The 110,361-nt window shown below is 68.1% G+C and carries 109 protein-coding genes and 2 pseudogenes (1 of these 111 only partly in view); 64 read left to right on the top strand and 47 right to left on the bottom strand.

Annotation, left to right across the window (positions count from 1 at the left end; genetic code table 11):
• Positions 1-160 precede the first annotated feature (160 nt).
• The 7 genes from ACFFGH_RS05405 to ACFFGH_RS05435 all read left to right on the top strand — a co-directional run bounded on the left by ACFFGH_RS05405 (position 161) and on the right by ACFFGH_RS05435 (position 6,412).
• Positions 161-667 (top strand): peptidylprolyl isomerase, encoded by a 507-nt coding sequence (locus ACFFGH_RS05405; protein ID WP_386665559.1) that lies wholly within the window; start codon positions 161-163, stop codon positions 665-667.
• Positions 668-883: 216 nt separating this feature from the next.
• Positions 884-2,089, top strand: a complete 1,206-nt coding sequence (locus ACFFGH_RS05410; RefSeq protein WP_386665562.1) for a pyridoxal phosphate-dependent aminotransferase — start codon at positions 884-886, stop codon at positions 2,087-2,089.
• A gap of 14 nt (positions 2,090-2,103) precedes the next feature.
• The gene (locus ACFFGH_RS05415; RefSeq protein WP_386665564.1) at positions 2,104-2,463 is read left to right on the top strand and encodes a glutaredoxin family protein; all 360 of its coding nucleotides are present in this window, start codon (positions 2,104-2,106) and stop codon (positions 2,461-2,463) included.
• A 55-nt stretch (positions 2,464-2,518) separates the two neighbouring features.
• Positions 2,519-3,502: a malate dehydrogenase gene (locus ACFFGH_RS05420; RefSeq protein WP_386665567.1), complete on the top strand. Its 984-nt coding sequence runs from the start codon at positions 2,519-2,521 to the stop codon at positions 3,500-3,502.
• Positions 3,503-3,595: 93 nt separating this feature from the next.
• Positions 3,596-4,501 (top strand): methylisocitrate lyase, encoded by a 906-nt coding sequence (gene prpB / locus ACFFGH_RS05425; RefSeq protein WP_386665569.1) that lies wholly within the window; start codon positions 3,596-3,598, stop codon positions 4,499-4,501.
• Between the two features lie 224 nt (positions 4,502-4,725).
• Positions 4,726-5,877 (top strand): bifunctional 2-methylcitrate synthase/citrate synthase, encoded by a 1,152-nt coding sequence (gene prpC, locus ACFFGH_RS05430; RefSeq protein ID WP_386665572.1) that lies wholly within the window; start codon positions 4,726-4,728, stop codon positions 5,875-5,877.
• Between the two features lie 7 nt (positions 5,878-5,884).
• The gene (locus ACFFGH_RS05435; protein WP_386665573.1) at positions 5,885-6,412 is read left to right on the top strand and encodes a potassium channel family protein; all 528 of its coding nucleotides are present in this window, start codon (positions 5,885-5,887) and stop codon (positions 6,410-6,412) included.
• A gap of 162 nt (positions 6,413-6,574) precedes the next feature.
• Here ACFFGH_RS05435 and ACFFGH_RS05440 read toward each other — a convergent pair whose 3' ends face one another.
• Entirely contained in the window at positions 6,575-7,033 is a 459-nt protein-coding gene (locus ACFFGH_RS05440; RefSeq protein ID WP_386665577.1) for a cell wall hydrolase, read from the bottom strand.
• Between the two features lie 260 nt (positions 7,034-7,293).
• Positions 7,294-9,330 carry an FAD-dependent oxidoreductase gene (locus ACFFGH_RS05445; RefSeq protein ID WP_386667387.1) on the bottom strand — a complete coding sequence of 679 codons (2,037 nt, stop codon included), beginning with the start codon at positions 9,328-9,330 and terminating at the stop codon, positions 7,294-7,296.
• Between the two features lie 712 nt (positions 9,331-10,042).
• Between ACFFGH_RS05445 and ACFFGH_RS05450 the strand changes: the two genes are divergently transcribed.
• The 4 genes from ACFFGH_RS05450 (at position 10,043) to ACFFGH_RS05465 (ending at position 13,934) form a co-directional block, all read left to right on the top strand.
• The gene (locus ACFFGH_RS05450; protein ID WP_386665579.1) at positions 10,043-11,185 is read left to right on the top strand and encodes an OmpA family protein; all 1,143 of its coding nucleotides are present in this window, start codon (positions 10,043-10,045) and stop codon (positions 11,183-11,185) included.
• 191 nt (positions 11,186-11,376) lie between these two features.
• Entirely contained in the window at positions 11,377-12,468 is a 1,092-nt protein-coding gene (locus ACFFGH_RS05455) for an OmpA family protein (RefSeq protein ID WP_386667389.1), read from the top strand.
• A 140-nt stretch (positions 12,469-12,608) separates the two neighbouring features.
• Positions 12,609-13,124 (top strand): hypothetical protein, encoded by a 516-nt coding sequence (locus ACFFGH_RS05460; protein ID WP_386665581.1) that lies wholly within the window; start codon positions 12,609-12,611, stop codon positions 13,122-13,124.
• 9 nt (positions 13,125-13,133) lie between these two features.
• Positions 13,134-13,934, top strand: coding sequence for a pseudouridine synthase (locus ACFFGH_RS05465; protein ID WP_386665584.1), 801 nt, complete (start codon positions 13,134-13,136; stop codon positions 13,932-13,934).
• Here ACFFGH_RS05465 and ACFFGH_RS05470 read toward each other — a convergent pair.
• The 3 genes from ACFFGH_RS05470 to tdh all read right to left on the bottom strand — a co-directional run bounded on the left by ACFFGH_RS05470 (position 13,911) and on the right by tdh (position 16,922).
• Entirely contained in the window at positions 13,911-14,309 is a 399-nt protein-coding gene (locus ACFFGH_RS05470) for an HNH endonuclease (RefSeq protein WP_386667391.1), read from the bottom strand. The two genes, ACFFGH_RS05465 and ACFFGH_RS05470, sit on opposite strands and share 24 nt — an antisense overlap.
• A 77-nt stretch (positions 14,310-14,386) precedes the next feature.
• The gene (gene kbl / locus ACFFGH_RS05475) at positions 14,387-15,643 is read right to left on the bottom strand and encodes a glycine C-acetyltransferase (RefSeq protein WP_386665587.1); all 1,257 of its coding nucleotides are present in this window, start codon (positions 15,641-15,643) and stop codon (positions 14,387-14,389) included.
• A 256-nt stretch (positions 15,644-15,899) separates the two neighbouring features.
• A complete protein-coding gene (tdh, locus tag ACFFGH_RS05480; protein WP_386667393.1) occupies positions 15,900-16,922 on the bottom strand; it encodes an L-threonine 3-dehydrogenase in 1,023 nt (340 codons plus the stop codon).
• A gap of 185 nt (positions 16,923-17,107) precedes the next feature.
• On the opposite strand from tdh, the gene ACFFGH_RS05485 reads away from it, so the two are divergent.
• Complete coding sequence (locus tag ACFFGH_RS05485) at positions 17,108-19,258, top strand: S46 family peptidase (protein WP_386665589.1); 2,151 nt, start codon at positions 17,108-17,110, stop codon at positions 19,256-19,258.
• 91 nt (positions 19,259-19,349) lie between these two features.
• A complete protein-coding gene (locus ACFFGH_RS05490; protein WP_386665591.1) occupies positions 19,350-21,515 on the top strand; it encodes a S46 family peptidase in 2,166 nt (721 codons plus the stop codon).
• An 87-nt stretch (positions 21,516-21,602) separates the two neighbouring features.
• On the opposite strand, the pseudogene ACFFGH_RS05495 reads toward ACFFGH_RS05490, so the two are convergent.
• Positions 21,603-22,128: pseudogene (locus ACFFGH_RS05495) on the bottom strand (DUF3224 domain-containing protein).
• Here ACFFGH_RS05495 and ACFFGH_RS05500 point away from each other — a divergent pair.
• The 8 genes from ACFFGH_RS05500 (at position 22,127) to ACFFGH_RS05535 (ending at position 29,061) form a co-directional block, all read left to right on the top strand.
• A complete protein-coding gene (locus tag ACFFGH_RS05500) occupies positions 22,127-22,768 on the top strand; it encodes a histidine phosphatase family protein (protein ID WP_386665593.1) in 642 nt (213 codons plus the stop codon). The pseudogene ACFFGH_RS05495 and the gene ACFFGH_RS05500 sit on opposite strands and share 2 nt — an antisense overlap.
• Before the next feature lie 68 nt (positions 22,769-22,836).
• Positions 22,837-24,099 carry a bifunctional tetrahydrofolate synthase/dihydrofolate synthase gene (gene folC, locus ACFFGH_RS05505; RefSeq protein ID WP_386665596.1) on the top strand — a complete coding sequence of 421 codons (1,263 nt, stop codon included), beginning with the start codon at positions 22,837-22,839 and terminating at the stop codon, positions 24,097-24,099.
• Between the two features lie 82 nt (positions 24,100-24,181).
• On the top strand, positions 24,182-25,219 hold the full coding sequence (locus ACFFGH_RS05510) for an SPOR domain-containing protein (protein ID WP_386665598.1): 1,038 nt from the start codon (positions 24,182-24,184) through the stop codon (positions 25,217-25,219).
• A gap of 17 nt (positions 25,220-25,236) precedes the next feature.
• Positions 25,237-25,827, top strand: coding sequence for a CvpA family protein (locus ACFFGH_RS05515; protein WP_386665600.1), 591 nt, complete (start codon positions 25,237-25,239; stop codon positions 25,825-25,827).
• A gap of 93 nt (positions 25,828-25,920) precedes the next feature.
• Positions 25,921-27,393, top strand: coding sequence for an amidophosphoribosyltransferase (gene purF / locus ACFFGH_RS05520; protein ID WP_386665603.1), 1,473 nt, complete (start codon positions 25,921-25,923; stop codon positions 27,391-27,393).
• On the top strand, positions 27,393-27,746 hold the full coding sequence (locus ACFFGH_RS05525) for a ribonuclease E inhibitor RraB (protein ID WP_386665606.1): 354 nt from the start codon (positions 27,393-27,395) through the stop codon (positions 27,744-27,746). Before purF ends, ACFFGH_RS05525 begins: the two co-directional genes overlap by 1 nt.
• Positions 27,713-28,576, top strand: coding sequence for a ferritin-like domain-containing protein (locus tag ACFFGH_RS05530; RefSeq protein WP_386667395.1), 864 nt, complete (start codon positions 27,713-27,715; stop codon positions 28,574-28,576). The genes ACFFGH_RS05525 and ACFFGH_RS05530 overlap by 34 nt, the downstream gene beginning before the upstream one ends.
• 62 nt (positions 28,577-28,638) lie before the next feature.
• On the top strand, positions 28,639-29,061 hold the full coding sequence (locus ACFFGH_RS05535; RefSeq protein ID WP_386665609.1) for a COG3650 family protein: 423 nt from the start codon (positions 28,639-28,641) through the stop codon (positions 29,059-29,061).
• Between the two features lie 23 nt (positions 29,062-29,084).
• On the opposite strand, the gene lpxH is transcribed toward ACFFGH_RS05535, so the two are convergent.
• On the bottom strand, positions 29,085-29,834 hold the full coding sequence (gene lpxH / locus ACFFGH_RS05540) for a UDP-2,3-diacylglucosamine diphosphatase (protein ID WP_386665612.1): 750 nt from the start codon (positions 29,832-29,834) through the stop codon (positions 29,085-29,087).
• A gap of 221 nt (positions 29,835-30,055) precedes the next feature.
• Here lpxH and gltX point away from each other — a divergent pair, with 221 nt between their 5' ends.
• Complete coding sequence (gene gltX, locus ACFFGH_RS05545; RefSeq protein ID WP_386665615.1) at positions 30,056-31,462, top strand: glutamate--tRNA ligase; 1,407 nt, start codon at positions 30,056-30,058, stop codon at positions 31,460-31,462.
• Between the two features lie 23 nt (positions 31,463-31,485).
• The gene (locus ACFFGH_RS05550; RefSeq protein WP_386665618.1) at positions 31,486-31,977 is read left to right on the top strand and encodes a transcriptional repressor; all 492 of its coding nucleotides are present in this window, start codon (positions 31,486-31,488) and stop codon (positions 31,975-31,977) included.
• Between the two features lie 282 nt (positions 31,978-32,259).
• On the opposite strand, the gene ACFFGH_RS05555 is transcribed toward ACFFGH_RS05550, so the two are convergent.
• The gene (locus tag ACFFGH_RS05555; RefSeq protein ID WP_386665621.1) at positions 32,260-34,440 is read right to left on the bottom strand and encodes a TonB-dependent receptor; all 2,181 of its coding nucleotides are present in this window, start codon (positions 34,438-34,440) and stop codon (positions 32,260-32,262) included.
• 78 nt (positions 34,441-34,518) lie between these two features.
• Here ACFFGH_RS05555 and ACFFGH_RS05560 point away from each other — a divergent pair, with 78 nt between their 5' ends.
• Both ACFFGH_RS05560 and ACFFGH_RS05565 read left to right on the top strand, forming a co-directional pair.
• Entirely contained in the window at positions 34,519-34,914 is a 396-nt protein-coding gene (locus ACFFGH_RS05560; RefSeq protein WP_386665624.1) for a MerC domain-containing protein, read from the top strand.
• Between the two features lie 82 nt (positions 34,915-34,996).
• The gene (locus ACFFGH_RS05565) at positions 34,997-35,185 is read left to right on the top strand and encodes a 30S ribosomal protein THX (RefSeq protein WP_386665627.1); all 189 of its coding nucleotides are present in this window, start codon (positions 34,997-34,999) and stop codon (positions 35,183-35,185) included.
• Positions 35,186-35,247: 62 nt separating this feature from the next.
• On the opposite strand, the gene ACFFGH_RS05570 is transcribed toward ACFFGH_RS05565, so the two are convergent.
• The 3 genes from ACFFGH_RS05570 to ACFFGH_RS05580 all read right to left on the bottom strand — a co-directional run bounded on the left by ACFFGH_RS05570 (position 35,248) and on the right by ACFFGH_RS05580 (position 37,964).
• A complete protein-coding gene (locus ACFFGH_RS05570; RefSeq protein ID WP_386665630.1) occupies positions 35,248-36,447 on the bottom strand; it encodes a dipeptidase in 1,200 nt (399 codons plus the stop codon).
• Positions 36,448-36,565: 118 nt separating this feature from the next.
• The gene (gene hutI / locus ACFFGH_RS05575) at positions 36,566-37,795 is read right to left on the bottom strand and encodes an imidazolonepropionase (RefSeq protein ID WP_386665633.1); all 1,230 of its coding nucleotides are present in this window, start codon (positions 37,793-37,795) and stop codon (positions 36,566-36,568) included.
• Positions 37,776-37,964: a hypothetical protein gene (locus ACFFGH_RS05580; protein WP_386665636.1), complete on the bottom strand. Its 189-nt coding sequence runs from the start codon at positions 37,962-37,964 to the stop codon at positions 37,776-37,778. Before ACFFGH_RS05580 ends, hutI begins: the two co-directional genes overlap by 20 nt.
• Before the next feature lie 343 nt (positions 37,965-38,307).
• Between ACFFGH_RS05580 and ACFFGH_RS05585 the strand changes: the two genes are divergently transcribed.
• Positions 38,308-39,573, top strand: a complete 1,266-nt coding sequence (locus tag ACFFGH_RS05585) for a formimidoylglutamate deiminase (protein WP_386665639.1) — start codon at positions 38,308-38,310, stop codon at positions 39,571-39,573.
• Positions 39,574-39,736: 163 nt separating this feature from the next.
• Here the strand turns inward: ACFFGH_RS05585 and ACFFGH_RS05590 are convergent, their stop codons facing one another.
• From ACFFGH_RS05590 to ACFFGH_RS05600, 3 genes are all read right to left on the bottom strand, one after another.
• Entirely contained in the window at positions 39,737-40,309 is a 573-nt protein-coding gene (locus ACFFGH_RS05590; RefSeq protein ID WP_386665641.1) for a methylated-DNA--[protein]-cysteine S-methyltransferase, read from the bottom strand.
• Positions 40,306-41,859 (bottom strand): AlkA N-terminal domain-containing protein, encoded by a 1,554-nt coding sequence (locus ACFFGH_RS05595; RefSeq protein WP_386665644.1) that lies wholly within the window; start codon positions 41,857-41,859, stop codon positions 40,306-40,308. Before ACFFGH_RS05595 ends, ACFFGH_RS05590 begins: the two co-directional genes overlap by 4 nt.
• 97 nt (positions 41,860-41,956) lie before the next feature.
• A complete protein-coding gene (locus ACFFGH_RS05600) occupies positions 41,957-43,192 on the bottom strand; it encodes an alkaline phosphatase family protein (RefSeq protein ID WP_386665647.1) in 1,236 nt (411 codons plus the stop codon).
• A 388-nt stretch (positions 43,193-43,580) separates the two neighbouring features.
• On the opposite strand from ACFFGH_RS05600, the gene ACFFGH_RS05605 reads away from it, so the two are divergent.
• From ACFFGH_RS05605 to ACFFGH_RS05625, 5 genes are all read left to right on the top strand, one after another.
• The gene (locus tag ACFFGH_RS05605) at positions 43,581-43,940 is read left to right on the top strand and encodes a hypothetical protein (protein ID WP_386665650.1); all 360 of its coding nucleotides are present in this window, start codon (positions 43,581-43,583) and stop codon (positions 43,938-43,940) included.
• A gap of 125 nt (positions 43,941-44,065) precedes the next feature.
• The gene (hutU, locus tag ACFFGH_RS05610; RefSeq protein WP_386665653.1) at positions 44,066-45,730 is read left to right on the top strand and encodes a urocanate hydratase; all 1,665 of its coding nucleotides are present in this window, start codon (positions 44,066-44,068) and stop codon (positions 45,728-45,730) included.
• Positions 45,731-45,762: 32 nt separating this feature from the next.
• A complete protein-coding gene (locus tag ACFFGH_RS05615) occupies positions 45,763-47,127 on the top strand; it encodes a S41 family peptidase (RefSeq protein WP_386665656.1) in 1,365 nt (454 codons plus the stop codon).
• A 203-nt stretch (positions 47,128-47,330) separates the two neighbouring features.
• Complete coding sequence (gene upp, locus ACFFGH_RS05620) at positions 47,331-47,963, top strand: uracil phosphoribosyltransferase (protein ID WP_386665659.1); 633 nt, start codon at positions 47,331-47,333, stop codon at positions 47,961-47,963.
• A 132-nt stretch (positions 47,964-48,095) separates the two neighbouring features.
• On the top strand, positions 48,096-48,791 hold the full coding sequence (locus ACFFGH_RS05625) for a GNAT family N-acetyltransferase (RefSeq protein ID WP_386665662.1): 696 nt from the start codon (positions 48,096-48,098) through the stop codon (positions 48,789-48,791).
• 117 nt (positions 48,792-48,908) lie between these two features.
• On the opposite strand, the gene ACFFGH_RS05630 is transcribed toward ACFFGH_RS05625, so the two are convergent.
• Positions 48,909-50,162, bottom strand: coding sequence for a cation:proton antiporter domain-containing protein (locus ACFFGH_RS05630; protein WP_386665665.1), 1,254 nt, complete (start codon positions 50,160-50,162; stop codon positions 48,909-48,911).
• Between the two features lie 266 nt (positions 50,163-50,428).
• Here ACFFGH_RS05630 and ACFFGH_RS05635 point away from each other — a divergent pair, with 266 nt between their 5' ends.
• A complete protein-coding gene (locus tag ACFFGH_RS05635; RefSeq protein WP_386665668.1) occupies positions 50,429-50,911 on the top strand; it encodes a hypothetical protein in 483 nt (160 codons plus the stop codon).
• Positions 50,912-51,031: 120 nt separating this feature from the next.
• On the top strand, positions 51,032-52,342 hold the full coding sequence (locus ACFFGH_RS05640; RefSeq protein ID WP_386665670.1) for an acyltransferase family protein: 1,311 nt from the start codon (positions 51,032-51,034) through the stop codon (positions 52,340-52,342).
• 36 nt (positions 52,343-52,378) lie between these two features.
• On the opposite strand, the gene ACFFGH_RS05645 is transcribed toward ACFFGH_RS05640, so the two are convergent.
• The 8 genes from ACFFGH_RS05645 to ACFFGH_RS05680 all read right to left on the bottom strand — a co-directional run bounded on the left by ACFFGH_RS05645 (position 52,379) and on the right by ACFFGH_RS05680 (position 60,979).
• A complete protein-coding gene (locus ACFFGH_RS05645) occupies positions 52,379-54,268 on the bottom strand; it encodes a hybrid sensor histidine kinase/response regulator (RefSeq protein ID WP_386665672.1) in 1,890 nt (629 codons plus the stop codon).
• Entirely contained in the window at positions 54,265-55,770 is a 1,506-nt protein-coding gene (locus ACFFGH_RS05650; RefSeq protein ID WP_386665674.1) for a sensor histidine kinase, read from the bottom strand. The genes ACFFGH_RS05645 and ACFFGH_RS05650 overlap by 4 nt, the downstream gene beginning before the upstream one ends.
• Before the next feature lie 7 nt (positions 55,771-55,777).
• Positions 55,778-56,236 carry a response regulator gene (locus ACFFGH_RS05655; RefSeq protein ID WP_386665677.1) on the bottom strand — a complete coding sequence of 153 codons (459 nt, stop codon included), beginning with the start codon at positions 56,234-56,236 and terminating at the stop codon, positions 55,778-55,780.
• A complete protein-coding gene (locus ACFFGH_RS05660) occupies positions 56,233-57,720 on the bottom strand; it encodes a sensor histidine kinase (protein WP_386665680.1) in 1,488 nt (495 codons plus the stop codon). The genes ACFFGH_RS05655 and ACFFGH_RS05660 overlap by 4 nt, the downstream gene beginning before the upstream one ends.
• A 272-nt stretch (positions 57,721-57,992) precedes the next feature.
• A complete protein-coding gene (locus ACFFGH_RS05665) occupies positions 57,993-59,309 on the bottom strand; it encodes a phospholipase D-like domain-containing protein (RefSeq protein WP_386665683.1) in 1,317 nt (438 codons plus the stop codon).
• Between the two features lie 143 nt (positions 59,310-59,452).
• Positions 59,453-59,779: a DUF6122 family protein gene (locus ACFFGH_RS05670; protein ID WP_386665685.1), complete on the bottom strand. Its 327-nt coding sequence runs from the start codon at positions 59,777-59,779 to the stop codon at positions 59,453-59,455.
• A gap of 25 nt (positions 59,780-59,804) precedes the next feature.
• The gene (locus tag ACFFGH_RS05675; protein ID WP_386665688.1) at positions 59,805-59,930 is read right to left on the bottom strand and encodes a hypothetical protein; all 126 of its coding nucleotides are present in this window, start codon (positions 59,928-59,930) and stop codon (positions 59,805-59,807) included.
• Positions 59,931-60,346: 416 nt separating this feature from the next.
• Complete coding sequence (locus tag ACFFGH_RS05680) at positions 60,347-60,979, bottom strand: EF-hand domain-containing protein (RefSeq protein ID WP_386665691.1); 633 nt, start codon at positions 60,977-60,979, stop codon at positions 60,347-60,349.
• Positions 60,980-61,164: 185 nt separating this feature from the next.
• Between ACFFGH_RS05680 and ACFFGH_RS05685 the strand changes: the two genes are divergently transcribed.
• The gene (locus ACFFGH_RS05685) at positions 61,165-61,767 is read left to right on the top strand and encodes a DedA family protein (protein ID WP_386665694.1); all 603 of its coding nucleotides are present in this window, start codon (positions 61,165-61,167) and stop codon (positions 61,765-61,767) included.
• Between the two features lie 29 nt (positions 61,768-61,796).
• Here ACFFGH_RS05685 and ACFFGH_RS05690 read toward each other — a convergent pair whose 3' ends face one another.
• Positions 61,797-62,636 carry an alpha/beta hydrolase gene (locus tag ACFFGH_RS05690; RefSeq protein ID WP_386665697.1) on the bottom strand — a complete coding sequence of 280 codons (840 nt, stop codon included), beginning with the start codon at positions 62,634-62,636 and terminating at the stop codon, positions 61,797-61,799.
• A gap of 297 nt (positions 62,637-62,933) precedes the next feature.
• Between ACFFGH_RS05690 and ACFFGH_RS05695 the strand changes: the two genes are divergently transcribed.
• A complete protein-coding gene (locus ACFFGH_RS05695) occupies positions 62,934-63,545 on the top strand; it encodes a flavodoxin family protein (protein ID WP_386665700.1) in 612 nt (203 codons plus the stop codon).
• A 61-nt stretch (positions 63,546-63,606) separates the two neighbouring features.
• Here ACFFGH_RS05695 and ACFFGH_RS05700 read toward each other — a convergent pair whose 3' ends face one another.
• The gene (locus tag ACFFGH_RS05700; protein ID WP_386665703.1) at positions 63,607-64,026 is read right to left on the bottom strand and encodes a hypothetical protein; all 420 of its coding nucleotides are present in this window, start codon (positions 64,024-64,026) and stop codon (positions 63,607-63,609) included.
• Between the two features lie 13 nt (positions 64,027-64,039).
• Positions 64,040-65,236 (bottom strand): zinc-dependent alcohol dehydrogenase, encoded by a 1,197-nt coding sequence (locus tag ACFFGH_RS05705; protein WP_386665706.1) that lies wholly within the window; start codon positions 65,234-65,236, stop codon positions 64,040-64,042.
• A 339-nt stretch (positions 65,237-65,575) separates the two neighbouring features.
• On the opposite strand from ACFFGH_RS05705, the gene ACFFGH_RS05710 reads away from it, so the two are divergent.
• The gene (locus tag ACFFGH_RS05710; protein WP_386665709.1) at positions 65,576-66,385 is read left to right on the top strand and encodes a DUF1206 domain-containing protein; all 810 of its coding nucleotides are present in this window, start codon (positions 65,576-65,578) and stop codon (positions 66,383-66,385) included.
• 6 nt (positions 66,386-66,391) lie between these two features.
• Here ACFFGH_RS05710 and ACFFGH_RS05715 read toward each other — a convergent pair whose 3' ends face one another.
• Positions 66,392-66,616 carry an RNA-binding S4 domain-containing protein gene (locus ACFFGH_RS05715; protein WP_386665712.1) on the bottom strand — a complete coding sequence of 75 codons (225 nt, stop codon included), beginning with the start codon at positions 66,614-66,616 and terminating at the stop codon, positions 66,392-66,394.
• A gap of 65 nt (positions 66,617-66,681) precedes the next feature.
• Positions 66,682-66,975, bottom strand: a complete 294-nt coding sequence (locus ACFFGH_RS05720) for a GIY-YIG nuclease family protein (protein ID WP_386665715.1) — start codon at positions 66,973-66,975, stop codon at positions 66,682-66,684.
• A 159-nt stretch (positions 66,976-67,134) separates the two neighbouring features.
• On the opposite strand from ACFFGH_RS05720, the gene dbpA reads away from it, so the two are divergent.
• Positions 67,135-68,547, top strand: coding sequence for an ATP-dependent RNA helicase DbpA (gene dbpA / locus ACFFGH_RS05725; protein ID WP_386665718.1), 1,413 nt, complete (start codon positions 67,135-67,137; stop codon positions 68,545-68,547).
• 54 nt (positions 68,548-68,601) lie between these two features.
• On the opposite strand, the gene ACFFGH_RS05730 is transcribed toward dbpA, so the two are convergent.
• Positions 68,602-68,997: a DoxX family protein gene (locus ACFFGH_RS05730; protein ID WP_386665720.1), complete on the bottom strand. Its 396-nt coding sequence runs from the start codon at positions 68,995-68,997 to the stop codon at positions 68,602-68,604.
• A gap of 117 nt (positions 68,998-69,114) precedes the next feature.
• On the opposite strand from ACFFGH_RS05730, the gene ACFFGH_RS05735 reads away from it, so the two are divergent.
• Both ACFFGH_RS05735 and ACFFGH_RS05740 read left to right on the top strand, forming a co-directional pair.
• Positions 69,115-69,486 (top strand): VOC family protein, encoded by a 372-nt coding sequence (locus ACFFGH_RS05735; protein ID WP_386665723.1) that lies wholly within the window; start codon positions 69,115-69,117, stop codon positions 69,484-69,486.
• A gap of 65 nt (positions 69,487-69,551) precedes the next feature.
• On the top strand, positions 69,552-69,920 hold the full coding sequence (locus tag ACFFGH_RS05740) for a cupin domain-containing protein (RefSeq protein ID WP_386665726.1): 369 nt from the start codon (positions 69,552-69,554) through the stop codon (positions 69,918-69,920).
• A 241-nt stretch (positions 69,921-70,161) separates the two neighbouring features.
• On the opposite strand, the gene ACFFGH_RS05745 is transcribed toward ACFFGH_RS05740, so the two are convergent.
• From ACFFGH_RS05745 to ACFFGH_RS05760, 4 genes are all read right to left on the bottom strand, one after another.
• Entirely contained in the window at positions 70,162-71,118 is a 957-nt protein-coding gene (locus ACFFGH_RS05745) for a general secretion pathway protein GspB (RefSeq protein WP_386665729.1), read from the bottom strand.
• 3 nt (positions 71,119-71,121) lie between these two features.
• On the bottom strand, positions 71,122-72,765 hold the full coding sequence (locus ACFFGH_RS05750; protein WP_386665732.1) for an ExeA family protein: 1,644 nt from the start codon (positions 72,763-72,765) through the stop codon (positions 71,122-71,124).
• Between the two features lie 60 nt (positions 72,766-72,825).
• Positions 72,826-73,782, bottom strand: a complete 957-nt coding sequence (locus ACFFGH_RS05755) for a DMT family transporter (RefSeq protein WP_386665735.1) — start codon at positions 73,780-73,782, stop codon at positions 72,826-72,828.
• 189 nt (positions 73,783-73,971) lie between these two features.
• On the bottom strand, positions 73,972-74,856 hold the full coding sequence (locus ACFFGH_RS05760; protein ID WP_386665738.1) for a LysR substrate-binding domain-containing protein: 885 nt from the start codon (positions 74,854-74,856) through the stop codon (positions 73,972-73,974).
• 101 nt (positions 74,857-74,957) lie between these two features.
• Here ACFFGH_RS05760 and ACFFGH_RS05765 point away from each other — a divergent pair, with 101 nt between their 5' ends.
• Positions 74,958-75,872, top strand: coding sequence for a DMT family transporter (locus ACFFGH_RS05765; protein WP_386665741.1), 915 nt, complete (start codon positions 74,958-74,960; stop codon positions 75,870-75,872).
• A 101-nt stretch (positions 75,873-75,973) separates the two neighbouring features.
• Here the strand turns inward: ACFFGH_RS05765 and ACFFGH_RS05770 are convergent, their stop codons facing one another.
• Together ACFFGH_RS05770 and ACFFGH_RS05775 are read right to left on the bottom strand one after the other, a co-directional pair.
• A complete protein-coding gene (locus tag ACFFGH_RS05770; protein ID WP_386667397.1) occupies positions 75,974-76,483 on the bottom strand; it encodes a VOC family protein in 510 nt (169 codons plus the stop codon).
• A 32-nt stretch (positions 76,484-76,515) separates the two neighbouring features.
• Positions 76,516-76,821: a hypothetical protein gene (locus ACFFGH_RS05775; RefSeq protein ID WP_386665744.1), complete on the bottom strand. Its 306-nt coding sequence runs from the start codon at positions 76,819-76,821 to the stop codon at positions 76,516-76,518.
• A gap of 97 nt (positions 76,822-76,918) precedes the next feature.
• Here ACFFGH_RS05775 and speG point away from each other — a divergent pair, with 97 nt between their 5' ends.
• Positions 76,919-77,473 carry a spermidine N1-acetyltransferase gene (gene speG / locus ACFFGH_RS05780; RefSeq protein ID WP_386665747.1) on the top strand — a complete coding sequence of 185 codons (555 nt, stop codon included), beginning with the start codon at positions 76,919-76,921 and terminating at the stop codon, positions 77,471-77,473.
• An 83-nt stretch (positions 77,474-77,556) separates the two neighbouring features.
• On the opposite strand, the gene ACFFGH_RS05785 is transcribed toward speG, so the two are convergent.
• Positions 77,557-78,192, bottom strand: coding sequence for a BON domain-containing protein (locus tag ACFFGH_RS05785; RefSeq protein ID WP_386665749.1), 636 nt, complete (start codon positions 78,190-78,192; stop codon positions 77,557-77,559).
• A gap of 197 nt (positions 78,193-78,389) precedes the next feature.
• Between ACFFGH_RS05785 and motA the strand changes: the two genes are divergently transcribed.
• Entirely contained in the window at positions 78,390-79,250 is an 861-nt protein-coding gene (gene motA / locus ACFFGH_RS05790; RefSeq protein WP_386665752.1) for a flagellar motor stator protein MotA, read from the top strand.
• Between the two features lie 12 nt (positions 79,251-79,262).
• Positions 79,263-80,291, top strand: coding sequence for a flagellar motor protein MotB (gene motB / locus ACFFGH_RS05795; RefSeq protein WP_386665755.1), 1,029 nt, complete (start codon positions 79,263-79,265; stop codon positions 80,289-80,291).
• 81 nt (positions 80,292-80,372) lie between these two features.
• On the opposite strand, the gene ACFFGH_RS05800 is transcribed toward motB, so the two are convergent.
• Complete coding sequence (locus tag ACFFGH_RS05800) at positions 80,373-81,350, bottom strand: peptidylprolyl isomerase (RefSeq protein WP_386665757.1); 978 nt, start codon at positions 81,348-81,350, stop codon at positions 80,373-80,375.
• Between the two features lie 107 nt (positions 81,351-81,457).
• Positions 81,458-81,625 (bottom strand): annotated as a pseudogene (locus ACFFGH_RS05805) (HupB); the annotation flags it as partial.
• Positions 81,626-81,781: 156 nt separating this feature from the next.
• On the opposite strand from ACFFGH_RS05805, the gene ACFFGH_RS05810 reads away from it, so the two are divergent.
• Positions 81,782-82,147 (top strand): PadR family transcriptional regulator, encoded by a 366-nt coding sequence (locus ACFFGH_RS05810; RefSeq protein ID WP_386665760.1) that lies wholly within the window; start codon positions 81,782-81,784, stop codon positions 82,145-82,147.
• Positions 82,144-83,085, top strand: coding sequence for a sensor domain-containing protein (locus ACFFGH_RS05815; protein WP_386665762.1), 942 nt, complete (start codon positions 82,144-82,146; stop codon positions 83,083-83,085). The genes ACFFGH_RS05810 and ACFFGH_RS05815 overlap by 4 nt, the downstream gene beginning before the upstream one ends.
• Positions 83,086-83,163: 78 nt before the next feature.
• Here the strand turns inward: ACFFGH_RS05815 and ACFFGH_RS05820 are convergent, their stop codons facing one another.
• Positions 83,164-84,408 carry a polyhydroxyalkanoate depolymerase gene (locus tag ACFFGH_RS05820; RefSeq protein WP_386667399.1) on the bottom strand — a complete coding sequence of 415 codons (1,245 nt, stop codon included), beginning with the start codon at positions 84,406-84,408 and terminating at the stop codon, positions 83,164-83,166.
• A 78-nt stretch (positions 84,409-84,486) separates the two neighbouring features.
• Positions 84,487-85,098: a class I SAM-dependent DNA methyltransferase gene (locus ACFFGH_RS05825; protein ID WP_386665765.1), complete on the bottom strand. Its 612-nt coding sequence runs from the start codon at positions 85,096-85,098 to the stop codon at positions 84,487-84,489.
• 123 nt (positions 85,099-85,221) lie between these two features.
• Between ACFFGH_RS05825 and ACFFGH_RS05830 the strand changes: the two genes are divergently transcribed.
• Together ACFFGH_RS05830 and ACFFGH_RS05835 are read left to right on the top strand one after the other, a co-directional pair.
• Complete coding sequence (locus ACFFGH_RS05830; RefSeq protein ID WP_386665767.1) at positions 85,222-85,656, top strand: CopD family protein; 435 nt, start codon at positions 85,222-85,224, stop codon at positions 85,654-85,656.
• Positions 85,657-85,663: 7 nt separating this feature from the next.
• A complete protein-coding gene (locus tag ACFFGH_RS05835; protein WP_386665769.1) occupies positions 85,664-86,149 on the top strand; it encodes a DUF6194 family protein in 486 nt (161 codons plus the stop codon).
• 30 nt (positions 86,150-86,179) lie between these two features.
• Here the strand turns inward: ACFFGH_RS05835 and ACFFGH_RS05840 are convergent, their stop codons facing one another.
• Entirely contained in the window at positions 86,180-87,874 is a 1,695-nt protein-coding gene (locus tag ACFFGH_RS05840; RefSeq protein ID WP_386665771.1) for an alkaline phosphatase family protein, read from the bottom strand.
• Positions 87,875-88,012: 138 nt separating this feature from the next.
• Here ACFFGH_RS05840 and ACFFGH_RS05845 point away from each other — a divergent pair, with 138 nt between their 5' ends.
• On the top strand, positions 88,013-89,359 hold the full coding sequence (locus tag ACFFGH_RS05845; protein ID WP_386665773.1) for a dicarboxylate/amino acid:cation symporter: 1,347 nt from the start codon (positions 88,013-88,015) through the stop codon (positions 89,357-89,359).
• A 31-nt stretch (positions 89,360-89,390) separates the two neighbouring features.
• Positions 89,391-89,975, top strand: a complete 585-nt coding sequence (locus ACFFGH_RS05850) for a hypothetical protein (RefSeq protein ID WP_386665776.1) — start codon at positions 89,391-89,393, stop codon at positions 89,973-89,975.
• Between the two features lie 61 nt (positions 89,976-90,036).
• Here the strand turns inward: ACFFGH_RS05850 and ACFFGH_RS05855 are convergent, their stop codons facing one another.
• Together ACFFGH_RS05855 and bla are read right to left on the bottom strand one after the other, a co-directional pair.
• Complete coding sequence (locus tag ACFFGH_RS05855) at positions 90,037-90,525, bottom strand: NUDIX hydrolase (protein WP_386667401.1); 489 nt, start codon at positions 90,523-90,525, stop codon at positions 90,037-90,039.
• Entirely contained in the window at positions 90,525-91,385 is an 861-nt protein-coding gene (bla, locus tag ACFFGH_RS05860) for a subclass B3 metallo-beta-lactamase (protein WP_386665778.1), read from the bottom strand. Before bla ends, ACFFGH_RS05855 begins: the two co-directional genes overlap by 1 nt.
• Before the next feature lie 216 nt (positions 91,386-91,601).
• Between bla and ACFFGH_RS05865 the strand changes: the two genes are divergently transcribed.
• Entirely contained in the window at positions 91,602-92,096 is a 495-nt protein-coding gene (locus ACFFGH_RS05865; RefSeq protein ID WP_386665780.1) for an acyl-CoA thioesterase, read from the top strand.
• A gap of 60 nt (positions 92,097-92,156) precedes the next feature.
• Here the strand turns inward: ACFFGH_RS05865 and ACFFGH_RS05870 are convergent, their stop codons facing one another.
• Positions 92,157-92,828 (bottom strand): C40 family peptidase, encoded by a 672-nt coding sequence (locus ACFFGH_RS05870; RefSeq protein ID WP_386667402.1) that lies wholly within the window; start codon positions 92,826-92,828, stop codon positions 92,157-92,159.
• A 146-nt stretch (positions 92,829-92,974) separates the two neighbouring features.
• Positions 92,975-93,469: a C40 family peptidase gene (locus ACFFGH_RS05875; protein ID WP_386667403.1), complete on the bottom strand. Its 495-nt coding sequence runs from the start codon at positions 93,467-93,469 to the stop codon at positions 92,975-92,977.
• A gap of 170 nt (positions 93,470-93,639) precedes the next feature.
• Here ACFFGH_RS05875 and ACFFGH_RS05880 point away from each other — a divergent pair, with 170 nt between their 5' ends.
• The 5 genes from ACFFGH_RS05880 to hutG all read left to right on the top strand — a co-directional run bounded on the left by ACFFGH_RS05880 (position 93,640) and on the right by hutG (position 99,327).
• Positions 93,640-94,119, top strand: a complete 480-nt coding sequence (locus ACFFGH_RS05880) for an FKBP-type peptidyl-prolyl cis-trans isomerase (protein ID WP_386665783.1) — start codon at positions 93,640-93,642, stop codon at positions 94,117-94,119.
• 125 nt (positions 94,120-94,244) lie between these two features.
• The gene (locus tag ACFFGH_RS05885) at positions 94,245-95,507 is read left to right on the top strand and encodes a DUF418 domain-containing protein (RefSeq protein ID WP_386665786.1); all 1,263 of its coding nucleotides are present in this window, start codon (positions 94,245-94,247) and stop codon (positions 95,505-95,507) included.
• Between the two features lie 9 nt (positions 95,508-95,516).
• Complete coding sequence (locus ACFFGH_RS05890; RefSeq protein ID WP_386665787.1) at positions 95,517-96,773, top strand: NAD(P)/FAD-dependent oxidoreductase; 1,257 nt, start codon at positions 95,517-95,519, stop codon at positions 96,771-96,773.
• 297 nt (positions 96,774-97,070) lie between these two features.
• Positions 97,071-98,420, top strand: a complete 1,350-nt coding sequence (gorA, locus tag ACFFGH_RS05895; RefSeq protein ID WP_386665789.1) for a glutathione-disulfide reductase — start codon at positions 97,071-97,073, stop codon at positions 98,418-98,420.
• Between the two features lie 118 nt (positions 98,421-98,538).
• A complete protein-coding gene (hutG, locus tag ACFFGH_RS05900; protein WP_386665792.1) occupies positions 98,539-99,327 on the top strand; it encodes an N-formylglutamate deformylase in 789 nt (262 codons plus the stop codon).
• A 163-nt stretch (positions 99,328-99,490) separates the two neighbouring features.
• Here hutG and parE read toward each other — a convergent pair whose 3' ends face one another.
• Positions 99,491-101,398 carry a DNA topoisomerase IV subunit B gene (gene parE / locus ACFFGH_RS05905; RefSeq protein WP_386665794.1) on the bottom strand — a complete coding sequence of 636 codons (1,908 nt, stop codon included), beginning with the start codon at positions 101,396-101,398 and terminating at the stop codon, positions 99,491-99,493.
• 270 nt (positions 101,399-101,668) lie between these two features.
• Between parE and pyrG the strand changes: the two genes are divergently transcribed.
• The 7 genes from pyrG (at position 101,669) to truD (ending at position 108,270) form a co-directional block, all read left to right on the top strand.
• Positions 101,669-103,339: a CTP synthase gene (gene pyrG / locus ACFFGH_RS05910; RefSeq protein ID WP_386665797.1), complete on the top strand. Its 1,671-nt coding sequence runs from the start codon at positions 101,669-101,671 to the stop codon at positions 103,337-103,339.
• A gap of 101 nt (positions 103,340-103,440) precedes the next feature.
• The gene (gene kdsA / locus ACFFGH_RS05915) at positions 103,441-104,274 is read left to right on the top strand and encodes a 3-deoxy-8-phosphooctulonate synthase (RefSeq protein WP_386665800.1); all 834 of its coding nucleotides are present in this window, start codon (positions 103,441-103,443) and stop codon (positions 104,272-104,274) included.
• Positions 104,275-104,339: 65 nt separating this feature from the next.
• Positions 104,340-105,626 (top strand): phosphopyruvate hydratase, encoded by a 1,287-nt coding sequence (gene eno / locus ACFFGH_RS05920; RefSeq protein WP_386665804.1) that lies wholly within the window; start codon positions 104,340-104,342, stop codon positions 105,624-105,626.
• Positions 105,627-105,633: 7 nt separating this feature from the next.
• Entirely contained in the window at positions 105,634-106,002 is a 369-nt protein-coding gene (ftsB, locus tag ACFFGH_RS05925) for a cell division protein FtsB (RefSeq protein WP_386665807.1), read from the top strand.
• Complete coding sequence (gene ispD / locus ACFFGH_RS05930) at positions 105,999-106,739, top strand: 2-C-methyl-D-erythritol 4-phosphate cytidylyltransferase (RefSeq protein ID WP_386665809.1); 741 nt, start codon at positions 105,999-106,001, stop codon at positions 106,737-106,739. The genes ftsB and ispD overlap by 4 nt, the downstream gene beginning before the upstream one ends.
• Positions 106,736-107,215 (top strand): 2-C-methyl-D-erythritol 2,4-cyclodiphosphate synthase, encoded by a 480-nt coding sequence (gene ispF / locus ACFFGH_RS05935; RefSeq protein WP_386665812.1) that lies wholly within the window; start codon positions 106,736-106,738, stop codon positions 107,213-107,215. Before ispD ends, ispF begins: the two co-directional genes overlap by 4 nt.
• Positions 107,212-108,270 (top strand): tRNA pseudouridine(13) synthase TruD, encoded by a 1,059-nt coding sequence (gene truD, locus ACFFGH_RS05940; protein ID WP_386665815.1) that lies wholly within the window; start codon positions 107,212-107,214, stop codon positions 108,268-108,270. Before ispF ends, truD begins: the two co-directional genes overlap by 4 nt.
• A 379-nt stretch (positions 108,271-108,649) precedes the next feature.
• Here the strand turns inward: truD and ACFFGH_RS05945 are convergent, their stop codons facing one another.
• Positions 108,650-109,225, bottom strand: coding sequence for a Smr/MutS family protein (locus ACFFGH_RS05945; RefSeq protein ID WP_386665817.1), 576 nt, complete (start codon positions 109,223-109,225; stop codon positions 108,650-108,652).
• Between the two features lie 152 nt (positions 109,226-109,377).
• Here ACFFGH_RS05945 and surE point away from each other — a divergent pair, with 152 nt between their 5' ends.
• Positions 109,378-110,169 (top strand): 5'/3'-nucleotidase SurE, encoded by a 792-nt coding sequence (gene surE / locus ACFFGH_RS05950; protein ID WP_386665820.1) that lies wholly within the window; start codon positions 109,378-109,380, stop codon positions 110,167-110,169.
• Positions 110,166-110,361, top strand: partial view of a protein-L-isoaspartate(D-aspartate) O-methyltransferase gene (locus ACFFGH_RS05955; RefSeq protein WP_386665822.1) — the start only. 482 nt of this gene lie beyond the right edge of the window; only the first 196 of its 678 coding nucleotides appear in the window; the start codon lies at positions 110,166-110,168; the stop codon falls past the right edge of the window. Before surE ends, ACFFGH_RS05955 begins: the two co-directional genes overlap by 4 nt.

Raw genomic sequence — 110,361 nt, forward strand, 5'->3', positions numbered from 1 at the left:
ACCGACGAGCCGGCGGTCCAGCCCAGACAACGGTCGCAACGACAGCGGCCGATACGCTCGAGGCTGGACCGCACGCCAGCTGCGCTTGACGCATGTGGCTGGGCCGAACCCGCAGTCGCATCGCGCCGCCTGTCCACATCACTACAACACTGGAACTTCGATGAGCCTGATTGCCAATTTCGAAACCGACCGCGGCCCGATCCGCGTCGAACTCGCCGCCGACAAGGCGCCGCTGACCGTCGCCAACTTCGTGAACCTCGCCCGGCGCGGTTTCTACGACGGCCTCACGTTCCACCGCGTGATCAACGACTTCATGATCCAGGGCGGTTGCCCGCAGGGTTCGGGCACGGGCGGCCCGGGCTACAAGTTCGAGGACGAGGCGAAGAACGGCCTCAGCCATGAGCGTGGCGTGCTGTCGATGGCGAATGCCGGCCCGAACACGAACGGAAGCCAGTTCTTCATCACCCACGTGGCCTGCCCGTGGCTCGACGGCAAGCACACCGTCTTCGGCAAGGTGACCGAGGGGCAGGAAGTCGTCGACCGCATCAAGCAGGGCGACCTGATCAACAGCGTGCGCATCGAAGGTGACGCGGATGCCGCGATTGCCGCGAAGGCCGACCGTGTCGCCGAGTGGAACAAGACGCTCGACGCGAACGCGCGTCCCTGATTCCGTCGTTCGGCGCACGCGTATGCGTGCGCCTTGCTGCAGCGGATACGCAAAAGCCCGTCGGTACGCCGCCGGGCTTTTGTTTTGTCGAGATAACGCGCTCGACTGGTTTTGCGCTGGTTCTCAGGTCCGGAGTGATAGCGGCCGCATGTTAAGCTTCGGGGGCTTCGCCCGGCCGTTCGCGGCCGCTCCCCCGTCTTACACGAGGTTCTTGCGATGCCCCAGCTCGCCGCGCGCGTCGGTCGCGCCAAGCCCAGCGCGATCATGCAGGTTGCCGAGAAGGCCAAGCGCCTGAAGGCCGAAGGTCGCGACATCATCAGCTTCTCGATCGGCGTTCCCAACTTCCTGCCCGGCGAGCACGTCTATGCCGCTGCGCGCGAGGCGCTCAACAAGGACAGCGGACAGTACGGCAGCAATCGCGGCCCCGACGCGCTGCTTGACGCATTCTGCGAGCACCTGGGCAAGATCGGGCTGACGGGCTACGGCCGGGTCAACGTGGCGACCGGCGTCGGCGCGAAGCACGTGATCTACAACCTCGCAGAAGTGCTGCTCGACGAGGGCGACACGATCGCGTTCCCGACGCCGTACTGGACCAGCTACCTCGACATCGCCGAGATCGTCGGCGCGAAGGTCGACCTGCTGCCGTGCCCGGCCGAGCAGGATTACAAGGTCACGCCGGCGCAGCTCGATGCCGCGCTTGCGCGCAAGCCCCGTGTGTTCCTGTTCAACAACCCGTCGAACCCGACGGGCATGGTGTATTCGCAGGACGAGATTTCCGCGCTCGCTGACGTAATCGCGAAGTACCCCGATACGTGGATCATCACCGACGACATCTACAACCAGATGGTGTTCGATGGCGTCGGCTACCACAACTTCGTGCACGCGCGCCCGGAACTGCGCGACCGCGTGATCTTCATTGATTCGCTGTCGAAGACCTACGGCATGCCGGGCTGGCGCGTGGGCTTCATGGCCGGGCCGGAGAACGTCGCGCAGGCCGTGGTGACGATGAATTCGAACCACATCACCAACCTGCCCGAGATCGTCAATGCCGCTGCAGTTGCCGCGCTGATCGGGCCGCAGGACGTGCCGACGGAAAAGTGCGCCGAGTTCGAGCGCAAGCGCGACCAGGTAATGGCCGTGATGCAGGATCTGCCGGGCCTCGTATGCCCGCGTCCGCAAGGCGCTTTCTACGTGTTTCCGGACGTCAGCGCCGCGTTCGGAAAGACTCATGGTCCGAGCGGCGTGTCGATCGGCAACGATGTCGATTTCTGCAACGCGCTGCTCGAGACCAAGGGCGTGGCCTGCGTGCCGGGCTCGGCGTTCGGCGAGCCGCGCGCGCTGCGCATCAGCTACACCTGCCCGACGCCGCAGCTCGAACCCGGCCTGCAGCGCTTCGCCGAGTTCTACCGCGAGCTCGCCTGAGCCGGGGCGTCGTCGTGCGCGTGCTGTGGTTGCTGCTCATCGTCGGCCTGGCCGGCGGTGCATACGCTTGGATGCACCGCGACGACGTGGCGGTCCAGCATCCCGATGACCCGCGTCGCCAGACCGGCGATTCGCGGATCGTGATGCTGGCGGCCGACTGGTGCGGATACTGCCGCAAGCAGCGTGCCGATTTCGAGCGCGCAAACGTGCGCTACCGCGTGCTCGACGTCGATACGCCCGAAGGTGACCGTGCAATGCAGGCGCTGGGCGCCCGCGGCATCCCGGTCACCGTGATCGGACAGAACGTCGTGCGCGGTTACGACACCGACAGCCTCGATGAATACCTCACTCCGATGGGCTACCGCGTCTACTGACGCGGAAGCCTTCGCAATCTTTTTCGTTTCCATCTAAGTCCAAGGAATCGCGCCCATGAAGACCCCCGTCCGCGTTGCCGTCACCGGTGCTGCCGGCCAGATCGGCTACTCGCTGCTGTTCCGCATCGCCTCGGGCGAAATGCTCGGCAAGGACCAGCCGGTCATCCTGCAGATGCTCGAGCTGCCGATGGAAAAGGCGCAGGCCGCGCTCAAGGGCGTGATGATGGAGCTTGAGGACTGCGCGTTCCCGTTGCTCGCCGGCATGGTCGGCACGGACGATGCGGAGGCCGCATTCAAGGACGCCGACATCGCACTGCTCGTCGGCGCGCGTCCGCGCGGCCCGGGCATGGAGCGCAAGGATCTGCTGCTCGAGAACGCGAAGATCTTCACCGCGCAGGGCGGTGCGCTGAACAAGGTCGCCAGCCGTGACGTCAAGGTGCTCGTTGTCGGCAACCCGGCCAATACGAACGCCTACATCGCGATGAAGTCCGCCCCCGACCTGCCGGCGAAGAACTTCACAGCAATGCTGCGCCTGGACCACAACCGCGCGCTGAGCCAGCTGGCGAACAAGGTCGGTGTGCCGGTCGGTGATATCGAAAACCTCGTCGTGTGGGGCAACCACAGCCCGACGATGTACCCGGACTACCGCTTCGCGACCGTCAACGGCGAGTCGCTGAAGGACAAGATCAACGACGCCGAGTGGAACGCGAACGAGTTCATCCCGAAGGTCGGCAAGCGCGGCGCCGCGATCATCGAGGCGCGCGGCCTGTCTTCGGCGGCGTCGGCGGCGAACGCGGCGATCGACCACATCCGCGACTGGGTGCTGGGCACGAACGGCAAGTGGGTGACGATGGGCGTGCCGTCCGACGGCAGCTACGGCATCCCCGAGGGTGTGATCTACGGCGTGCCGGTGACCTGCGAGAACGGCGAGTACACGCGCGTGACCGACCTGCCGGTCGACGACTTCAGCCGCGCGGCTATGGATAAGACGCTGGCCGAACTCGAGGAAGAGCGCGCTGGCGTGTCCCACCTGCTCTAAGTAAATGCGAAGGCGGCCACGGCCGCCTTCATACTTTGAGGCTCCCGAAATATTGGAAAGGGCGGCTATGAGCCGCCTGATGAGGTCACGAAGTTGAACCAATCCGCGTTAAACAAATCCGCTGGCGCACGCTTCCGCGCCGCTGTCGCTGAAGAATCCCCGCTGCAGGTCATGGGTGCGATCACCGCCTATGCGGGCCTGATGGCCAAGCGCGTGGGTTACAAGGCGCTGTACCTCTCCGGCGGCGGCGTGGCCGCCAACTCGCTGGGTATGCCTGACCTCGGCATCAGCACGATGGAGGACGTGCTCACCGATGCGCGCCGCATCGTCGATGCCACGCAGATGCCGCTGCTCGTCGACATCGATACCGGCTGGGGTGGGGCGTTCAATATTGCGCGCACGGTCCGGTCCTTCATCAACGTCGGCGTGGCCGCCGTGCACATGGAAGACCAGGTCGGGCAGAAGCGCTGCGGCCACCGGCCGGGCAAGGAAGTCGTCTCGAAGGCGGAGATGGTCGATCGCGTCAAGGCTGCGGTCGATGCACGCACGGACGCGGGCTTCGTGATCATGGCGCGCACCGATGCGGCGGCGGTCGAGGGCATCGAAGCCGCGATCGACCGTGCCTGCGCGTATGTCGAAGCCGGCGCCGACATGATCTTCCCCGAGGCGATGAAGACGCTCGAGGATTACCGCCGGTTCAAGCAGGCGGTGAAAGTGCCGATCCTTGCAAACCTGACCGAGTTCGGGTCGACCCCGTTCTTCACCACCGACGAGCTGCGCGAAGCCGATGTGGACATCGCGCTTTACTGCTGCGGCGCGTACCGGGCCATGAACAAGGCGGCGCTGAACTTCTACGAGACGGTGCGTCGCGAAGGTACGCAGAAGAACATCATCGACACGCTGCAGACGCGCGCGGAGCTTTACGACTTCCTCGACTACCACCGCTACGAAGACAAGCTCGACGAGCTGTTCTCGGGCGGCGGTTCGCAGGCCGGTTGAAATGGTCGGCCGACGGAGCGAACGAGGCCTCGTTGATGAGTCTCCCCGTCGCGGTCCGCCGGCGCGTTCCGTCCACCTGAGGCGATAACAACTACGCCTCGGGAGCGCCGCGTTCGGCCGCCCCGGTGTAATCCTCGGGACGATTCGTCCCCTCATTGCTTCCAACGCCGTTGTCGTTCTGGACCGGACAGATATCGGCAAATTCGTTCTCCAGGAGATTCTCGATGACAGAAACCGCACAGGTCCTGCCCAAGGCCAAGAAATCCGTCGCGTTGAGCGGCACCGCCGCGGGCAATACCGCGCTTTGCACGGTCGGTCGCAGTGGCAACGACCTGCATTACCGTGGCTACGACATCCATGACCTGGCGACGAAGTCGACGTTCGAGGAAGTCGCGCACCTGCTCGTGCACGGCGTGCTGCCGACCGCTTCGCAGCTGCGTTCGTACAAGGCCAAGCTCAAGCGACTGCGCGGTCTGCCGGCGATCGTCGCCGAGGCGCTGGAGCTCGTGCCCGCGAATGCGCACCCGATGGACGTGCTGCGCACCGGCTGCTCGGTACTGGGCACGGTGCTGCCGGAACGCGAAGGCCATCCGGCTTCCGAGGCGCGCGACATCGCCGACAAGCTGATCGCAAGCTTCGGTTCGATTCTCCTGTACTGGTGGCATTTCACCCGCAACGGCCGCCGCATCGATGTCGAGACCGAAGATGATTCGGTCGCGGCGCACTTCCTGCACCTGCTGCATGGCGAGCCGCCGAGCGAGCTGCACGCCGACTCGCTCGACAAGTCGCTGATCCTCTACGCCGAGCACGAGTTCAACGCCTCGACATTCACCGCACGGGTGATTGCCGGCACCGGGTCGGACCTGCATTCGTGCATCACCGGCGCGATCGGCGCGCTGCGCGGGCCGAAGCATGGCGGCGCGAATGAAGTCGCGATGGACATCATCGCGCGCTACAACACCGCCGACGAAGCCGAGGCGGACATCCGCGCGCGCATGGAGCGCAAGGAAATCATCATCGGCTTCGGCCATCCGGTCTACACGATCGGCGACCCGCGCAATCCGATCATCAAGGAGCTCTCGCGGAAGCTGTGCACCGAGGGCGGCAACAAGACGCTGTTCGACGTGTCCGAGCGCATCGAGAACCTGATGATGGACACGAAGAAGATGTTCCCGAACCTCGACTGGTACTCGGCATCGGCCTATCACATGATGGGAATCCCGACGCCGATGTTCACCCCGCTGTTCGTGATTGCGCGTACCACCGGCTGGAGCGCGCACGTGATCGAGCAGCGCGAGGACGGCAAGATCATCCGCCCCAGCGCGAACTACACCGGTCCGGAAGACCGCGAGTACGTCGCGCTCGACCGGCGCTGAAGCCGCGATGCAGGCCGCGGACTGGCTCGTCCAACTGGGTGTCGCTGCGGCGGCGCTCGTGACGACCATCGCCGCGGCTCTCGTGCACTACAAAGGAATGCTCGCCCTGGGCGAGCATTTCGACCGGCTAGGAAACGTCGGCGCCGGGCAGCCGCTAAGGCAGCGGACCGTGCTGAAGGTGGTAGCGGCGCTGTTCGTGCTGCACGTTGCCGAGATTGCGCTGTTCGGCTTTGTGTACTGGGGCCTGTTGCGGCTCAAGGGCACCGGCGGCATCGATGGCACGGAGCTGCTCGGCCCGCTTGATGCGCTCTATTTCTCGGCGGTTTCTTTCACCACGGTCGGCTTCGGTGGCCTGAAGCCGATCGGCGCGATCCGCTTCGTCGCGGGCGCCGAGGCACTGATCGGCTTCATGTTGATCACGTGGTCGGCTTCTTTCATGTTTCTCCACATGCAGCGTCACTGGAAAAGCGACGACTCGGCTGCGGAAGACGAAAAGCGCGGTGATGATCAGCAAGCCGGCAGGCGCGACGGCTGAGCCGCCGATGCACGTGTGTGCGGCCGCGTCGGGCATAGGCCCGACATTCGCGATTCGCGGCTGCCGAGACCGCAGCTGTCGCTCGTAGACGCTGCCGGGAGCCACTCTGCGGGGCCCGCGGGCGGGCGCATTGCCTGGCGCCGCCCGCCGCGGTGCGGCGGATCAGGAGCGCCGCGGCTTCAGCGACTGCACCTTCAGGAACGTATGGTCACCGATCGTGGCCACGCGATAGGCGTTGCGCCAGCTCGGCTGCGCGATCGCGTGCGCATGGAAATGGCTCGCGCCTGGCACCACCTCGCGCCGCTGGCCGGGCGGCAGCGCCCAGTTGCGCTCCGCATCGAACGCGACGTTGAGCGCGTGATTCCATGCGCGCGTGTTGTTCAGGCGCGTGCGCGGCGAGACCAAGGTCGGGGCGAACTGGCTGCGTGCCGTCACGACCTCGCAAACGGTGTCGCCCCACAGGCCGCTGTCGCGGCGACGCAAGGCAACTTCAGCGACTGCTTTCTGTCCGCGAAGCGACTGGTCGCGGGCTTCCAGGTACACCGTCGTGCTCAGGCACAACGAATCGGCGCTTTGTGGCGGCAGCACCGTGGCCAGCCACATGATCCAGGCCAGTTTCATATCGGACTCCTTGCTCCGTTGCGTCCGTCACCGAGCACGGCACCCAAGGGCGGGCACCGCATCACGGCGGGGACATGGCGTACTGGGGAGGGCGGCGGCTCTTCGGCGCGCTTTGCCCGGGCAACCTGGTCCCGCAGAAGGCGGGGAGGTGCCGGTCCCGCCAAGCCGGGCGGGGAAGTGGGCGCACGGTAGCGGCAGCGAAATAAACGTCCCGTGAAGCGGGGTGATCTTCCCTATTGACAGGGTTGTGAAGGCGACTTTCACAGCTCCGCGGCTAGGCGACTCCCCTGTGCGATTGCACGCTTCGCGTCGAGCTCGGCGGCGACGTCCGCGCCCCCGATCAGGTGCACGTTCTTGCGACCGCCCAGCAGACCTGCGAGCGTGCGGTTCGGCTCCTGCCCCGCGCACACGACGACATGATCGACGCCGAGCGCATGCGTTTCTCCGGCAACGCGGATGTGCAGGCCCGCGTCGTCCACTCCGAGATATTCCACGCCGCCCAGCATGTGCACGCCCTTCGCCTTGAGCGTCGCGCGATGGATCCAGCCGGTGGTTTTGCCCAGCCGGGCGCCTGGACGTTCGGGACTTCGCTGCAGCAGCCAGACTTCGCGGGCAGCAGGTGCCGGACGCGGCCGCACGAGACCGCCACGTGTGTCGGTGTACTGCAGGTCGACACCCCATTCGCGCTGCCAGCGGGGTAGCGCATCGGGCGCGTCTGTATGCGAGCTGTCGACCAGATATTCGGCCACGTCGAAACCGATGCCGCCCGCGCCAATGATCGCCACCCGCCGACCCGGGACCGTGCGTCCGCTCAATACGTCCAGATAGCCGACCACCTTCGGGTGGGCCGCGCCCGGGAACGTAGCCGCTCTCGGCACCACACCGGTGGCCAGCACGACCTCGTCGAACCCGTCCAGGTCGCTGGCGTGCACATGCGTGCCAAGGCGCAGCTCGACGCCGGTCTCCTCCACGCGGTTGCCGAAATACCGCAGCGTCTCGTTGAACTCTTCCTTGCCCGGGATGCGCTTGGCCACGTTGAACTGGCCACCGATCTCGTCCGCGGAATCGAACAGGGTCACGCGATGTCCGCGTTCGGCCGCGACGGTTGCGCACGCAAGACCTGCGGGGCCAGCGCCGACGACGGCGACGCGCTTCGGTCGCAGGGCTGGCGTGTAGCGCAGCTCCGTCTCGGCGCACGCCCGCGGATTGACGAGGCAACTGGCGCGACGGTTCGCAAAAACGTGGTCGAGGCAGGCCTGGTTGCAGGCGATGCAGGTGTTGATCGCCGCCGGCTTAGCGTCGCGCGCCTTCGAGACCCAGGCGGGATCGGCGAGCAGTGGGCGCGCCATCGACACCATGTCGGCGTCGCCGCGCGCGAGTACCTGCTCGGCGACGTCAGGCATATTGATACGGTTGGTCGCAATCAAGGGCACCGTCACGTGCGGGCGCAGCCGGGCCGTGATACCGGTGAATGCCGCACGCGGCACCGAGGTCGCGATGGTCGGCACGCGTGCCTCATGCCAACCGATGCCGGTATTGATCAGCGTCGCGCCCGCCGCTTCGATGGCCTTTGCCTGCGCGACCACTTCGTCCCAGCTCAGTCCGCCGTCGACGAGGTCGATCATCGACAGGCGATAGATCAGGATGAAGTCGGGGCCGCAGGCCTCCCGGATCCGGCGCACGATCTCGACAGCGAAGCGCATGCGCCGGGCTGCGTCTCCGCCAAACGCGTCGCTACGCTTATTAGTGCGCGGAGCGGTGAACTGGTTCAGCAGGTAGCCTTCCGAGCCCATGACCTCCACGCCGTCGTAGCCCCCGTCGCGTGCCAGCCGGGCGGTGTTGGCGAACGCGCGGATCTGCCGCTCGACGCCCGACGCGCTCAGTGCCCGCGGTGTGAACGGGTTGATCGGCGCCTTGATGCGGCTCGGTGCCACCTGCAGCGGGTGATAGCCATAACGGCCCGAATGCAGGATCTGCAGGCATATCCGGGCGCCATGCTCATGGACCGCGCGCGTCACCTGCCGATGGCGCCGCGCCTGCCAGCCCCAACGTAGCGTGCCGCCCATCGGTTTGAGCCAGCCGGTGATGTTCGGCGCAAACCCGCCGGTGACGATCAGCCCCACGCCACCAGCGGCGCGCTCGGCGAAGTACGCGGCGAGTTTCGGGAAGTCAGCGGCCCGATCCTCGAGGCCCGTGTGCATCGACCCCATCAGCACCCGGTTCGGCAACGTGCAGAACCCAAGGTCGAGCGGCGTAAACAGGCGCGGATAATGAGGGTTGGGCGTTTCGGTGATCATGTCGATACGCATGCGTATGGAGTGCGCACCATGGCGTATGAAGCGGTTTACGGCAAGCAGGTGGCTGGGCGATGACGGGCCAGCGCGGCGCGCCGGGTTACTACAACCGTTATTGAGTGTGTAGCTGTGCGAGGTGCGCGCGTCCGACGAGACAGCGGGAAAGCTTCCGATTCAGCTTGCTGTCTGATCTGGCAAAATAGCCGGCTTGTCTGTCAGCCGGGGGCAGTGGCGCAGTCCAACACGAACTTTAAGTACACAGCCGAAACTTCATGTCCGGCTCGTCGGCACTGCCCGGCTATTACGCAGGCAGCATTTCAAAGAGTGACGTGTGTGACCGGAACGCCGTGGCCCGTCGTTCGGCTCGCCGCGGGGGCGAACGGCTGCATTGATGTAACGCCAGTGGCGACAGACGGGTACAGCTGAAAGCTCATAGCGATTGTCTGACCTTATGCACGGGGCAGGCTGCGGCCCGCCTCGGGGTGAAGGCGCCCAAGCGCTCATCTCACCTAATTGATGGCGCTTTTGAACAGCTGACGGGATATCGCACGGGCTCCGCCGTTCTCACGAGCCCAGGCGATTGTTACACCTCTGTTAACATAGTCTTCACGGTCGCAAACCTAGGCTCCGCGGCGATGGCGTCATTCAGGCAGCTGTCCACGGATCACAGGAACACGCGGACGCGGTTTCCCTCTTTATGAACAAGGAGCACGACATGCACAAGAAACTCCTCTGCGCCGCCCTGCTGGGTGGCCTGAGCATCGCGCAGGTTGCCGGCGCGCAGACTTTCGATGACCGCTGGTACGTCACCGGTTCGATCGGGGGCAACATGCAGGACGATGAGCGTGGCACCGACAACGCTGGCTTCGCCGCGGTCGGTCTCGGCAAGTTCATCAATCCGTACTGGTCGGTGGAAGGGCAGCTCAACTACCAGAACCCGCTGTTCGAGGACAACAACGACCTGAACTGGAGCCAGTACGGCATCTCGTTCGATGTGCGTCGCCACCTCATCGCGGAAGGTCGCAACTGGAACCCGTACCTGCTGATGGGCTTGGGCTACCAGCGCTCGGAAGAAGAGTTTGATCCGTCCAACCCGCTGATCCCGGCCCGCTTCGAGCGCAACGGCGCGCCGAGTGAGCGCGAAGAAGGCAACCTGGCCGCCAAGCTCGGCTTCGGTTTGCAGGGCGATATCGGCCGCGTCGGTGTGCGCGCTGAAATCGCGTACCGCGCTGATGGCGACGACGACAGCGTCGCTGCGTTCCTCAATGACGAATTGCCACGCGATGACGGTCGCGACTGGTTCGGTGACGTGCTGGCCTCGGTTGGCGTCGTGGTCCCGCTCGGCCCGGAGCCCGTTGCCCCGGTCGCTCCGGCTCCGACCCCGGCTGCTGCACCGAACTGCGCGGATATGGATGACGACGGCGACGGCGTCAACAACTGCGACGACAAGTGCCCCGGTTCGCAGGCTGGCCAGACCATCGGTCCGGACGGCTGCCCGGTACCGGTCTCGATCGACCTGCGCGGCGTGAACTTCGACTTCGACAAGGCCACGCTGCGTCCTGACGCGGTGCAGATCCTCCAGGAAGCCGTGCAGATCCTGCAGCGCTATCCGCAGCTGCGCGTTGAAGTCGCCGGCCACACCGACCTGTGCGGTCCGGAGACCTATAACCAGGTGCTGTCGTCGGCTCGCGCCCAGACGGTGTTCGACTACCTGACCAGCAACGGCATCGACGCTTCGCGTCTGGCCGGCCCGGTCGGCTACGGCGAGACCCGTCCGCTGGAGCAGACCCCGGAAGAGCTGCCGGCCTGCAAGAACGAGCGCAACCGCCGCACCGAGCTGAACGTCCAGAACAGCTGATCGTTCAAAGCTCGCGCTGTACCCGAAGCCCGGCCTTGCGCCGGGCTTCTTTTCGCGTCGAAATGCGCCGGCGACATGGAACGTTAATCGGTTTTAACGACCGGACATGCGCGTGTATGATCGCGGCTCGGGGAGCCTGTTCAGCATGCGCGCGGCTTCTGATGTCTTTCCTTGTTTCCAGGAGTTTCGATATGAAGATGCGTTTGCTCTGCGGTGCGCTACTGGTCGGGCTCGTTGTCGTCCCGGGCGTTCAGGCCCAGCAATTCGACGACCGCTGGTACGTCGCTGGTTCGGCGGGCCTGAATGTGCAGGACAGCGAGCGAGGCACCCGAAACGCCCCGTTCTTTACACTGGGCGCGGGACGAATGGTAAGTCCCGCGTGGTCGGTCGAAGGCCAGTTCAATTACCAGAATCCGAATCTGGACATCAACGAAGACCTGTACTGGAGCCAGTACGGCGTCTCGCTTGACCTCCGCCGCCACTTCATGGCCGAAGGCCAAGGCTGGGGGCCGTATTTGCTGGTAGGGCTCGGCTATCAGCGCGCTGAGGAAGAGTTCGACGCGTCTCCGTCGCCGCAGTCGCCAGGCCAGCGTGAGGACGGCAACCTGGCTGCGAAAATTGGCGCTGGGCTGCAGAGCGATCTCGGGCGGCTCGCAGTACGTGCCGAGGTTGCCTACCGCGCGGACTTCGACGACAGCAGTGTGAATGCCCCGGACTCCGACTGGTTCGGAGACATGCTCGCCTCGGTCGGCGTGGTGATCCCGCTGGGTCCGGAGCCCGTTGCCCCGGTCGCTCCGGCTCCGACCCCATCCACTGCACCGAACTGCGCGGACATGGATGACGACGGCGATGGCGTCAACAACTGCGACGACAAGTGCCCCGGTTCGCAGGCTGGCCAGACCATCGGTCCGGACGGTTGCCCGGTGCCCGTGTCGATCGACCTGCGCGGCGTGAACTTCGACTTCGACAAGGCCACGCTGCGTCCTGACGCGGTGCAGATCCTCAGCGAGGCGGTGCAGATTTTGCAGCGCTACCCGGAGCTGCGTGTTGAAGTCGCCGGTCACACCGACCTGTGCGGTCCGGATGCGTACAACCAGCAGCTGTCGCAGCGCCGCGCCCAGACCGTGTTCGACTACCTGACCAGCAACGGCATCGACGCTTCGCGTCTGGCCGGCCCGGTCGGCTACGGCGAGACCCGCCCGCTGGAGCAGACCCCGCAGGAACTGCCGGCCTGCAAGAACGAGCGCAACCGCCGCACCGAGCTGAACGTCCAGAACAGCTGATCGTTTCAAGCTTGCGCTGTACCCGAAGCCCGGCCTTGCGCCGGGCTTCTTTTTTCAGGGTTGCTGCGTATGTGATCCGTTGCCGTTGTGAGAGGCGGCGGACGGCGCCTACACTGCTGTGCTGCTGACCGGAGAGAGCCATGCGGAACATGATCGGAATGATGCTGTTGGGGTTTGCGGGTGTCGCATCGGCGCAGGCGGCCGACCAGTGCGCATCACTTGCAGGAGCCCGCTCGCAGGTTGCGGGTGCAGACCTGATCCTTCCGCTCGCGCCCGAACTCGCTGCGCCGTCGTATCGCCCCGGCGCGCCAAGCGGCGTGCTTGCGCAGGCGCTCGACGAGATCCTGACGGTCGAGCAGGTGCTGCTGCGCAGGAAGCTCGACGCCTGCATGCTCGCGAAGGCAATGCCGGCATCGACACCGGGCCTGCCTGCCGCGACCGACCCGGCTACCTACAAGCCGAAGACCGAGTTCGACAACACGCCGTGGCGATTCGACATGAACCAGAACGGCAAGCGCATGACTGCCGACGAGTTCAGCGCCTGGATGAAGGCGCGCGGCGTTCGTGTCGCCCGCGGCGCGGCACCGGCCGCGGCGTCTGCGGATTCCCCGGCACAAGCGCCGGCCGAGGCTGCGCCGGAGCCGAAAGCCGACTGACGGCGCTTCATGCGTAAGCCGCCGGCACGTCGGCCGCGCGCGGCCGCGAATGCAGGCGCGCCCGCACCGCGCCGGCATGGCCTCGCGCGGACGCTGTCCAAGGCCGGGGTCTGCTCGCGCAGCGAAGCAGTGCGCTGGATCGAAGCTGGTCGCGTGCGCGTCAATGGACGCGTCGTACGCGACCCGGAGTTCCCGGTCGTGCAGGGCCGAGAGCGGCTCGAGATCGAAGGCATCGACGCTCCTGCAGGCCCGCGCTTGTACGTAATGCTCAACAAGCCGCGCGGCCTTGTTACGACCGCGCGCGACGAGCGCGGGCGCGAAACGGTCTACCGTTGCTTCGACGGTGAAGCACTGCCTTGGCTCGCCCCGGTGGGGCGGTTGGATCAGGCCAGTGAGGGGCTGCTGCTGTTTTCGAACGACCCCGAGTGGGCTGCGCGCGTAACGGCTCCGGAAACGGGGCCGTCAAAGACGTACCACGTCCAGGTGGATACGGTGCCCGGCGCCGAAGTGCTGGCAGCGCTCGAGCGGGGTGTGATCGAGAATGGCGAACCGCTGCGCGCATCGTCGGTGCGGACGCTGCGCACGGGCGCAAAGAATGCCTGGCTGGAAATCGTGCTCGACGAAGGGCGCAACCGGCAGATCCGGCGTCTGCTGGCAGCAAACGGTATCGGTGTGCTTCGGCTGGTTCGGGTGGCGATCGGGTCGTTGCAGCTCGGTGAGTTGCCCAAGGGGCAGTGGCGCATGCTCGAAAACAGCGAAATCGAGGCGCTTGCAGCGCCGTCGAGCCTAGCGGCCCCCGTCGGGTCCTGACGGTTCACGCCAGCGGGCGAGCCGCGTCGCGAGCAGGGCTTCAACTACCTCGCGCGCCCGTGCATCGAGCGGCCCGCGGGCATCCGGCCCCTTGCCCTTGTCGTGGTTGCAGCGCGTGCATGCAACCGCGAGGTTGCGCGCGTCATCGGGGTCGCCTCCGACGCGCTCGATCAAAGGCCTGGCCGAACGTTTGGAAAACCACGCTCGCGGTATCACGTGTTCGAGCGACGCGGAGCCCCGCGGCTCGCCGTCGGCTGCCACTTGCAATCGGGTGCGGCAGTGCAGGCAGCGGGTTTCCCAAACTCCATCGGCGAACTGCGCTTCGTTGTCGGTCGAGACCGCACGCAGGAACAGCCGGCGCAGTCCAGGCCGCATGTCAGCGGTCACACCGGCGCCGCGCGACGGCATCAAGCCGGACGGCGCGGCCCGGAGTGCGCCGCGCGTCCATTGGCTCAGGCCGGGATGACGCCGAGCTCGCGACCGATGCGCGTAAACGCGTCGATCGCGCGGTCCAGATGCTCACGGGTGTGTGCAGCCGACATCTGCGTGCGGATGCGCGCCTGACCCTTCGGCACGACCGGGAAGAAGAAGCCGATCGCGTAGATGCCTTCCTCGAGCAGGCGCTGCGCGAACTTCTGTGCGAGCGGCGCGTCGTACAGCATCACCGGCACGATCGGATGCACGCCCGGCTTGAGGTCGAAGCCCGCTTCGGTCATTCGCTCGCGGAAATAGCGCGTGTTCTCTGCCAACTGCAAGCGCAGTTCGCCGGCTTCGCCAACCATCTCGAATGCCTTGATGCCGGCTGCGACCACGTGCGGTGGCAGCGAGTTCGAGAACAGATACGGACGCGAGCGTTGGCGCAGCACTTCGATCACTTCGCGCTTGCCGGTCGTGAAGCCACCGAGCGCGCCGCCCATGGCCTTGCCCAGCGTGCCGGTGAAGATGTCGATCTTCTCCATCACGCCCTTGACCTCGGCCGAGCCGCGACCGGTCTGGCCAAGGAAACCGGTCGCATGGCACTCGTCGATGTGCACGAGCGCGCCGTACTGCTGCGCAAGCCGCGCAATCTCGTCGAGCGGCGCGATGAAGCCGTCCATCGAGAACACGCCGTCGGTCGTGATCAGGATCGTACGTGCGCCGTCGGCCTTCGCCTGCTGGAGCTGCTTCTCGAGCTCGGCCATGTCGCAGTTCGCGTAGCGGTACCGCTTGGCCTTGCAAAGACGCACGCCGTCGATGATCGATGCGTGGTTGAGCGCGTCGGAGATGATCGCGTCGTTCTCGTCGAGCAGCGGCTCGAACAGGCCGCCGTTCGCGTCGAAGCAGGCGGCGTAGAGGATTGTGTCTTCGGTGCCGAAGAAATCGGCGATCGTCTTTTCAAGCTGCTTGTGCAGATCCTGCGTGCCGCAGATGAAGCGCACGCTGGCCATGCCGAAGCCGTGCGTATCGAGCGCGTCTTTCGCCGCCGCGATGATGTCGGGATGATCGGCGAGGCCGAGGTAATTGTTCGCGCAGAAATTCAGCACCGTGCGGCCGTTCTCGAGCGTAATTTCGGCCGATTGCGGCGAGGTGATGATGCGCTCGGACTTGAACAGCCCGGCGTCGCGGATTTCGTCGAGCGTATGCGAATAGCGTTCGGTGAGTGACACGGCAACCTCGGCGGAAGTGGGAGGCGGCAGGCGATGCCGCCAGTTTGCGACCCTCGATCGCATGGATGCGATCGAGGAGCCTACATGGATGTATTCACGGCGTGTCGCGAACTGGCGGCATCGCCTGCCGCTGCTGCGACGCTGCAGGGCGAAAGAAACGCGCGGCGTCCTGGGCTTGCAGAAGGCGCGCGCCGAACGCGGGTGGGCGCGCGCGACACGCCGCAAGTACGTCCATGTAGGCTCTTCGACGGCATCCATGCCGTCGAAGGTCGCGCGCGCCCACCCGCATCCGACACGCGCTCGACCTTCGGCGTATTCGTCAATTCCAGCTCAGCACAACCTTGCCGGCCTTGCCCGATTCCATCAGCTCGAAGCCCTGCTGGAATTCTTCGACGGGCAGCTGATGCGTCAGCACCTTGCCCAGCGGGAAACCCGACAGCACGAGCTGCGTCATTTTGTACCAGGTCTCGTACATGCGCCGGCCGTAGATGCCGTGCAGCGTGAGGCCCTTGAAGATGATCTTGTCCCAGTCGGCGCCTGCGCCCTTGGGCATGATGCCGAGCATCGCGATCTTGCCGCCGTGGTACATGCAATCGAGCATGTCGTTGAACGCGCGCGGATTGCCGCTCATCTCAAGGCCAACGTCGAAGCCCTCCATGTGGAGGTCCTTCATGACGTCCTTGAGCGAGGTGTTGGTGACGTTGACCACGCGCGTCGCGCCCATGTCGGCAGCGAGCTTGAGGCGGAAGTCGTTGACGTCGGTGACTACGACATTGCGCGCGCCGATGTGCTTGCAGATGCCGGCCGCAATGATGCCGATCGGGCCCGCGCCGGTGATCAGCACGTCCTCGCCGACCACGTCGAATTCCAGCGCGCAATGCGCGGCGTTGCCGTAGGGGTCGAAGAATGCCGCCAGCTCGCTCGGGATCTGGTCCGGGATTGGCCACAGGTTGCTGGCCGGCATCACGATGTATTCGGCAAACGCACCGTTGCGGTTCACGCCGATGCCGACGGTGTTCGGGCACAGGTGCTGGCGCCCGGCGCGGCAGTTGCGGCAGTGGCCGCAGACGATGTGGCCTTCGGCCGACACGCGCTGGCCGAGCTTATACCCGCTGACGCCCGGGCCGAGCTCCGCGATGCGGCCGACGAATTCGTGCCCGATCACCAGCCCCGGCGTGATCGTGCGCTGGCTCCACTCGTCCCACAGGTAGATGTGCAGGTCGGTGCCGCAGATCGCGGTCTTTTCGAGCTTGACGAGGACCTCGTTCGGGCCCGGCCGCGGGACCGGGACTTCCTCCATCCAGATGCCTTTGGTCGCTTCGCGCTTGACCAGCGCGCGCATCGTCTGGGCCTGGGGAGGCCGAACCGGGGTTTCTACTGACATGGGTCGTCTCGCTGAATGCACGCCGCGGCGGCAGGGAAGGCCCGAATTATACGGCCGGGCCTGTTAACGGCCCGGCGTGGCAATTGCCGCCATCGGGCCGCTTCGCCTATCGTCGGTCGCCCTTGCACCTGCCGGATATCCGCATGCGCCGTCGTCTCCTTGCTGCCTCCCTCGCGCTGTCGCTCGGCGCTGCCCACGCGGACGAAGGTATGTGGATGCCGTCCCAGCTGCCCGACATCGCCGAGCAGTTGCGCAAGGCCGGCTACGAGGGCGACCCGGCCGCGCTGGCCGACCTGACGAAGCCGCCGATGAACGCGGTGGTGAAGGTGGGCGGGGCGACCGGCGCATTCGTCTCAAAGGACGGGCTGGTGCTGACGAACCACCATGTCGCGTTCGGCGTGATCCAGTACAACTCCCGGCCCGACCGTGACCTGATCGGTGGAGGTTTCGTCGCGGCCGACCGCGCGGCGGAGCTGCCGGCGAACCCGGACTACCGCGTGCTGGTCACGACCGGCTTCGACCGCGTCACCGACCGCATCCTCACCGGGGCACGCGGCAAGAGCGGGCGGGCGTACTACGACGCGGTGGACGCGGCGACCAAGGCCGTGGTGGCCGAGTGCGAGCGCGAGCCGGGCACACGCTGCAGCGTCGCGGACATGTACTACGGCACCGATTTCTATCTGATCCGGCAACTCGAACTGCGCGACATCCGGCTTGTGTATGCGCCACCGGATGCGATCGGCAATTACGGGGACGAGATCGACAACTTCATGTGGCCGCGCCACAGCGGCGATTTCACCCTGCTGCGTGCGTACGTGGGCAAGGACGGCCGGCCGGCGGACTATTCGCCGGACAACGTGCCGTATGCGCCCCCCGCACATCTGCAGGTGTCGACCGCACATGTCAACGAGGGCGATTTCGCGATGCTTGCCGGCTATCCGGGCATCACGTTCCGCCATCGCATGGCGCCGGAATTCGCGAACCAGGTCGAGTGGCAACTGCCTTCGCGTGTGGCGCTGTACAAGCGAATCGTCGACACGATCGAATCGACGGCGGCCAAGGACGCGGACGCGAAGGTGCTGTACGCCGCGCAGCTCGCCAGCCTGAAGAACGGCCTCAAGCGTGCGCAGGGCGAGCTCGACGGCTTGCGCCGCAGCGATGCGGTCACCGTGCGTGCGCAGGACGAGGCGACGATGCTCGCGTGGTTGGGCCGCCAGCCCGCCGCAAAGGCAACGCTGACCGACATCCGCGCTGCGCAGACCGTGCTCGACAAGGCCCTCGCCACGCGTGAGCGCGACCAGCTGCTGGCCGTGCTGCGCAGCCAGACCCAGCTGCTGCGCTCGGCGCTTACGCTGCAGCGCTTGGCGCTCGAGAAGGCCAAGCCCGACGCGCAGCGCGAAGGCGGCTACCAGCAGCGCGACGAGGCGTTGATCACCGGCCAGCTCAAGCAGGTGCAGCGCCGGTTCTCGCCGGCGGTCGAAAAAGCGGTGCTCGCCGAGCTGCTTGCCCAGTATCGCGCGCTGCCTGCCTCGCAGCGCGTGCCCGAGATCGACTCGGTGTTCGGCACCACTGCGGAGTCGACACAGGCGGCACTCGATGCGCTCTACAGTGGCACCAAGCTCGGCGACGAGGCCGAGCGCCTGCGCCTGATGTCGGCGGATGCGGCTGCGCTGGCGGCTTCAACCGATCCGCTGCTACAGGCGGCCGCGAAACTGACGCCCGCGCTGCTGCGCCTGGAAAACGAGGCGAAAACCCGCGACGGCGAGCTGCTGCGGCTGCGGCCGGCGTACATGCGTGCCCTGATCGGTTTCCGAAAGTCGCAGGGGCGGGCGGTCTATCCGGATGCGAACTCCACGCTGCGCGTGAGCTACGGCAAGCTGACCGGGCTGCAGCCGCGCGACGCGGTCGTCTATGAGCCGCTGACCACGGTGCAGGGCATCGCGGAAAAGCACACCGGCGAGGCGCCGTTCAACGCGCCGGCGCCGCTGCTCGGGGCGATCGCAAAAGGGAACTTCGGCAACACCGCCGATCCGAAGCTCGGTACCCAGACCGTCGACTTCATGACCAACCTCGACACCACGGGTGGCAATTCCGGCTCGCCCGTGCTCGATGCGCGCGGCCGGCTGATCGGCATCAACTTCGACAGCAACTGGGAAGCCGTCAGCGCGAGCTGGATGTACGACCCACGCTACAAGCGCGCGATCCACGTCGATGCACGCTACATGCGCTGGCTTATGGACAAGGTCTACCCCGCGCATCATCTGCTGCGCGAGATGGATCTGCCCGTCGAGTGACCTGAACCCGTCACGTCGCACCCGGCACCGGTGCTGGGCCGGCGCACTCTGCCCTTAGACTCAGCTGTTCAACCCCCGTCAGGAGTGTTCCATGCGTTATTCGGTATTGGCCGTCGCCGTTGCACTGGCCGGCGTGTGCGTCGGTGGCGCCCGGGCGGGCGAGGGGATGTGGGTGCCGCAGCAGTTGCCTGAAATCGCCGGACCGCTGAAGAAAGCCGGCCTCGAGCTGAGCCCGAAGCAGCTCGCCGACCTGACCGGCGACCCGATGGGCGCGGTCGTCTCGCTCGGCGGCTGCACCGCGAGCTTCGTCTCGCCGCAGGGCCTGGTGGTGACGAACCACCACTGCGCGTACGGCGCGATCCAGCTCAATTCCACGCCGGAGAAGAACCTGCTGCAGACCGGCTTCAATGCGCCGAAGCCCGGTGACGAGCTTTCGGCCGGCCCGAACGCCCGCATCTACGTGCTCGATTCGATCCAGGACGTGACCAAGCAGGTGCGCGCTGCGCTCGCTGCCGCGCCCGATGCGCTGGCCCGCACGCAGGCACTGGAATCGCTGGAGAAGAAGCTCGTCGCCGATTGCGAAGCCGAGGCCGGCTATCGCTGCCGCGTGTACAGCTTCGCCGGCGGCAATACCTACCGGCTGTTCCGCAACCTCGAGATCAAGGACGTGCGCCTGGCGTACGCGCCGCCCGGCAGCGTCGGTAACTACGGCGGCGAGGTCGACAACTGGATGTGGCCGCGCCACACCGGCGACTTTGCGTTCTACCGCGCCTACGTCGGCAAGGACGGCAAGCCGGCCGCGTATTCGCCGGACAACGTGCCGTTCAAGCCCAAGCGCCACCTGAAGATCGCCGATCGCGACCTCGACGTTGGCAGCTTCGTGATGGTGGCCGGCTATCCGGGCTCGACCAGCCGCTACGCGCTTGCGAGCGACTTCGATGCGACCGCCGATTGGACATATCCGACCATCGGCCGGCACTACAAGAACCTCGTCGCGATGGTCGAGGCCGCCGGCAAGAAGAACCCCGACATCGCGGTGAAGTACGCCAGCACCGCGAAGAGCTGGGCGAACGTGCTGAAGAACTACGACGGCCAGCTCGAAGGCTTCAAGCGCATCAATGCGGCCGAGACCAAGCGCAAGGATGAGGAAGCCGTGCTCGCATGGCTGCGCACGCAGGGCACGAAGGGCAAGGCCGCGCTCGCTGCTCACGATCGTCTGGTGCAGCTTGGCGAAGAAGCGCGCGCGACGCGCGAGCGCGACCTCGTGTTCAACCAGCTGCGCAACCTCGGCGTCATCGGCGCCGCGTCGCAGCTCTACCGCCTGTCGATCGAGCGCGAAAAGCCCGATGCGCAGCGTGAGCAGGGCTACCAGCAGCGCGACCTGCCGGCGTTCGAAGGCGGTCTGAAGCAGATGGAGCGCCGCTACCACCCTGCGATGGATCGCGAACTGCAGGCCTATTGGCTGCGCGAGTACGCGAAGCTGCCGCAGAGCCAGCGCATCGCCGCCCTCGACCGGTGGCTGGGCGGCACCGACGAGAAATCGATCAAGCGCGCGCTCGATCGCCTCGCGAAGACCGAGCTCGGCAATGCCGATCGCCGCATGGCACTGCTCAATGCCGACCGTGCGACGCTCGAGGCGAGCAAGGATCCGGCGGTGCAGCTCGCGGTCGCGCTGATGCCGACCGTGCTCAAGCTCGAGGAGCAGGGCAAGACCCGCAGCGGTGACACGCTGGTCGCGCGCCCGGTGTACCTGCAGGCGGTGGCCGATTACAAGAAGAGCCGCGGCCAGTTCGTGTATCCCGATGCGAACTCGTCGCTGCGCATCACGTTCGGCAATGTCACCGGCTACACCAAGGCCGACGGCAGCCGCCAGCCCGCGTTCACCACGCTCGAGCAGGTGGCAGCGAAGGCGACCGGCAAGGAGCCGTTCGACGCGCCCAAGCCGCTGCTCGATGCCATCGCCGCGAAGAACCACGGCGGGCTCGTCGATCCGGAACTGGGCACCGTACCGGTGAACTTTCTGTCCGACCTCGACATCACCGGCGGCAACTCGGGCTCGCCGGTGCTCGATTCGAAGGGCAAGCTCGTCGGGCTCGCGTTCGACGGCAACTGGGAGTCGGTCAGCAGCAACTGGGTGTTCGACCCGGAGATGACGCGCATGATCTCGGTCGACCAGCGCTACATGCGCTGGATCATGCAGGAGGTGTTCCCCGCGCCGCAGCTGCTCGCGGAAATGGGCGTGCCGGAAAAGAACTGACACATGTGACGCGTAAGAAGGGCCGGCCGGATGATCCCGGTCGGCCCTTTGTTTTTGTGGTGCGGGCTCTGCGTAGGCAGCGTGGCGCTAGGTCGTAGCAGCGCCTGCGAGCGTGTACTCGAACACGTAGAAATGCCGGCCCTCGCGGATGTCAATGTGCAGGCGGCCGCGCAGGCCCGCGAGTTCGCCGATGCCGGTGCCCGGCACCAACCGACAACGCGCCTTCGCCGTTGACCATCGCACCGCTGTGCTGCAGCACGAAGCTGCCGTTGCGGCCGTGCAGGCGCCCATCCACGCGCTCGATCGCGACGTATCCGGCCGACCCCGGCACCGCGGCATTGCCCGCGCTCAGCATCTCGACCGTGCTCGTCGCGTCCAGGTCGCCGTGGAAGCGCTTTTCATAGCGGGTGCGGGCGAGCATCACGCCATCGCGGTCGTCGTATGGGGGCTCGCGTGTCGCGCTGAGTTCGAAGCAGCCCTCGGCCTGCTGGTGCATGCGGCTGTCCTGCGCGGGTAAAGCGCGATCGTTCCACAGCCGCGGCGTCATAGCCACGTGCCCGTTATCATCGGGGCACCGCGCGAATGCAGCGCTTCTACGTGCCGAAACCGCCATGCGAATCCTGCTTGCCCGCCACGGAGAAACGCCGTGGAACGCCGAAGGCCGCTACCAGGGGCAGGAGAACATTCCACTGTCGCCGGTAGGCCTTGCCCAGGCGCGTTCGCTTGGTGAACGCCTGCGTGGCGTGCCAATCACGCGCGCGGTTGCGTCCCCATTGAGCCGGGCGCGCCACACCGCCGAGCTCGCACTCGGCGAGCGCGACCTGCCGCTGACGCTCGACCCGGGCCTGATGGAAATCGCGCATGGCACCTGGGAAGGGCTGCTCGCCAGCGAGATCCGCGAGCGTGATCCGGCGCTGCTGCAGGCATGGCGCGATACGCCACACGAAGTGCTGATGCCGGGCGGTGAGTCGCTGCAGCTCGTGCTCGACCGCGCCTGGCCTGCGCTCGAGCGCGCCTGTGACGGACTCGGCCAGGACGACACGCTGCTCGTCGTCGCGCATGACGCGGTCAACCGAGTGCTGCTGTGCCGCATCCTCGGCATGCCGCTGGCGCAGCTGTGGAGTTTCCGGCAGGCGCCGACCACGCTGAACCTGCTCGAGGGCGCGGACGTGTCCTGCCTCGAGGTCGTCAGGCTCAACGACTGCACGCACCACACCGCGCTGTTCGGCGAGGCAGTGCACCGCGCGCTGTGACCCGCGGCCGGGTCACATTGCCGGCCGCCGCTGCCGGATAATGCCCGCCCGTCCGTCGCAGAACGCAGATGTCCCGAACGCTCGCCGAGTGGCTCACCTACATCGAGCGCCAGCACCCGAAGTCGATCGACATGGGGCTGGAACGCGTGCGCGACGTCGCGACCCGGCTCGGCCTTGGCCGCCCGGCCGCGCACGTCGTGACCGTCGGTGGTACGAACGGAAAAGGCTCGACGGTCGCGTTCATCGAAACGATCGCACGTGAGGCCGGTCTGCGCGTCGGCGCCTACACCTCGCCGCATCTGCTGGCCTACAACGAGCGTGTGCGCATTGATGGCGAGGATGTCGGCGACGCGGCGCTGGTCGAAGCATTCGAAGCCATTGAGGCCTCTCGCGCGGGCGTCACCCTGACCTACTTTGAATACGGAACGCTTGCGGCGCTGTGGCTGTTCGAACGCGCCGCGCTCGACATTGCCGTGCTCGAGGTCGGGCTCGGCGGGCGGCTGGACGCGACGAACATCGTCGATGCCGATGTGGCCGTGATCACGACTGTGGACATCGACCATCAGGAATACCTCGGGCCGGACCGCGAGGCGATCGGGTTCGAAAAAGCCGGCATCGCACGCGCGTGGAAACCGCTCGTACTCGGCGACGACGATCCGCCGTCCAGCGTGCTGCGACGCGCGTACGCGATCGGCGCCTCGGCGGTGCGGATCGGTTGCGATTTCTTTTTCGATGCGGCCGGGGACGGCTGGCGCTGGCGCGAGGTCGGCTGCGAATTCGAACTGCCGCTCCCTCAGCTGCAGGCACCGGCACAACTGCGCAATGCGGCGGTTGCGCTTGCCGCGCTGCGCTCGCTCGACATCGAACTACCCGAGTCCGCAATCGCGCGCGGTGTGGCTCATGCGCAGGTGCGCGGCCGACTGCAACGCTTCGAGCGCGACGGCGTGGATGTCGTGCTGGACGTCGCCCACAACCCGCAGGCGGCGCGGCAGCTTGCCGACTGGCTCGAGCGGTCGCCGCCGGTTGGTGAGGTGCACGCGGTATTCGCCGCACTTGCAGACAAGGATGTGCAGGCCATCGTGGAGGCGCTGGCGCCGCATGTCGCGCATTGGCACCTGGCGGGGCTGGAGGGGCACGGGCCTCGTGGGACCGGCGTGGATGCGCTGGCCGAACGGCTTGGCGCGACGCCTGCGTGCAACGGAACGCGGCATGTCGATGTCGCGGCGGCGCTGTCGGGCTCGCTTGCCGCGGCGCGGCCCGGCGACCGCGTGATCGTGTTCGGTTCGTTCCACACGGTCGCCGACGCGCTGGTGCAGCTGGGCGCAGGCTGAACCTGACGGCGCGCGCCCCGGGGGCGGGGGCACACGCGCGTATAATTCCGCCCACGTCACGCCGGTCGCGTTGCGAGGTCCGATGGAAACCGCACTCAAACAGCGCCTCGTCGGCGCGATGGTCCTGGTTGCGCTCGCGGTGATTTTTCTGCCGATGCTGATCAAGGGCCCGGCGCCGGAAAGCGGCGTCGCCGACGTCTCCCTCGAGGCGCCCGAACCACCCGAGGCCGGGCTTGAAACGCGCGAGCTGCCACTGGACGCACCGTCCGCGGACGCGGCTGCCGGCGTGTTGCCGGCCATGCCGGCGCCGGCTCGTCCCGCCGAGGTCGCTGCGCCGACCACCGGCATGATGCCGCCAGCTGCAGGGGCCGGAAACTACGCGGTGAGCTTCGGTAGCTACGCGACGCCGGGCGATGCCGAGCGCGTCGTCGCTGCGCTGAAGACCTCGCAGCTGCCGGGCTATCACGAGCCCGTGCAGGGCAACGGCGGCCGCACGCTGCATCGCGTGCGGATCGGCCCGTATGCAAGCCAGGCTGAGGCGGAATCCGCGCGCCTGCGTGCGGCGCATGTGCGCGACGATGTCGGTTCGAAGGTGCTGGTGCTCGACGCCGGTGCGTCGCAGCCGGCCGCTGCCACTGTCGCGGCCGGTGATGCAGGGACGGTGCCGCAGGCGACGACGCCCAACAGCCGCCCGCAGCCGATGGCACCGTCGGCATCGGTTTCGACCCCCGTTGCATTGTCGACCTCGCGCCCGGCCGAGCCGGTGGCCCTTCCGGATGCGACGGCCAAGGCCAAGCCTGCGACGGCCGAGCCCAAACCTGCGGAGCCCAAGCCGGCGCCGGTCGTGCAGAGCCAGCCCGAGCCGCCGCGCGCGGCGGCAAGCGGCGTCGGTTTCGCGGTGCAGCTCGGCGCATTCGGCAATGCCGAGGAAGCCGCCAAGCTGCGCGATCGCGCGCGCGCGGCCGGCTTCAGTGCATTCGTGGAGCAGGTTCGTACCGACAAGGGCACGCTCAACCGTGTGCGGATCGGCCCGGTCGCTGATCGCGGCGAAGCCGATCGCCTGCGCACCCAGGCGTCCGCGCAGCTCGGCGTGAGCGGCCTCGTACGGCCGCATCCCTGAGCCTGCAGGCCGAGCCGATGAGCGCGCCCGACTGGATGCTGCTTGGAATCGTCGTGCTGTCGGCCGTGTTCGGGCTGATGCGCGGATTTGTCGGCGTCGTGGTATCGCTGGTGGCGTGGGTGTTGTCGGGATGGGCGGCGCTGCGTTTCGGAGGCGACGCTGCGGCCTGGCTTGCGGACCCGTCGGTCCCGACCGCAACGCAGGTGCTCGCCGGCCACGCGCTGGCGTTCATCGCAGTACTGGTGGTGGTCAGTCTGGTCGGCTGGCTGGTGCGGTGGGTGATGAAGTCGGCTGGCCTGAGCGGTATCGACCGGATGCTCGGGCTTGCGCTCGGCCTCGTGCGCGGCGGTTTCGTCGCCTGCGCGCTGGTGCTGTTGTTCGGCTTGACGTCGATGCCGCGCGAACCCGAGTGGCAGGCGTCGCAGATTGTTCCGGTGCTGGTGCCCGGGGCGCAGGTGCTGCGCGGCTGGTTGCCCGGCTGGGTGGCATCACAGGTCGACTTCGGCTCCCATGAGGCTCAGGGTGTAGGTGTCGTCCGTCCGCAGGTCGGTGCGTCGATACCGACACCGCGCCCGTTGTCATCGCCGCCCGGCGCGTCACGCGGCTGATTGCAGGTTCGCGTGGTTGGTTTTGCCCGCGTCCGGATTCCGCCGGCCGCGGTTCCATCGTTCCGGTTTCACTGATTCCAGGCAGGTTCTTCCATGTGCGGCATTCTCGGTATCGTCGGAAACACGGATGTGGCGACGCAGCTCTACGACGGACTGACCGTGCTCCAGCATCGTGGGCAGGACGCCGCCGGCATCGCGACCGCCGACGGCAATCGGGTGCGTGTCCAGAAGGGCAACGGCCTGGTCAGCGAAGTGTTCAACGAGACCTCGATGCAGCTGCTGCAGGGCCGCTTCGGCGTCGCGCACTGCCGTTATCCGACGGCCGGCAGCGAGGGCTGCGACGAAGCTCAGCCGTTCTACGTGAACTCGCCGTACGGCATTGCGCTTGCGCACAACGGCAACCTGATCAACACCGAAGCACTGCGGCGCGAGGTGTTCGAGCAGGACCGCCGCAACATCAACACCGACTCCGATTCGGAAGTGCTGCTCAACGTGTTCGCGCACGAGCTCGACACGCAACGTGCGCTCACCCCCGAGTCGGCGTTCAGGGCGGTTGAAGGCGTGCACCGCCGCTGCCTGGGTGGCTATGCGGTCGTCACCGCCGTGCTGGGCCTTGGACTGGTCGCGTTCCGCGATCCCAACGGCATCCGGCCACTCGTGCTCGGCAAGCGCATCACCGCCGGTGCCAACGACGAATACGCGATCGCGTCGGAGTCCGTCGCGCTCGACCTGCTGGGCTTCGAGCGCGTGCGCGACGTGATCCCGGGCGAGGGCATCGTGATCACCGCCGACGGCCAGCTGCACACGCGCCAGTGCGTCGAGCCGAAGGCGTTCGCGCCGTGCATCTTCGAGTATGTCTACTTCGCGCGCCCGGACTCGATGATGGACGACATCTCGGTGCACAAGGCGCGCATGCGCATGGGCCAGAAGCTCGGCGAGAAGATCCTGCGCCTGCGTCCCGACCACGACATCGACACCGTGATCCCGATCCCCGACACCTCGCGCGACGCCGCGCTCGAGATCGCGAACGTGCTCGGCGTGAAGTACCGCGAGGGCTTCATCAAGAATCGTTATGTGGGCCGCACGTTCATCATGCCGGGGCAGGGCGAGCGCGCGAAGTCGGTGCGTCGCAAGCTCAATCCGATCCCGCTCGAGTTCCGCAACCGCGTGGTGCTGCTGGTCGACGATTCGATCGTGCGCGGCACCACGTCCAAGCAGATCGTGCAGATGGCGCGCGACGCCGGTGCGCGCAAGGTCTATTTGGCATCCGCGGCGCCCGCAGTGCGCCACCCGAACATCTACGGCATCGACATGCCTTCGGCGACCGAACTCGTCGCGCACGGCCGCACCGATGAGGAAGTCCAGCAGTTTCTTGGCTGCGACTGGCTGATCTACCAGGACCTGGCCGACCTCGAGGCGGCTGTATCCGGACCGAAGCAGCGCATCGAGCGGTTCGATTCGTCCTGCTTCAACGGCGAATACGTGACCGGCATGGACGCGGACTATTTCGAACGCATCGACAAACTGCGCTCGGACGAGGCCAAGACCACGCGACGGGCCGGCTGATGCGCGAGCTCCGCCGCCAGCTGATCCCCGACGACGACACCGGCGCCGTGTTGCGCCAGATGCTCGACGACGGTGACGACCTCGACCGCGCGCGGCCGATCGATTTCATCTTCGTGTTTCCTGCCGAGGACGGCGCGGCCGGGTTTGCGGCCGCCGCTGGCGCGCTGCCCGACCTCGACGTGAGCGCGCCGGAAGCGGACGACGAAGGCATCTGGGAAGTCGTGGCTACGCGCACGATGGTGCCCGCGCATCGCGCGATCACCGTGCTCGAGGGCGAGCTGACCGCACTTGCGCAGGTGCACGGTGGCTTCCCTGATGGCTGGGCCTGCCCGCCGGCCACCGATCCGGAGTAAGTGTGGACGCGTGCCTGCACGCGGCGGCGTGGCGCTGCCTGCGTGCCGCATCGCCGGATGACAAGCTTGCGCGCACGTTCGAGGCATTCGAGCGCTTCGAGCGCGGTGAGCTGACCGCGGATCCCGCAGCGCCACCGCCGGAGCCGATCCGCATGCCGGGGCGCCCCGAGCGGCCGCGGCTCGTCCACCCGCGCGAATTGCCGCGACGCGGGTTCGGCAGCACGGAAGGTCGCGCGGCATTCGTGCACGCCATCGCGCATATCGAGTTCAATGCGATCGACCTTGCGTGGGATGCGGTGTACCGGTTCCGCGGGCTGCCCGACGCGTTCTATGCCGATTGGGTGTCCGTCGCGTTTGATGAGGCGCGGCACTTCGCGATGTTGCGTGAGCGGCTGCAGCAGCTCGGCCACGACTACGGCGATTTCGACGCACACAACGGCCTGTGGGAAATGGCCGAGAAGACCGCACACGATGGGCTGTCGCGTATGGCGCTGGTGCCGCGCGTGCTCGAGGCACGCGGCCTGGATGTCACGCCCGGCATGATCGTGAAACTGCGCGCGCTGGGCGACGATGCGACCGCGGACATCCTCGAGGTGATCCTGCGCGAAGAGGTGGGCCATGTCGCCGCCGGTTCGCGCTGGTTCCGCTGGTATTGCGAGCGCGCCGGTGTGGATCCCGCGCCGCGCTTCCGCGAACTGCTTGCCGAGTACGCGCGTGCGGTGCTCTACGGCCCGTTCAACCTCGAGGCGCGCAGCGCGGCCGGCTTCGACGACGACGAGCTGGCGCAGTTGCAGGCCGTCGCCGGTCTCGACGCCCTCACGAGCCGTTGATGCCGGCTCGGCGACGTCAATGCGTCGCGCGGCTGGGGCCGCCCACGATGCGTCGGGTTCCGGTGTTCATCGGCGCCGGCGCGCTTTGCATGGCGGGCTTACTGACAGCGTGCACATCGGCGCGATTCAGCGACCACCCTCCGCCCCCGGTTGCTGGCGCGTCCGACGACGGACGCGCGGCCAAGCTGGCGCCGCCGCAGCGCCTGCTGGCCCGCGGCACCGAGCCGTTCTGGCTGGTTGAGGTCGAACGCGAACGCTTGCTCTGGAAGACGCCTGAACAACCCGAAGGGCGCTGGTTGTCTGCGGAGCGCCACGTCGGCGCACGGAGCGCGCGTTACAGCGGCCACGACGGAGCAACGGCGTTCGCGCTCGAGATCACGGCTGCGCCATGCTCCGACGGCATGTCCGATCTCGCGTATCCGTTTACCGCAGTCTGGTTCTACGGCGCAGCCACCCAACGCGGCTGCGCATTGCCACGGGACTGATGACGGCGGACGGCCGCCGGCGGTCAGCCGGCGTCGGACGTCCCGATCGGAAGGGCCGCGAGCGCCGCGCCGCGCGCATCGATACGCAGCACCGAACCCTGTTCGTACCAGTCACCGAGCACGATGCGCCGGCACTCGCGTCCGTCGACCGTCAGCTCGTGAATCGCGGGCCGGTGAGTATGGCCGTGGATCAGCGTGTCGATACCGAAGCGCGCAAGCGTCGCCTGCACCGCATCGGGTGCCACATCGGTGATCGACCCCATGCGGTCCTGAAGGCCGGCCTGGTGCGCACGGCTTGCCGCGCGGGCCTGCGCTGCAAATGCCAACCGCGCTTCCAGCGGCTGCGCGAGGAACCGCGCCTGCCATTGCGGGTCACGCGTCTGCGTGCGGAACGCCTGGTAGGCGCTGTCGCCGGTGCACAGCGTGTCGCCGTGCATCAGCAGCAGGGGCCGGCCTTCGACGACAACCACGGCGGGGTCGGGCAGGAGCGTCATCCGGGCGCGACGGGCGAACTCCGCGCCGAGCAGGAAATCCCGATTGCCGCGCATGAAGAACACCGGCACGCCCGCATCGGCGAGTGCGCGCAGTCCGTTTGCGACGCGCGCGCCGGTTTCGGAAGGATCGTCGTCACCGACCCAGGCCTCGAACAGGTCGCCGAGGATGTAGAGCGCGTCGGCCGAGCGGGCCTCGTCACGCAGGAAGCGCAGGAAAAGATCGGTCACCTGCGGCCGCTCGGCGTCGAGGTGCAGGTCGGAGATGAAGAGGGTCGTCATCTACGAATTGTAGAGCCGGGCGGCATGCCGGCCGCAGAGCATTGCCGCAAGCGCAGCAGTTCGCATTGTGCCCCGTGAGCTGGTTGCAAACCCGTCGCGCGCGGATTGCAGGAATCGCCGCTGATCGCTGACCTTCGCCCGCCGGGTCAGCGGCAGAGCGGACGGCTCCGGTAAAATCCCGCGTCCGGGATACCGACGTATCCGCCATCGCATTCCGCCTCATGACCTGCCGCACCCGCTTCGCTCCAAGCCCCACCGGATACCTGCACATCGGCGGCGCGCGCACCGCGCTGTACTGCTGGCTGGAAGCGCGCCGGCGCGGCGGGCAGTTCATCCTGCGCATCGAGGACACCGACCGCGAGCGCAGCACGCAGGCGGCGATCGACGCGATTCTCGAGGCGATGCAGTGGCTCGGCCTCACATATGACGAGGGTCCGGTCTACCAGACCCATAGGCTCGAGCGTTACCGCGAGGTCGCCGAGCAGATGATCGCTGCCGGAACCGCGTACTACGCATACGAGACGAAGGAAGAGCTCGAAGCGATGCGCGAAGCGGCGATGGCTGCGGGCGAAAAGCCGCGCTACAACGGCGCCTATCGCGACCGCAATGAAGGCCTGCGCGAAGATCCGAACCGCGTGATTCGCTTCAAAAATCCGCTCGACGGGGTCGTCGCGTGGGACGACAAGGTCAAAGGCACGATCGAGATCGCGAACAGCGAGCTCGACGATCTGGTGATCTTCCGTTCCGACGGCTATCCGACGTACAACTTCGCGGTCGTGGTCGACGACCTGGACATGGGCATCACCGACGTGGTGCGTGGCGACGACCACGTCAACAACACGCCGCGCCAGATCAACATCTACCGCGCACTCGGCGCACAGGTGCCGCATTTCGCGCACCTGCCGATGATCCTCGACCCGGAAGGCGCAAAACTGTCCAAGCGCACCGGCGCGGCCGACGTCATGCAGTACCGCGACGAAGGCTACCTGCCGCATGCGCTGCTGAATTACCTCGTGCGCCTTGGTTGGTCGCATGGCGACCAGGAGATCTTCTCGATCGAGGAGATGACGCGCCTGTTCGATCTGAAGGACGTCAATTCCAAGGCCTCGCGGCTGGATCCGGCCAAGCTCGGCTGGCTCAACCAGCAGTACCTCAAGAGCGACGAGCCGGCCGACGTCGCGAAACACCTCGACTGGCATCTGCGCAACGAAGGCTTTGATGTCGCGAACGGCCCGGCGGCGGCCGACATCGTGGTTGCGCTGCGCGATCGCGTGCAGACGCTGAAGGAAATGGCGGCGCGTGCGCGCGTCTGGTTCGAGCCGCTCACGCAGTACGACGATGCGGCCGTTGCCAAGCACCTCACCGCCGCGGCCCGCGCTCCGCTTACCGAGGCGCGCGAGCGTCTTGCGAAGCTCGCGACCTGGTCGGCCGAGAGCGTGTCCGCGGCGCTGCATGAAACCGCCGAAGCCTGCGGCGTCGGCATGGGCAAGGTCGCGCAGCCGCTGCGCGTGGCGATCACCGGCACGCAGGTCAGTCCGGACATTTCGCACACGGTTTACCTCGCAGGTCAGGCCGAAGCGGTAAAGCGCATCGATGCCGCGCTCGAGCGCGTGCCTGCCGCGGCCTGAGCCGGCCGGCGCTGGAGAAGACGATGGCCGAGCAGGGGCGCTGCACCGATCCGCATCACCACGTGCACGACGGCGATGCGTTCGTGCACGAGGTCGAGCGTGCGTGCGAGCAGCGCGGCCTGCGGCTGACGCCGATCCGCGCACACGCGCTGAGGCTGATCGCCGATGCGCAGCGGCCGCTGAAGGCGTACGAGCTGCTCGACCAGATGAAGGCCACGCATGATTCGGCGGCGCCGCCGACCGTGTACCGCGCGCTGGATTTCCTGCTCGAGCACGGCTTCATCCACAAGCTCGCATCGATCAACGCATTCGTCGGCTGCCACCATCCGGGCGCCGATGCACATGCGGTGCCGTTTCTGATCTGCGATGTCTGCCAGTCGGCGACCGAACTCGAGGACGAACGCATCGTCGCGGCGCTCGATGCGCGTGCGAAGTCGCAGGGCTTCGTGCCGCGTGCGCAGACACTCGAGGTGCATGGCACCTGTGCGCGATGCGTGGCAGCGCGCGTCGATTGAGGGTATTTAGTGCATCCCCGGCCATACGCCGGGCCCGCTCGGGTGCGGTGCAGCGCGTGCTTTCGGTCTCTGCGACTAAGTACGCAGCGATGCCGGATGGCCCGTGCAGCTCTTCGTGATCTGGCGAGGCGCCACGCTGGTGAAGGCGATTCAGCAATCCCTTCGCGGCTCATGCGCGTGTCTCCCCAGGCGAACAGGAATTAGCCAGCGACGGTAGTGCGGACGGCTGACGCCGGGCATCGCGCACGGCGCCTGATGCAGTAGTAGCCTTGCGCTGGCCGGTTAGAAAAACACCCGTACGCCGAACGCAAAGCCTCGGCCCGGCAGCGGCGCAAGATCCTTCAATACCGACGTGTGCACGCGCGCCTCTTCGTCGAGCAGGTTTCGGCCGTCGAGGAACAGCTCCCACGCTGTGCCGCCGGCAGTGTCGTGGTGCCACGCAAAATGCGCGTCCACCAACGTGTAGCCGGGCGTTTCGGTCTCGAACTCGGCCACGTCGTCCTGCCGCGCATAGCGCACCGCGCCCAGCGACGCACGCCACGGACCGCGTTCCCAACGCAGTTCGCCACCGAGGCGCGCCGGCGCGATGCGGGGCAGGTTGCCTTCAAGCGCGAGTTGGGCGGTGAACTGCTCGACTTCGCCCTCGAGCGGCACGTTGACCACGACCTCGCGCGATCCGCGCCCGTCCAGCCGGCCGCGCACGACATCGCCGAACACCCGCGCCGCCCAAGCACCCGAGTCGTTCTCGGCAAACATCCAGTCCAGCTGCGCTTCCGCGCCGTCGAATCGCGCATCGGTCTGGCTCCACAGCCGCACCGGCGCCTCCTCGTCAATGCCGGTCTCGGCGAGGTAGACGAAGTCGTCATAGCGCACATGAAATACAGATGCGGCGAACTTCAGCGGGCCACGGTGCCAGTGCAGTCCAAGCTCGGCGCGGTTCGCGGTTTCGACGTCCAGGTCGGGCGAGCCGAGTTCGATGCTGCCGGTCGCGACATGAAACCCGTTCGAGTACAGCTCCTCGGCCGTCGGCGAGCGCTGCGCCCGGTCGAGGCCGAGCGAGAGGTGCAGGCCGGGGTTGATGTTCCATCGCGCGGCGGCGGAGACGCTGGTCGTGTCGAAGCGGCGGCTGGGGCCGATTGCTTCCGCCGCGTCGACGTCGATGCGGTTGCGGTCGTGCCGCGCGCCGAGCTCGGCGGCGATGGCGCCGAAGTCGCGCCGACCGATCCAGAACACGCCGGTATCGCGGGATTCCGACCCTGGCACGAATGCTTCCTCGCCGATCGCGAGGAAGTCGCGATCCGACCATTGCAGCCCGAACGCGCCATCCCAGCCCACGAATGCACGGTGCAGAAGTTCGAGGCGGCCTTCGACCGTGTCGTTGTCGAACACGGTGCCGACTTCCTCACCCTCGAACTCGGTGTGCGTATAGACGGTGCGCGCAAGCTTCACGCGCGCGGACTCGAACACGCCGGCCTCGTCGAGGCCGCCGCGGACCTCGGTGCGTCGCTGGTCGAGCACGATGCGGACGGCTTCCTCGCCATGGCCCTCTTCATCGAGGCCTGCTTCCGGGTCGGCCTCGGCGTCGTGTTCGTCCTCGACGCCATGCGCATGGCCGGGAATGCCGTAGCGGGTGTTGTACAGGCTCTGGCTTGCGCCGATGAAGCCCCGATCGCCGACCCAGGACAGGCCGAACGCGGCCGCGTCGGTGCGCAGCGTGCTGTTGGGCAGCACGCCGAATGCACCCAGCTCTTCTTCGCCTTCCTCTTCTTCCTCACCCTCGTGTGCCGCGTGGTTCTCGGCGAAGCCGGGGATCTCGTAGTCACCGGTCTCGCGATGCAGCGCGTCGACGTGGAACGCCAGGTGACCCGAGGCCGTGGTGCCGTCGAGCCGCATCATGCCGGTGCGCTCGTCGTTGACCGTACCGGCGCGCAGTTCCGCGCGGCCCTGCAACGGCTTGTCGGTCGGCTGTTCGTGGATGCGCCCTTCGACTACGTTGACCGCGCCACCGATCGCGCCACTGCCGTAGAGCAGCGTTGCCGGGCCCTTGAGCACTTCGATCTGGTCGGCGAGGAACGGCTCGATGCTGACTGCGTGGTCCACGCTGACGGTGGAGACGTCGCCCGAGCTCAGCCCGTCGCTGAGTACCTGCACGCGCGCGCCCTCGAGGCCGCGGATCACCGGCCGGCCGACGCCCGGGCCGAAGTACGAGGACTGCACGCCGGGCAGGCGGCTGACCGTTTCGCCCAGGGATGCGGCCTTGGCCTCGTCCAGACGTGGCCCGGCAAGCACATCGACCGGACGCGTGAGCTCCTCCGCGCTGGAGGCAAAGGGCGAAGCCTTGACCTGCACCCGGTCGAGCTCGGTCGGGTCGTCGTGGTCCGGGTGATCCTGTGCACCGGCCTGGGGAAGGGCGGCAAGCAGCGCGATCAGCAGGGCATGGCGGCGGAGTCGAAGGGCTTTCATGGGGGATGGCGTCTACATCGTGGTCACCTGGAGTAATGTTATATTGTTTCAATAATGCTCGCGCATAGCCCGCACGTCATGCCCCAGCCAGACAGCACACTCCGCAAAGCAGACCGCGTTGGATTCGCCGCATCGCTGCTGTGCGCAATCCATTGCGCGTTGCTGCCGCTTGCGCTCGCCACGCTGCCGGCGTTCGGCCTGAAGCTGGGCGGCTGGCTCGATATCGACCAGGCATTCGTGGTGTTCGCGTCCCTGCTGGGTGCCACGACGCTCACGCTCGGCTACCGCCGTCACCGCGCGTTTCGTGCCTGGGCGCTGCTTGTGCCAGGTGTCGTGCTGGTGTGGCTGGGCTCGTTCACCCCACTGCACAGCCACAGCGTCGGGCACACGGTGCTGATGACGGTCGGTGGGCTGGCGCTCGCAGGCGCACACCTGGTGAACCTGCGCCTGAGCCACCGCGCCGCGACCGCCTGAGCGCTGCCGCGGGTGCATGTGCTAGGCTTCGCGGCTTCGCGCCAGCGCGCGACCAGATCACTACGGATTCAGGAGCACCACGATGGGTAAGGGCGACCGCAAGACTGCCAAAGGCAAGCGCTACAACTCCAGCTACGGCAACGCCCGCAGCAGCTCGGCCGTGACCAAGGCTGCCGGCACCGCCGCGGCGCCGGTTGCGAAGAAGAGCACCAAGACCGTCTCGAAGGCTCCGGCCACGAAGAAGGTGGCGGTCAAGAAGGCTGCCGGCTAAGCCGCGGCATTTTCCTACGCTGTTCCGGAAAGCCCCGCGCATGCGGGGCTTTTTGTTTGGCGTCAGCGCTGCGCGCGCGACTCGACCTCGCGCCACACCCGCAGCAGGTTTTCCCCGAGCACCTTGCGGATCGTCTCGTCCGAATGCCCGCGCTCGCGCATGCCGGCAACGAGGTTCGGATAGTCGGCCACCGTGCGCAGCCCCTCGGGCAGGGCGCCGCCGACGCCGTCAAAGTCCGAGCCGATGCCGACGTGGTCGGCGCCGAGCGTCTTGACCGCGTAGTCGATCTGGTCAAGCACCTGGCCGATCTTCGTGGCGGGCTTCGGATGCGCCGCGTCCCATTCGTCGTCGAACTGGGCGACCGTCTTTGCCGGCGTGCCGCCGCGTTTGACCACCGTGTCGTGTTCGCGCTGGAACTCGGCCAGCGCCTTGAAATACGCGGTGGTGTCGGCAGCCGCGCGCGCATCGATGAATCCGCTTCCGAACACCAGCTGCACCACGCCGCCGTTCTTCGCGACGGCACGGCCGAGCTCGTCGCTGAGGTTGCGCTCGAAACCCGGCGTGAAGTGGCGCAGTCCCGAATGACTGGCGATCACCGGTGCCTTGCTGATGCGCAACACGTCGCGCACCGCGTCGTCCGACAGGTGCGAGACGTCGACCATGATGCCGAGCCGGTTCATCTCGGCCACGACCTTTTCGCCGAACGGACTCAGGCCGCCCCAAGGGCGGCCGAGCGAATACGAGCCGTCGGCAATGCGATTGCTGTGGCTGTGGGCAAGCGTGATGTATCGCACCCCGCGTTCATGGAACACGCGCAACTGCTCGAGGTCGTCACCGATCGGCGCGCCGTTCTCCATGCCCAGTGCGAGCAGCACTTTCTGGCCGGGCTTGAGCCTTTCGACATCGCGCGGCGAGCGCACCAGTTCGAAGCGGCCCGGGTGGCGCGCGGCCAGCGCCTCGACCGAGTCAATCTGCATATGCGCCTTCTGCCGGGCGATCCCCGCCACGTCATCCTCCGGCGAGGTGTAGATCGACATGAATGCGACATCGAGGCCGCCTTGGCGTGCGCGTGGGTAATCGAACTCGACGCCGGGCTGATCGACGCCGAGATCGCGCCATTGCTTCGACAGGGCGCTCGGCGCATCGATGTGGGTGTCGACGATCATTGTTTCACGCGCGAATTGCTGCGCAGGCGAAAGCGGCTCGTCGGCGTGCGCGGCGGTAGCGATCAGCAGGGCGGTGCAGGCGAGGATCAGGCGCATGGACGGGCTCCGTTCGACAGACCGCGAGCATAGCCTGCACCTGGTGCAGCCGCCGGCATCGCACGCGGCTGCAGTCGGTAGCGCTGCAGCGACGGCGCGGCGTGATCCGACGGTACGACTAAGCCAGGCGAACTCCGCCGACGTACACCGCTTCGGCGAGATCGCCACCAAGCCAGTAGCAGAGCTCAGCGGGATGGCGTACGCGCCACTGCACGAAGTCCGCGCGCATGCCGACGCGCAGCACGCCGCGATCGGTAAGACCCAGTGCGCGGGCGCCGTGCACGGTCGCACCGCGCAGCGCTTCGGCCGGGGTCAGGCGGAAATGCGTGCAGGCCAGTTGCATCGCCTGCCGCAGCGACTGCAGCGGTGAGGTGCCCGGGTTGCAATCGGTGGCAACGGCCATCGCGACGCCGTGCTCGCGGAATGCGTCGAGCGGAGGCAGCTTCGTTTCCCGCAGCACATGGAATGCGCCTGGCAACAACACGGCGACGACGCCATGCGCAGCCATCGCGCGCACGCCTTCGATGCTCGTGTGCTCGACGTGGTCGGCCGACAGGCCTCCGAACTCGGCCACGAGCATCGCGCCGCCGAGGTCGCTGAGCTGGTCGGCATGCAGCTTGACCGGCAAGCCGAGCGCGCCCGCGGCTTCGAACACACGCCGGGTCTGTGCGGGTGAAAAACCGATGCCCTCGCAGAATGCATCGACCGCATCCACCAGACCTTCGTCGTGCAGCCGCGGCAACCAAGCGGCGACGGCTTCGACGTAGTCGTCCGCGCGGCCCGCGTACTCCGGCGGCAATGCATGTGCGCCGAGGTAGGTCGTCGACACCTGCACGCCGAGTTGCTGGCCGATGCGTCGCGCGACCCGCAGCATCCGGCGCTCGCTGTCGAAGTCGAGCCCGTAGCCGGACTTGATCTCGACCGTCGTGACGCCGTCGCGCATCAGCGCACGTGCACGCGGCAGCGACTGCGCGAGCAGAGTGTTCTCGTCGGCTTCGCGAACAGCCCGCACGGTCGAGACGATGCCGCCGCCGCTGCGCGCGATTTCTTCGTAGCTCGCGCCCTGCAGGCGCAGTTCGAACTCGCGTGCGCGGTCGCCCGCGAACACGAGGTGGGTATGGCAATCAACCAGGCCCGGGGTGATCCACCCGTCCGCCTCGATCACCTCGTCGGCAAGGTCCCGGGCGTCGCCCGGCAGCGCCGAGCGCGGCCCGACGAAACACAGCCGGCCGTCATGCCAGCCCAGCGCCGCGTCGGCGATTTCACCGTAGCCTTCGGTCCCTTGGAGCGTCGCCAGCGATACACCGACGACCAGCCCATCCCAGCGCTCAGTCACCGCTGCCTGCATCCCCGGCATCGGCGCCGACACATGCGAGGACAACTCCGCCCGAGACGTCAGGCCGTGGCGCTACCTCCGCCGCCTCCTGGCTCGCGGCGCGATGCATCAGGTACGCGAACAGGCCGATGAGCCCGGCGCCGAGCACGGTAAGCGTGATTGCACTGATCAACGGTGTCATGGATAGAACCCCCGGAGTGACGGCCGGGACCCCCGCCCCGGCCGATGGCTGCACGTCAGTCTGCGATGGCAGCCGTCAGCGGGCTGTCCTGCGGCGGAAGGCGACGTTCGATGGCTGACTGCCGGACCGGCCTGGAGCCGGCGCCCGATGCGGCGCCTTGCCTGCATCCGGATCGCGCCGCTCCTGCGGTGACGCCTGCGCGTCATCGGTGTGGACCTGCTTGGACCCGGATGGAGCAGGGCAGCATGCACGGCCTCGTATTGGTCGACAGGCGCGCCGTGCTCCCCCAAGTCCGGCGTGCGCCGGTAGCCTAGCGCATTCCCGGCTCGGCCCGCATCCGCCCATGACCCAGAAAAGATCCCCTGTCGACACGGTTGTGATCGACGACCACGAACGCTGGCGGTTGCCCGGCATCGCGAACCTGCACTCGCATGCGTTCCAGCGCGCGATGGCCGGGCTGGCCGAGCGGCGAGGCGAGGGCGCGGCCGGCGAGGACAGCTTCTGGACCTGGCGCGAGACCATGTACCACTTCGCGTCGCGCTTCGACCCGGACACGTTGCACGCGGTCGCCGCGCAGCTCTACGTGGAGATGCTCGAAGCCGGTTACACGACGGTCTGCGAGTTCCACTACCTGCACCACGCGCCGGACGGCCGCCCGTATGACGATCCGGCGGCGATGTCGAAGGCGCTGCTCGCGGCCGCGGCCGATACCGGCATCCGGATCACGCTGCTGCCGGTGCTGTACATGACCGGCGGCTTCGATGGGCGCGCACTTGCCGAGCGCCAGCGCCGCTTCGCGCACGGCATTGAGGACTACCTCCGCCTGCTCGAGGCGCTGCGCCCGGCAGTGAGCGAGACGGTGCGCATCGGTTGCGCGCTGCACAGCCTGCGTGCGGTGCCGGCCGAGGCGATCGGTGCGGTGGTCGGTGCGCTGCCGCAGGACGCGAGGGTGCACGTGCACATCGCCGAGCAGACGGCCGAGGTCGACGAATGCGTGGCCCATCGCGGCGCGCGGCCGGTGCAATGGCTGCTGGACCACGCGCCGGTCGACCCGCGCTGGACGCTCGTGCACGCCACGCATCTGGACGATCGGGAAGTCGCGGGAATTGCGCGGTCGGGTGCCACGGTCGCGATCTGCCCGACCACCGAGGCGAACCTCGGTGACGGGTTCTTCCCGCTGCGCGACTACCTCGATGCGGGTGGTCGCTGGGGTATCGGATCGGATTCGCACGTGTCCGTGTCGCCGGTGGAGGAGCTGCGCTGGCTGGAGTACGGCCAGCGCCTGCGCTTTCGCCGCCGCAACATTGCCGCGACCAGCGCGGTGCCGAGCGTCGGCGAGACGCTGCTTCAGGGCGTGCTGGACAGCGCGGCGGAGTCGACCGGATTTGCCGACACCGATGCGGACCGCGTCACGCTCGATGTGTCGGCGCCGCAGCTGGCGGGCGCGACCGGCGCCGACGTGGTCGATCGCTGGATCTTCAGCGGCAACCGGCCGCTCGTCGATCGGGTCGAGGTGGGCGGAAAGCCCGTGGTCAGCGGTGGGCGGCATCGGTCGCGCGACGAGGTCGCGATGCGCTACCGCGAAGCCATGCGCACGCTGCTGGGGTAGACCGCGAAGCAGATTGCGAAGCGGCGGGCGTTGCGAAGCTGGCAGGCGCGGCAGCGTCATGCAGGCCCGAGCGCGCTTGCGCCGAGTGCGAGTTTTGCGGTGAGCAGGTCCACGTCCGCGACGCGAACTCGCGGCGAAAAGGTCTGAATTCGCGCCGCGCGAGCTACGCGGCGAACAGATCCGCCTTCGGCCAAGCACCTTCGTGCGTGAGCAGGAACCGCTTCGTATCCAGCCCGCCGGCGAATCCCGTCAGGCTGCCGTCGGCGCCGATCACGCGATGGCAGGGCACCACGATCGGCAGCGGATTGCGGCCGTTCGCGGCGCCGACCGCGCGCGAGGCGGTCGGCCGGCCCAGGCGCATGGCGAGCTGCGCGTAGCTCGCGGTCTGGCCGAACGGGATCTCCGCGAGCGCCTGCCACACCATGCGCTGGAACGCCGTGCCCTTCGGCGTCAGCGGCAGTTCGAATACCCGGCGCGTGCCTGCGAAGTATTCGCGCAATTGCGTGCAGGCGGTATGCAGCACCTCGCATGCGCGGCATCCCGAGCTATCTGGTGCGTCCGAGCAGCAAGCGTAGGCATCGCCCGAGGCGCGTCCGCTATCGGCGGCGATGGGATCGGACCCGGGAACCGACGCCGCCCGCTGCGCAGTCGGGAAATGGATCGCGTCGAGCCCATCTTTGCTGGCGACAAGCCGTAACGAACCGATCTGGCTGTCGAGTACGGCGGAGCAGGTCATTGCAGCGTCCTCCTGCGGGTTGGTGCGCGCGTGGCGCGCGCGGCTTCGCGCGCCGCGGCATTGCGTGCCGCCGCGTCGCGCCAGAGGTGAATGACCGTATAGGCGCGCCACGGCCGCCAGGCTTCGGCGACCGTGCGCAGCTGTTTCGCTGTCAGCGCCGAGCCGTCGAGGCTGGCGACCCTCTGCAGCGCGAGGTCCTCAGCCGGGAATGCGTCGGGATGGCCAAGCGCACGCATTGCGATGTATTGCGCCGTCCACGGGCCAATGCCGGGCAGGGCGACCCAGCGCGCCGCGAAGTCGTCGAGTGTTCTTTCCGGGCGGAAATCGACGCGGCCGTCGAGCAGCGCGCGCGCGACCGTGCGTACCGCATCGGCGCGTGCACGGGGCAGGCCGATCTGCGCAAGGTCGGCATCCGCCAGCGCATCGGGCGTCGGGAAGAGGTGCGTCAGCCCGCACACGCCGAATGATTCCGGCAACGACTCACCGAACCGCGCCGCGATGCGCGCGGCCAGCGTGCGCGCCGCGGGTACGCTGATCTGCTGGCCGAGGATCGCGCGCACCGCGATCTCGAACCCGTCCCAGCCGCTCGGAAGCCGCACGCCCGGATTTGCCTGCAGCAGCGGCCGCAGGCGCTCGCTGGTCGACAGCGCCGCGGCAATCGCAAGCGGGTCGGCGTCGAGGTCGAACATGCGACGCAGCCGGTTGACGATGCTCAGCAGCCGCGACGGCGGCGCGTTGTGCAGTTCGAGCTTCAGCGCTGGCTCGTCACCGGGCCATGCGCTGATGCGCAGCCAGCCCGGCGGTGAGTGCGCATCGAGTGGTGCGATCACGCGCTGGTAGCTGTCGGCTTCGACGATCTCGACGCCCGGCAGTGATCGATCGCGCAGGAACGCGAGCATTCCTGCCAGGTCATAGGGCGGCCGGTAGCCGAGGCGTAGCGTCAGCGTCTCGTCGGTCTGCGCCCGGGGCGAGCGGCGCAGATCGCGCGGCGCCATGCCGTACGCCTCGCGGAATACCGTGTTGAAGCGGCGCAGGCTGCCGAATCCGGATGCGAGCGCGACCTCGGTGATCGGCAGCTGCGTTTCGGTCAGCAGCTGCTTTGCGAACAGCAGGCGGCGCGTGCCGTGCACGCCGATCGGCGGCGCGCCGAGGCGTTCGACGAACAGGCGCCGCAGGTGCCGCTCGCCGGTGTCGACGCGGCGCGCGAGTTCGGCGAGCGGCTGGTCGGCCAGAACGCCTTCATCGATGAGCTTGAGCGCGCGCGCCACCGTCGCATCACCGCGGCGCCACGCGCCTTCGGTCGGCGAAAGCTCGGGCCGGCAGCGCAGGCAGGGCCTGAAACCGGCCGCTTCGGCAGCGGCCGCATGCGGGTAATAGACGACGTTCGCGGGCTTCGGGGCCGGCGCCGGGCAGACCGGCCGGCAATAGATGCCGGTGGTTTTCACCGCGGTGAAAAACAGCCCGTCGAAACGTGCGTCGCGGCTCAGCCGTGCCTGTTCGCAGACCTGGGCGTCGGGCGTGGCGGCATGCTGGTCGGAAACGTCTGGCATGCGGTGAGGCTAGCACCGGGCAGCTGACCCGACTGGCCGGATTCGGACATCAATCGAACCGGCGACGAATGCGCCGGATCGCGACGGCGCCCCGGGGTCAGCGCGGAGCGAGGGCGGGTGCGAGCGCTTCCGGGTCGCCGTCGTTCGGTGCCGGCGTAAGGCCGAGCAGCCGGGCCAGCGCCGGATACACGTCAACGTTGTCGATCGCGGGCAGCCGCACGCCATCGTGGAAACCCGGGCCGCGCGCGAGGAAAATCGCCCGCATTTCCGGTGCATGCGGATCGAAGCCGTGCGATCCGCGCGTTTCGCCGGCTGGCCGCTTCTGGATTGCCGCGCGCGTGCCTGCATCCCAGCCGACATCCATCTGGCACACGATTGCGGGCACGCGCGGATGGCGACCGTACTGCCAACGCGCCGGCAGATCGGCCTTGCGCCAGCACTCGTGGTGCGGATGGCGGCCGAGCAGACGGGCTTCGGCCGCTTTGGTGCGTCCGGGCTTTGGCTCGAACCCGACCGACTGGCCGGACGTCACCACGTCGACATCGGCAAGATCGACCATGTCCTCGAGCGCGACGACGTGGCCCGGTTTGACCTCCGCCATGCCATGGTCGGACGTGATCACGAGGTTCACCTGATCCAGCTGGCCACGGGCCTCGAGGCCATCGACCAGCCGGCCGATCATCGCGTCCAGCTTCACCATCGCTTCGCGGGCCTGCGGCGAGTCCGGGCCGTGGTCGTGCGCTGCCTCGTCGAGCGATTCGAAATACAGCGTCGTCATGCGCGGGCGCGTGGATTCGTCCTCGCCCAGCCAGCCGAGCACGCGGTCCACGCGCTCCTGCGCCGGCACGCTTTCGTCGTACCGGCTCCAGCGGGTGGGGCGCACGCCCCCGATCGCCGCTTCGGTGCCCGGCCAGAACATCGCCGCCGTCGGCAGGCCTGCGCGTTCGGCCGTCACCCACAGTGGTTCGCCGCCCCACCAGCGGCTGTCGGTGACGGCTTCGGGCTTGCTGAGCTTGAACGTGCCCAGCGCGGCATCCTGCATCGTGTTGTGGACCACGCCGTGGCGGTCCGGGCGCAGGCCGGTCACCAGCGTGTAGTGGTTCGGGAACGTCAGCGACGGATACGAGGGCGTCATCCATTCGGCGCGTACGCCTTCGCGCGCGATACGCGCGAGGTTCGGCGTCAGGCCGAGGTCGAGGTCCGTTGCGCGGAAACCGTCGAGCGAGATCAGGACGACCGGCGCCGGGGCGGCCGGCTCGTTCGTGGTGGTCGCGCAGCCGGTCGCAAGGGCGAGGGCGAGCAGGGCGGTGATGGGCAGGCGCGGCAACGGCATCGGTCGTGCTTCGAACGGGCGGAGCGTGACTTTAGACGCTGATCGATGACAGCGGGCTTGCCGGGAGTGGAGCGTGCGGACGGGAGCGTCGGCCTGCGTAACGTGTCACTGTCCAGGTCGCCGTCGGGGCGATTGCGGGCAGCCAGTCAGCGTCGCCGTCGGGGCGTCTTGTCGGCCGGAGTTTTTGCCCCCGGCTGCGCGGGTCCGTTTCGCGCGGCCTTGAAGCCGGCTACACGGCCGCATTCGGCCCGAGGCCGGGGCGGCTGCATCGGGCCAATCGCCGCTGAATCCTGCGCGTCGAGTCACCCCGGGTGCATCGGCACGGGCGTATCGTGACCGTGCTGGGCGGGCCGTCCCTCCCGCCGCTATCCGCATCGGAGACTGTGCCGTGAACGCTTCCCTCGCTCGCATGACCCTGCTCGCCGCCCTCGGCGCCTGCAGTTTCGCCGCCGCGGCACAAAGCTCGGTCGGTGTCGGTGTGTCGGTCGACACCGGCACCGCACAGGCCGAGGCCGATACCGCGATCAACCCGCCCGACAAGCCCGCCACGCACCCGTACTGCCTGCGCACCACCGGCTCACGCATTCCGGCGCGTGCCCGCACGAGCCGCGGTGTTGAAGCAGGCAAGCCCGTGCACCACGCCTGCCTGCCGTTGACCGGCCGGGTCTACACGCGCGAAGACCTCCAGCGCACCGGCCAGACCGACATCGCCGACGCGCTGCGCATGCTGGATCCGGCGATCTACTGATCGCGCGGTTTCTGCGGCCTCGGTAAGCGCCCGGCTTCGGCCGGGCGTTTTCGTTTGCGGTATCGGGCGGCTGGCGCCGGGGGCGATGCGATAATCGCCGGCTCGCCTCGAACAGGAAGCCGCCGATGTCCACCCGTGTCGACCGCAGCCGCGTGATCCGTGCGCCGCGCGGAAACGAAAAGACCTGCCGCTCGTGGCTCACCGAAGCGGCCTACCGGATGATCCAGAACAACCTGGACCCGGACGTGGCCGAGAACCCGACCGAGCTCGTGGTCTACGGTGGAATCGGCCGCGCCGCGCGTGACTGGGAGAGCTACGACGCGATCCTCGAATCGCTGCGCACGCTGCGCGATGACGAAACGCTGCTCGTGCAGTCCGGCAAGCCGGTCGGCATCTTCCCAACCCACGCCGATGCGCCGCGCGTGCTGCTTGCAAATTCGAACCTCGTACCGGCGTGGGCCACGTGGGAGCACTTCCACGAGCTCGATCGCAAGGGCCTGATGATGTACGGCCAGATGACGGCCGGCTCGTGGATCTACATTGGCAGCCAAGGCATCGTGCAAGGCACGTACGAGACGTTCGTCGAGATGGGTCGCCAGCACTACGGCGGCGATCTCACCGGCAAGTGGATTCTCACCGCCGGCCTCGGCGGCATGGGCGGCGCGCAGCCGCTTGCCGCGTCGCTCGCGGGTGCGTGCTCGCTCAACATCGAATGCCAGCAGTCGCGCATCGACATGCGCCTGCGCACGCGCTACGTCGACGAGCAGGCGACCGATCTCGATGACGCGCTCGCGCGCATCGATCGCTACACGAAGGCCGGCGAAGCGAAGTCGATCGCGTTGCTCGGCAATGCGGCCGAGATCCTGCCCGAGCTCGTGCGCCGCGGCGTGCGGCCCGACGCCGTCACCGACCAGACCAGTGCGCACGATCCGGTACACGGTTATCTGCCGATCGGCTGGAGCGTCGAGCAGTGGCTGGCCGAACAGGTTGCCGAACCCGAGCGCGTGCGCGACGAGGCCAAGCGGTCGATGCGCGTGCACGTCGAGGCGATGCTCGCGTTCCAGAAGATGGGCGTGCCTACGTTCGATTACGGCAACAACATCCGCCAGATGGCCGCCGACGTCGGCTGCACGAACGCGTTCGATTTCCCCGGCTTCGTGCCGGCCTATGTGCGCCCGCTGTTCTGCCGCGGTGTCGGCCCGTTCCGCTGGGTCGCGCTGTCGGGTGATCCCGAAGACATCGCGAAGACCGATGCGAAGGTCAAGGAACTGATCCCGGACGACCCGCACCTGCACCGCTGGCTCGACATGGCTGGCGAGCGCATTGCATTCCAGGGCCTGCCCGCGCGCATCTGCTGGGTTGGACTCGGCCAACGCCACAAGCTGGGCCTGGCGTTCAACGAGATGGTGCGCAACGGCGAGCTCAAGGCGCCGGTCGTGATCGGCCGTGACCATCTCGACAGCGGCAGTGTCTCGTCGCCGAACCGCGAGACCGAAGCGATGAAGGACGGCAGCGATGCCGTCTCCGACTGGCCGCTGCTCAACGCGATGCTCAACGTCGCCGGCGGCGCGACCTGGGTGTCGCTGCACCACGGCGGCGGCGTCGGCATGGGCTACTCGCAGCACTCCGGCGTCGTGATCGTCTGCGACGGCTCGGAAGAAGCCGACAAGCGCCTTGCCCGCGTGCTGTGGAACGACCCGGGCACCGGTGTGATGCGCCATGCGGATGCGGGTTACGAAATCGCGCGGGAATGCGCGAAAGAGCAGGGCCTGAAGCTGCCGATGCTCTGAAGCAACGCAGGCATCTGGCCAGGGAGAGGGCGATGAAAGGACTCGCGTTGTGGTTGCTCGTATTTACCGCCGGCGCGGCCCACGCGCAGGTCGCGGCGGGCCAATGGCACCTGAGCGGGGACCCGCAGCTCTACCGCGTCGAAGTGGCCGGCGGTGCGGAACTCCGCGGTGCAGCGATCACGCTGCAGGGCACCGGCAGTGAGCGGGGATCGGGCGCCGCGTCGCGAGTTATCGACGCGGCGACGTACCGCAACTCGGTGCTGACGCTATCGGCACGGGTCACGGCAGACGAGGTTTCAGGCGGGGCGGGCATCTGGTTGCGCGCGTCCGCCGATGGCCGGCCGCCTGCGTTCGCGAACTCGCAGCGCCAGCCGGTGCGTGGAACTGCTGCCGATGTCGAGCGGCAGATCTCGATCGTCGTGCCGCGGGACGCGACACGAATTTCGTTCGGCCCGCTGTTGAATGGCAGCGGGCGCACGACGGTGACCGGCTGGGTCCTGGACTCCCGCCCCTGCAGTGCCAACCCAGCGGTCACGCCGGAGCGCGTGCTGGCCGCTGCCGTCGACGCGGTCAAGCGCAGCGCGCTCAACGCCGGCCGGGTGGACTGGGTCACCGTCGAGCCGAAGGCGCGCGCAATGCTCGGCGACTCGACCTGCCCGGAGGCCGCCTATCCGGCCGTGCGCATGGTGCTCGCAGCGCTCGGCGATCGGCACAGCCGCCTGCTGGAGCCGGCTGCACGCCGGGAAATGGTCTCCACGGCGACGGCAACGTCGGAACCTGCGATCACCGTGTCTGACAACGTCGGCTACGTGTTGCTGCCGGGATTCCGTGGCGCCGAGGGCGGGGCGGCGACCGCGTTGGCGCGCGGCGTCCGCGAACGTCTCGGTGCGCTCGCGCCCGAGGCACGCTGTGGCTGGGTCGTCGATCTGCGTCGAAACAGCGGCGGCAACGTCTTTCCTATGCTCGCTGCACTGAAACCGCTGCTGGGCGATGGCGAACTTGGCGTATACGAGGATCGCAACGGTCGGCGGCAGCCTTGGCACGCATCCGGGCCTGCGCTCGCCCGCAACGAGGATCAGAGCTCGCGCGCCGTCGCGGTGTTGCTGGGGCCGCGCACGGCCAGCTCGGGCGAGGCGATCGCGATCGCGTTCCGCGGCCGTGCCGACACGCGCAGCTTCGGGCTGCCGACGGCCGGGCTCAGCACCGGCAATGGCATCGTGGATTTGCCGGACGGCAGCCGCATCATGCTGACCGAAGGCGTGGCAATCGATCGACGCGGACAGCGCTACGGCGGCGTGGTCACGCCGGACACGACCGTGGACGGAGCCGCAGACGCGGACTCAGCGCTGCAGGCGGCGCGTCGCTGGCTGGATGCGCAGTGTGTCGAAGCGCCATAGCGCGTGATGCTCGCGTAGCGGGGCGCAGCGCGGTGTTCAACGCGCTTTGATCGGCGCCAGCCCGTGGCGAAGCTTTCCCCAACGCCTGATGCACCGGCGGGCTTGCGACGCGAAGTGGCTTCGCGTGTGCTGGCAGCGGGCGTGCCGCGCCAGCGCGACGATGATTGCGCGACACTGCGCCGTCTCCACACTGCGTGCCGCCGATGAAGATCATTGAAGTCCGCCACCCACTCGTGCAGCACAAGCTCGGCCTCATGCGCGTGGCGGGTAACAGCACAAAGACCTTCCGCGAGCTTGCGTCGGAAGTGGCCACGCTGCTGACCTACGAGGCAACGGCGGACCTGGAAACCGAGGCTGTCGAGATCGAAGGCTGGGCCGGCCCGGTGCAGGTGCGCCGCATCAAGGGGCGCAAGGTCACGCTGGTGCCGATCCTGCGCGCGGGGCTCGGCATGCTGCCTGGCGTGCTGGAGCTGATCCCCGCGGCGAAAGTGAGCGTGGTCGGCCTGCAGCGCGACGAGCAGACGCTCGCGGCAGTGACGTACTACGAAAAGCTGGTGGGGCACATGGACGATCGCATCGCGCTGATCCTCGACCCGATGCTCGCCACCGGCGGCACGCTGGTCGCAACGGTGGACATGCTCAAGGCCGCTGGCGCGACGCGGATCCGGGCGCTGTGCCTGGTGGCTGCGCCCGAGGGGTTACGCGCGGTCGAGGCCGTGCATCCGGACGTCGAGATCTACACCGCCGCGATCGACGAACGGCTCGACGAGCGTGGGTACATCCTGCCGGGCCTCGGCGATGCGGGCGACAAGATCTTCGGGACGCAGGCGCACTGAGCCACGCGTTCGCGCTGTATTGGCTTACTCCCCGGGGTCCGTCGCCGTCCAGCACACCGATGCTGCATCCCGCATCGCGATGCTGAGCCGGCTGACACCGGGCGCCTGCCACCCACACCTGCCTGCTGCCGTATGTCCCATCCGCTCGACAATCCGATCCGGGCTTCGCTCGACAGTCGCCACGCCGCGCTGGCCCTGCGCAGCGGCGGCGTGGCGCGTTACCCGGCCGATGTCGCGCCGTTCCTCGGCGTGGCCGATGCGGCGCGCGACGTCGAAGCGGCACTCGACGTGCTGGTGCCGCAGGGTGACCGCGTGTACGCGATTGGGGTGGCGCCGCAGGTGGCGCGCGGGTGGCAGCTGCGCCATCTCGCCGAGCTTGCACAGATGGTGTGCCCGGCTCCGGTCGACGCCGGAGATGCGCGCGACGCGTCCGACATCGTCGAGCTCGGTGACCGGCACCGCTCGGACGTGCTCGAGCTGACCGCGCTGGTCTATCCGCACTATTTCCGGCCGCAAACGATGCGGCTGGGACGGTACTTCGGCCTCTATCGCGACGGCAGGCTCGCCGCGATGATCGGCGAGCGCATGGGCACGGACGACTGGCAGGAGATCAGCGCGGTCTGCACGCATCCCGATCAACTGGGTCAGGGGCATGCGCGCCGCCTGCTCGCATGGCTGACCAACGATGTGCTGGCAAGCGGCCGTACGCCGTTCCTGCACGTCAGCCCGGACAACCACCGTGCGCTGCGGCTGTACGAGCAGAACGGCTATCGCACGCGGCGCGGGATCCCGTTCTGGTCGCTGCGGCGCATCGCCTGCGCGGATTGACGCGGCCGCGGGCTCCGCCGCAGGCCGGCAACGGCCCGGGCAACAGCGAACCACGGGTCCAACCGGCAACCGGCCACCTCCGCGAAGCGACGATGCCGGCAGTACGGAGACACGAGCTTAGGACGCGCTGTCCTCGGATTCAGCCGTTTTGCCGCGTGCATGCCGCCCGTACAGGCGCGTGAGCGGCGACGCGCTGATTCCATGCGCGAGCGCCGATGCGAAGACGACCAGGCTGACCACCGGCCAGACCAGCGGATCGCCGAGTTTGTGGTCCATAAGCGTCGCGTAGTAGACCGCCGCGACCGCGATCGGGCCGAACCAGCCGGTGAACAGCGCATCCGCGCGGCTGCGGATGCTCGGCAGCACCGGCTTTAGCAGCAGCATCGGCAGAGGCCGGCGCAGCAGGAGGATCGCGACCGCGAGCAGCACGCCGCTCCAGCCGAGCTTCGCCCATTCGCCCCACGGGATTACCATGCCGAAGAGGGCGAAGAACGGGATCGAGAAGAACCGGTTCAGCGCTTCCTGGCCCTGCTCCTCGTTGGCGCGGTCCTCGCCACTGACGACCTGCACGAACGCCGCGCCCGCCGCGAACACGATCAGCAGTTCGTCGGTCTTGATCAGCCGGCCTGCACCGACTGCGAACAACGCCAGCGCTACGGTGTAGGCCAGGCGCCACTTCTGCTCGATCGTCCCATGGCGCTCGGCGAGCTGCAGCGCCTTGCCTGCCACATAGCCGAGCAGCAGGCCGAAGACCGTCGCGGCCCCCACCTCCCACAACAGGGTATGCGTGACCCAATGGCTCAGCGCCTCGTGCTGTGGGCGCGTCAGCAGCAGGAACGGCAGGAAGACGAACAGGTAGCTCAGGCCGTCGTTCGCGCCGGATTCGAACGAGACCGCATTGCGGATGCGCTCGGGCACGTTCGCTTCGGCCAACTGGCCGCTCGCGATCGGCGTCGCGGCGATCGGGTCGGTCGCGGTGACGATCGCGCCGATCAGCGCGGCGACCCAGAACGGCAGGCCGAGGATCAGGTACACCAGGGCCGTGCTGACCGCCCACATCAGCGCCATCGCCAGCAGGATCAGCACCGTCATCTCGCCCCAGTGGCGGCGCGGAAATCCCCTTGGAACCCGCAGCGCGACGCCGACCAGGCCGATCCCGAGCGTCAGGCGCGCCGCGCCTTCGAGGATGCGCTCGGGCTGTCCGATGGCTGCCAGGTCGATCAGGCCGATACCTTGGGGGCCGATCAGCACGCCCAGGGCGAGCGCGAGCACGGACGGTGGAATCGGGCCCGCTTCAAGGCGCTTGGACACAAGGCCCAGCAGCAGGATCAGCCCGCCGAGTACGGTGACGATGAGGTTCAGGTGTTCCATCGCTCGTCCCGGCATCGCCGCAATTGCCCGGCGCCGGTGATCCCTCGTTGCACGGAGCCTCGAGCATGTAAACGCGCGCGTGTCGGCGACGCGAAGCATCAACAGGGGACCAATACATCGCATCGGTCGCTATTCATGCGTGTGCTGCCCACCGCGCTGGCGTGCGGACAACCGCCCGCGAATCGACGCGCACGCGACGTCACCAAGGCGCAGGCTTCACGCGCGCAACGATTCAATGACCTTGGTTATTTCGCGGGGGTAACGCCATGCTCGAACACGAACGCATCCAGGGCTGGATCAGCGGCCTGTATCCCGTGCTTGCACCGGAGCCGGTCAAGGAAACGCTCTATGAGCGCATGGGGCGCGTGCTCGGCCTGGACATCGTCGACGAGACCGACGTGGCGTTCCTGATGCAGATCGGCGTGCCCGCCGCAGCCTACAAGCGGGCGGTCGACGAGATCCGCATCCCGCCCGGCCATGTGCTTTCGGCGGCTCGCGCCCGGCTACTGATCGGCGCCGGCATGCGGCTGGACTCGGACGATTCCGATCGCCTGCTGCGCATCGTGCGCCTGTATGCGCAGGCCTGCCTGATGCTGGGCGACGAAGCGACCGCGATGACTTGGCTGCGCACCCCTGTTCGCTGGCGGACTGGCGTGCTGCGGCTGTGTCCGCTCGAACTTTCATTGCGCGACAGCGGCGCCCGGCTTGCCGAGCAAATGCTGGTGCGCACCGTGCACGGCGTGCACTGACGCGGATCGACCGCGGGCCGTCCGCGCGGAATCGCGGGCGGCGTCCATACACGGCTGGAGTTGCAGACGCCACCGCTGGTTGGCGCGTGACGCCGTGGGTTCGTGTAACACGGACGATACATGCTGGCCGCTCCCTGCCGGGCCACGCGTTCACATCAGTACGTGCCGCACCAGCGCATCGCGTTCCGCGGCACGCGTATCTCCGGTTATCCACGTATGAATTCCATCAGCCACCTGAAATCGATAGTGATCGACAGGCTTCAGGGCGATCAGGCGCCGCTGTCGCAGGCGCAGCTGTCGCAAACGATCAGCTTCGCGCGCATCACGCTGATCGTCGGGCTGGTGTTTCTGCATTACGGCGGCTATCCGAACTCGCAGTCCTCGCCGTTCGACGGCATGGATCCGACGGCGTTCCCGCTGGCGACGTTCGCCAACAGCTTCGTGCTGTTCTTCTTCTTCAGCGTCGTGCCGTTGCTCAGCATGGTGTCGGGCTGGCTGTACTTCACGTTCGCCGCCGAGCGCGCCGCGCCGGCATTGCGCGAACGCATCTCGCGCAGGCTCGGATCCCTGTATTTGCCGCTCGTGTTCTGGAACACGATCTATCTCGCGCTGGCCGTGCTGCTGTGCATGAACCTGCCGGGCAATGCGTTCGTCGATCAACTGAATTTCCAGCCATCCGAAGCCGGTTGGCGCGAGTACCTCAACGCGGTGTTTGCGCTGACGTCGCACCCGATCGCGTTCCAGTTCTGGTTCGTGCGCGACCTGCTGGTGACCGTGCTGCTCAGCCCGCTGCTGTGGCTGGCGCTGCGCCATGCGCCGTACGTGGGCATGGTGGTGCTTGGCGCGGCATGGCTGCTCGGCTACGACCTGGTGGTGTTTTTCCGCACGGACGTGACCTTCTTCTTCTACCTCGGCGGTTTCGTGCGGATGTACAAGGTGCCGCTCGAGATCGGCCGCGGGGCGACGATCGCACTCACATGTGCGTATGTGCTGCTGGTCGCGTTGCGCACGCTGGCGCCGCTCGTGGTGGAGGTGACGCCGCAGCGCCCGGAGCTTTTGGACATGGCGACACGTGCGATGCGGCCGGTCGGCGTGCTCGCTTGCTGGGGCCTGTGCGTGCAGTTGGCCCGAACCAAAGCCGGCGCCGCGATCTCGCGCTATGGCGGACTGTCGTTCTTCGTCTTCGCAACGCATTTCCCGCTGATCGCGGCGGTGAAGCTGATGCTGTGGCCGCTGCTGCCGGTCGAGAGCGACGGCTGGATGATGGCGCACTACGTCGCCAGCGTGGCGCTGACGGTGGCGATCACCGTGTCGACGGGATTGCTGCTTGCGCGGTTCGTGCCCGGCGTGTTCGCGCTGATGAACGGCGGGCGGGTGCTGCCGGTCGCGCGCCCGGCATCGTGGACCGGCTCGGTGCCGCGCAGCATCTGACGGCACGACGCGAGACGTCGGTGCAGCCAGGCAGGCCTAGGTCGCGGCGGGATCCAGCGATGCGGTCAGGTCGGCCAACGCCACGGGCTTGACCAGGTGCACGTCGAAGCCGGCATCGCGCAGGCGCAGCCGGTCTTCGGGGCGGCCCCAGCCGGTGATCGCAACAAGCCTGACCGAAGCCCCCCAGGGCTGGGCGCGCACCCAGCGGGCGACTTCATCTCCGTTCGCGCCCGGCATGCCGATGTCGAGCACCATCGCGTCCGGCCGCCAGTGCTCCGCCATCGCCTGCGCCTGCAGGCCGTCGTTCGCGGTGCGCACCTCGTGCCCGTGCAGCTCCAGCACCAGGCCGAGGCTTGCCGCGGCATCGGCGTGGTCGTCGGCGACCAGCACCCGCCACGCGCGGCGCGCAGTGCCATCGGGCTCCAAGGCGTGCGGCGCGTCGTCGCGGGCCGCATGCGCCAGCGGCAGCCGAACCGTAAACGTCGCGCCGTGTCCGGGGCCCAGGCTCGAGGCCATCACCGTGCCGCCGTGCAGCCCGACCAGCCGCCGAACCACCGCCAGCCCGATGCCAAGCCCTCCGCGCACGCGTGACGCTGGGCCCGCATCGGCCTGCACCAGCGGTTCGAACACGCGCTCGAGCATGTCGCCAGTGATGCCGATGCCGGTGTCGCGCACGCGCAGCTCGGCGACCGCGTCATCGGTCGTCAGTGCGATCTCGATGCGCCCGCCGGCCGGGGTGAACTTGACCGCGTTCTGCACGAGGTTGTCGACCACCTGCTTGAGCCGGATCGGGTCGCCATCGACGACGACTTCGTAGTCGGGCACCGACAGCACCAGCGACTGCCCACTGGCATCGGTCAGCAGGCGTGCGTCCTCGCCGGCGTCATCAAGCAGCGCACGCAGGTCCATGGACTGGCGTTCGAGCACGATGCGGTCGTGCGCGATTCGGCTGAGGTCCAACAACTGATCCAGCAGCCGCGCCATGGTCTCGGCCTGCCGCTCGATGACAGCGCGGGCGCGCATGATGCGCGCGCCATCGCTGCGTTCATCGAGCAGCTGGACTGCATAGCGGATCGGGGCCAGCGGGTTGCGCAGCTCGTGCCCGAGCGTGGCGATGAACTGGTCCTTCTGGCGGTCCTCTTCGCGCAGTTGCTCTTCGACGCGCTTGCGGCGGGTGATGTCCTCGAGCACGCCGACGAGGCGCGAGCCGCCATCGGCCATGCCTGCCGCGCGCATCCAGCGCAGGTTCTCGCCCACGCACAGGCGGAACTCGCTTTCGAAGCGGGTCGCTCCCGACGCGGCTGCAAGAAACTCCGCACGCACCCGCTCGACGTCGTCGGGGTGCATCACGCCACGCAGGCGGTCGGCGGACAGTTCGCGCTGCCCGCCCGGGAACACCCGCGGCGCGCGGCCGTGCAGGGTGAGCACCCGCCGCTCCAGGTCGTATTCCCAGGTCTCGATGCCGACCGATTCCAGCGCGAGGTTGAGCAGCGCTTCGCTGCGTTCCAGTGCCTGGCTCGCGTGCTCGGCCTGCCGGCGGCGCTGCTGGCGATCGGTGCACGCCTGCACCGCATACGGCACGCGGCCGTAATGCTTCGGCGTCTTGGTGATGTAGTCGTCGACGCCCTGCTTGAGCGCGGTGACCGCCAGTTCCTCGTCGCCGCTGGCGGTGAACATGATGACGGGCAGGTCGGGGTAAGTCTCGCGCAGCCGGTGGAACACGTCCATGCCCGTGCTCCAGCGCAACCGGTAGTCGGTGATCGCGACATCCCAGCGTCGGCCTTCCGCCAGCAGCGCTTCGAAGCCATCTGCGTCGCTGGCTTCGTCGACCTGCGAGTCGGGCAGGACCTTGCGCAACTCGCGGATGACCAGTGCGCGGTCGTCCGGGTTGTCGTCGACCAGCAGCAGCGAAAGCGGCCGGGTCACGCGAGTTCCCCGACCGCGGGCAGCTCGATCCAGAAACATGCGCCCTGGCCGGGCTCGGACTCGACGCCGACCTGACCGCCCATCCGTTCGACGCCTTTGTGCACCAACGCCAAGCCGATACCGGTGCCCGGATAGCTCTCCTGGCCGTGCAGGCGCTGGAACACTTCGAAGATGCGCGCCTGGTCGCGCTCGGCGACGCCGATGCCGTTGTCCTGCACTTCGATGCGCACGCGCTCGTCCAGACGGCGCGCACGCACGGCGATCTCCGGCGTTGCGCCCGGGGCGACGAACTTCGCGGCATTGGACAGCAGGTTGACCAGCACCTGCACGAGCGTGCCTGCATGGGCGTGGACATCCGGCCAAGGCGTGTCCTCGCGCTGGAGCTTCGCGCGCTGGAACAGCGGGTCGTAGGCGAGATGCCCGCAGGCCTCGTCGAGCGCTTCGGCAAGCGCGACCGGGGCATGGGCCAGCTCGGCGCGCGCAAGCGTCGAATAGGCGAGCAGGTCGGTGACCATGCCGTCAACACGGTTGGAAACATCCTCGATGCGGCCGAGGAAGACGGGCGCATCGTCCAGCTTCCCGGCCGCGAAGTCCTCCTGCAGCGCGCGCGCATAGCCCTGCAGCGTCCGCACCGGTTCGCGCAGGTCGTGCGATACCGAATCCGCGAACGCTTCCAGCGTCTCGTTCGCCTGCTGCAGCTGGTGCGTGCGGTCGGCGACGCGGCGTTCGAGATCGCGGTTGAGTGCATGCAGCGCGAGGTCCGCGCGGCGGAACGAGGTGGTGTCATCGACCAGGCCATCGATCGCGTCGTGCCCGTTGACCGGAACGCGCACGACCTTCAGCGCGTAGTACATCGAATCGCCGTCATCGCGTTCCTGCACGATGACCTCGCGTTCGGCGGTGTCGCCCCGTTGCTGCAGGCCCTGCGCGAGTTCGCGTGCGGCATCGAGCAGCGGGTGCTGCGCATCGACGAGTGCAGCGGTTTCGTCCATTGCGAGCATTGAGCGCAGCGAGCGGTTCGCGTCCTCGAGCGTGCCGTCCAGCGAAAGCCGGAACACCCCCAGGCGGGCGTGTTCGAGCAGTGCCTGCAGGCGGGTTTCCGAGCGCACCGCGCGCAGCCGCACTTCATTGCGGTCCAGGCAGGCGCGCACGGCGACCGACAGGCGCAGGTAATGGCGCGGGCTCTTGAGCACGTAATCGTCCAGCCCGGCCTTCATCGCCTCGACCGCGATCTCCTGGGTGCCGGTCGCGGTGAACATCACCACCGGCATACGCGGCCAGCGCGTCTTCACGCGCTGCAGCACTTCCATGCCGGTGGTCCACTGCATCTGGTAATCGGTGATCACCACGTCGAACGACGGGTGCTCGAGCGCGGATTCGAAACCCTCGCGGTCGGCGACTTCCGTGACCTCGACGTAATCGAATTGCCGACGCAGCTCGCGCAGCGCGAGCAGGCGGTCGTCCGGGTTGTCGTCGAGCAGCAGCAGTCGCAGCGTGGTCATCGGCCGGTCACGGAACAGGGATGCAGGGAGCAGCCGGCGCGAGGTTGTGCCGGAGCCAGTACGCGAGCGTGCAATCGATCAGGTCCAGCAGGTCGCCCGACGCGCCGGGCTTTTGCAGGAAGGAATTCGCGCGCGCCGCGAACGCCGCATGCAGGTCGCCATCTTCGCCTGAAGCGGTCAGCACGACCACCGGCAGCGCATCCAGGTACGGGCGCGCGCGGATCCATCGCAGCACCTCCAGACCACTGCGCCGCGAAAGCTTCCAGTCCAGCAGCAGCAACTGCGGCATCGGATGCCGCTGCCGGTCGGCGAACGCGCCCTCGCCGCCGAGGTAGGCGATCGCCTCTTCACCATCGGCGACAACCTGCAGCGACACCTGCTGCCGCGACCGTCGCAGCGCGCGCTCGATCAGGAAGCGGTCGTCCGGGCTGTCCTCGGCCAAGAGAACGGTCGGTGTCTTCGTCATTGCGATGGCTCCGCTGCGGCTTTCAGCCTGACGTCGAAGCGGCTGCCGCCGTCCGGCCGGCTGGCGACCGTGATGGTTCCGCCCATGCGCTCCACCCCCTTGCGTGCGATGGCCAGCCCGATGCCGGTACCGGGGTAGCGTTCCTGCCCATGCAGCCGCTCGAACACGTGGAATACCCGCTCGTGGTGTTCGGCTGGGATGCCGATGCCCTCGTCAGCGACGGACAGCACGACCGTATTGCCGTCGCGCTTGGCCCCGATGTGGACACGCGGTACGGAGCCCGCCGCGACGAATTTGAGCGCATTGCCGACGAGGTTCGCGAGGATCTGGGCCAGCATCGCCCGGTGCGCGACGACGGACGGCAGTGGCTCGGCCACGTCGACCGTGCCGCCCGACACTGCGATATCGGGGGCGATGTCGTTCAGCACCTCGCGCACCAGCGGCGCGAGCTCCACCGCTTCAAGCTGCAGCTGGCTGCGTGCCACGCGGCTGTAGGCGAGCAGGTCGGTCACCAGCGTGTCGAGCCGCTGCGTCGTGCCGACCAGCCGCTGCGTGTAGTCGCGGCCGTCCTCGCTCATGCGCGCGGCTTCATCCTCGAGCAGCGCGGTCGCATAGCCCTGGATGTTGCGCAGTGGCGCACGCAGGTCATGCGCGACGGTGCGGACGAAGCTTTCGAGCTCGTCGTTCGCGTCGGCCAGCTCGGCGGTGCGATCGTCGACGCGGCGTTCGAGTTCGATCGCGAACGCCTGCAGCCGTTCGTTCGCCGTGCGCAGCTGCTCGGCGTTCTGACGGGTCTGCTCACGCGACTCCCTCAGGTGCGCCTGCTCCGCGCGCAAGCGGCGTGTGTGCAGGGTCGACAGCCGATACAGCGCCAGCAGCAACAGCACCGCCAGCGCACTGGTGCCCACCGTCGCGGTGACGCCGAGCGCGGCTGCGGTTTCGGCGCTTTGCAGACGTGAATCGAGCAGCTGGTCCTCCTCGGCGCGCATTGCCGACAGATGCCGGCGGACGGCATCCATCTGGCCGATGCCGTGACCGCTGACGTTTGCGATCGCCTCGGACAGGCGTGACTGTTCGCGCAGTGCAATGCCGGTCGCCAGCGAATCCAGGCGTCGCTCGATCGCGGCACGGAGCACCGGCAGGCGCGCCTGCTGGTCGTGGTTGTCGGCAGTCAGCCGTTGCACGGCATCGAGTTCGGCGCGGGCGCGCTGGGACGCTTCCTCGAACGCGGCGCGTTGCCCGGGCGCGCCCGTGAGCAGGTACGCACGCTGGGCGCTTTCGGCCGCGCTGACTGCGGACTGCACGCCCTCGAGCCGCGCGATCACCTCGTGCGTATGTGCCACCCAGACATCCGCCTTCTCCTGGGTGCGCACGGCCATGGCCGCAAGCGCACCGGCGAGGATCACGACAAGGATCGCGCCGAACCCGACCCAGGCCATCTCGCGGCTCAGGCGCGACAGGGGGATGGCAAGGCGTCCGGACATGGTGCGCGCCAGCCTAGCGCCCCGGTCGGATGCGGCGCGATGCGCGTCGCGCGAACGCAGGGCGCTGCCACCCGGAAGGTTCTTCGGGTCGGGTCGGGGTGTGTGGCGGGGGTCTGGACACGGCGTGTCCTGCGGTGAGCCGGGGTCAGACGAGCCTAGCGCGGCATCCGTTAGCGCCGGGTCCGCGCGGCTCGACGCCGCCGCTGTCGTGCTCCATTTCGACCGTGCGCGCGGTCGCCGGGAACCGTCGGTGGCGACGACCGTCGCGCTGTTTACAGCTGATCGCGCAGCAGCAGTGCGGCCGAGTCCCGGGTGCGCTCGAGCAGCGACCATTGCTCGACGTCGCGCATGCCGAGCTCTTCTGAGCGGCTCAGGTCATGCGTGTACGAAGCGACGAGCCGCTGTGCGAACTCGGGATCATGCACGGCGACCGCGATCTCGTAGTTCAGCTCGATCGAGCGGCTGTCGAAGTTCGGCGAGCCGATCAGCGCGAGCGTGCGATCGACAACGACGAGCTTGGTGTGCATCACCGTGGGCTGGAACTCGAACACGCGCACGCCGGCTTCGATCAGCCCGCGGTAATACGTCCGGCTTGCATAGCGCACCAGCGCCGAATCCTGATATGGCCCCGGCACCAGCAGCGTGACCTTGACGCCGCGCCGAGCCGCTTCCATGAGGCCGAGCTCGAGGTTGGGGTCGGGCACGTAGTACGGCGTCGCGATCAGGATCTCCTCGCGCGCGGTACGGAACATCATCCAGTACGTCAGCGGAATGCCGGTGAAGTGATCGCCCGGCGCGGTGCTGATCGGCACCGCACGCGCATCGCCGACCGGCTGCAGCGGCGGAAACACAGCGTCGCCGGCCAGCACCACGTCGCTGGCCTCGCGCCAGTTCTCGGCGAACGAGCCCTGCAGGTAGCGCACCACGGGCCCTTCGATACGGAAGTGGTCGTCGCGCCAGTGCTCGGCATCCTGCGCATCGCCCACCCATTCCTGCGCGATGCCGACGCCGCCGGTGAACGCCACGCGCCCATCGACCACCAGCACCTTGCGATGCGTGCGGTTGTTGAAGTTGTCCAGGTTGTCCCAGCGAAGCGGGCGGAACCACTCGACCTCAGCGCCGGCCTGCTCCATCTGCTCGACCCAGTCCGGGTCGATCTTGCGCGCGCCGAACGCATCGAGCAGCAACCGCACCTCGACGCCGCGCCGCGCCGCCGCGGCAAGCTCGTTCGCGAACGTGTGGGCAATATCGCCGGTCCAGTAGACATAGGTCAGCAGGTGGACCGAGCGCTTCGCATTGCGGATCTCGGCCAGCATGGCCGGGAAAATTTCATCGCCGTTCTCGAGCAGGGTGAACCGGTTGCCCGCGGTCAGTGGCGCGTTGAGGTGCGCGGCCAGCATGACCGCGACGTCGACCGAGCCAGCGCCCGGGCGTGTCGACAGCGTCTGCGGTGGCAGGTCGATGGGCTCGGAGGCGGCCCACGAATACAGCTGCCAGGCCAGGCTGAGGCTACCGAAGACCAGCAGGATGCGGATCCAGAGCGGCAGCTTGCGCGGTGGGCAGTCGGGCGATTGCCGGGGTTCGGCCATGGTGGTGTCGTATCTCCAGCGGCGGGCCGGCAGGCGGGGCGCTGCGCAATGCGGTCGCGGGCTTCGACGATGCACTGACTCTAGCGTTGGCGAGGTGAAGCCGACGCGGGCCGGTTCGGCCGGACTCGAACCCCGGGCTTTGGCTACCCGGTCCGCATCGCGACGCAGTCGAGCGCATCCAGCCCGATGTGCACCAGCAGCCCGATCGCGAGCAGCCGCGTGCGGCGCGGAAGCAGCATCAGCACGTACAACGCGATCGCGGGCGGGGTGTGCAGCGGATGGAAGCCGATGCTGCAGCGACCCGGGGCATAGATCGGGTCGGCGAGCAGGTGGTCGATGTCGATCAGCCAGCCCGCCAGCATCCAGAGCCACGCCCGCCGCCACTGTTCACGAAAGAACACGCGTGCGATCGCAAGCGGCACCAGCGCGTGCAGCACGATGTGGAAGGCCGGTCGAAGCTCGAGGTCCATTGCTGAGTCGGGCAGCGGGGGCGCATCAGCCTAGCGTGGTGATGCGAACGCGGTGGGAAGCTTTGTGGATGTGGATGTGGATGTGGATGTGCGTGTAGGTGTGGGTAGCGGAGTCGGTGGGCGCGGTGCGGGTGGGGAATGCGTCGAGCATGGGTACGGGCGCGGCGCCGATCCTCGACAGCCGTTGGCGAGGCGAATTGGTGCGTCGCCCTCGCGCCCCACCGTGCCGTTGCTCCGGCGAGGCGCGGTCCTGTCTTGCTTACCGTTTGCCGAGCTGTTCAGCGCAGCAATGCATCAGGAGGGCGCCGCATGGGCCGGCGCGTACAGCGGCCGCGGATTGTGCCGCTGCCGCTGCCACGTCCGACATCGGACATCCAAGGCCCGACGCCTGACGCCTGACGCCCCAGTCGATAGGGGCGTCGATGTCGATGCAAAGAGCGATAGCGATGCTCGTATCGACGCCGATGCTCGTATCGATGCCTATGCCGATGCCGATACCGATACCGATACCGATGCCGATGCCGATACCGATGCGAGAGTCGGCATAGGCTTCGGCCTCGCTACTCCTCAGCGTCCAGAACGCGGTTGAACTTCCGTGCGGCCGAGGAAACCGTCCCGGTTCTCGTCCAGCCATTCGAACCGCTGCGACAGTCGCGGCATTGCTTCGTCGACTTCGATCCGGTTGAGCCGCCCGTCGCGGTTGAGGTCGGCCGCTGCGAATCGCGCGTCGAAGCGGGCCCGGCGCTCGGCCTCGTGCTGCGGGCGCATGCGCTCGCGGTACGCGCGCACTTCGGCACGCACGAGGTGGCCGTCGCGATTCGCGTCCGCTGCCGCGAAGTCGAGCCGATGGCTGGACTTGCCCGACTTGCCCGCATCGCGCGCAGAAGCTGTCTGGTCGAATTCGGCACGGCTGATGCGGCCATCGCGGTCGGCGTCGAGTCGAGCGAGACCGTCATGCCCACCGCGACGCCCGTGCTTGCCGCGCATGGGGCGTTCGTCCGCGCCCAGCCGCCCGTCGCGATTGCGGTCGAGGCGATCGAACGCCGCGGCCAGGCGTGGATGCGCGGCAGCTTCCGCGTGTTCGACCACGCCGTCGCCGTTCGTGTCGACGCGGCGTTTATCGGTAGCGTTGCCGGGCTGGGCGAGCAGGACCGCCGGCGCGAGCAGCAGCAGGCCGGCAAGGGGGATGAGGCGCTTCATGGAGGTCTCCGGTTGGGCGGCGGTGGTGCCGCGTGTCGAAGCTGGAAACGCCGCAGCGGCCGCGTGGTTGACGCGTCGCATTGAAGTCATGCACTGCGCCTCGTTGGGTGTGCACAACCGGACGGGACAGTGCGTTGACGCGACCGGTGCCACCGTGGCGATTGCTTCGAACCGAGGTGGGCGCCATGGGCGGATGGATCACTGGCACGCTGAGTTCGATGGGCTACATCGGCGTGGTCTGGCTGACGTTTCTCGAGAACGTGTTCCCGCCGATTCCGTCCGAACTGATCATGCCGCTGGCCGGCTACCTCGTCGCGCAGGGCCGCATGACGATGATCGGTGCGGTGCTGGCCGGCACGGCCGGCTCGATCCTCGGCGCGCTGCTGCTGTACTACGTGGGCCGCTGGTATGGCGAGGACCGGCTCAAGCGCTTCGCAGATCGTCATGGTCGCTGGCTGACGCTGTCGTCACGCGATATCGACCGCGCATCGAAATGGTTCGCCGAACGCGGCACCTGGGCGGTGTTCGTCTGCCGGTTGATTCCAGGCCTGCGTTCGCTGATTTCGATTCCCGCCGGCATCCACTGCATGGGCCTCGGCAAGTTCCTCGCCGCCACCGCGCTGGGCACGTTGCTGTGGACCGGGCTGCTGGTTTATCTCGGCAACCTGCTCGGTGAGAACTTCGAACGGGTGGGGCAGTACATCGACCCGGTCACGAAGGTGGTGCTAGGCGGAATGCTGCTGGTGTACCTGTGGCGCGTGATCCGCGGGACCGGGCACCTCGATTAACGGCTCCGGCACACGAGCTGCGTCCCGCGTCAGCGCTTCACGAACGACAGGATCGCCGGCAGCACGTTCGGCGCACGTTCCGGCGAATACAGGCCCAGCAGCGGCGCGGAATGTCCGGCCTCCGGCAGTTCAAGCAGTTCGACCCTGACGCCGGCCGCCCGCAGCAGCTCGGCCAGCTGACGGCTGTCGCGCGCCTCCACGACTTCGTCGGCCGCGCCATGCACCAGCAGGAAAGGCGGCTCGTCGCCATCGACGAAGTTCACCGCCTGCGCGCGCGGCCATTGCGCCGGTGGCCCGAAGATCGGCACGTACTGGCCGGTGATGTTGAAGTCGTAGGGGCCGGACAGGCCGATCGCGCCGGCAAGGTCGCGCGGCGACAAGCCGTGCGGCTGCAGGTAGCGCGCGTCGGTGGCGATCAGTGCCGCGATCTGCGCGCCGGCCGAATGCCCCGCGACGAAAACGCGCGATGGATCGCCTCCGTAGCGGCGTGCGTTCTCGCGCGCCCAGGCAACGGCTTTGGCGCCATCCTCGACGAACGCGGGAAACCCGGCGCGTGGCCATGTGCGGTAGTCGGCCACGACTGCGAGCACGCCGTTGCGCGCGAGGCGACGGCCCACGAAGCGGTACTGCTCGCGCGTGCCGCGTTGCCAGTTGCCGCCATAGAAGAACACGACGACCGGCGCCGAGCCGTTCGCACCATCGGGCCGATACACGTCGAGCGCCAATCCGGCATCCGGCGCATACGTCACCGTCGATTCGGGCGGTGGCAGGCCGCGGTTGGCAAACGCAAACAGCGCGCGCTCGCAGCCGCCGGTCATCAACGCGCCGATCGCGAGCACCGCATGGGCAAGGGCCGGTTTGATCCGCATCGGGTTACTCCGCAAGTTCATGGACGGCGTGACAGATCGCTGCGCCACGGTCCCATGAAGCCATCACGCGGGTGAACCTGGTGCGTAAGCAGTCCGCCGGGCCGCGGCGACCGCCGCGTAGGCGCGACGCATCACCGTGACCATGTGGCGCGCCCGCCCATGCACCTCATGCCAGCACGCAACCACGCGATGCTCGCGCAGCCGGCGCTACTGTCCAGCACGAAGGCCGGCGCAACCGGGCGCTGTCCGTGCCGCAACGGCTGTGACATCTGCCTGCGGCCTGCAGGAGAACCGCCAATGCTGAAGGCAATCGCGCTGAACTGCTCGTTGAAGACCGACGACAAGCCGTCCTCGACCGATTCGATGATCAACCTCGTCGCGCGGTGCCTGCGCGAGCACGACGTCGAGCTGATCGACACCATCCGCGTGGCGCGACACGACGTGAAGCCCGGCGTCAGCTCGGACGAAGGCGACGGTGACGCATGGCCACGGATACGCGCCCGCGTTCTCGAGGCCGACATCCTGATTCTCGGCACGCCGATCTGGATGGGCCAGCCGAGCAGCGTCTGCAAGCGCGTGCTCGAGCGCATGGATGCGTTTCTCGGCGAGACGGACGACCGCGAGCGCATGCCGTCGTACTCGAAAATCGCAGTGGTCGCCGTGGTCGGAAACGAGGACGGTGCGCACCATGTATCCGCCGAGCTCTACCAGGCACTGGCCGACACCGGGTGGACGATTCCAGCCGGGGGTACCTGCTACTGGGTGGGCGAAGCGATGCATGGCACCGACTTCCAGGATCTCGACGAAATTCCGGAGCCGGTCATGAAGACGGCCAAGACGCTGGCGTCGAACTCCGCGCACCTGGCGCGGCTTCTGAAACTCAACAGCTATCCCGGAATCGCGGGCTAAGGGCGCGGCCCGAGCCCGCATCGCCCGCTGCAGCCGAAGCGCAGCGGGCGGAGCAGGGCGATCAGGCGTTGTTGCGGCGCCGATAGAGCGCGTAGCCGGCCAGCAGGCCCGCTACGCCGACCAGCACGGCCGGATGCGAAGCGGGTCGCTTGCGCATGTCGTCAACGATGCCCTCGACCACGTTCACGCGGTCGGCCATCAGCAGCATCATCCAGTGGCGCACGTCGTTTTCGCTGCGCTGGAACGCGAGCCGGCGGATCACGCCGCTGAGGCCCGAGGGCGGCACGCTGGTGCCGAACACCGGCGTGATGCTCGGGCGCTCGATCGAGTGCAGCACTTCGATGTACTGCGGCTGCTGTTCTGGTTCGTCCCAGTGCACGCCTTCAAGACGTGGCGGCGTGCGCTCCATCGGCACGGCGGGACGGTTCTTGCGGTCAAGGTCGGCGCCCCATCCGGGGATCTGCGAACGGTCGAAAGTCATGGCGGTGTCCTCCTTAATGCAACTGCTGGGTGGGTGCACCGTTCGGGTACATGTCGATGTTCGTCGCCCTCGGTGGGATCAGCACGGTCTTGATGCAGTTGTCCTGCTTAGACGCGAACATGTGGTACGCCTCGTCGACCTCCTCGAGCGGCAGCCGGTGCGTGATCATCTCGCGTGGCTTGATGCGGCCGGCCTGGATGTGTTCGATCAGGCGCGGGTGATGGCGCTTCACGCTGGCCTGGTTCATGCGCATCGTGATGCCCTTGTTGAGCGCATTGCCGATCGGCACCGCGTTGAACGTCGGCCCGTATACCCCAACGATCGAGACGTTGCCGCCGCTGCGCACGCAGTTGATCGCCCAGTAAAGCGCGGTCGCTGCGCCGGCCTGCAGCTTCATCTTGACGCCGGTCAGGCGCTGCATCGCGCTGCCCGCGGCTTCGGCACCGACTGCGTCGATGCAGACGTCCGCGCCCATCCAGTCGGTCATCTTCTTGATGTGGATCGCCATGTCGTCGACTTCGCGGAAGTTGACGGTCTCGGCCGGGCCGAAACGGCTGACGAAATCGAGCCGGTAATCGACATGGTCGACCACGATCACGCGGCCTGCGCCGAGCAGCCACGATGCACGCGCGGCCATGATGCCGATCGGGCCCGCACCGAAGATGACGACGGTGTCGCCTTCCTGGATATCGCCCATTTCAGCGGCCTGGTAGCCGGTGGGCACCACGTCGGTCAGCAGGACCGCGTCTTCGATATGCATGCCCTGCGGAATCACCGTCGGGCCGATGTCGGCGAACGGCACGCGCACGTACTCGGCCTGGCCGCCGTTGTAGCCACCGGCCGAATGTGAATAGCCGTAGATGCCACCAATCGCGGTCGACTGCGAATTGACGTTGCGGCAGTTGCTGTACAGCTCGCGCTGGCACATCTCGCAGCTGCCGCAGAAGATGTTGAACGGCACGGTGACGTGGTCGCCGACCTTGAGGTTCTGGACCGAGGGGCCGATCTCTTCGACGACGCCGCAGAACTCGTGGCCGAATACGCTGCCGACGCGCGTGTCAGGAACGAGGCCGTGGTAGAGGTGCAGGTCCGAGCCGCAGATGCAGGTGCGCGTAACGCGCACGATGGCATCGTTCGGATGCTCGATGACGGGGTCCGGTACATGGTCAACGCGGACTTTGTACGGACGGCGGTAGGTAGTGGCTAGCATGCGGATCTCCTCCGGATGGGCTTGTGTGGCATGCCCGTTGGCATGCATCAGCTGAAAGGAGTGCCGCAACGACCGTGCCAGCGCGGCAGACGGCGTGATTCATAGGAATCGGTTGTGCTGCGCGCTGCAAAACTTGCCACGCGCTGAAGCGATTGCGGGCTCTGCCGTGCAGGCCGTGTGAGGCTGCGACCAGCATTGTTTCGCGAATGCAGCGTCCTGCGGCCAAGAGAATGCACATCTGCATCGCGACGGTGACGCAAGAGCACGCAGCGCTCGGGGTTCACGCGTTACGGACGGCCCGTTTGGGACAAACGTCGCGTCACGCAACGGAGTACGGACATGAATGCCCCGATCGGCACTGCAGGTAGGAATACGGCAAACGAGGTGGCCGGCTGGGTGCCGCCGCTTGCCAGGCTGGGTTATGCGGCCAAGGGCGTCGTGTACCTGATCATCGGGTTTCTCGCGTTCCGCGCGGCGACTGCGGCGGGCTCACCCGAAGGCGCGAAAGGCGCACTCGCTTCGCTCGCCGACGAGACCGGCGGGCAGCTGATGCTGGTGCTGATCGCCCTCGGTCTGCTGGCGCACGTGCTATGGCGGCTCGTGCAGGGCATCATCGACCCCGAGCATTCAAGTCACGATGCCAAGCACATCGCGTTGCGCGTTTTCTATCTGCTCAGCGCCGCGATCTACGCCTCGCTGGCCTGGACCGCGTGGCAGCTCTCGCAGGGCGGGGACGGCGGGAGCAGCAGCGGCGAAAGCCAGCAGGTGTGGATCAGTCGCATCATGGAACTTCCGCTGGGCCGCTGGCTGGTCATGGCCGTGGGCATCGGCATCATGGCGTACGGCATCCACCAGCTGATCAAGGCGTGGAAGGCCGACGTGCGCAAGCACATGACGCGCAATGATCGCTGGATCGTAATGATCGGACGCTTCGGTATCGGTGCGCGCGGCCTGGTGCTGTTGCCGGTCGGCTGGTTCGTGTTCAACGCGGGCCGCCACTACAACCCGCAGGAAGCCGGCAGCACCACTGAGGCGCTGCAGATGCTGGAGCGCGGCGGCCTACTGGCTCTGGTCGGTGTCGGCCTGATCGCTTACGGCCTGCACCAGTTCCTCAAGGCCGCCTACCGTCGAATCGAACGGCCCGACTGAGGGCCGTCAGTCGCCGGCTTCGACGACGAGGATTTCCACGCCCTGCGTGGCGACACGCTGACCTGCGCGGATCTTGCAGGTCTTGCGTTGCTCGACCTCGCCGTCGACCGTCACCGCGCCGCTTGCAACGAGCATCTTGCCGGCGCCACCGCTGTCACACAGACCAACCAGCTTCAGCAGCTGGTTGAGTTCCACGAAGTCACGGTCGAGTTCGAATACAAGTTGCGGCATCGGGGTGGTTCCAGTGGGCCGCCCAGCCTTGCAGGCCGATGCCCTCCGGTGCAAGCGCCACGCTTTCAGTCTGTCTTGTCGGACACGCCCGCTGCGATGTGCTGCGGCAGCACGCCCGTCTCGCAGAGCAGCCGCTTGCGCGCAGGCGGCAGTTGCTTGATCGCGTACTCGGCGCGGCTTGCGGATGCGCGGTCGGGGTACGCGAAGCGCGCAAGCAGCCGTACCGGCGGGCGGGACTTCGTGTATTTCGCACCGCTGCCCGCGACATGCTGCGCATAGCGGCGCTCCACATCGACCGCAATGCCGGTGTAGAGGCTGCCGTCGCGGCATTCGAGGACGTAGACGTACCAGGGGCGCATGCGTGAAGCGTAGCGTCGTTGCGGCCGCTGATTGCGGTGTCGGTGGGTGCTGTCGATTTCCCTCTTCGTTCATGGGCACGGCGCGATCCCCCTCCGCCGGATGAGGCAACGCGAACGCGACGTTTTGGGGCTGCAGCGCCGGACCTGCGATCATGGCGCATGACCGAGACCGCACCGACTCCGCTTTCCGCATTCACCGACCTGCCGCTTTCGCCTGCGCTGCTGCAGGGCATCGACGCGCTGGACTACAGTCGGATGACCCCGGTGCAGGCGCAGAGCCTGCCCGCGATCCTCGAAGGACGTGACGTGATCGCGCAGGCGCCGACCGGCAGCGGCAAGACCGCGGCGTTCGGACTGGGGCTGCTGCACCGGCTGGACATGGACCGCAGCGAAACCCAGGCGATCGTGCTGTGCCCGACGCGCGAGCTGGCCGATCAGGTCGCGCGGCAGCTGCGCAAGCTCGCGGTCGGCTTGGCGAACCTCAAGGTCTCGCTGCTCAGCGGCGGCCTGCCGCTCGCACCGCAGCTCGCGTCGCTCGAGCATGCGCCGCATGTCGTGGTCGGTACGCCGGGCCGCGTGCAGGAACTGGTGCGCAAGCAGGCGCTAGCGCTGCGCGCAGTGCGCACGCTGGTGCTCGATGAAGCCGACCGCATGCTCGACATGGGCTTCGAAGAGGCGATCCGCGACATCGTGGGCCGCACGCCGAAGACGCGGCAGACGCTGCTGTTTTCGGCGACGTTCGCCGAACCGATCCGCGCGATCGCCGAAGCGATGCTGCGTGAGCCGGTCGAGGTCAGCGTGGACGCCGAAGCGAGCGCGCCGCGCGTCGAAGAGGTCTTCTACGAGGTCGAGCCCGGCCGCAAGACGCAGCTGCTCGCCGCGTTGCTGCTCGAATACCGGCCCGAGTCGTGCGTGGTGTTCTGTAACATGCGCCGCGATGCGGACGAAGTGGCCGGTTCGCTGCAGCACTACGGGTTTTCCGCGCTGGCGCTGCATGGCGACATGGAGCAGCGCGATCGCGACGAAGTGCTGGTGCGTTTTTCGAACCGCAGCTGCCGTGTGCTCGTTGCCAGCGACGTGGCCGCACGCGGGCTCGATGTCGAAGACCTCGCGGCAGTGATCAACTTCGAACTGCCGACCGATCCGGACGTCTATGTGCACCGCATTGGCCGCACCGCGCGCGCCGGCAAGGGCGGCCTGGCGCTGAGCCTGTGCGCGCCGCGCGAGATGGCGCGTGCCGAACAGCTGCAGGGGCGCCGCGCCGAGCAGGGCGACACGCGGCCGCTGCAATGGCGCAAGGCCGCGCCGATCGGCGGGCGCCCGAGTAACGCACCGGCCGCGGCGATGGCGACGCTACGCATCGATGCCGGCCGCACCGACAAGCTGCGTCCGGGCGACATCCTCGGCGCGCTGACCGGCGAGGCCGGGCTCAAGGCCGACATGATCGGCAAGATCGACGTGTTCCCCACGCGCTCGTACGTGGCGGTCGCGCGCGCCCAGGCCGACCGCGCGGTCGAGCGCCTGCGCGCGGGCAAGATCAAGGGACGGCGGTTCCGTGTTTCGCGTATCTAGGCCGGTAGGGTAGGCATCGCCCGCGCGCTGCCAGCCGCAGCGACCGGGCCGCCTTCAGCGGCCGTTGACGCTGTAGCTGCCCGGGCCGATCAGGGCCAGCACCACCGCCGACGAGAAGAACATCGCCTGCAGTTCCAGCGACCAGCCGCCCTGGCCGGTGAACCGGCCCAGGTCGCCCAGGTGCACGAGATACACCGCGACCAGCATGTTGATCGCGATCAGCGCGCCACCGATGCGCGCGTGGAAGCCGGCCAGCACCATCAGCGGCGCGATCACTTCACCGACCAGCACGAAGTAGCCCACGAAGCCGGGCCAGCCGTGCGACTCGGCCATGCCCACGATGCCTGACAGGCCGCCATTGAGCTTGGCGATGCCGTGCAGCAGCACCAGCGAGCCAAGGGTGATGCGCAGAAGCAGCTTGGCGATGTCGTGCTGGGTATTGGCGTTCATGCGGTCGGGCCGGGCGGGACGAGTTGAAGGATAGTCGCGCAGCGCGGCCGATGTCTGCTGCAATACGCCGGCCGCCGCGGCGGCATCCGAAGGACCACCCAACTGGACGGAGTGATCATGCTGGCCTACGCAACCCTCGGCACCAACGACCTGGCGCGTGCAAGCGCGTTCTACGACGAGCTGCTGTCGCTGCTCGGTGCGAAGCGTTTCATGGAAGAGGAAAAGTTCATCGCCTGGGCCAGTTCGGAGCAGGGCGCGGGGCTCGGCATCACGTATCCGTTCGACGGACGGCCGGCCACCGTCGGCAACGGCACGATGGTGGCGCTGCAGGCCACCAGTCGCGAGCAGGTCGACGCGGTGCATGCGAAGGCGCTCGAACTCGGCGGCACCGACGAGGGCGCGCCGGGGCAGCGGATGGACTGGTTCTACGCCGGCTATTTCCGCGATCTCGACGGCAACAAGCTCAACGTCTGCTTCATCGGCAGCTGATCCTCTCGATCCGCCGTTGACACCTGCCCGGGCACGGTAAAAGCCGGCCCGGCCAGGAGAACACCATGCAATCGAGGATGCTGCGCTTCGAAGACAGCTTTCGCACCGTGACCGACATCCGCGGCGTGCAGGCTGCGGAAATGACGCTGGCCGCGGGCGACAGCGCGGGTGGCCCGGACGACTATCACGCCGGTGCGGACCAGGGGCTGTTCGTCGTCGACGGCCGGGGTGAAGCGCTGCTCGGTGCAGGCGATGATCACGAGCGCATCGCGCTCGAGCCCGGCTCGCTGCTGGTAATCGAACGCGGCGAGCGGCACGAGATCCGCAATACCGGCGACGCGCCGCTGAAGACCCTCAATTTCTACAACCCGCCGGCGTTCGACGACGAGGGCGAGGCGGTCGGTCCCGGACGGAAGGCGCCCGGCGACCGCTGAAGTCGGCCATACACATTCGTGGTGCGCGGTGCCGCGCCGTTGGTGTGGATCCGCAGGCCGCATCAGCCGCGTCCAACCGGCAGCCGGCGGTCCGTATCCCGTAGCGCGTAGCCCGTGCCCGTAGCCGTAGCCGTAGCCGTAGCCGTAGCCGTGCCCGTGCCCGTGCCCGTGCCCGTGCGAGTGCGAGTGCGGGTGCGAGTGCGGGTGCGAGTGGCGCCGAACGACGTGGTCGCACGTTACCTCAACGCACCGGAACCAGCAGCCGCCGACCCTGCCACGCCAGCACGGCGCCCTCGGCGGTGATCTCGTCGACGACCGCGCCGCCGATGCGGTCACCCTCGGACATGCGCTGGCCATCGAGGATCACGAAGCGCTCCGTTGCCGATGGCGACCACAGATGCATGCTCATGCGAAGCGGCGGCAGCGCGCTTCGATCGGCCGGCGCGAGGTCGGCGAGCCGCTGCGTGCCGCGCGACGGCGCGGATGCCGCGCTGGACGTGACGGCGATCGGGGCCGGTGCGGTTGCGATCGGGGCCGGTGCCGCGGAGCGGGCGCTCGCAGCCGCGACCGCCTCCGATGGCGGTCGGGCAGCCGGCAGCGGGCGCTGCGGCGCGGGCGCGGGCGGCACGGCTGCCGCTACCGGCCTGGATTCGGGATCGGGTCGGCGCATCGGCTCGGCGGCAACTCGCGGTGCCGGTGCGTCGACCGCAGCCACCCGTCGGTCTGCAACCGCGGCCGGTGCATCGGCGGCGGGCCGCACGGCCTGGTCGGGCGCGGCAGCAGGCGCGGCTACGGCAGCAGGCAGGGCTGGCGGCGATTGAGCCGGCTCCGGCTCCGCGGCAACGGCAATTTCGCGAGCCGTCTCCGCTGACGCGGCGGGCGCTGCGGGCGCCAGCACAGGTGGTTCAGTACGCGCTTGTGTCGGTGCGGAGACGAATCCGTCCGCCTCCGGGGCGGCCGCCTGCTCGTTGCCGGCCAGCATCGGCTCGTCGGCGCCAGCAAAGATCCGGTAACCCGACACCCCGGCGACCACCATCACCGCGAACGCGAGTGCCGCCGGCGCGCCGCGCGGCCACCGGCGCGCTTCCGCGGGGCCTGCTGCAGGGACCGCCGTCACGGGCGGGTCGAGCAATTGCGGCGGTGCGCCGCGGCGGCGCTCGGCCTCGGACTTGCGCAGCGCTTCCAGAATCAGGGACATCGCTTACTCCGTGCGTTGCAGCTGGGGGCCGGCATCGGCCGTGGCCAGCATCGATCGCGTCGCCGGGCCCGGCACGCCGTCCGGCACCAGACCGTGCCTGCGCTGGTAGTCCTTGAGTGCCGACCGCATCGCCGTGTCGAACACGGGCGGGCCAGCGTGGCCCAGCCGCGCCCGCAGCCAGTCGACCGCCGGGCCGTCGCCTTGGGCCGGCAGCGGCAGCGACGCGAGCTGGGGCGCCGACCAGAGCATCGTGTAGTTGCCGGACCAGACCGGGGCCAACTCGCCGCGCGGAACGGCCACCGGACCGCCGTCCAGCCAGAGCCGCACGCGGTCGCCGTCCAGGCCGAGCAGCAGCACCGAGGCCGGGCCACGCGGCGCCTGCAGCCGGAGGACGGCCGGCCGGTCGATCGCCGCAATCGCCTCCAGCGTCGTGACGCCGCGCGCGCAGTGCAGGCCGGGCACCGGCACCGGGTCGCAGGCGCGAACGCGTGCCTGCGCGACTTCGCCGCCGGGCAACTGCCACAGGCGCACGAGTTCGGCCCAGGCCGCCGATTCGTCGCCGTTCGTGCGGGCCAGGGCCGCCGCAAGCGTGCCTGCCGCGGGCGGTGTCGGCGAGGTCGGTGGCGCGGCCGCCGCGCTGATGGGGCCCGGGGCTACGGGCTGTCCGGCGGGCTGCACCTCGGTGGTTCTGGCCTGTGCCGTCGGCGCCGAGCCTTCGACTGCACTGCCGATCCACACGCCGACGCCGGTCGCCACCACGGCGACCGCCGCCACCGCGGCAAGCCGCGGCGGGCTGAACCAGCGACGCGACGCGCTGCTGGAGGCGCGGCGCGTGGTGTCCAGCGCTTCGTCCGCGGCGCGCTCCACCAGCGGGGCGTCGATCGTGGTGCGCTCGTGCACGTAGCCGGCCAGCAGCGCGCGTTCGGCCACCACGTTGATAAGGCGCGGGATGCCGCCGGTGCGCGCGTGGATGCGCTGCACGGCGTCGGGCGAGAACGGCATGTGGGTGCCGCCGGCAATCGCGAACCGGTGGCGCAGGTACGCCCCGGTCTCCGGCGCCGACAGCGGCGTGAGGTGGAAGCGCGCGGTGATGCGCTGCGCGAGCTGGCGCAGGTTCTCGCGCGCCAGCATGCCGCGCAGCTCGGGCTGGCCGATCAGGATGATCTGCAGCAGCTTCTGCGTGGAGGTCTCGAGGTTGGTCAGCAGCCGCACCTGCTCGAGCGCCTCGAACGACAGGTTCTGCGCCTCGTCGATGATCAGCACGATGCGCAGGCCCTGCGCATACGCATCGAGCAGATACGTGTTCAGCGCATCCACGAGCGGCTTGATCCGGCCGCGCCGCCCGGTGGTGTCGATGCCGAGCTCTTCGCAGACGGTCTCGAGCAGTTCCTCGGGCGAAACGCGCGGGTTGAGCACCAGCGCAACGCGCGTGTTCTCGGGCAGCTGCTCCAGCAAAAGCCGGCACAGCGTGGTCTTGCCGGTGCCGACCTCGCCGGTGAGCTGCACGAACCCGCCGCCCCCGCCCTGGCTGATGCCGTAGCTCAGGTGCGCGAGTGCATCGCGGTGGCGCTCGCTCAAAAACACGAAGCGCGGGTCGGGGGTGATGGCGAACGGCGGCTCGGTCAGGCCGAAATGCTGCAGGTACATGTGCGGCGTCGGAGGCGGGGCCGGCGGGTAGCCTGCCACAACCGTGTCGCCGTGGGCCGGTCAGGGGGTGAGGTCTTTCGCCTCGGCCGTGGCCAGCGCCTCCGGCTGCGTGACCGCCCGCGGCCGCGCAAGCAGCGGATGCAGCAGCACCGCGCCGAGGATCAGCGCGACGCCGGCGTAGAACTGCGGGGTCAGCTCGCGCTGCTCGCCGAGCAGCACGATCGCGAGCACGATCGCGTAGATCGGCTCGAGGTTGATCGCCAGCTGCGCGGCGAACGCGCTCATGTGGCGCAGCGCGACCAGCGACAGCGCGAACGGCAGCAGCGTGCAGGCGATCGCGAGCGTGAGCAGGTAGACGGTGTCGCGCGCACCGGGCAGCACCAGCAGGTCGCCGGACAGCGCACCCGACACACCGGGCAGCAGCGCGACCAACGGCGCCAGCGCGGTCAGCGCGATCGCGCCGGCGCCGAGTTCGATCGCGGTCACCGTGAGCGGGTCGCCATGCTCGACCAGATGCTTGTTGAGCGAGCCGAAGATCGCCACGAGAAACGCCGACAGCACGCCGACCGCGACGCCCAGGCGCATGCCCTCCGGCACGCCGCCGACCACCAGCGCCACGCCCGGCAGCACGGCGATGCCGAGCGCGACGTCGCGGATCGACAGCCGCGTGCGCGTGAGCCAGGGCTCGACGATCGCGGTCATCACCGCTGCCAGTGCGATGCAGGTCGCGCCGACCGACGCGTTGGACAGCTTGATCGAGCCGTAGAACGTCAGCCAGTGCAGCGCGACCAGCACGCCGATGCCCGCGTACGACCAGCGAAGCCGCGACGGCATCGCGCGCAGCCCGCGCCAGACGCGCGGCACCAGCGCCAGCGCGGCCACGACGATCAGCATGCGCATCCACACCAGCGGCAGCGCCGGCAACGTGATCAGCTTGCCGAGGATCGCGGTGAACCCCCACAGCAGGACGCAGAAATGGATCTGCAGGAACGCGCGGCGGCTGTCGGTCATCGGCATCGGCGGATTATCCGCCAGTGGCACTGCCAGTAACGATGCAAGCGGCTTGCATGGATTGGCGGCCACGCGCGTGACGCGACGTACCGGCGCTGAGCGGCGGATATGCGGGGCGAGCGGACAGGCCGGTGCGGCGTCGCGCGTGCGGGGTCACCACGGTGCAACCGCTGCCGCGCACCGTGTCCGGATCGGTCAGTCGATCGGCAGCGACAGCAGCCAGTCAACGAACATCTGCGCGGCCGGCCGCAGCCGTCGGTGGGCGGGATAGACGATGTAGTAGTTCCAGCGCGTCGCCAGCACCGGCCCCGGCAGGCGCACCAGGCGGCCGTCGTCCAGGTACGGGCCGACAATGCGCTTGCGCGCGAGCGCGGCGCCGAGGCCGGTTGCGGCGGCGTTGAGCGCATCGGTCGAGTCGCTGAAACTGTGCCGCTCGTTCAGGCGAGCCCCGTGCAGCCCGGCCGCGCGGAACCAGTCGTGCCAGCCCTGGCGCGCGTGGTCCGATACCAGCGGCAGCGACGCGACGTCGGCCACGTCAGCCACGTCCGCAAGACCGGGCAGCGAAGGCGACCCGACCGGAAACAGCGCATCATCCATCAGCAGATGCGCGGTCAGGCCCGACCAGTGGCCCGGGCCGTGGCGGATGCCGAGGTCAGGGCCGCCATCATCGAAGCGCGTCAGTGCGACCTCGGTATCGAACGCGAGCCGGATCTGCGGATGCAGCGCGGTGAACGCCGGCAGCCTTGGCATCAGCCAGGTGTAGGCCAGCGAGTGCAGGGTGGTAATGCGCACGCGGTCGTGCTGCGCATCGGTGCTGCGCAGGCTGCCGAGCACCCCGTCCAAATCCGATAACGCGTTGCTTGCGGCATCAGCGAGCGTGCGCCCCTCGGCGGTCAGCGCGACGCCACGCGCGTGGCGCTGGAACAGTGCGACCCCGAGCCGCGCCTCGAGCTTGCGCACGTGGTGGCTGACCGCGCTTGCGGTCAGGTGCAGCTCCTCGGCGGCGTGGGCGAAGTTCTGGTGTCGGGCGGCGGATTCGAACGCGGCAAGCGTCGGCAGCCAGTCGGCGCGCAGTGTCATTCGAGCCTCAAACCAGGCTTGTGGCTGGGGATGAAAGTATGCGCTTGTGCGGCTTCGGCGGCTGCGGACAATGGCGCCCAGCCTTCAATCGAGCTTGTCTCATGCGTGCCGCCGACTCCGTCGTGATCCCTTCTGCCGACGCGCAGACCCCGGCCGTGCGCGCCTGGCTGACGCCGCTCGAGCTCGGCGTGCTGGCCGCCATCTGGGGCGCATCCTTCATGTTCATGCGCGTGGCCGCGAAGGACTTCGGCTCGCTGGCGCTGGTCGAAATGCGGCTCGCGCTGGGCGCGCTGATACTGCTGCCGTTCCTGCTGCGCGAACGCGCCGCGTTCGACCGCGCGATCTGGCCGAAGCTTGCGCTGATCGGTGCGATCAACTCGGCGATTCCGTTCGCGCTGTTCGCCTGGGCCGCGCAGCGCGCGCCTGCCGGCATCGGCGCGATCACGAACGCGATGGCCGTGCTGTTCACCGCGCTGGTGGGCTTCCTGTTTTTCCGCGAGCAGATCGGCCGCCGGCGCGCGTTCGCGCTGCTGGTCGGCTTCGGCGGCGTGGTCGTGCTGGCCAGCGGCAAGACCGCGGGTTCGAACGTCGGCGGTGCGGTGGTCGCAGGGTGCAGCGCTGCGTTTCTGTACGGCATCGGCGCGCATCTGGTGAAACGCCACCTGGTCGGGTTGCCGCCGATCGCGGTCGCCGCGGCGACGCTCAGCTGCGCCGCCCTGATGGTGCTGCCGTTCGCGATCGCGCAATGGCCGCAGCAGCCGATCCCGATGGAGTCCTGGGTGTCGGCCTCGATGCTGGGCGTGCTGTGCACCGGGATCGCGTATGCGCTGTATTACCGGCTGATTCGCCGGATCGGCGCCGGCCGGGCGGTTACCGTGACCTATCTGGTGCCCCTGTTCGCTGTTGCATGGGCTTGGGCGCTGCTCGGCGAGGCGTTGACGTTGAGCATGGGTATTGCCGGCGCGCTGATTCTGGGCAGCGTGGCGCTCAGTCAGCGGTCGGCGAAGGCGAAGTAGTCCCCGGCGAATACCGCCGCGCGTCGCGCCCGTGCCTTACGGCGCGGGGCAGGCCGCAGCAGGACGTCGTGAGGGCCGGTCACCATGACCGGCGGTAGTGCTCAGTGCAGCGCGCCGAACCGGTGCATGGCCGGAGCGACTTCGAGGCGCGGGATCGCGCAACCGAACCACCACAGGTGGCCTTCGATGTCGCGGCAGGCGTAGCTGCGCATGCCGTGCTCCTGTACCGACAGCGGGATCACCACTTCGGCGCCGGCATCGACCGCCTGAGCGTAATGGGCGTCCACGTCATCGACCACAACAAAACAGCTCTGCGTCTCGCGGCCGCCGGTTTCGTCCGGCTGCAGCATGTGGCGGTCGGACTCGGTGCCGTCGTCGGCCGAGCCCAGCATCACCATGCCGTCGCCGCAGGTCAGCCGCGCGTGGTGGACGGTGTGGCCTTCAGCCTGGATGAACTGGGGCTGGAATCCGAACGCGCTGCAGAGCCAATCGATGGCAACGAACGCGTTGCGGTAGCGCAGCCACGGAATGATGGTGCTGACGGTACTCACGTTTGCGGCTCGCCCCGGTTCGACATGGCGCGAGCTTATCGACCTGTCGCGTGAAGCCATCGTGTCATCGGCGGTATTCATTGGCAGGTCGTTCAGGCGTCGTGCCAGTCTTCGTCGGTCTCGAACTCGACCAGCACGTCGAGGTCGAACGCGAGTGCTTCGACCGCTTCGCGCACCCGGCCGGCGGCCGCCCGGTTGGCGGCGCCGACCTCGAGTTCGTGGGTGCCGGGGCCCATGTCGTCGGGCAGCCCGGCCGAGCTCGAATCGGCATCGTCGAGGCGCGGCATCAGGTCGGCGACTTCCTCGACGTGCTCGATCCCGTCGATGCTCGCAAGCAGGTTGCCGATCGCACGGGCATCGTCTTCACTGCCGATCACACGCAGGCGCATCTGGGGCATGGCGGTGTTTCCAAAAACGAGTTGGGGTCAGGCTAGGAGCGGTCCGGCCAAGGCCGCGTGACGGCGCGTACGCATCCGCTCCGCTAGGGTTCAGCTCATGGAAAAGACCCCATCGCCTGCCGCCACGGCCACCGTGACGCTCCGTCCACTCGAGCGCGGTGACCTGCATTTCGTACATCTGCTCAACAACAACCGCAGCGTCATGAGCTACTGGTTCGAGGAGCCGTACGAGTCGTTCGTCGAACTCGAGGAGCTGTTCCGCAAGCACATTCACGATCAGTCCGAGCGCCGTTTCATCATCGAGGACGGCGAAGGGCATCGCGCCGGGCTGGTCGAGCTGGTCGAGATCGACCATCTGCACCGGCGTGCCGAGTTCCTGATCATGGTCTCGCCCGAGCAGCAGGGACATGGCTTCGCGAAGGCGGCCACGCGGCTGGCGATCAACTACGCGTTCCGCGTGCTCAACCTCTACAAGCTCTACCTGCTGGTCGATGTCGACAATGCCGCGGCAATTCACGTCTACGAGGACGCTGGCTTCAAGCGCGAGGGCGTACTGATCGACGAGTTCTTCAGCGACGGCCGCTACCACGACGTGTTGCGCATGTGCCTGTTCCAGCACCAGGCGCTGTCACCCGACATTCCCGGCCCCTGACGCGGGCGGCTTCGGACGGGTAAACGGACGATGCCGACGCCGCGCCCGTCATGTTCGGGCGCGGCGGTGGTGCATCAGACGGCTTACGGGCCGCCCGAGGGTTCGTCCTGCTCTGCGGCCTGACCGTGGATGCCCGGTGCCCCATGGCCGGGCGACGCGCTCGAAAAGCCGCTGCCCTTCTGGCTTTCGCCGGCACGCAGGCCACCCATCGAATCGGTGAACGAGCGCTGCACCTTGTCGACCAGAATGCGATTGTTCACTTCGCGGATGCCGCGGATTTCGTGGACGAGGTCCTCGGCGCGATGCTTCATGCGCCGCTCGGTCACCTCGCCGGTCAGCGTCACCACGCCTTCCTCGACATTGACGAGGATCTCGCTCGCGTCGATGAACGGATCTTCGGTGAGCCGGAAGTACACCTCGTCGGCGATGCTCTCGTCCGAGCGCGTCGCACGCGGGCCGCGGCCGCGATGGCCGGACGGACGGTCCTGGGCGTCCGGGCCGTTGCGCCCGCCCTGCGAATCCGTGCGGAAGTCGCCGTAGCCACCCTGGTCGCGGTAACCGAACGGATCCGGATCGCCGTGGGCCTTGCTGGGACCCCAGGCGCGCGAAGTCACCGAGGGCATGTTTTCGTAGGGGCGCGACGCGAAATCGTCGCTACGGTCTGAGCCGGGCTGCTGTCTGGAGGTCATGGTTGATTCCTGTAGCTCGGTGGACGACATGGCGCCGCATCGACGCCGGTTGCGTCCGACACTAGGCACTGCGGCGTTACCGTCACGGCAAGGCGCTGCGCCCGGCAAACAAAGGTTGCGCCAGGCAGGCGCGCAGCTCGAAGCGGAACGACGCCGAGCACCGGCGCTCAAGAGATGCGTCGCCGGGCCGATACCGCGGACATTGCAGCTGCTCGGATTTCCCCCGGATGTTCCTGATCATTGGTGGCATCGTCGTCATGGCCAGCGTGCTTGGCGGCTTCGTGATGGTCGGCGGCCAGATCATGGCGCTGTGGCATCTCAACGAGGTCATCGTGATCTGCGGCTCGGCCCTGGGCGCGTACATGATCGCGACGCCGCCCAAGGTGATGAAGGCGGCGTTCCGCGCGCCCATCGGGCTGCTCAAGGGGCCGAAGTATCGGCGCCAGGAATACGTAGACCTGCTCAAGCTCATCTACGAGATCCTGATCAAGATGCGGCGCGAGGGCATGATGGCCGTCGAAGCCGACGTCGATAATCCCGAGGAAAGCGCGGTCTTCCAGAAGTACCCGAAGGTCATGGCCGACCATCACATGCTGGATTTCATCACCGACTGCCTGCGGCTGATGGTCGGCAGCAACATGAATCCGCACGAGCTCGAGTCGCTGCTCGAATACGAACTTGAAACCCACCACCACGAAGCGCTCGAGCCTGCGCACTCGGTGCAGAAAGTCGCCGACGCACTGCCGGGCTTCGGCATCGTGGCCGCCGTGCTGGGCATCATCAACACGATGTCAGTCGTCGGCAGCGCGCCTCCGTCCGAGATCGGCTTGAAAGTCGCCTCGGCGCTGGTGGGCACGTTCCTCGGCATCCTGATCGCGTACGGCTACGTGGGCCCGCTGGCAACGGCGATGGAGACCCGCGCGAACGAGGACGCGAAGGCGTTCGAGGTGGTGAAGATGGCGCTGGTCGCATCGGTGCGCGGCTATGCGCCGACGGTAGCGATCGAGTTCGCACGCAAGCTGCTGTTCTCCGACGTGCGCCCGACGTTTGCCGACCTCGAGGCCGACCTCAAGGCCGCCAAGGGCTGACGGAGCACCGCGATGGCGTCCGAGAAGCAACAACAGCAACAACAACCGATCATCGTCGTCCGCAAGAAAAAGGGCGGAAGCGCCCACCACGGCGGCGCGTGGAAAGTCGCGTATGCCGACTTCGTGACCGCGATGATGGCGTTCTTCATGGTCATGTGGCTGACCGCGACCATGACGCCCGAGCAGCTCGGCGGCGTGGCCGACTACTTCAAGAACCCGAGCGCGGTCGCCAGCCGCGGCAGTGCGACGGTGGAGGGCAAGATGGGGCCCGGTGGCGCCGGCGATGCACCGATCAAGGTGTTCGACGCCGTCAAGAATCCGCCCGGTGCGGGCTCGGTGGACCTCAAGGCCGACGCGAAGGCGGCAGAAGAGAAGGAACGTAAGCGGCTCGAAGAGCTCAAGAAGCTGCTCGAAGAGGCGATCGCGAAGAGCCTCGCGATGGCGCCGTTCAAGGATCAGCTGCTGATCGACCTCACGCCGGAAGGGCTGCGCGTGCAGATCGTTGATGCGCAGAACCGGCCGATGTTCGATCTGGGCTCACCCGAGCTCAAGCCGCACACGCGCGCAATCCTGTTCGAGCTGGGGCGGTTCTTCAATCAGGTCGACAACCGCATCGCGATCAGCGGCCATACCGACACCACACCCTACGCCGGCGGCATCACCGGCTACAGCAACTGGGAGCTGTCGGCCGAACGCGCGAACGCGGCACGACGTGCGCTGGTGCGCGGCGGCCTGGCCGAAGAAAAGCTCTCGCGCATCGTCGGCCTGTCCTCGTCGGTGCTGTTCGACCAGGTGGACTCCCGCAATCCGATCAACCGGCGCATCAGCATCGTCGTGCTGAACCCGGCGGCCGAACGCTCGGCCGAAGCCAGCGACCGCGCGCGCGTGGTCGGCGACGGCCGTGCGGTTGACCCGCCGCCGCTGCCGCCGAGCGGCGACGCGGCAGCACTGGCGCGCGCGCCGGCTGCGGTGTCCGCACGCCCGGCAGCGGCCAATGGCCCGGCCGCCGAAGCAGGGGCCGCCCTCGCCAGCCCGCAGTAACGGCGAGGCGCGGAGGGCGCAGCCTGTGCGGCTCAGCGGCCGTGATGCACCGGCCACTTGGGTTGTTCCGCTTCGACCGGCCTACTTTGCGCCCTTGGTCTTCGCGTCCGCGACGCGAACCGGCAGCGGGACGTTGCACAGGTCGATGTGGCCCGCCGGACGCTTGTAGAAATCGTCGCGGCGGTTACGCCTGGATTCGACCAGTTCGGTGAATGCAGCGGTGTCGGTGCGCATCGCTTCCAGCGCCATGCGCTCGGTTTCGGGCAGCTCGCTTCCAAGCCTCACCGTCCGGATCGGCGTGCGCTGTTCGGGCTTCTCGTAGAAACCGAGCGGGCCGGTGCCACGAGGCATCGTCGACAGGTGCTCGATGCCGTGCACGACGCGACCCACCGTCGTGATGTTGCGGTCCAGTTGCCGTGGCGACTGCCCGGTGACGACGTAGAGCTCGGTGCCGTTGCTCGAATCGGCGGCGATGTCACGGCCAGCGCCAACCATGCCGTAGCAATGCGCGAGCCAGGTCGTGCCGGTGGCCGGGTCGCGGCCGGCCGGGAACCCGTCCACGAAGCCCACCTGCGGCGCCCAGCCGTCGCGATCGGGCAGCACATCGAACGACGCACCCTTCGGCCGCACGCGCTCGAATTCCGCCGGCAGCTTCGCCTTCGCCGAGCCCAGCGGCTTGCGCTTGGCTTCGTCTTCCGCCGGATCGCCCCACTGCACGACGAAGTTGTCCTGCGAGCGGTTGATGCTGGTGCCGTTCCAGTAGCCCTCACGTGCAAGCGTGCGGATGTTCGCCACGTGCTCGGGCGCGAGATTCGGAGCGAGCTCGATCACGATGCGGCCGGCATCGAGATCCATCACCAGCGTGTTCGACGGCTCGATCCGGCGCCAGTCCGACGGCGCGGACGCGTCGATGATTTCCTGCATCGAGCGCGGCTTTGCGTCGGCGGCTTTTGCCGGTGGGGCGGCGAGCGCCGGAGCCGAGCCCAGCAGCATCGCGAGCGCGATCGGCAACGCGGCGGACAGCTGGGTGCGGCTCGATCGGGACAGACTGGTTCGCATGACAGCACTCCGCAGAAGGATGCGGCCGATTCTGGGTCATGCGTACGCTCCGGGCCAGCCGGCCGGGCCGCCATGCCCGGCCATCGATCGAGCGAGGGTCAGCTGTCCCGACCCGAGCCGGACTTGTTGCCGCCGCCGTCCTGCTTGTTGACCGTCGCCCAGGCAATGCGTTCGGCCTCGTTCTCGGAGCGGCCCTGGTCGAGTTCGCTTTCCTTGATGTGCTCGGCCTTGCGCTTTTGCTTGTCGGTGTAGGCGGACTTGTCTCCCTGCGACATGGCGATCTCCTGCTGATTGAGAGGTACTGCCGGTCTATCAACCCAGGGGTCGAGGTGGCGCCAAAGCGCAGCGGCCAGCCGTCACCATGACCATCGGCAGGCGTGCTACTGCGAACTCCACACTACTATCGACTCCACACTAGTCGCCCGGCCGCCATGTTCGACACCGAACCCCTGCTGCGCAAATTCCAGAAAGAGCTCAGCGCCGGCACGGTCTCGCTCGCATTGTTGGCCGTGCTCGGCGCCGCCGCGCAGCCGATGTACGGCTACCAGATCGCCAAGCGCCTGGAACGCAGCGGCGAGGGCGTGCTGGCCGGCAAACAGAGTGCGCTGTACCCGGTGCTGCGCAATCTCGAAGCGGCCGGCCTGCTGGCCAGCCACGTCGAGCCCTCCGACGCAGGCCCGCCGCGACGCTACTACCGCATCACAGATGCCGGGCGGGTAGTGCTGCGCGAATGGGCCGCCGCATGGCGCGCCACCCGCGATTCCGTCGATTCCGTCCTCGAAGAGTTGATCCCATGAATGCCTCCCGTGAACCCGGCATCGCCGGCGCCCGCCAGTTTCCGGCGACGATTCCCGAATACCTGGAACACCTGCGCCGCGAACTCGCAGGCGCCGATCCGGCGCTGGTGCAGGACGCGCTGTACGACGCCGAGGAATACCTGCGCTCGGAATTGGCGGAAAACCCGGGCCGCTCGGAAGCAGAAGTGATCGCTTCGGTCGCGGGCAGCTACGGCGCACCCGATGAAGTCGCCGAGATCTACCGCGACACCGAAGTCCGTGTGCAAACCGCGCTGCGCGCGCCGCCGGCGCGGCCGCGCCGCTCGGCGTTCGGCCGCTTTTTCGGCGTTGCCGCCGAGCCACGCACCTACGCGGCCCTGTTCTACATGCTGCTGTCGATGGCGACCGGCATCTTCTATTTCACCTGGGTCGTCACCGGCGTGTCGCTGTCGGCCGGCCTTGCGATGCTGATCATCGGTGTGCCGTTCGTGATCCTCTACTTCGGATCGGTGCGCGTGCTGTCGCTGGTGGAAGGCCGCCTCGTCGAAGCAATGCTCGGCGAACGCATGCCGCGTCGACCGCTGTACAGCACACGCGGAAAGCCGCTGATCGAGCGCATCGTGCAGCTGTTCACCGATCCACGCGTCTGGGCGACGCAGCTCTACTTCCTGCTGATGCTGCCGCTCGGCGTCGTGTATTTCACGCTTGCGGTGACGGGCCTGGCGACGTCGATTTCGCTGATCGCCGCGCCCGTGCTGCTCGCCCTCGGCGAAGCCGGCGTGTTCACGATCGACGGCCTGCAGGTGGCGGGCGCCGAGGCGCTGCCGTGGACGTGGCCGTTCATCGCGCTCGTGGGCATCGCCCTGTTGTTCCTCACGCTGCACCTCGCGCGTGGCATCGGCCGCCTGCACGCGATGCTGGCCAAGCACATGCTCGTCAGGACCGCGCAGCACGACTGAGCACCGCACGACGGCGCGGTCGCGGGGCGGCGGGTCGGGCGCAACGCAGTCCGCGTCGCGCCGCGACCCGCGGATCCGTCAGCCCGCGTACTTCGCGATGAAGTCACGCACCTGCGGATACACCTGCGTGCGCCAGCGCCGGCCGCTGAAGATGCCGTAATGGCCGGCGCCTTCGATCGTGGCGTGGTGCTGGTCCTCCGCCGGAATGCCGCTGCACAGCTGATGCACTGCACGCGTCTGGCCGCGGCCCGAGATATCGTCGAGCTCGCCTTCGATCGTCAGCAGCGCCGTGCCCTTGATCGTATCCGGGCGCACGCGTTCACCGCGCACATCCCAGCCGCCCTTCGGCAACAGGTGCTGCTGGAACACGATGCGCACGGTGTCGAGGTAGTACTCGGCCGGCATGTCGAGCACGGCGTTGTACTCGTCGTAGAAGCGACGGTGTGATGCGGCATCCTCGAGGTCACCCTTGACCAGATGCGCGTAGAAATCCCAATGCGACTGGAAATGCCGCTCGGGGTTCATCGCCATGAAGCCCGTGTGCTGCAGGAAGCCCGGGTACACCCGGCGCCCGCGGCCCGGGTAGTTCGCCGGAACCTGGTGGATCAGGTTCGTTTCGAACCACCACAGCGGCTTGTGCGCCGCGAGGTCGTTGACCTGTGTCGGGCTCTGCCGCGTGTCGATCGGCCCGCCCATCATCACCAGCGAACGCGGCGTGGCCTCACCGCGTGCGGCCATCAGCGATACGGCAGCCAGCACCGGCACGGTCGGCTGGCACACGCTGATCACGTGCAGGGATTCGGCGCCGATGTGGCGGATGAATTCTTCGATGTACGCGACGTAATCGTCGAGGTGGAAGGGCCCATCGCTGAGCGGCACCATGCGCGCGTCGATCCAGTCGGTGATGTAGACCTTGTGGTCGCGCAGCAGCGTCTGGACGGTGTCGCGCAGCAGCGTGGAGTGGTGGCCCGATAGCGGGGCGACGACGAGCACGGTCGGATCATCGCGCAGTCCGACCAGGTCTTCGGCCTCGTCGGCGTAGCGCTTGAAGCGCAGCAGTCGGCAGAACGGCTTTTTCAGCACCTCACGCTCGACAACGGGGAACTTGGTCCCGTCGATCTCGATTTCGTGAATGCCGAACGCCGGCTTTTCGTAATCCTTGCCGATGCGGTAGAGCAGCTCGTAGCCCGCCGCCATGCGGGAGGCGCCCGGCACGCCGGACAGCCAGCTTCCGGTGGCGCCGAACATCTTGGCGCCGGCATCGGCCCAGTAGGTCACCGGTGCGAGCCAGGCCCGCCCGAGTTCATGCATCTGATAGAGCAGCATTTTGGCCTCACCCCCTGTAGGTGTTGCGCTGCAGCATACCCCGGGGTGTGTAGAGGGAAATGAACTTCCATCACGTTAGGGTCGGGCCAGCTCGAGCGTAGTCACGCCGTCCACCAGCGCCGGCGAAAGCCACAGATGCGAGCCCAGCGAAGCCAGCCCGAGTGCCTCGAAGCGCTGCCGGTAGAACCTCGCCGGGCGACGTTGAAAACCGGCCGTGTCACCCTCGATGCCGTCCTCACGCGTGAAGGTTTCGAGGAACGCGACCCCTCCGCAGAGCTCGGCCAGTGCGGGCAGACCGCGGTCGAGCTCACGCGTATCGACGTAATGCAGCACGTCGCTGCAGACCAGCAGGTCGACGGGATCGCAGGGGCGCAGATGCCCGAAGTCGCCGAACCGCGCGAAGTGCAGGTTGCGGCGCGCGCCGAAGCGGGCGATCGCGTACTCGCTGCTGTCGAAGCCGAGATAGCGCGCTTTAGGCCGCAGTTTCAGAAGCGGCGCGCGCCACGCACCTTCACCGCAGCCGATGTCGAGCACGGTGCGGATCGGGCGCTCGAGGTGGTACTCGGCGGTCGCGACGGCGAGCGCGACCTTGCGCGCAAGCCGCGCCGCACCGCCGATCGCGTGCTGCTTCAGCGCCGGGTCGTGGTACCAGCGCTGGAAATAGTCGGCGTCGTACTGCTTGCTCATGAAGGTCCTGGATATTGCGACGTGCGGCAGGGAAGGGTGGTGCGTAGCCAGCCGGGTGATGGGATCACCGGCGCGCCATTGCGGCGTGGCATCCTAGCGCGGCCTTTTTCACGCGGTTTACCCATGAACGCTTACGTCTGGACCAAGACCTTCCACCTCGTGTTCGTGATCGCCTGGATGGCGGCCGTGTTCTACCTGCCGCGCCTGCTGGTCAACCTGGCCGAAGCCGGGGATGTCCCGCCAGTGCGCGAGCGGCTGGTGCTGATGGGGCGCCGCCTGTATCGCTTCGGCCATGCGATGTTCGGCATCGCGGTCGTGCTGGGGCTCGCGCTGTGGATGCACTTCGGCGTCGGGCGCGGGCCGGGCAACGGTTGGCTGCACGCGAAAATCGCGCTCGTGGTGGCGCTGCTGGTGTACTTCATCGTCGCCGGACGCATGCTCAAGAGCGCGGTGAACGGCGGGCGGCTGCCGGCGGCGCGCCGACTGCGTTGGTTCAACGAACTGCCGGTGATCGGGCTGGTGGCGATCGTCTATCTCGTGCTCGCCAAGCCGTTCTGATCGGCGCATGGATGCGGCAGGCGCAGGGATTGCGCAACCACGGCTGACCCCGGCCCACGTCGAAGCCGGGCTTCTTGCGCGCTACGACGGGCTCAGCGTGGTCGACGCCTGGGGCGAGCGCTCGCTGTTCCACAACCCGGGCGGCGTGCTGCCGCGCGGCATCTACTTCGCGACGATCAAACAGCGCGACGGTGCGAACGACCGCGCGAGCGGGCTCGATCGCGACGGGGTGTTCCGCGTCAACACCGGCGTCTCGCGGCGCACCTACGAGCGATTGCTCGGTGCGGTTCCGACACGGCCCGACAAGGGCGGGGTCGTGTCGACCGGGCACGATTTCCAGCAGCTGGACGTGCTGATGCCGCATCCGGTCTATGCGTGGATGGGGTGGGTCTGCGTGCTCAACCCGTCAGTGCGGACCTGGCACGCGCTTGCGCCTTTGTTCGACGAAGCCCATGCGCTTGCGCAGGTGAAGTTCGCGCGCCGCGTGCGCTAGCGACGCGCGGGAAATTTGCCGCCTGGTCGATCACTTTGCCGCTGGGGCCACCGGTGCAGGCAGTTCCACCGGCACGCCGTTCGCGTCGCAGCGTCCGGCTTCGCACAGCTTGCTGCGCAGCGCCGGCAGCGCCTGCAGCATGAAGTGGTGGATCGCGTTCTGCTCCACATTGCCGCGCACGGCCGCGCTGCCGGGGCCACGCGCCCAGATGCCGACGTCGTCGCCACCGTGTGATTCGGCGCTGGTCGGCACGGTCGATTCCTGCAGATAGTCGGGGTGCGCGGTGTCCACCTCGGCGAGGTCCGGGCGGCCGGACGCGGGCTGGTAGCCGCTGGCCTGATGCGGCCAGCGCTTCGGGCCCTGCGGCTGCTGGTCGCTGGCGCCGGTGTAGCCAGGCCCGTTCGCATAGCCGAGCGTCGTGTAAGGCAGGCCGGTCGCATCGCGTGCGTAGTCGCCGGCATCGCTGCCTTCGCCGCTGCTGCCGCGCACCTTGCCGAGGATCGGATTGCCGCGCACCGGATAGCCGGCGAACGTCAGCGTGTGTGCATGGTCGGCGGTGACGAGGATCAGCGTGTCCTCGTCCGAGGTCATCTCGTCGGCGGCGCGCACGGCGTCGCTGAACGCGATCGTGTCGGTGAGCGCGCGGTAGGCATTGCCCTCGTGATGCGCATGGTCGATGCGGCCACCTTCGACCAGCAGCACGAAGCCGTCCTTGTCCTGCTGAAGCCGGGCGATCGCGGCCCGCGTCATCTCGGCGAGCGTCGGCTCGCCGGCCGGGTCGCGTGGACGATCGTGCTCGTAGTTCATGTGGCTGGGTTCGAACAGCCCGAGCAGCCGCCCCTGCGCCGGTGCCTGCTGCAGCTGCTGCAGGTTCCAGACGTAGGTGCCGCCTGGATGGCGCTGCTTCCACTCCTCGACCAGGTTGCGCCCGTCCAGGCGCTGGCCGACCTTGTCGGCGTGTTCGGGGTCGGGCTGGGTCGCCGGCGTGAACTGGCCGCGACCGCCGCCGAGCAGCACGTCCGGGCCGCCGGTCGGCGACTCGACGAACTGCCGCGCGATGTCGGCGCAGCCGGCGGCCTTCGCATCGGCGGGCAGTGCGGCGTCGTCTTCCCAGTTGCGGTCGGCGCTGTGCGTGAACGTCGCGGCCGGCGTCGCGTGAGTGACCCGCGTGCTCGTGACCACGCCGGTCGACAGGCCGTTCTGCGCGGCGAGTTCCCACAGCGAGGCGACCGGCGCAGCGAGCGCACCGGCGCAGTCGCCGCGCGCGGCGGTCTGGTCGATGCCGATCACGCCGGCGCGCGTCTTCACGCCCGCGGCCATCGCGGTCATCGTGCCGGCGGAGTCAGGCGTCTGCGAATCGGTGTTGTAGGTGCGGCTCAGCGCGGTGGCCGGGAAGTCCTCCCACGCCAGACGGTTCTCCTCGCCGGGCTGGCCGCGGCGCTGGCCTTCGAGGATGCGCGCGGCGGCCACCGTAGTGAGGCTCATGCCGTCGCCGACGAACAGGATCACGTTGCGCGCCTTGCCGGCCATCGCGCCGCGCTCGGCTGCCGCCGCGGCGCCACTGCGGTACCACCATGCAGGCGTCTCGCCGCCGGGGCGTTCGATTGCCGGCACCTGCACCGTGATCGCCGGTGCTGCCGGCGTCGCGGCCGTGCGCGGTTCGACCGAGGCGCATGCGGTTACGAACAACGCGGGCAGCAGGCAGAGCGGGAGGGTGCGGTGCATCGGGCAGGTACTCGTCGAGGCTGACCGGCGATTATGCCGGCTGCGTGTAGCGGCGAATGGAACGCTGCGCGCCCGGCTCCGGTATCGCCCGCCCGTGCGAGCTCGGCTATGGTTGACCGATCGTTGTGAGGGTTTGCCATGTCCGTGCTGTCCGGCGCCATCCATGCGTGGTTCAAGATTCCGTTCTGGCAGCGCGTGCTTGCCGGTTTCATCCTCGGCGCGCTCGCGGGCTGGATGCTGGGTCCCGCCGCGGAGAGCCTGCTGGGTCCGATCGGCAGGCTGTACGTGAACCTGATCAAGATGATCGCGGTACCGCTGGTGTTCTTCGCGGTCATCAATGCCATCGCGTCGCTGCACGGGCAGAAGTCGATCGCAGCGCTGGGCGGTCGCACGTTCGCGTGGTTCGCGGTCACCGCAATCTTCGCCGTCTGCATCGGTTTGCTCGTCGGCTGGGTGATGCAGCCGGGCCGCGGCCTGGCGGGGCTGACGGTTGCGCCCGAGTTCAACGTGCGCGACGTACCGTCGCCGGTGCAGGTGGTGCTCGACATCGTGCCGCTCAACCCGTTCCAGGCGCTGGCCGGGGCGGGGCCGGTCACCGACGGGGACGGGGCGACGCGTCTGGCGCCGACGGGCACGATCCTGCAGGTGCTGTTCTTCGCCGCGCTGATCGGCTTTTCCCTGGTCAAGCTCGGTGAGCGCGTCGCAGGGCTGCGAAAGCTCGCCGGCGAGGCGAGCGAGGTCATGATCCAGATCACGCGCTTCGTTCTCGAGGTCACGCCGCTGGGCACGTTCGGCCTGATCGGTGCGCTGGTCGGTGCGTACGGTTTCGAGAAGCTGCTGCCGCTGGGGACATTCGTCGTGGCGCTGTACGTCGCCTGCGCGCTGCATATCGTCGTGGTGTACGGCGGCCTGCTCGCCGCGCACGGACTCAATCCGCTCAGGTTCTTCCGCGGCGCCGCGCCGGGCATGGAGGTCGCGTTCGCCAGCTCGTCCAGCTTCGCGGCGCTGCCGGCCTCGATCCAGTCGGTGACCCACAACCTCGGCGTCGACCGCGATTACGCGGCGTTCGCGGTGCCACTGGGCGCGAGCATCAAGATGGACGCCTGCGGCGCGATCTATCCCGCGCTGACGTCGATGTTCGTCGCGCAGTACTTCGGGCTGCAGCTCGATCCGTCGCAGTACTTCATCATCCTCATCGCATCGGTACTCGGCAGCTTCGGCACCGCCGGGGTGCCGGGTACGGCGAGCGTCATGGTCACGCTGGTGCTGTCGGCGGCCGGCCTGCCGCTGGAGGGCATCGGCTATCTGATCGCGATCGATCGTGTGCTGGACATGATGCGCACGATGACGAACGTGACCGGGCAGATGCTGGTGCCGGTGCTGGTCGCGAAGGAGACCGGGCTGCTCGACCGCGCGGTATATGACGCGGCGTCGAGCAACGTCGGGCTGGTCGAACACGAATCCGCCGAACACAAGGCCGCCTAGGGCGCGTCGAATCCAAGGGAGCACGACCGACATGAAGTCACAGATCCGGATCGCACGGACGATCGCGGTTGCGACCGCCACCGCATGGTTGTGCGCCTGCGCCACGACTTCACCCGCGCCCGTTGAATCAACCGCGCCGGCGCGCGACGGCCGCGTCGGCGCCGAGGACATCACCGGCATCGAGCCGGCGCAGGCCCGGCTCGTGCTGGCTGCGAACGAGGCGTTCCACCCACCGCTGGAAGAGCCTTCGAACGCGATGCCGACCTACCCGCAGGCCCTGCTCGCCCAGCAACTGCCGCCGCAGGCGATCTGCCTGCAGGTCAGCATCGGGCCCGACGGCGCGGTGATGTTTTCGCGTCCGCTGAAGGACCGGCCCGGCTGCGATGCGCCGGTTGACGCGGCCTTCGACGCCGCCGCCGCCGAAACCGTAGCGGGCTGGCGTTTCGACCCGGCATTCAAGTGCGTGTTCGCCGATGAGGCGACGAAGCTGCGTGACGGGCCGGGGTGTGGCGATGCGCTGATGGCGCGTCAGGCGGTCAGCCTCGTCTACCGGTTCGAGTTCAGCCAGCGCGAGGGGCAGGGCATGGTGCAGACGGGGAGCCAGGCGGCGCCCTGAAGGGCCGGCCCGCTTTCGGGCGGAGCGTTGGCGAGCCTAAGCGCGGGGGCGGAGGAGTGCATCAGACGCGCGAATACCGCCACGACAGCATGCGGCCATCGCGATACGGCATCACGCCATGGAACGGACGCGGATCTTCGTCGAACACCAGCGGCAGGAATTCGCGGTCTCCTTCCCACATCGGCAGTTCGTGGATGCGCTCGAGCGGCACCCACTCCAGCGGGCCTTCGGCGTTCGCGGTCAGCGGCTCGCCTTCGAATGCGGTGATCAGGAACACGAAGCCGAGCCAGTCCTCGCCGTGCTTGCCGAAGCCGGGCCAGCTGATCGTGCCGCGCAGCGCGAGCGCCGTGCACTCGATGCCGGCTTCCTCGCGGATCTCACGCCTCATGCCCGCCAGTACGTCCTCATCGGCTTCGAGCTTGCCGCCCAGGCCGTTGTACTTTCCAAGGTGCGCGTCATCCGGCCGCGCGTTGCGATGCACGAGCAGCACTTCGCGACCGTCCGGCGAAAGCACGTAACCCAGCGTGGCCACGACCGGCGAGTACGGAATCAGCGGCGCTTCCCGCGCTGGGCCTGGAGCTGCGCGTCGAGACGGCGCTCGGCCGCATCGGCATAGGCCGCGCAGGTGATCGGCTTCGGGTGTGGCGCCGCCGTGTTCGAAACCGCCCAGCCGCTCGCATCCGGGTGCGGCGTCAGCAGCAGGTCGCAGGGCAGGGCGCGCACCGCCGCGAAGCCGCGGCGGTAATCCTCGACGATGCGTGGGTGGCGCGGGTTGCCTTCAAGCCGATAGCCCGGTGCGGTCAGGCTGTCGGCATACGCGATCCGGACCGGGGCCCCGTCGCGTGTGTCGGTCCACGTCCAACTAAGACTGCCGGGGGTATGGCCAGGTGTGAAATGCGCGACCAGCCGCAGCTCACCAAGCTCGATCGTCTCGCTGTCCATCAGCAGCCGATCGGCACGTGCCGGCGGAAACATCACGCTGTCGCCGAAATGCAGGTCGTCGGCGCCACCACGCGCGAGCAACGTGGCCGACTCGGCATTCGTCGCGATGCGCGCACCCGTGGCACGCGCGATCGCCGCAAGCGGCCCGGCGTGGTCGAAATGCGCGTGGCTGTGGACGACCCACTTGAGCTCGCCCGGCGCGAGGCCCAGCTCACCCATGCGTGCCAGCAGGTGGTCTGCCGCCTGCGGCAGGCCGCCGTCGATCAGCACGGCGCCGGCGTCGGTGCGGATCAGCACTGACGCCAGCCCCTCGGTGCCGATGTACCAGCTGCGGTCAGCGATGCGGAACGGCGCGACCGGCCGGCGCCACGAGTCGGGTGTTTCGTTCGCACGCGACGCCGGCAGGAGCGCCTCGTCCGCCTGGGCGGAAGTGACGAGCAGCAACAGCACGGCGACAAGGCTACGCATGGTGGCGGCAGTCAGGCTGGTGGCGGGCGCGGCAGTGTGTGCGATCCGCATCGCATCGACCAGCGGCGTCCGGGCAGGGCCGGCGCGTCCGTGCTGGATGCGGCACGCCTGCGGCCCGTGGCTGCGCCGTCACGCGGTAGGGGCATGATGCCGCGGCGGAGGCGGGCGCCGCAGAACACTCAGGCCGCCGGCGCCGGAACGAACATGGGAGATCAGATGAGCGGCGAACAACGCGAACTGACGATGCGGTTTCTGGCTGAGCCGACCGACGTCAATTTCGGCGGCAAGGTGCACGGTGGCACGGTCATGAAATGGATCGACCAGGCCGGCTACGCGGCGGCGGTCGGCTGGAGCGGGTGCTACTGCGTCACTGTCGCGGTCGGCGGCATCCGGTTCGTCGCGCCCGTGCACATCAGCGACCTCGTCACGGTGACCGCCAAGCTCGTGCACACCGGCACCAGCAGCATGCATTTCGCGGTCGAGGTCACTGCGCGTGACCCGATGGGTGGGGCCGAGCGCCTGTGCACCCACTGCGTCATCGTGTTCGTCGCGCTCGACCGGGACACCGGCAAACCCGGCCCTGTCCCGTGCTGGGAACCCGACAGCGAGCACGACCGCCGGCTCGCCGAGTACGCCCAGCAGGTGATGGCGCTCAGCAAGGGGATCGAGCAGACGATCCAGCAGTTCCGCGAGCCGCCGGCCGCCGGCTGAGCCCGGAAACGCAGAAGCCGCCCGAAGGCGGCTCCGTGCGACGCGACGAGGGCAGCAGCCTCAGCCGCCGTGCACGCGACGTGCCTGCAGGAATTTCTCGTGCCAGTAGCCGCTGTCGAGCGTCGAAACGGTCACGTCACGCCCGGTACGCGGCGCATGCACGAACTTGCCGTTGCCCACGTAGATGCCGACGTGGTCCACCTCACCGCCGTGCTTGCCGAAGAACACCAGATCGCCTTCCACCAGCGCCGCGCGGTCGCTGACCAGCTCGCCGGCCTTGGCCATCTCGCGCGAAACGCGCGGCAGCTCGATGCCGAGTGCATTGCGGAACACGTAGCCGACTAGGCCGCTGCAGTCGAAGCCGCTATCCGGCGAGGTGCCACCCCAGCGGTACGGCGTGCCGAGCAGGCCCAGCGCGCGCTGCAGCACATCCTTGATGCCGCCTTCGCCCGCCGGCTTGGCGTCGGCAGGGGTCAGCAGGCGGTTGAGGTCGGTCGCGAGGATCAGCGCGCGGTCCGACAGCGTCATCGACTCCGGCAGCGCGCGACGGGTGGCCGTCGCGTCTTCCTGCGGCGCCGGCACCGCAATCGGCGGCGCAGCGACAGTGGGCTTCTGCTGGGCAAACGCGCCCAGCGACGAGGCCGAAAGCGCAAGCAGCAGGGAGAAACGGATCGCCGCCCGACGGGCGGGAGAGGCGGTGGCGGCAGTGCGGCCTGTGGAGGTCGAGAGCATCGTCACGCGGTCATCATGAATTCTTGACGCGGCGATGATGCCCACGGAATCGCAGGGAAAGGTTCAGATTTCGTTAGAAATTTGTGAGGCCGGCGGACCCCCATTCCACTTTGACGGTTCAGCTGAACCGTCCTGAAACGCCGGTCTCAGTTCAGTACGCGTCGGGAGCCGACGTAATGGTCGCGCCAGTAATGACCGTCGAGGTGGTCCACCCGGACCGTCCCTCCGCTGCTCGGAGCGTGCACGAAGCGGCCTTGGCCGAGGTAGATCCCGACATGGTCGACCGTGCCCGCACTGGCAAAGAACACCAGGTCGCCGGCCGCCAGCCGGTCTGGCGCGAGCTTCGGGCCGGGCCAGGCCGACAGCTCTCGTGAGCTGCGCGGCAGTCTCAGATCGAGGATGTCGCGGTAGACGTAATTGACCAGTCCGCTGCAGTCGAAGCCGTCCTCGGGCCGTCCGCCGCCGGCCCGGTACGGCGTGCCCACCAGGCTGATCGCGCGGATCAACACGGCATTCGCGCGTGCCGGGTCGGCCGGCTCGACGACCGGCCAGTCGCGCAGCGCCACCGGCGCCGGGCGCACGCGCTCGGGTTTTCCGCAGGCGCCGACCATGGCGGCAAGCACCAGCGCCGCCACTGCCATGGCAGGGCGAACTGGCGCCGGGAGGGGCTTGTCCGGATAATGCGCGGCCTTCGTCACGGCCGACAGCTTGGCGGGTCGCACGTGGCTCGGCAATACGGTCGTGGTTCCCGCAGGCGGCACAGCCGCCACTGCCCAACGCGGCCCCGTTGCCGCCAGCCGAGCCCGAGTCCATGAAAATCCAGAAAGACAGCGTCGTCCGTTTCCATTACACCGTGTCCGAGCAGGGCCAGGAGCCGCTCGAGACGTCGGAAGGCCGCGAGCCGCTGGCGATCCTGATCGGGCACGGCAACATCATCCCGGGCCTTGAGACCGCGATGGAAGGCCGCGAGGCCGGCGAGAAGTTCGAAGTCGACGTGGCGGCCGCCGAGGCCTACGGCGAGAAGCGCGAGGGCCTGACCCAGCGCATCCCGAAGAAGCATTTCGAAGGCCAGCCGCTGAAGCCGGGCATGCAGGTCATCCTGAACACGAATTTCGGCCCGCGTGCGGTGACGATCCAGAAGGTCGGCATGAGCGTCGTCGACGTCGACCTCAACCACCCGATGGCCGGCAAGGACCTGCATTTCGCGATCGAGATCGTCGAGGTGCGCGAGGCTTCGGCCGAGGAACTCGAGCACGGCCACGTGCACGGCGAAGGTGGCCACCACCACTGAGCCAGCCTTCCGGCACGGGACGAAGCCCGCGCAAGCGGGCTTCGTTTTTGGCGCGGCAGTGACTTCCGGGCCAAGGGGAACAGGGGCACTTCGCACACAATCGCGACCTCACAGGGAGGGGTGCGATGAACGCAGCGACGCGTTGGGGGCCGGTGGCGACATCGGAGCGGATCGGTGCGATGGACGTGCTGCGCGGGTTCGCGCTGCTCGGCATCCTGCTGATGAACATCGAAGCGATGGTCGGGCCGCTCAATGCCGCGATGACGGGCGTCGACCCCTCGCTGCGCGGCGTCGATCGCTGGGTGGACACCGCGATCTACGTCCTCGTGCAGGGCAAGTTCTACACGCTGTTCTCGCTGCTGTTCGGCATGGGCTTCGCGGTGATGATGCGACGTGCCGATGCGGCGGGCCGGCCGTTCGTGAAGGTCTACCTGCGGCGCACGCTCGGGCTTCTGGCGATCGGGCTGGTGCACATGCTCGCGATCTGGTCGGGCGACATCCTCACCGTCTACGCCGTGCTGTCGCTCGCGTTGCTGTGGGGCTTTCGCAACAAGGCGACCGCGAAGCTGCCGCGCTGGGCGCTCGGCATGTACCTGATCCCGGTCGTGCTGATGCTGCTGCTCGGCGCGCTGGTCAGCCTGTCGCAGCTCGACCCGAAGGGCGCGACCGAAGCGGCGAAGCAGCAGGCCGCGCAGCTTGCCGAGACGGCCCGCATGATCAATGCGCAGCGCGCCGCGTACGGCGGCGGCGATTACCTCGCCGCGGTCGCCCAGCGCTGGGATGACATGGTCAGCGTGCTCACGTTCGTGGTGATTTTCGGCTGGCAGGTGCTGGCGATGTTCGTGCTGGGCCTGTGGTTCGTGCGCTCCGGCGCGATCGAACGGCCCGGCGAGTTTCCACGGCTGTATTCGCGACTGCGGTTTATCGCGCTGCCGGTCGGTCTTGCGCTGATGCTGGCTTCGGTCGCGCTCGAGCCGACGCTGGACGGACGCATGGATATCCGGGTTGGCGCCGCAGCCGCGCTGGCGTGGGTCGCGAGCCTGCTGATGTGCCTGGGTTATTTCGCCTGGGTGATGCATGGCCTGAAGTCGCCACCGTGGGCGTCGCGACTCGCGATCTTCGCCCCGGCCGGGCGCATGGCGCTGACCAACTACCTGATGCAGTCGGTCATCGGCACGCTGGTGTTCTACGGCTATGGCCTGGGCTGGTTCGAGCAGCTGCCGCGCGCATGGCAGGTGCCGTTCGTGCTGGTGCTGTTCGGGCTGCAGGTGCTCTGGAGCCACTGGTGGCTCGCGCGGTTCCGCTACGGTCCGGCGGAATGGCTGTGGCGCGCATTCACGTACGGCGGGCGCCCGCCGCTGCGGCTGGAGCGCGCGCACGCGCCGTAAACTGCGGGCATGGAACAACGCGAAGATGTGGTGGTCGTCGGCGCGGGCGTGATCGGCCTGTGCACCGCGCTGGCACTGCTCGAGGGCGGGCGCGGCGTGCGCGTCATCGATGCCGGCCGCATCGGCGGCGGCAGTTCCCACGGCAACTGCGGCACCATCACCCCCAGCCATGCGCCGCCGCTCGCGGCGCCGGGCATGGTGTCGACCGCGGTGCGGATGATGGTGTCGGCCGACTCGCCGCTGTACATCCGCCCACGCGTCGACCTCCTGTTGTGGCGCTGGCTGTGGCGGTTCGCGGCGCGCTGCAATGTGCGCGACTGGGAGGTCAGCGCACGCGCGAAGGCCGCGCTGCTCAACGATTCGCGCGAGCGGTTGCAGCAGTGGATCCATGGTTACGGTTTGGCTTGCGAGTTCGTGGAGTCCGGCGAGGACTATGTCTTCCGCGATCCGCGGCGCTTCGAGCACGGCCAGGGCGAGCTGGAGCTGCTGCGCGGGCTCGGCATCGGCGTCGAGGTCATCGACGGGCCTTCCTACGAGGCCCAGGAGCCGGCCGTGAAGCCCGGCGTCGCAGGGGCCATCCGCTTCTCGGGCGACGCCGCGCTGCGGCCCGACCGCTACGTGGCCGAGCTTGCGCGGGTGGTGGGCGAGCGCGGCGGCCGGATCGACGAGCATCGGCCGCTTGAGTCGCTCACCGAGGAACCCGACGGCTTCCTGATCGATACACCGCACGGCCCGCTACGCGCCCGGGAGGTGGTCATCGCGACCGGGGCCTGGTCGCCGCGGCTTGCCACGCTGCTCGGCCAGCGTTGGCTGCGGCACGCGATGCAACCGGGCAAGGGCTACTCGATCACCTATTCGAGCCCCCCGCTGGTGCCCCGGCGGCCGCTGGTGCTTCGCGAGCGCTCGGTCTGCGTCACCGCATGGGGCAGCGGGTTCCGGCTCGGCAGCACGATGGAGTTCTCGGGCTTCGACGAGGCGCTCAATGCCCGTCGTCTCGGGGCGCTCGAGCGCGGCGCGGCGGAGTACCTGCATCAGCCGACCGGGCCCGAGGTGCGCGAGCGGTGGTACGGCTGGCGGCCGATGAGCTGTGACGATATTCCGATCATCGGGCCCGCACCCGGTCGCGAGCGCCTCTGGCTGGCGACCGGGCACGGGATGATGGGGGTCGGCATGAGCGCAGGCACCGGCCAACTGCTCGCGGATCTGATGCTGGGCCGCCAGTCGGCGATCGACCCGGCGCCTTACCGCCCGGCGCGTTTCGGCTAGTTCGAAGGCCGGCTGCAGGCCGGCCGGCACGCCCCGGCTTCGCGAGGCAGCTCTTCGCAGTGGCTGCGATGCAGACGCTGCCTTGATTTGAGCACTGCAGTACGAGGATGACGGACGGCGCGCCCCAGCTCCGCCTGCCTGCGACGCTTCTTGCGGCGTGGGTCGGCCGTTTCCTAGCTCGTGCCGCTACGTCCACGCACATTGATGCAGGCTCGCGCCCCGGCCTTGCGGCCACGGCCCGTTGGCACCCACGGCCGCCGCCGGACGGCCCGGGCCCGATGCAGACAGGAGGATTCCATGGCGCACGATTTCGACCTGATCGTGATCGGCGGCGGCTCCGGCGGCCTTGCCGGCGCATTCCGCGCTGCCGAGCACGGTGCGCGCGTGGCGCTGCTCGAGCCCTCCGCGCTGGGCGGCACCTGCGTCAACATGGGCTGCGTACCGAAGAAGGCGATGTGGCATGCGGCTGACCTCGCATCGCGTCTGCGTAACGCGGGCGCGCTGGGCTTCGAGTCAGCGTCCGTGGCGCTGGACTGGCCTACGTTCATCGCCCACCGGCAGCGCTACATCGAGGGCATCCATGCCAGCTACCGTCGTCGCCTCGAGGCGACCGGGATCAGCCTGCTGCCGATGCGGGCGCGGTTCGCGGGCCCGGACCGCGTCGAGTGCACCGACGGCGTGCAGCTTTCAGCGCCACACATCCTGATCGCGACCGGCGGCCAGCCGTTCACCCCACCGCTGCCGGGTGCGGAGCTCGGCGAAACCTCGGACGACTTCTTCCGCTGGACCGCGGCACCCGAGCGCGTCGCGGTCGTGGGCGGTGGCTATATCGGGGTCGAGCTGGCCGGGGTGCTGCAACTGCTCGGCAGCCAGGTCGATCTGCTCATTCGCGGGCCGAGGATGCTCGAGCACTTCGAAGCCGAGCTCACCGACCAGCTCGCCGAGGACTACCGGCACGCCGGAGTCCGGCTCCACTTCGACACGCGGCTGGATGCGCTCGAACAGGCCACGCACGGCATCCGCGCCGTCACCACGCCGGCGCTCGACCGGGCCGTATTCGACCGGGTGCTGTTCGCAACCGGCCGGCGACCGAATACCGCCGACCTCGGGCTCGAATCGGCGGGCCTCGTGCCCGACGCCCGAGGGCGCATCAAGGTCGACCCGCGGCATTGCACCGCCGTTCCGGGCATCTACGCGGTCGGCGATGTAACGGCCGACACCGCCCTGACGCCGGTCGCGATCGCCGCCGCACGAAGGCTGATGGACCGCGTGTTCGGCGGTCGGACCGACAACGAGCTCGACCTGGGCATGGTGCCGACCGTGGTGTTCGCGCACCCGCCGCTGGGCACGGTCGGGTTGACCGAAGCGCAGGCGAGGCAGGTCTACGGAGACGCGGTGCACGTGGCCCGGGCGGGTTTTCGTCCGATGATCCACGCACTCGCCGACGTACCGCTGCGCAGCCTGTTCAAGCTCGTCTGCGCCGGCCCCGAGCGCCGCGTGGTCGGGTTGCACCTGCTCGGCGAAGGTGCCGACGAGATCCTGCAGGGCTTTGCCGTCGCGATCCGCAAAGGCGTCACGCTCGACGACCTGCGGGACACGATCGCGATCCATCCGACCAGCGCCGAGGAAGTCGTGCTGATGCGCTGAACCGAGCGTGCGCTCGCGCCGGTCGCGTATGGAAGCATCATTGGGCGGCCGGGCACGACGATTCACTTCACCCGTCCGCCGATGTCAGCATGCCGGCGTTTCCGTACAGGCTGCCGAGATGACAGACACTTTCACTCTTTATCGGGGCACGGCCCCTCTGCTCGTGAGCCTGCCGCACGACGGCCACGTGATTCCGCCTGAAATCGCAGCGCGAATGGTCGAATCCGCCTGCGTCGCGCCCGATACTGATTGGCACGTCTCGCGTCTGTACGCGTTCGCACGCGAGCTCGGCGCCTCGATGCTCGTGCCGCGCTATTCGCGCTACGTCGTCGATCTGAATCGCCCGCCCGACGACACTTCGCTCTATCCGGGCCAGAACACCACCGGCTTGTGCCCGACCGTGCAGTTCTGTGGCCAGCCGGTCTACCGCGACGGCCAGGCGCCTTCGGAGGACGAGGTGGCCCAGCGCGTCGACCGCTACTGGCGGCCGTACCACGAGGCGCTGCGCAGCGAGCTCGACCGCCTGCATGCGATGCACGGGCGGGTCGTGCTCTTGGAGGGTCATTCGATCAAGGGCGACGAGCTGCCGTTCCTGTTCGAAGGCCGGCTGCCCGACCTCAACCTCGGTACTGCCGGTGGCGCGAGCTGCTCGCAGCAGTTGCAGTCGGCACTCGAGGGCGTGCTCTCGGCCCAGCAGACCTACGACTGGGTGGTGAACGGGCGCTTCAAGGGCGGCTACATCACCCGGCATTACGGCGAGCCGGCGCGCGGCATCGATGCGGTGCAGCTCGAAATCAGCCAGCGCGTCTACATGGACGAAGCGACATTCGAATACGACCAGGACAAGGCCGCGAATGCGCAGCGGGTGCTCGCCCCGCTGCTGCAGGCCGCGCTGGCGGGCCACTGATTGATGCTGGTGCTGCGCCGCGGGCCGGCTCGGTTCGATGGTCGGGGTGCGGCGCAGTACCAACCGGCGCACGACGCAGCCCCGAGACGGCCTCGTCCGCGGCGCTCCAAGTTACAAAAAAAGATGAGGCGCACCGGTCACAAAGCCCGGGTGCGCCAGTACCTCAGACCTCGAGCGTCGCGAGGTCGCCCTTGGTTTCGAGCCAGGCCTTGCGATCGGACGCACGCTTCTTGGCCAGCAGCATGTCCATCAGCGACCGCGTGCCTTCCTGATCGTCGACCGTCAGTTGCACGAGCCGGCGCGTGTCAGGGTGGATCGTCGACTCGCGCAGCTGGCCCGGGTTCATCTCGCCCAGGCCCTTGAAGCGGGTCACGTTGATGGCGCCGCCGGAGCCTTTTTTCTTCGAGTTCTTCTCGCGCTCGATCTTTTCGAGCTGGATGCGCTTTTCCTCTTCGTCCAGCGCATAGAACACCTGCTTACCGTAATCGATGCGGAACAGCGGCGGCATCGCGACGAACACGTGCCCGGCCGCGACCAGCGCCGGGAAATGCTTGAGGAACAGCGCGGTCAGCAGGGTCGCGATGTGCAGGCCGTCGGAGTCGGCGTCGGCGAGGATGATGACCTTGCCGTAACGCAGCCCGCTGATGTCGTCCTTGCCCGGGTCGCAACCGATTGCGACCGCCAGGTCGTGCACTTCCTGTGAGGCGAGCACGCTGCCGGACGCGACTTCCCAGGTGTTCAGGATCTTGCCGCGCAGCGGCAGGATCGCCTGGAAGTCCTTGTCACGCGCCTGCTTGGCGCTGCCGCCGGCCGAATCGCCCTCGACGAGGAACAGCTCGGTCCGGGAAAGATCCTGGCTGCTGCAATCGGCCAGCTTGCCGGGCAGGGCAGGGCCCTGGGTGATCTTCTTGCGGGTGATCTGCTTTTCGGTCTTCAGTCGTGCCGAGGCGCGCTCGATCGCGAGTTGCGCGATTTTCTCGCCGAGCTCGACGTGCTGGTTCAGCCACAGCGAGAACGCATCGTGCGCCGCGCCCTCGACAAAGCCCGCCGCCTGGCGCGAACTCAGGCGTTCCTTGGTCTGGCCCGAAAACTGCGGGTCGGACATCTTGATGCTGAGCACGAACGCGACGCGGTCCCAGACGTCCTCGGGCGCGAGCTTCACGCCGCGCGGCAGCAGATTGCGGAAATCGCAGAACTCGCGCAGCGCATCGGTGAAGCCGGTGCGCAGGCCGTTGACGTGCGTGCCGTGCTGCGCGGTCGGGATCAGGTTGACGTAACTTTCCTGCACCAGCTCGCCTTCCGGCACCCACGCCACGGCCCAGTCGGCAGTCTCGGTGTCCTTGGTCAGCTTGCCAACGAACAACTGCGGCGGCAGCAGCTCGCGGTCGGCCAGTTCGCCTCGCAGGTAGTCGCGCAGGCCATCCTCGAAGTACCACTCGTTTTTCTCACCTGTCGCCTCGTCGAGCAAGCGCACGGTCAGGCCCGGACACAGCACCGCTTTCGCACGCAGCAGGTGCCGTAGCGCGCGGATGTTGAACTTCGGGGTGTCGAAGTACTGCGGGTCGGGCCAGAAGTGCACGCGCGTGCCGGTGTTCTTCTTGCCGACCGTGCCGATGATTTCGAGCTTGGACGCGCGGAAGCCGTCCTTGAACGTCATCCGGTATTCGTTGCCGTCGCGTTTGATGCGCACGTCGACGAGGGTCGAAAGCGCATTGACCACGCTCACGCCGACGCCGTGCAGGCCGCCGGAGAACGTGTAGTTCTTGTTGCTGAACTTGCCACCGGCGTGCAGCCGCGTGAGGATCAGCTCGACGCCGGGGATCTTCTCTTCCGGGTGGATATCGACCGGCATGCCGCGGCCGTCGTCGATGACCGAGCAGCTGCCATCGGTATGCAGCGTGACCTCGATCGACTTCGCGTGTCCGGCAAGCGCCTCGTCGACCGCGTTGTCGATGACTTCCTGCGCGAGGTGGTTCGGACGGCTCGTGTCCGTGTACATGCCCGGGCGGCGCTTGACCGGGTCCAGCCCCGACAGGACTTCGATGTCGGCGGCGTTGTAGCGATTGTTCATTGAGCTGCTTTTCGTCGCCTGGGGGGCGGCTGTGGTCGCGCGAGAATGGCGACGGGGAGCAGGGCGGTCAAGCTGGCGAGCGCGGATGCGTGTCATGGCGCGAGCTTGGCCCGAGGCGGTCGCGCCAGACGAGACCGGCGCGGCCGCCGTGCCTGAACGGCGCGCCGCTGGCCAGCGTTTCCCGAAGCCCGCAGCCACGACGCACGCGTCAAGTCGTCGCGGTTGGCGGCCCCAACCGCTAAACTACCGCTTTCCAGCGGCAGCAACTCCATGACTCCCCTGATTTTTGTCACCGGCGGCGTGGTGTCCTCGCTTGGCAAGGGCATCGCCGCCGCCTCGCTGGCCGCCGTGCTCGAGGCCCGCGGCCTGCGGGTGACGATGATGAAGCTCGACCCGTACATCAACGTCGACCCGGGCACGATGAGCCCGTTCCAGCACGGCGAGGTCTACGTCACCGACGACGGTGCCGAGACCGACCTCGACCTCGGCCATTACGAGCGCTACCTGCGCACCCGCCTGAGCCGGAAGAACTCGATCACCACGGGCCGGATCTACGACAACGTGATCCGCAAGGAGCGCCGCGGCGACTACCTCGGCGGCACGGTGCAGGTCATCCCGCACATCACCGACGAGATCAAGCGCAGCATCACCGAAGCCACTGACGGGTTCGATGTCGGGCTGGTCGAGATCGGCGGTACGGTCGGCGATATCGAGTCGCTGCCGTTCCTCGAGGCGATCCGCCAGATCCGCAGCGAGCGCGGGCAGGAAAAGGCGCTGTTCATGCACCTCACGCTGGTGCCGTGGATCGCCGCCGCCGGTGAGCTCAAGACCAAGCCGACTCAGCACTCGGTCAAGGAGATGCGCTCGATCGGCATCCAGCCCGACATCCTGCTGTGCCGTTCGGAGCAGCCGCTTCCCGATTCCGAACGCCGCAAGATCGCGCTGTTCACGAACGTCTCCGAGCGCGCCGTGATCTCGGCGGTCGACCTCGACAACATCTACAAGATGCCGCGTCGCTTCCATGAGGCGGGCCTCGACGAGCTGATCATCGAGCGGCTGCGCCTGCAGGCGGGGCCGGCCGACCTGACCGAGTGGGACGCCGTCGTCGACGCGAGCGAGCACCCCGAAGACGAGGTCGTGATCGGCGTGGTCGGCAAGTACATCGACCACCAGGACGCGTACAAATCCGTGGCCGAGGCGCTCAAACACGGCGGCCTGCGCCAGCGCACCCGCGTGAAGCTCAAGTGGCTCGAGTCGACGGACATCGAGCGCGAGGGCGCGAAGCTGCTCGAGGACGTCGACGGCATCCTGGTGCCGGGCGGCTTCGGCGACCGGGGCTTCGAAGGCAAGGTCATGACCTCGGCCTACGCGCGCGAGCACGACGTGCCGTACTTCGGCATCTGTTACGGCATGCAGGCGGCGGTGGTCGACATGGCGCGCCACAAGGCCGGCCTTGAGGGCGCGAACAGCACCGAGAACGACAAGCACTCGCCGCATCCGGTGATCGGCCTGATTACCGAATGGCGCACCGCCGCCGGCGAGATCCAGCGCCGCAGCGCGGACTCCGACCTCGGCGGCACGATGCGCCTGGGCCTGCAGGAGCAGCGCATCAAGCCCGGCACGCTCGCGCGCGACGTCTACGGCGCGGATGTAGTCAGCGAGCGTCATCGGCACCGCTACGAGTTCAACAACCGCTACCGCACCCAGCTCGAGGATGCGGGCCTGGTGATCAGCGCGAAGTCGATGGACGACCTGCTCGTCGAGATGGTCGAGCTGCCGCGCAATGAGCACCCGTGGTTCCTGGCGTGTCAGGCGCACCCGGAGTTCCTGTCCACGCCGCGCGACGGCCACCCGTTGTTCATCGGCTTCATCCGCGCCGCGCGCGCGCACAAGGCTCAGCGCCTGCGCAGCCAGGAGCCGCGTGAAATGGCGTCTGCATGACGCCACGGCACAACCGGCGTTTCGCACCGCGAGGCCGCATCCCGCGTGACCTCGCGTTCTACCGCTTCGCCTGCCGGGCGAATTTCTAGCTGGAACCTGCCATGAACCTCTGTGGTTTTGAAATCGGCCTCGACCGACCGTTCTTCCTGATCGCGGGCCCGTGCGTGATCGAGTCGATGCAGCTGCAGCTCGACACCGCCGGCCAGCTCAAGGAGATCACCTCCGAGCTCGGCATTCCCTTCATCTTCAAGTCCAGCTTCGACAAGGCGAACCGCACCTCGGTGTCCGGCTTCCGTGGGCCGGGCATGGAAGAGGGCCTGAAGGTCCTGTCTGAAGTGAAGCGCCAGCTCGGCGTGCCGGTGCTGACCGACGTGCACGAATACACGCCGCTGGACGAGGTCACCTCGGTCGTCGACGTGCTGCAGACGCCGGCGTTCCTGTGCCGCCAGACCGACTTCATCCAGAACGTCGCGAAGGCCGGCAAGCCCGTGAACATCAAGAAGGGGCAGTTCCTCTCGCCCTGGGAGATGAAGCACGTCGCCGAGAAGGCGCTCGCGACCGGTAACCGTGACATCATGCTGTGCGAGCGCGGCGCGAGCTTCGGCTACAACAACCTCGTGTCCGACATGCGCTCGCTGAGCGTCATGCGCGAGAGCGGTTGCCCGGTCGTGTTCGACGCGACGCACTCGGTGCAGCTGCCCGGCGGCGCCGGCGGCAAGAGCGGCGGCCAGCGCGAATTCGTGCCGGTGCTGTCGCGCGCCGCGATGGCGGTGGGCATCAGCGGCATCTTCATGGAAACGCACCCGAGGCCCGAAGAGGCGCTGTCGGACGGTCCGAATGCGTGGCCGCTGCCGAAGATGCGTGCGCTGCTCGAAACGCTGATGGCGATCGACCAGGTCACCAAGCGCAACGGCTTCATCGAATCACAAGCCTGATCGACGATCGTGATCGTCGATTTTTTTGCCAACCACTTTTCCTGATACGGAGCGTCAACACCCCGATGACCACGATCGCCAAAGTCCACGCCCGCGAGATCCTCGACAGCCGCGGAAACCCCACCCTCGAAGCCGAAGTCACGCTCAGCGACGGCAGCTTCGGCCGCGCGATGGTGCCCTCGGGCGCTTCGACCGGCACCAAGGAGGCCGTGGAACTGCGCGACGGTGACAAGACGCGCTACCTCGGCAAGGGCGTGAAGCAGGCGGTCGAGAACGTCAACGGCGCGATTGCGAAGGCACTCGACGGCTTTGATGCCAATGACCAGGCCGGCCTCGACCGCCGCCTGATCGACCTCGACGGCACCGACAACAAGGGCCGCCTCGGCGCGAACGCGCTGCTCGGCGTTTCGATGGCGAACGCGCACGCGGTCGCCGCGTCGAAGAAGATGCCGCTGTGGCAGCACCTGGCGAATGGGCGCGAGGCCGTGCTGCCGGTGCCGATGATGAACATCATCAACGGCGGCGCGCATGCGGATAACAACGTCGACCTGCAGGAATTCATGGTGCTGCCGGTCGGTTTCGACAGCTTCGCCGAGAGCCTGCGCGCGGGCACCGAGGTGTTCCATGCGCTCAAGTCCGTGCTCAAGGGCCGTGGCCTGAGCACCGCCGTCGGTGACGAAGGCGGCTTCGCGCCGGACCTGCGCAGCAATGAAGAAGCGCTGGAAACCATCCTCGAAGCGATCGGCAAGGTCGGCTACAAGGCAGGCGAGGACATCCTGCTCGGCCTCGACGTGGCCTCGAGCGAATTCTTCGACAACGGCAAGTACCACCTCACCGGCGAAGGCAAGCGCCTGACCAGCGAGCAGTTCGTCGATTTCCTCGCGAACTGGGCGCAGCAGTACCCGATCATCACGATCGAAGACGGCATGGGCGAGCACGACTGGGAAGGCTGGAAGCTGCTGACCCAGCGCATCGGCACCAAGGTGCAGCTGGTCGGTGACGACCTGTTCGTGACCAACCCGAAGATCTTCCGTGAAGGCATCGACCAGCAGGTCGCGAACGCGATCCTGATCAAGGTCAACCAGATCGGCACGCTGACCGAGACGCTGGAAGCGATCGCCATGGCGCACAGCGCGAACTACGCGGCCGTCGTGTCGCACCGTTCGGGCGAGACCGAGGACACGACGATCGCCGACATCGCGGTCGCGACCACGGCCACGCAGATCAAGACCGGCTCGCTGTGCCGCAGCGATCGTGTTGCCAAGTACAACCAGCTGCTGCGCATCGAAGAGCAGCTGGGTTCGGCCGCGCGTTACGCCGGTCGCGACGCGTTCGTTTCGCTCAAGCGCTGATCGACAAATGGTCCGGACGTCGGGCGCCCGCTGGCTGGGTGCGCTGATCGTTGCGCTCGCAGGGCTGCTCGCGTTGCTGCAGTACCGCCTGTGGCTCGGCGCGGGCGGCAACGCCTCGGTAGCGGCGCTCGAGCAGCAGGTGCAGGCGCAGACCCGTGAAAATTCGGGTCTGCGCGAGCGAAATGATGCGCTCGCGGCTGAAGTCGAGGACCTGAAGTCCGGCGAGGCGGCGGTAGAGGAACGGGCTCGCAGCGAGTTGGGGATGATCCGGCCGGGCGAGGTGTTCTATCGCGTCGTCGAAAGCGACAGCGCAGTGGCGCCGAGCCAGCCCGTCGCGCCCGAAGTCCCTGCGCAGGCCGTCGACGAAGTGCCATGAGTTCCGGTGTCTGGGCGGTCATTCCGGCCGCTGGTCGCGGCCGCCGGTTCGGCGGCGAGTTGCCGAAACAGTATCTGCAGGTTGCGGGCGCGCCGCTGATCGCGCATGCCCTCGACGCCGTCCTCTCGCACCCCGCCGTACAGGGCGCGATCGTGGTGATTGCCGCGGATGATCCGCACTGGCCCGGCTGGACGCAGCGCGCAGGCAAGCCGGTGCATGCGTGCATCGGGGGCGACGAGCGTGCCGATTCGGTGCTCGCTGGCCTGCAGGGCCTGCCTCGTGAGGTTGCCGGCGACGCGTGGGTGCTGGTCCATGACGCGGCCCGGCCGAACCTGGCGACGGGCGATCTCGACCGCTTGCTCGCAACCGCGCTCGCAAGCGGGGACGGCGCGATTCTCGCCGCGCCGGTGCGTGACACCCTCAAGCGAGCCGGCTCGGATGGCGCGATCGATCGGACCGAGCCACGCGAGCAACTCTGGCGGGCTTTGACGCCCCAGCTGTTCCGCCGCGATGTACTCGCCCGTGCGCTGGAGTCCGCCGCGGCCGCCGGTGTCGCGGTGACGGACGAGGCGATGGCGATCGAGCGCGTCGGCGGCAATGTGCGGCTCGTCGAGGGCCGCGAAGACAATATCAAGGTCACGACGCCGGCCGATCTGGCGCTGGTCGAGTTCCTGCTCTCGCGCAGGGCCGACGCAGCCGGCGCAGCGACGGTGCCCAAAGGACAGCTAGCACCATGAATATCCGCATCGGTCAGGGCTACGACGTGCACGCGTTCGGCGACGGCGACCACGTGATGCTTGGCGGCATCCGCGTGCCGCATGAGCGCGGCGTTGTTGCGCACTCCGACGGCGACGTGGTCATCCACGCACTGTGCGATGCGATGCTCGGCGCGCTCGCGCTCGGCGATATCGGTATGCATTTCCCGCCTAGCGATCCGCAGTGGCGCGACGCAGATTCGCGCGCGTTCCTGCGTCACTGCGAGGGTCTGCTGCGCAGGCGCGGCTGGCGCCTTGGCAACGCCGACGTGACCATCGTCTGCGAGCGGCCGAAGGTCGGTCCGCACGCGGATGCGATGCGCCGCGTGCTGGCCGAGGATCTGGAGGTCGACATGGATGCGATCAGCATCAAGGCGACCACGAGCGAGAAGCTCGGATTCACAGGGCGGGGCGAAGGCATCGCGGCGACCGCGGTGTGCCTGCTGGTGCGCGAGTGAGCGGGTCAGCGACCCCGTTGCCGCGCGCACTGGGCGACGCCGTACTGCAGGCGCGGCTGCGCGAGGCGCCGGAGGACTTCTTCGTCGAAGAACTGGCCGGGTTCGAGCCGACCGGCAGTGGCGAGCACCTGCTGTTGACGATCGAAAAGCGCGGCATGAACACCATGCACGCCGCACGGCGGATCGCGCAGTGGGCCGGAGTTGGTGAGGTCGCGATCGGTTTTGCCGGGCTCAAGGACCGCCATGCACTGACCCGGCAGCGCTTCAGCGTGCACCTGCCGCGCCGTATTGCTCCGGACCTCGATGCCCTGCAGCTGGACGATCCGTCGGGCGAGCGGATGCACGTGCTCGAGCATTCCTGGCACGCGAAGAAACTGCCGAAGGGCGCGCTCGCCGGGAACCGCTTCGTACTCGTCCTGCGCGACGTCGAAGGCGACCCGGCTACGATCGAAGCGCGGCTGCAGCGGATCACCGGGCGCGGCGTGCCTAACTACTTTGGCGAGCAGCGGTTCGGTCGCGAAGGCGGCAACGTCGCTGCGGCGCTTGCAATGTTCGCCGGCCGCCGCGTCCGCCGTGAGCAGCGCAGCATGCTGCTATCGGCCGCGCGCTCGGAGCTGTTCAACCGTGTGCTGGCAGCGCGAGTCCAAGCCGATTGCTGGGATCGCGGTCTCGACGGCGAGGTCTGGATGCTCGACGGTAGCCGCAGCGTGTTCGGGCCGCAGGTGTTCGACGATGCGCTCACGCAGCGGCTCGCGGACTTCGACATCCATCCGACCGGTCCGCTCTGGGGCGAAGGCGAGCTGCGCACCCGTGACGCGGCGGCGGAAGTCGAGCACAGCGCGCTCGAGACCGATGATGCGCGCCAGCTGCGGAGCGGCCTCGAGCGCGCCGGACTGCGGCAGGAGCGCCGCGCGCTGCGGCTGCGGCCCGGTGGGTTGCAGTGGCGCTGGCTCGAAGCGGGCGTGCTCGAACTCGGCTTTACGTTGCCGCCGGGGACATACGCGACGACCGTGCTGGCCGAGCTGGGCGAGGTTCGCTCTAGCGCGGGTGCTTGAGCGGGCGGCAGTCGCGTTTCGGTGTCTACAGCGGCGCCTGCATTCCCCTTGCACGTAGCCACGTTGTCGTCCGCGCCTGGCGTCTGATGTTCGACGCGCGATGTCGCCCCAAGGTATCTCGCCCGTCCACCTCGCCAGAGGCAAAGCGCGTGCAGCTCGGGCTGCCCTTGGCACCGCATCGCCTCATCCCTGCATCGTGCGCGCGCAGGCACTCGCGAACGACGCGATCGCCGAGCACGGCGGTGCCGCGGCCAACGTGCGAAACCATCGGAACGGACGAAATATTCGTCGCCGGATTGAAGACGTCTTTGCATCGCGGCACCGCCACGCAATCCCTGCACTGCCTAGGGATGCGCAACGCGTGTCCAAGGCTCGACCGTCAGCGCCGCTTCGACGGCGCAAGCAACACGATCACGGCGCCCGTGCCACCGCGAGTCGGAGGCGCCGAATGGAACGCGAGCACATCCGCACGCTGGCGCAGCATCCTGTCGACCAGGTTTTTGATTACGGGAGCGCCGCGGCTATCGACCGGTCGCCCTTCGACGGCCGCGCCATGCAGACCTTTGCCGTGGATCACACCCACGCAGCCGACGCCATGCTGGCGTGCGTCGTTGAGGAACGCACGCAGCAGCTGCTCGGCCGTGCGGACGTCTGCACCGTGCAGGTCGAGCTCCTCCTGCACCGCGATTTCGCCGCGTTTGAGCCGGGCGAATACGGGTACCGGCAATGCCTCGCTGCGATAGCTCAGCGCGTCGGCGGCCTCCAGCAGGCTCTCGTCCAGTGCGAACTTGAAACTGTGCCGCGCGTCGGCCTCATCCAGCTCGGCCATGCGTGCGCGCGGGCGTGGCTTTGGCGGCGTCGGCGGTGGGGGCGCCTCGGGCAACTTGCGAACCGGCCCGATCGCGTTCCGGAACAGGTCCGCGTCGTCGTCGTCGGGCGTGTGATGCGCGGCCATGTCCCAAGCCTAACCGCGGTCGCGAAACGCGCCAATGACGGCGGCGCGGCACTACCCGGTGAGCGGACCGCGCGTCGCCATCGGATATCATGGCCGGCCTGCGGTATCGCGCTGCCATTGCCCGCACGCGCCGCGTTCGTTCCACGGAGCCCATGCGAGTTCTGGTCAGCAATGACGACGGCGTCGACGCCCCCGGCATCCGCACGCTCGCGCAGACACTGCGCGCCGCGGGCCACGAGGTGCTTCTGGTCGCGCCCGACCGCGACCGTTCCGGTGCCAGCAATTCGCTGACGCTCGACATGCCGGTGCGCGTCGTGCAGCAGGACGACACGACCTGGCGCGTGTTCGGCACGCCGACCGACTGTGTGCATATCGCACTGACGGGCCTGTTGGAGTCGGAGCCGCACATCGTCGTCTCCGGCATCAACAACGTCGCCAACCTCGGCGACGACGTCATCTATTCGGGCACGGTCGCGGCTGCAACCGAGGGCCGTTTCCTCGGGCTCCCCGCGGTCGCCACATCACTCGCCACCTCGGATGGCATTGGCCGCCACTACGAAACGGCCGCGCGCGCCGCGGTCGAGATCATCGCGCGGCTGCATACGGACCCGCTGCCGGCCGATACCATCCTCAACGTCAACGTGCCCGACCTGCCGTGGGACGCGATCGAGGGCTTCGAGGTCACCCGCCTCGGCAACCGTCACCGCGCTGAAACCTGCGTGTCCCAGCACGATCCCCGCGGGCGCCAGTGGTGGTGGATCGGCCCGGCCGGCGCCGAGCAGGACGCCGGCCCCGGCACCGATTTCGATGCGATCCGCCGCGGTTTCATTTCGATCACGCCGATCCAGGTCGACCTCACGCGCTATCAGGCGCTCGAGCAGGTCGCCAGCTGGGTCGACGGCCTCGCGGACGCGCTGCGCCTGTCGAAGGAGCGTCCTGCATGAGCCTGCGGATGCGGCTGGATTCGGAAGCCATGGGCTCGGGGCTCACCTCGCAACGCGTTCGCGACCGGCTGGTCGAGCGTCTTCGCGCGAGTGGCATCGTCGACGAGCGTGTGCTGCGCGCGATCGGCACCGTGCCCCGGCACCTGTTCGTCGACGAAGCGCTGGCAACGCGTGCCTACGAGGACACGGCGC

It is taken from the genome of Lysobacter korlensis, assembly GCF_042434515.1.

Bases quoted from the DNA above. Each gene is read 5' to 3' on its own strand.
- ACFFGH_RS05850 (WP_386665776.1), top strand. From the start codon at position 89,391: ATGAAGTCACAGATCCGGATCGCACGGACGATCGCGGTTGCGACCGCC.
- ACFFGH_RS05740 (WP_386665726.1), top strand. From the start codon at position 69,552: ATGCAATCGAGGATGCTGCGCTTCGAAGACAGCTTTCGCACCGTGACC.
- ACFFGH_RS05555 (WP_386665621.1), bottom strand. From the start codon at position 34,440: ATGAAAGCCCTTCGACTCCGCCGCCATGCCCTGCTGATCGCGCTGCTT.
- ACFFGH_RS05675 (WP_386665688.1), bottom strand. From the start codon at position 59,930: ATGCTCGACGCATTCCCCACCCGCACCGCGCCCACCGACTCCGCTACC.
- ACFFGH_RS05550 (WP_386665618.1), top strand. From the start codon at position 31,486: ATGGCCGAGCAGGGGCGCTGCACCGATCCGCATCACCACGTGCACGAC.
- ACFFGH_RS05525 (WP_386665606.1), top strand. From the start codon at position 27,393: ATGCGCGAGCTCCGCCGCCAGCTGATCCCCGACGACGACACCGGCGCC.
- surE (WP_386665820.1), top strand. From the start codon at position 109,378: ATGCGAGTTCTGGTCAGCAATGACGACGGCGTCGACGCCCCCGGCATC.
- ACFFGH_RS05750 (WP_386665732.1), bottom strand. From the start codon at position 72,765: ATGTACCTGCAGCATTTCGGCCTGACCGAGCCGCCGTTCGCCATCACC.
- ACFFGH_RS05765 (WP_386665741.1), top strand. From the start codon at position 74,958: ATGCGTGCCGCCGACTCCGTCGTGATCCCTTCTGCCGACGCGCAGACC.
- prpC (WP_386665572.1), top strand. From the start codon at position 4,726: ATGACAGAAACCGCACAGGTCCTGCCCAAGGCCAAGAAATCCGTCGCG.
- ACFFGH_RS05410 (WP_386665562.1), top strand. From the start codon at position 884: ATGCCCCAGCTCGCCGCGCGCGTCGGTCGCGCCAAGCCCAGCGCGATC.
- ACFFGH_RS05590 (WP_386665641.1), bottom strand. From the start codon at position 40,309: ATGACCTGCTCCGCCGTACTCGACAGCCAGATCGGTTCGTTACGGCTT.
- ACFFGH_RS05435 (WP_386665573.1), top strand. From the start codon at position 5,885: ATGCAGGCCGCGGACTGGCTCGTCCAACTGGGTGTCGCTGCGGCGGCG.
- ACFFGH_RS05500 (WP_386665593.1), top strand. From the start codon at position 22,127: ATGCGAATCCTGCTTGCCCGCCACGGAGAAACGCCGTGGAACGCCGAA.
- lpxH (WP_386665612.1), bottom strand. From the start codon at position 29,834: ATGACGACCCTCTTCATCTCCGACCTGCACCTCGACGCCGAGCGGCCG.
- upp (WP_386665659.1), top strand. From the start codon at position 47,331: ATGAAGATCATTGAAGTCCGCCACCCACTCGTGCAGCACAAGCTCGGC.
- ACFFGH_RS05755 (WP_386665735.1), bottom strand. From the start codon at position 73,782: ATGCCGATGACCGACAGCCGCCGCGCGTTCCTGCAGATCCATTTCTGC.
- ACFFGH_RS05570 (WP_386665630.1), bottom strand. From the start codon at position 36,447: ATGCGCCTGATCCTCGCCTGCACCGCCCTGCTGATCGCTACCGCCGCG.
- pyrG (WP_386665797.1), top strand. From the start codon at position 101,669: ATGACTCCCCTGATTTTTGTCACCGGCGGCGTGGTGTCCTCGCTTGGC.
- ACFFGH_RS05440 (WP_386665577.1), bottom strand. From the start codon at position 7,033: ATGAAACTGGCCTGGATCATGTGGCTGGCCACGGTGCTGCCGCCACAA.
- ACFFGH_RS05405 (WP_386665559.1), top strand. From the start codon at position 161: ATGAGCCTGATTGCCAATTTCGAAACCGACCGCGGCCCGATCCGCGTC.
- ACFFGH_RS05775 (WP_386665744.1), bottom strand. From the start codon at position 76,821: ATGCCCCAGATGCGCCTGCGTGTGATCGGCAGTGAAGACGATGCCCGT.
- ACFFGH_RS05420 (WP_386665567.1), top strand. From the start codon at position 2,519: ATGAAGACCCCCGTCCGCGTTGCCGTCACCGGTGCTGCCGGCCAGATC.
- motA (WP_386665752.1), top strand. From the start codon at position 78,390: ATGTTCCTGATCATTGGTGGCATCGTCGTCATGGCCAGCGTGCTTGGC.
- ACFFGH_RS05695 (WP_386665700.1), top strand. From the start codon at position 62,934: ATGCTGAAGGCAATCGCGCTGAACTGCTCGTTGAAGACCGACGACAAG.
- folC (WP_386665596.1), top strand. From the start codon at position 22,837: ATGTCCCGAACGCTCGCCGAGTGGCTCACCTACATCGAGCGCCAGCAC.
- ACFFGH_RS05690 (WP_386665697.1), bottom strand. From the start codon at position 62,636: ATGCGGATCAAACCGGCCCTTGCCCATGCGGTGCTCGCGATCGGCGCG.
- ACFFGH_RS05815 (WP_386665762.1), top strand. From the start codon at position 82,144: ATGAATGCCTCCCGTGAACCCGGCATCGCCGGCGCCCGCCAGTTTCCG.
- ACFFGH_RS05830 (WP_386665767.1), top strand. From the start codon at position 85,222: ATGAACGCTTACGTCTGGACCAAGACCTTCCACCTCGTGTTCGTGATC.
- ACFFGH_RS05835 (WP_386665769.1), top strand. From the start codon at position 85,664: ATGGATGCGGCAGGCGCAGGGATTGCGCAACCACGGCTGACCCCGGCC.
- ACFFGH_RS05650 (WP_386665674.1), bottom strand. From the start codon at position 55,770: ATGACCACGCTGCGACTGCTGCTGCTCGACGACAACCCGGACGACCGC.
- ACFFGH_RS05670 (WP_386665685.1), bottom strand. From the start codon at position 59,779: ATGGACCTCGAGCTTCGACCGGCCTTCCACATCGTGCTGCACGCGCTG.
- eno (WP_386665804.1), top strand. From the start codon at position 104,340: ATGACCACGATCGCCAAAGTCCACGCCCGCGAGATCCTCGACAGCCGC.
- ACFFGH_RS05565 (WP_386665627.1), top strand. From the start codon at position 34,997: ATGGGTAAGGGCGACCGCAAGACTGCCAAAGGCAAGCGCTACAACTCC.
- ACFFGH_RS05625 (WP_386665662.1), top strand. From the start codon at position 48,096: ATGTCCCATCCGCTCGACAATCCGATCCGGGCTTCGCTCGACAGTCGC.
- ACFFGH_RS05870 (WP_386667402.1), bottom strand. From the start codon at position 92,828: ATGCTCTCGACCTCCACAGGCCGCACTGCCGCCACCGCCTCTCCCGCC.
- gorA (WP_386665789.1), top strand. From the start codon at position 97,071: ATGGCGCACGATTTCGACCTGATCGTGATCGGCGGCGGCTCCGGCGGC.
- ACFFGH_RS05840 (WP_386665771.1), bottom strand. From the start codon at position 87,874: ATGCACCGCACCCTCCCGCTCTGCCTGCTGCCCGCGTTGTTCGTAACC.
- speG (WP_386665747.1), top strand. From the start codon at position 76,919: ATGGAAAAGACCCCATCGCCTGCCGCCACGGCCACCGTGACGCTCCGT.
- ispF (WP_386665812.1), top strand. From the start codon at position 106,736: ATGAATATCCGCATCGGTCAGGGCTACGACGTGCACGCGTTCGGCGAC.
- ispD (WP_386665809.1), top strand. From the start codon at position 105,999: ATGAGTTCCGGTGTCTGGGCGGTCATTCCGGCCGCTGGTCGCGGCCGC.
- ACFFGH_RS05445 (WP_386667387.1), bottom strand. From the start codon at position 9,330: ATGATCACCGAAACGCCCAACCCTCATTATCCGCGCCTGTTTACGCCG.
- ACFFGH_RS05465 (WP_386665584.1), top strand. From the start codon at position 13,134: ATGCGTAAGCCGCCGGCACGTCGGCCGCGCGCGGCCGCGAATGCAGGC.
- ACFFGH_RS05945 (WP_386665817.1), bottom strand. From the start codon at position 109,225: ATGGCCGCGCATCACACGCCCGACGACGACGACGCGGACCTGTTCCGG.
- ACFFGH_RS05810 (WP_386665760.1), top strand. From the start codon at position 81,782: ATGTTCGACACCGAACCCCTGCTGCGCAAATTCCAGAAAGAGCTCAGC.
- ACFFGH_RS05660 (WP_386665680.1), bottom strand. From the start codon at position 57,720: ATGTCCGGACGCCTTGCCATCCCCCTGTCGCGCCTGAGCCGCGAGATG.
- ACFFGH_RS05880 (WP_386665783.1), top strand. From the start codon at position 93,640: ATGAAAATCCAGAAAGACAGCGTCGTCCGTTTCCATTACACCGTGTCC.
- ACFFGH_RS05490 (WP_386665591.1), top strand. From the start codon at position 19,350: ATGCGTTATTCGGTATTGGCCGTCGCCGTTGCACTGGCCGGCGTGTGC.
- ACFFGH_RS05745 (WP_386665729.1), bottom strand. From the start codon at position 71,118: ATGTCCCTGATTCTGGAAGCGCTGCGCAAGTCCGAGGCCGAGCGCCGC.
- ACFFGH_RS05485 (WP_386665589.1), top strand. From the start codon at position 17,108: ATGCGCCGTCGTCTCCTTGCTGCCTCCCTCGCGCTGTCGCTCGGCGCT.
- motB (WP_386665755.1), top strand. From the start codon at position 79,263: ATGGCGTCCGAGAAGCAACAACAGCAACAACAACCGATCATCGTCGTC.
- ACFFGH_RS05785 (WP_386665749.1), bottom strand. From the start codon at position 78,192: ATGTCGTCCACCGAGCTACAGGAATCAACCATGACCTCCAGACAGCAG.
- ACFFGH_RS05665 (WP_386665683.1), bottom strand. From the start codon at position 59,309: ATGGCCGAACCCCGGCAATCGCCCGACTGCCCACCGCGCAAGCTGCCG.
- ACFFGH_RS05515 (WP_386665600.1), top strand. From the start codon at position 25,237: ATGAGCGCGCCCGACTGGATGCTGCTTGGAATCGTCGTGCTGTCGGCC.
- ACFFGH_RS05705 (WP_386665706.1), bottom strand. From the start codon at position 65,236: ATGCTAGCCACTACCTACCGCCGTCCGTACAAAGTCCGCGTTGACCAT.
- ACFFGH_RS05730 (WP_386665720.1), bottom strand. From the start codon at position 68,997: ATGAACGCCAATACCCAGCACGACATCGCCAAGCTGCTTCTGCGCATC.
- ACFFGH_RS05825 (WP_386665765.1), bottom strand. From the start codon at position 85,098: ATGAGCAAGCAGTACGACGCCGACTATTTCCAGCGCTGGTACCACGAC.
- bla (WP_386665778.1), bottom strand. From the start codon at position 91,385: ATGCGTAGCCTTGTCGCCGTGCTGTTGCTGCTCGTCACTTCCGCCCAG.
- ACFFGH_RS05680 (WP_386665691.1), bottom strand. From the start codon at position 60,979: ATGAAGCGCCTCATCCCCCTTGCCGGCCTGCTGCTGCTCGCGCCGGCG.
- ACFFGH_RS05720 (WP_386665715.1), bottom strand. From the start codon at position 66,975: ATGCGCCCCTGGTACGTCTACGTCCTCGAATGCCGCGACGGCAGCCTC.
- ACFFGH_RS05655 (WP_386665677.1), bottom strand. From the start codon at position 56,236: ATGACGAAGACACCGACCGTTCTCTTGGCCGAGGACAGCCCGGACGAC.
- ACFFGH_RS05845 (WP_386665773.1), top strand. From the start codon at position 88,013: ATGTCCGTGCTGTCCGGCGCCATCCATGCGTGGTTCAAGATTCCGTTC.
- ACFFGH_RS05875 (WP_386667403.1), bottom strand. From the start codon at position 93,469: ATGGCAGTGGCGGCGCTGGTGCTTGCCGCCATGGTCGGCGCCTGCGGA.
- tdh (WP_386667393.1), bottom strand. From the start codon at position 16,922: ATGCGCGCGCTGGTCAAGCGCGAAGCGACCAAAGGCATCTGGATGGAG.
- ACFFGH_RS05455 (WP_386667389.1), top strand. From the start codon at position 11,377: ATGAAGATGCGTTTGCTCTGCGGTGCGCTACTGGTCGGGCTCGTTGTC.
- ACFFGH_RS05735 (WP_386665723.1), top strand. From the start codon at position 69,115: ATGCTGGCCTACGCAACCCTCGGCACCAACGACCTGGCGCGTGCAAGC.
- ACFFGH_RS05560 (WP_386665624.1), top strand. From the start codon at position 34,519: ATGCCCCAGCCAGACAGCACACTCCGCAAAGCAGACCGCGTTGGATTC.
- ACFFGH_RS05700 (WP_386665703.1), bottom strand. From the start codon at position 64,026: ATGACTTTCGACCGTTCGCAGATCCCCGGATGGGGCGCCGACCTTGAC.
- ACFFGH_RS05715 (WP_386665712.1), bottom strand. From the start codon at position 66,616: ATGCCGCAACTTGTATTCGAACTCGACCGTGACTTCGTGGAACTCAAC.
- ACFFGH_RS05800 (WP_386665757.1), bottom strand. From the start codon at position 81,350: ATGCGAACCAGTCTGTCCCGATCGAGCCGCACCCAGCTGTCCGCCGCG.
- ACFFGH_RS05635 (WP_386665668.1), top strand. From the start codon at position 50,429: ATGCTCGAACACGAACGCATCCAGGGCTGGATCAGCGGCCTGTATCCC.
- ACFFGH_RS05770 (WP_386667397.1), bottom strand. From the start codon at position 76,483: ATGGCTTCACGCGACAGGTCGATAAGCTCGCGCCATGTCGAACCGGGG.
- ACFFGH_RS05640 (WP_386665670.1), top strand. From the start codon at position 51,032: ATGCTGGCCGCTCCCTGCCGGGCCACGCGTTCACATCAGTACGTGCCG.
- kdsA (WP_386665800.1), top strand. From the start codon at position 103,441: ATGAACCTCTGTGGTTTTGAAATCGGCCTCGACCGACCGTTCTTCCTG.
- ACFFGH_RS05595 (WP_386665644.1), bottom strand. From the start codon at position 41,859: ATGCCAGACGTTTCCGACCAGCATGCCGCCACGCCCGACGCCCAGGTC.
- purF (WP_386665603.1), top strand. From the start codon at position 25,921: ATGTGCGGCATTCTCGGTATCGTCGGAAACACGGATGTGGCGACGCAG.
- ACFFGH_RS05585 (WP_386665639.1), top strand. From the start codon at position 38,308: ATGACCCAGAAAAGATCCCCTGTCGACACGGTTGTGATCGACGACCAC.
- ftsB (WP_386665807.1), top strand. From the start codon at position 105,634: ATGGTCCGGACGTCGGGCGCCCGCTGGCTGGGTGCGCTGATCGTTGCG.
- kbl (WP_386665587.1), bottom strand. From the start codon at position 15,643: ATGCGATCGAGGGTCGCAAACTGGCGGCATCGCCTGCCGCCTCCCACT.
- ACFFGH_RS05600 (WP_386665647.1), bottom strand. From the start codon at position 43,192: ATGCCGTTGCCGCGCCTGCCCATCACCGCCCTGCTCGCCCTCGCCCTT.
- hutG (WP_386665792.1), top strand. From the start codon at position 98,539: ATGACAGACACTTTCACTCTTTATCGGGGCACGGCCCCTCTGCTCGTG.
- hutU (WP_386665653.1), top strand. From the start codon at position 44,066: ATGTCCACCCGTGTCGACCGCAGCCGCGTGATCCGTGCGCCGCGCGGA.
- parE (WP_386665794.1), bottom strand. From the start codon at position 101,398: ATGAACAATCGCTACAACGCCGCCGACATCGAAGTCCTGTCGGGGCTG.
- ACFFGH_RS05760 (WP_386665738.1), bottom strand. From the start codon at position 74,856: ATGACACTGCGCGCCGACTGGCTGCCGACGCTTGCCGCGTTCGAATCC.
- ACFFGH_RS05890 (WP_386665787.1), top strand. From the start codon at position 95,517: ATGGAACAACGCGAAGATGTGGTGGTCGTCGGCGCGGGCGTGATCGGC.
- ACFFGH_RS05510 (WP_386665598.1), top strand. From the start codon at position 24,182: ATGGAAACCGCACTCAAACAGCGCCTCGTCGGCGCGATGGTCCTGGTT.
- ACFFGH_RS05580 (WP_386665636.1), bottom strand. From the start codon at position 37,964: ATGACACCGTTGATCAGTGCAATCACGCTTACCGTGCTCGGCGCCGGG.
- ACFFGH_RS05710 (WP_386665709.1), top strand. From the start codon at position 65,576: ATGAATGCCCCGATCGGCACTGCAGGTAGGAATACGGCAAACGAGGTG.
- ACFFGH_RS05450 (WP_386665579.1), top strand. From the start codon at position 10,043: ATGCACAAGAAACTCCTCTGCGCCGCCCTGCTGGGTGGCCTGAGCATC.
- ACFFGH_RS05470 (WP_386667391.1), bottom strand. From the start codon at position 14,309: ATGCGGCCTGGACTGCGCCGGCTGTTCCTGCGTGCGGTCTCGACCGAC.
- ACFFGH_RS05685 (WP_386665694.1), top strand. From the start codon at position 61,165: ATGGGCGGATGGATCACTGGCACGCTGAGTTCGATGGGCTACATCGGC.
- gltX (WP_386665615.1), top strand. From the start codon at position 30,056: ATGACCTGCCGCACCCGCTTCGCTCCAAGCCCCACCGGATACCTGCAC.
- ACFFGH_RS05615 (WP_386665656.1), top strand. From the start codon at position 45,763: ATGAAAGGACTCGCGTTGTGGTTGCTCGTATTTACCGCCGGCGCGGCC.
- ACFFGH_RS05630 (WP_386665665.1), bottom strand. From the start codon at position 50,162: ATGGAACACCTGAACCTCATCGTCACCGTACTCGGCGGGCTGATCCTG.
- ACFFGH_RS05460 (WP_386665581.1), top strand. From the start codon at position 12,609: ATGCGGAACATGATCGGAATGATGCTGTTGGGGTTTGCGGGTGTCGCA.
- ACFFGH_RS05885 (WP_386665786.1), top strand. From the start codon at position 94,245: ATGAACGCAGCGACGCGTTGGGGGCCGGTGGCGACATCGGAGCGGATC.
- ACFFGH_RS05865 (WP_386665780.1), top strand. From the start codon at position 91,602: ATGAGCGGCGAACAACGCGAACTGACGATGCGGTTTCTGGCTGAGCCG.
- dbpA (WP_386665718.1), top strand. From the start codon at position 67,135: ATGACCGAGACCGCACCGACTCCGCTTTCCGCATTCACCGACCTGCCG.
- hutI (WP_386665633.1), bottom strand. From the start codon at position 37,795: ATGCAGGCAGCGGTGACTGAGCGCTGGGATGGGCTGGTCGTCGGTGTA.